General features: G+C 38.8%; 121 protein-coding genes, 2 pseudogenes and 2 other annotated features (2 of these 125 running past the window's edge). Of the genes and pseudogenes, 25 read left to right on the forward strand and 98 right to left on the reverse strand.

Annotated features, from left to right (window positions below):
* The 7 genes from MKY06_RS13865 to MKY06_RS13895 form a co-directional block, all read right to left on the reverse strand.
* Window positions 1-128, reverse strand: the 5' end (the start) of a protein-coding gene (locus tag MKY06_RS13865; protein ID WP_013057397.1) for a TerD family protein. Its footprint begins 469 nt before the window's first position; the window shows 128 of its 597 coding nt (coding positions 1-128); it begins with the start codon at window positions 126-128; its stop codon lies off the left edge, out of view.
* A gap of 288 nt (window positions 129-416) precedes the next feature.
* Entirely contained in the window at window positions 417-4055 is a 3639-nt protein-coding gene (locus MKY06_RS13870; RefSeq protein ID WP_057273328.1) for a multifunctional 2',3'-cyclic-nucleotide 2'-phosphodiesterase/3'-nucleotidase/5'-nucleotidase, read from the reverse strand.
* A gap of 810 nt (window positions 4056-4865) precedes the next feature.
* A complete protein-coding gene (locus MKY06_RS13875) occupies window positions 4866-5312 on the reverse strand; it encodes a DUF6376 family protein (RefSeq protein ID WP_289914869.1) in 447 nt (148 codons plus the stop codon).
* A gap of 397 nt (window positions 5313-5709) precedes the next feature.
* Window positions 5710-6690 (reverse strand): ABC transporter permease, encoded by a 981-nt coding sequence (locus MKY06_RS13880; RefSeq protein ID WP_029322237.1) that lies wholly within the window; start codon window positions 6688-6690, stop codon window positions 5710-5712.
* The gene (locus MKY06_RS13885; protein WP_029322239.1) at window positions 6683-7594 is read right to left on the reverse strand and encodes an ABC transporter ATP-binding protein; all 912 of its coding nucleotides are present in this window, start codon (window positions 7592-7594) and stop codon (window positions 6683-6685) included. Before MKY06_RS13885 ends, MKY06_RS13880 begins: the two co-directional genes overlap by 8 nt.
* Before the next feature lie 13 nt (window positions 7595-7607).
* Window positions 7608-8402, reverse strand: coding sequence for a GDSL-type esterase/lipase family protein (locus MKY06_RS13890; RefSeq protein ID WP_013057403.1), 795 nt, complete (start codon window positions 8400-8402; stop codon window positions 7608-7610).
* Between the two features lie 23 nt (window positions 8403-8425).
* Entirely contained in the window at window positions 8426-9304 is an 879-nt protein-coding gene (locus tag MKY06_RS13895; protein ID WP_098563136.1) for an NAD(P)-dependent oxidoreductase, read from the reverse strand.
* 348 nt (window positions 9305-9652) lie between these two features.
* Between MKY06_RS13895 and MKY06_RS13900 the strand changes: the two genes are divergently transcribed.
* Window positions 9653-9853 (forward strand): cold-shock protein, encoded by a 201-nt coding sequence (locus tag MKY06_RS13900; RefSeq protein WP_013057405.1) that lies wholly within the window; start codon window positions 9653-9655, stop codon window positions 9851-9853.
* 206 nt (window positions 9854-10059) lie between these two features.
* On the opposite strand, the gene pdxR is transcribed toward MKY06_RS13900, so the two are convergent.
* Together pdxR and MKY06_RS13910 are read right to left on the reverse strand one after the other, a co-directional pair.
* Window positions 10060-11493, reverse strand: a complete 1434-nt coding sequence (gene pdxR / locus MKY06_RS13905) for a MocR-like pyridoxine biosynthesis transcription factor PdxR (RefSeq protein ID WP_013057406.1) — start codon at window positions 11491-11493, stop codon at window positions 10060-10062.
* Between the two features lie 303 nt (window positions 11494-11796).
* Window positions 11797-13497 (reverse strand): pyruvate oxidase, encoded by a 1701-nt coding sequence (locus MKY06_RS13910; protein ID WP_013057407.1) that lies wholly within the window; start codon window positions 13495-13497, stop codon window positions 11797-11799.
* Window positions 13498-13780: 283 nt separating this feature from the next.
* Between MKY06_RS13910 and MKY06_RS13915 the strand changes: the two genes are divergently transcribed.
* Window positions 13781-13981: a cold-shock protein gene (locus MKY06_RS13915; RefSeq protein ID WP_013057408.1), complete on the forward strand. Its 201-nt coding sequence runs from the start codon at window positions 13781-13783 to the stop codon at window positions 13979-13981.
* 192 nt (window positions 13982-14173) lie between these two features.
* Here the strand turns inward: MKY06_RS13915 and yjcZ are convergent, their stop codons facing one another.
* Window positions 14174-14311, reverse strand: coding sequence for a sporulation protein YjcZ (gene yjcZ / locus MKY06_RS13920; RefSeq protein WP_013057409.1), 138 nt, complete (start codon window positions 14309-14311; stop codon window positions 14174-14176).
* A gap of 267 nt (window positions 14312-14578) precedes the next feature.
* Between yjcZ and MKY06_RS13925 the strand changes: the two genes are divergently transcribed.
* On the forward strand, window positions 14579-14815 hold the full coding sequence (locus MKY06_RS13925; RefSeq protein ID WP_063671810.1) for a hypothetical protein: 237 nt from the start codon (window positions 14579-14581) through the stop codon (window positions 14813-14815).
* 29 nt (window positions 14816-14844) lie between these two features.
* Here MKY06_RS13925 and MKY06_RS13930 read toward each other — a convergent pair whose 3' ends face one another.
* Together MKY06_RS13930 and MKY06_RS13935 are read right to left on the reverse strand one after the other, a co-directional pair.
* Complete coding sequence (locus tag MKY06_RS13930; protein WP_098238826.1) at window positions 14845-15117, reverse strand: hypothetical protein; 273 nt, start codon at window positions 15115-15117, stop codon at window positions 14845-14847.
* 142 nt (window positions 15118-15259) lie between these two features.
* Complete coding sequence (locus MKY06_RS13935; protein WP_098277969.1) at window positions 15260-15457, reverse strand: hypothetical protein; 198 nt, start codon at window positions 15455-15457, stop codon at window positions 15260-15262.
* Window positions 15458-15764: 307 nt separating this feature from the next.
* Between MKY06_RS13935 and MKY06_RS13940 the strand changes: the two genes are divergently transcribed.
* Window positions 15765-16547: an SDR family oxidoreductase gene (locus MKY06_RS13940; RefSeq protein WP_013057413.1), complete on the forward strand. Its 783-nt coding sequence runs from the start codon at window positions 15765-15767 to the stop codon at window positions 16545-16547.
* 22 nt (window positions 16548-16569) lie between these two features.
* Here the strand turns inward: MKY06_RS13940 and MKY06_RS13945 are convergent, their stop codons facing one another.
* From MKY06_RS13945 to MKY06_RS13960, 4 genes are all read right to left on the reverse strand, one after another.
* Window positions 16570-17340: an SDR family oxidoreductase gene (locus MKY06_RS13945; protein ID WP_055992856.1), complete on the reverse strand. Its 771-nt coding sequence runs from the start codon at window positions 17338-17340 to the stop codon at window positions 16570-16572.
* 104 nt (window positions 17341-17444) lie between these two features.
* On the reverse strand, window positions 17445-18407 hold the full coding sequence (locus tag MKY06_RS13950; protein ID WP_098449232.1) for a quinone oxidoreductase family protein: 963 nt from the start codon (window positions 18405-18407) through the stop codon (window positions 17445-17447).
* Window positions 18408-18526: 119 nt separating this feature from the next.
* Window positions 18527-20041, reverse strand: a complete 1515-nt coding sequence (locus tag MKY06_RS13955) for an acetyl-CoA hydrolase/transferase family protein (protein ID WP_289914924.1) — start codon at window positions 20039-20041, stop codon at window positions 18527-18529.
* A gap of 132 nt (window positions 20042-20173) precedes the next feature.
* The gene (locus tag MKY06_RS13960) at window positions 20174-20818 is read right to left on the reverse strand and encodes a LytTR family DNA-binding domain-containing protein (protein ID WP_289914927.1); all 645 of its coding nucleotides are present in this window, start codon (window positions 20816-20818) and stop codon (window positions 20174-20176) included.
* Between the two features lie 158 nt (window positions 20819-20976).
* Between MKY06_RS13960 and MKY06_RS13965 the strand changes: the two genes are divergently transcribed.
* Window positions 20977-21657, forward strand: coding sequence for a YetF domain-containing protein (locus tag MKY06_RS13965; protein ID WP_098322375.1), 681 nt, complete (start codon window positions 20977-20979; stop codon window positions 21655-21657).
* A gap of 33 nt (window positions 21658-21690) precedes the next feature.
* On the opposite strand, the gene MKY06_RS13970 is transcribed toward MKY06_RS13965, so the two are convergent.
* The 5 genes from MKY06_RS13970 to MKY06_RS13990 form a co-directional block, all read right to left on the reverse strand.
* Complete coding sequence (locus tag MKY06_RS13970) at window positions 21691-23178, reverse strand: DHA2 family efflux MFS transporter permease subunit (protein WP_098277972.1); 1488 nt, start codon at window positions 23176-23178, stop codon at window positions 21691-21693.
* Between the two features lie 280 nt (window positions 23179-23458).
* Window positions 23459-24016, reverse strand: coding sequence for a 3D domain-containing protein (locus MKY06_RS13975; RefSeq protein WP_013057420.1), 558 nt, complete (start codon window positions 24014-24016; stop codon window positions 23459-23461).
* Between the two features lie 323 nt (window positions 24017-24339).
* A complete protein-coding gene (locus MKY06_RS13980; protein ID WP_176544059.1) occupies window positions 24340-24480 on the reverse strand; it encodes a hypothetical protein in 141 nt (46 codons plus the stop codon).
* 158 nt (window positions 24481-24638) lie between these two features.
* Window positions 24639-25523, reverse strand: coding sequence for a superoxide dismutase (locus MKY06_RS13985; protein ID WP_029322263.1), 885 nt, complete (start codon window positions 25521-25523; stop codon window positions 24639-24641).
* Window positions 25524-25663: 140 nt separating this feature from the next.
* Window positions 25664-26494, reverse strand: a complete 831-nt coding sequence (locus tag MKY06_RS13990; RefSeq protein WP_098277973.1) for a glycosyl transferase family 2 — start codon at window positions 26492-26494, stop codon at window positions 25664-25666.
* Between the two features lie 230 nt (window positions 26495-26724).
* Between MKY06_RS13990 and MKY06_RS13995 the strand changes: the two genes are divergently transcribed.
* On the forward strand, window positions 26725-27390 hold the full coding sequence (locus MKY06_RS13995; RefSeq protein WP_013057424.1) for a cupin domain-containing protein: 666 nt from the start codon (window positions 26725-26727) through the stop codon (window positions 27388-27390).
* Between the two features lie 54 nt (window positions 27391-27444).
* Here the strand turns inward: MKY06_RS13995 and MKY06_RS14000 are convergent, their stop codons facing one another.
* The 3 genes from MKY06_RS14000 to MKY06_RS14010 form a co-directional block, all read right to left on the reverse strand.
* Entirely contained in the window at window positions 27445-27678 is a 234-nt protein-coding gene (locus MKY06_RS14000; RefSeq protein WP_013057425.1) for a hypothetical protein, read from the reverse strand.
* 64 nt (window positions 27679-27742) lie between these two features.
* Window positions 27743-28327 carry a hypothetical protein gene (locus tag MKY06_RS14005; RefSeq protein ID WP_098277974.1) on the reverse strand — a complete coding sequence of 195 codons (585 nt, stop codon included), beginning with the start codon at window positions 28325-28327 and terminating at the stop codon, window positions 27743-27745.
* Window positions 28328-28411: 84 nt separating this feature from the next.
* Window positions 28412-29119, reverse strand: a complete 708-nt coding sequence (locus MKY06_RS14010; RefSeq protein WP_098277975.1) for a Type 1 glutamine amidotransferase-like domain-containing protein — start codon at window positions 29117-29119, stop codon at window positions 28412-28414.
* A gap of 108 nt (window positions 29120-29227) precedes the next feature.
* Here MKY06_RS14010 and MKY06_RS14015 point away from each other — a divergent pair, with 108 nt between their 5' ends.
* On the forward strand, window positions 29228-29731 hold the full coding sequence (locus tag MKY06_RS14015) for an immunoglobulin-like domain-containing protein (RefSeq protein ID WP_057273344.1): 504 nt from the start codon (window positions 29228-29230) through the stop codon (window positions 29729-29731).
* A gap of 42 nt (window positions 29732-29773) precedes the next feature.
* On the opposite strand, the gene ileS is transcribed toward MKY06_RS14015, so the two are convergent.
* The 12 genes and pseudogenes from ileS to MKY06_RS14075 form a co-directional block, all read right to left on the reverse strand.
* Window positions 29774-32872, reverse strand: a complete 3099-nt coding sequence (gene ileS, locus MKY06_RS14020; protein WP_289914944.1) for an isoleucine--tRNA ligase — start codon at window positions 32870-32872, stop codon at window positions 29774-29776.
* Between the two features lie 52 nt (window positions 32873-32924).
* Window positions 32925-33167, reverse strand: a binding site (T-box leader).
* Between the two features lie 89 nt (window positions 33168-33256).
* Window positions 33257-34243 (reverse strand): GIY-YIG nuclease family protein, encoded by a 987-nt coding sequence (locus tag MKY06_RS14025; RefSeq protein ID WP_098277977.1) that lies wholly within the window; start codon window positions 34241-34243, stop codon window positions 33257-33259.
* Between the two features lie 102 nt (window positions 34244-34345).
* Window positions 34346-35227 carry a phosphorothioated DNA-binding restriction endonuclease gene (locus MKY06_RS14030; protein ID WP_098277978.1) on the reverse strand — a complete coding sequence of 294 codons (882 nt, stop codon included), beginning with the start codon at window positions 35225-35227 and terminating at the stop codon, window positions 34346-34348.
* A gap of 336 nt (window positions 35228-35563) precedes the next feature.
* Window positions 35564-35755: pseudogene (locus tag MKY06_RS14035) on the reverse strand (sunset domain-containing protein); the annotation flags it as partial.
* Window positions 35756-35767: 12 nt separating this feature from the next.
* Window positions 35768-36688, reverse strand: a complete 921-nt coding sequence (locus MKY06_RS14040) for a DUF5655 domain-containing protein (RefSeq protein ID WP_098277979.1) — start codon at window positions 36686-36688, stop codon at window positions 35768-35770.
* A 188-nt stretch (window positions 36689-36876) separates the two neighbouring features.
* Window positions 36877-37305, reverse strand: coding sequence for an SMI1/KNR4 family protein (locus MKY06_RS14045; protein ID WP_029322280.1), 429 nt, complete (start codon window positions 37303-37305; stop codon window positions 36877-36879).
* Between the two features lie 122 nt (window positions 37306-37427).
* Entirely contained in the window at window positions 37428-37916 is a 489-nt protein-coding gene (locus MKY06_RS14050; protein WP_064471774.1) for a hypothetical protein, read from the reverse strand.
* A 176-nt stretch (window positions 37917-38092) separates the two neighbouring features.
* The gene (locus tag MKY06_RS14055) at window positions 38093-38635 is read right to left on the reverse strand and encodes a SecY-interacting protein Syd (RefSeq protein ID WP_029322282.1); all 543 of its coding nucleotides are present in this window, start codon (window positions 38633-38635) and stop codon (window positions 38093-38095) included.
* 95 nt (window positions 38636-38730) lie between these two features.
* The gene (locus tag MKY06_RS14060) at window positions 38731-39216 is read right to left on the reverse strand and encodes a DUF6985 domain-containing protein (RefSeq protein WP_098277980.1); all 486 of its coding nucleotides are present in this window, start codon (window positions 39214-39216) and stop codon (window positions 38731-38733) included.
* 68 nt (window positions 39217-39284) lie between these two features.
* Entirely contained in the window at window positions 39285-39719 is a 435-nt protein-coding gene (locus tag MKY06_RS14065; RefSeq protein ID WP_029322286.1) for an SMI1/KNR4 family protein, read from the reverse strand.
* Window positions 39720-39825: 106 nt separating this feature from the next.
* Window positions 39826-40350, reverse strand: a complete 525-nt coding sequence (locus MKY06_RS14070) for a SecY-interacting protein Syd (RefSeq protein ID WP_029322288.1) — start codon at window positions 40348-40350, stop codon at window positions 39826-39828.
* Between the two features lie 88 nt (window positions 40351-40438).
* Complete coding sequence (locus MKY06_RS14075; protein WP_035439010.1) at window positions 40439-40861, reverse strand: SMI1/KNR4 family protein; 423 nt, start codon at window positions 40859-40861, stop codon at window positions 40439-40441.
* Between the two features lie 628 nt (window positions 40862-41489).
* Here MKY06_RS14075 and MKY06_RS14080 point away from each other — a divergent pair.
* Window positions 41490-42446 carry a patatin-like phospholipase family protein gene (locus MKY06_RS14080; RefSeq protein ID WP_340960851.1) on the forward strand — a complete coding sequence of 319 codons (957 nt, stop codon included), beginning with the start codon at window positions 41490-41492 and terminating at the stop codon, window positions 42444-42446.
* Between the two features lie 178 nt (window positions 42447-42624).
* On the opposite strand, the gene MKY06_RS14085 is transcribed toward MKY06_RS14080, so the two are convergent.
* The 4 genes from MKY06_RS14085 to MKY06_RS14100 all read right to left on the reverse strand — a co-directional run bounded on the left by MKY06_RS14085 (window position 42625) and on the right by MKY06_RS14100 (window position 47008).
* Window positions 42625-44337 (reverse strand): TcaA NTF2-like domain-containing protein, encoded by a 1713-nt coding sequence (locus MKY06_RS14085; protein ID WP_098449226.1) that lies wholly within the window; start codon window positions 44335-44337, stop codon window positions 42625-42627.
* 79 nt (window positions 44338-44416) lie between these two features.
* Complete coding sequence (locus MKY06_RS14090; protein ID WP_098322373.1) at window positions 44417-45325, reverse strand: phosphotransferase; 909 nt, start codon at window positions 45323-45325, stop codon at window positions 44417-44419.
* Between the two features lie 195 nt (window positions 45326-45520).
* Entirely contained in the window at window positions 45521-46027 is a 507-nt protein-coding gene (locus MKY06_RS14095) for a hypothetical protein (protein ID WP_176521359.1), read from the reverse strand.
* A gap of 51 nt (window positions 46028-46078) precedes the next feature.
* Window positions 46079-47008: an ADP-ribosylglycohydrolase family protein gene (locus MKY06_RS14100; protein ID WP_098449225.1), complete on the reverse strand. Its 930-nt coding sequence runs from the start codon at window positions 47006-47008 to the stop codon at window positions 46079-46081.
* 150 nt (window positions 47009-47158) lie between these two features.
* Between MKY06_RS14100 and MKY06_RS14105 the strand changes: the two genes are divergently transcribed.
* Both MKY06_RS14105 and MKY06_RS14110 read left to right on the forward strand, forming a co-directional pair.
* Complete coding sequence (locus tag MKY06_RS14105; protein ID WP_098278005.1) at window positions 47159-47647, forward strand: DinB family protein; 489 nt, start codon at window positions 47159-47161, stop codon at window positions 47645-47647.
* Window positions 47648-47699: 52 nt separating this feature from the next.
* The gene (locus tag MKY06_RS14110; RefSeq protein WP_097825342.1) at window positions 47700-48269 is read left to right on the forward strand and encodes a DUF6434 domain-containing protein; all 570 of its coding nucleotides are present in this window, start codon (window positions 47700-47702) and stop codon (window positions 48267-48269) included.
* Between the two features lie 114 nt (window positions 48270-48383).
* Here MKY06_RS14110 and MKY06_RS14115 read toward each other — a convergent pair whose 3' ends face one another.
* From MKY06_RS14115 to MKY06_RS14145, 7 genes and pseudogenes are all read right to left on the reverse strand, one after another.
* Window positions 48384-49886: a malate:quinone oxidoreductase gene (locus MKY06_RS14115; protein ID WP_013083523.1), complete on the reverse strand. Its 1503-nt coding sequence runs from the start codon at window positions 49884-49886 to the stop codon at window positions 48384-48386.
* 761 nt (window positions 49887-50647) lie between these two features.
* Complete coding sequence (locus MKY06_RS14120) at window positions 50648-51244, reverse strand: DUF4352 domain-containing protein (protein WP_097825341.1); 597 nt, start codon at window positions 51242-51244, stop codon at window positions 50648-50650.
* Window positions 51245-51545: 301 nt separating this feature from the next.
* Window positions 51546-51835, reverse strand: a pseudogene (locus tag MKY06_RS14125) (Imm3 family immunity protein); the annotation flags it as partial.
* A gap of 70 nt (window positions 51836-51905) precedes the next feature.
* Window positions 51906-52646, reverse strand: a complete 741-nt coding sequence (locus MKY06_RS14130) for a DUF4261 domain-containing protein (RefSeq protein ID WP_098278006.1) — start codon at window positions 52644-52646, stop codon at window positions 51906-51908.
* Window positions 52647-52843: 197 nt separating this feature from the next.
* A complete protein-coding gene (cdiI, locus tag MKY06_RS14135) occupies window positions 52844-53227 on the reverse strand; it encodes a ribonuclease toxin immunity protein CdiI (RefSeq protein WP_098278007.1) in 384 nt (127 codons plus the stop codon).
* Between the two features lies 1 nt (window position 53228).
* Window positions 53229-53771: a CdiA family toxin C-terminal domain-containing protein gene (locus MKY06_RS14140; RefSeq protein WP_223268894.1), complete on the reverse strand. Its 543-nt coding sequence runs from the start codon at window positions 53769-53771 to the stop codon at window positions 53229-53231.
* On the reverse strand, window positions 53716-54729 hold the full coding sequence (locus MKY06_RS14145; RefSeq protein WP_223268893.1) for a hypothetical protein: 1014 nt from the start codon (window positions 54727-54729) through the stop codon (window positions 53716-53718). The genes MKY06_RS14140 and MKY06_RS14145 overlap by 56 nt, the downstream gene beginning before the upstream one ends.
* A 256-nt stretch (window positions 54730-54985) precedes the next feature.
* Between MKY06_RS14145 and MKY06_RS14150 the strand changes: the two genes are divergently transcribed.
* Window positions 54986-57118, forward strand: a complete 2133-nt coding sequence (locus MKY06_RS14150; RefSeq protein ID WP_289914992.1) for a GDYXXLXY domain-containing protein — start codon at window positions 54986-54988, stop codon at window positions 57116-57118.
* Window positions 57119-57338: 220 nt separating this feature from the next.
* Here MKY06_RS14150 and abc-f read toward each other — a convergent pair whose 3' ends face one another.
* The 6 genes from abc-f to MKY06_RS14180 all read right to left on the reverse strand — a co-directional run bounded on the left by abc-f (window position 57339) and on the right by MKY06_RS14180 (window position 65144).
* Window positions 57339-58967 (reverse strand): ribosomal protection-like ABC-F family protein, encoded by a 1629-nt coding sequence (abc-f, locus tag MKY06_RS14155; RefSeq protein ID WP_097825337.1) that lies wholly within the window; start codon window positions 58965-58967, stop codon window positions 57339-57341.
* Between the two features lie 370 nt (window positions 58968-59337).
* The gene (locus MKY06_RS14160) at window positions 59338-60660 is read right to left on the reverse strand and encodes an alpha-glucosidase/alpha-galactosidase (RefSeq protein ID WP_013057450.1); all 1323 of its coding nucleotides are present in this window, start codon (window positions 60658-60660) and stop codon (window positions 59338-59340) included.
* Window positions 60661-60686: 26 nt separating this feature from the next.
* Window positions 60687-61517 (reverse strand): carbohydrate ABC transporter permease, encoded by an 831-nt coding sequence (locus MKY06_RS14165; protein WP_014459693.1) that lies wholly within the window; start codon window positions 61515-61517, stop codon window positions 60687-60689.
* Window positions 61517-62449, reverse strand: a complete 933-nt coding sequence (locus tag MKY06_RS14170) for a carbohydrate ABC transporter permease (RefSeq protein ID WP_016766148.1) — start codon at window positions 62447-62449, stop codon at window positions 61517-61519. Before MKY06_RS14170 ends, MKY06_RS14165 begins: the two co-directional genes overlap by 1 nt.
* 89 nt (window positions 62450-62538) lie before the next feature.
* The gene (locus tag MKY06_RS14175; protein WP_098278009.1) at window positions 62539-63798 is read right to left on the reverse strand and encodes an ABC transporter substrate-binding protein; all 1260 of its coding nucleotides are present in this window, start codon (window positions 63796-63798) and stop codon (window positions 62539-62541) included.
* Between the two features lie 311 nt (window positions 63799-64109).
* Window positions 64110-65144 carry a LacI family DNA-binding transcriptional regulator gene (locus tag MKY06_RS14180; RefSeq protein WP_013057454.1) on the reverse strand — a complete coding sequence of 345 codons (1035 nt, stop codon included), beginning with the start codon at window positions 65142-65144 and terminating at the stop codon, window positions 64110-64112.
* Window positions 65145-65476: 332 nt separating this feature from the next.
* Between MKY06_RS14180 and MKY06_RS14185 the strand changes: the two genes are divergently transcribed.
* Window positions 65477-66232: a hypothetical protein gene (locus tag MKY06_RS14185; protein ID WP_098278010.1), complete on the forward strand. Its 756-nt coding sequence runs from the start codon at window positions 65477-65479 to the stop codon at window positions 66230-66232.
* Between the two features lie 65 nt (window positions 66233-66297).
* Window positions 66298-66828, forward strand: coding sequence for a class I SAM-dependent methyltransferase (locus tag MKY06_RS14190; protein WP_340960861.1), 531 nt, complete (start codon window positions 66298-66300; stop codon window positions 66826-66828).
* A 304-nt stretch (window positions 66829-67132) separates the two neighbouring features.
* Here MKY06_RS14190 and MKY06_RS14195 read toward each other — a convergent pair whose 3' ends face one another.
* The 6 genes from MKY06_RS14195 to MKY06_RS14220 all read right to left on the reverse strand — a co-directional run bounded on the left by MKY06_RS14195 (window position 67133) and on the right by MKY06_RS14220 (window position 72399).
* Window positions 67133-67348: a DUF3951 domain-containing protein gene (locus tag MKY06_RS14195; RefSeq protein WP_098196619.1), complete on the reverse strand. Its 216-nt coding sequence runs from the start codon at window positions 67346-67348 to the stop codon at window positions 67133-67135.
* Window positions 67349-67424: 76 nt separating this feature from the next.
* Window positions 67425-67880 carry a GNAT family N-acetyltransferase gene (locus MKY06_RS14200; RefSeq protein WP_098278011.1) on the reverse strand — a complete coding sequence of 152 codons (456 nt, stop codon included), beginning with the start codon at window positions 67878-67880 and terminating at the stop codon, window positions 67425-67427.
* Window positions 67881-67896: 16 nt separating this feature from the next.
* Window positions 67897-68571 carry an HAD family hydrolase gene (locus tag MKY06_RS14205; RefSeq protein WP_098278012.1) on the reverse strand — a complete coding sequence of 225 codons (675 nt, stop codon included), beginning with the start codon at window positions 68569-68571 and terminating at the stop codon, window positions 67897-67899.
* A gap of 174 nt (window positions 68572-68745) precedes the next feature.
* Window positions 68746-69882 carry a glycerate kinase gene (locus tag MKY06_RS14210; RefSeq protein WP_098322371.1) on the reverse strand — a complete coding sequence of 379 codons (1137 nt, stop codon included), beginning with the start codon at window positions 69880-69882 and terminating at the stop codon, window positions 68746-68748.
* Between the two features lie 20 nt (window positions 69883-69902).
* On the reverse strand, window positions 69903-71171 hold the full coding sequence (locus tag MKY06_RS14215; RefSeq protein WP_340960864.1) for a GntP family permease: 1269 nt from the start codon (window positions 71169-71171) through the stop codon (window positions 69903-69905).
* A gap of 127 nt (window positions 71172-71298) precedes the next feature.
* A complete protein-coding gene (locus MKY06_RS14220; protein ID WP_223268892.1) occupies window positions 71299-72399 on the reverse strand; it encodes a sugar diacid recognition domain-containing protein in 1101 nt (366 codons plus the stop codon).
* A gap of 158 nt (window positions 72400-72557) precedes the next feature.
* On the opposite strand from MKY06_RS14220, the gene MKY06_RS14225 reads away from it, so the two are divergent.
* Window positions 72558-73742 (forward strand): iron-containing alcohol dehydrogenase, encoded by a 1185-nt coding sequence (locus MKY06_RS14225; protein WP_013057461.1) that lies wholly within the window; start codon window positions 72558-72560, stop codon window positions 73740-73742.
* Between the two features lie 32 nt (window positions 73743-73774).
* On the opposite strand, the gene MKY06_RS14230 is transcribed toward MKY06_RS14225, so the two are convergent.
* The 6 genes from MKY06_RS14230 to MKY06_RS14255 all read right to left on the reverse strand — a co-directional run bounded on the left by MKY06_RS14230 (window position 73775) and on the right by MKY06_RS14255 (window position 78800).
* The gene (locus tag MKY06_RS14230; RefSeq protein ID WP_013057462.1) at window positions 73775-74122 is read right to left on the reverse strand and encodes a DUF805 domain-containing protein; all 348 of its coding nucleotides are present in this window, start codon (window positions 74120-74122) and stop codon (window positions 73775-73777) included.
* 159 nt (window positions 74123-74281) lie between these two features.
* Window positions 74282-75283 carry a DUF3231 family protein gene (locus MKY06_RS14235; RefSeq protein ID WP_097812556.1) on the reverse strand — a complete coding sequence of 334 codons (1002 nt, stop codon included), beginning with the start codon at window positions 75281-75283 and terminating at the stop codon, window positions 74282-74284.
* A gap of 256 nt (window positions 75284-75539) precedes the next feature.
* On the reverse strand, window positions 75540-75818 hold the full coding sequence (locus MKY06_RS14240) for a hypothetical protein (protein WP_013057464.1): 279 nt from the start codon (window positions 75816-75818) through the stop codon (window positions 75540-75542).
* A gap of 114 nt (window positions 75819-75932) precedes the next feature.
* Window positions 75933-76844 (reverse strand): NAD(P)/FAD-dependent oxidoreductase, encoded by a 912-nt coding sequence (locus tag MKY06_RS14245; RefSeq protein ID WP_029322347.1) that lies wholly within the window; start codon window positions 76842-76844, stop codon window positions 75933-75935.
* A 182-nt stretch (window positions 76845-77026) separates the two neighbouring features.
* Window positions 77027-77836: a hypothetical protein gene (locus MKY06_RS14250; protein ID WP_013057466.1), complete on the reverse strand. Its 810-nt coding sequence runs from the start codon at window positions 77834-77836 to the stop codon at window positions 77027-77029.
* Between the two features lie 151 nt (window positions 77837-77987).
* Complete coding sequence (locus MKY06_RS14255) at window positions 77988-78800, reverse strand: amino acid ABC transporter substrate-binding protein (RefSeq protein WP_029322351.1); 813 nt, start codon at window positions 78798-78800, stop codon at window positions 77988-77990.
* Between the two features lie 320 nt (window positions 78801-79120).
* Here MKY06_RS14255 and MKY06_RS14260 point away from each other — a divergent pair, with 320 nt between their 5' ends.
* Complete coding sequence (locus tag MKY06_RS14260; RefSeq protein WP_029322353.1) at window positions 79121-80185, forward strand: LLM class flavin-dependent oxidoreductase; 1065 nt, start codon at window positions 79121-79123, stop codon at window positions 80183-80185.
* Window positions 80186-80229: 44 nt separating this feature from the next.
* Here MKY06_RS14260 and MKY06_RS14265 read toward each other — a convergent pair whose 3' ends face one another.
* The 16 genes from MKY06_RS14265 to MKY06_RS14340 all read right to left on the reverse strand — a co-directional run bounded on the left by MKY06_RS14265 (window position 80230) and on the right by MKY06_RS14340 (window position 92286).
* The gene (locus tag MKY06_RS14265) at window positions 80230-80367 is read right to left on the reverse strand and encodes a hypothetical protein (protein WP_170960149.1); all 138 of its coding nucleotides are present in this window, start codon (window positions 80365-80367) and stop codon (window positions 80230-80232) included.
* Between the two features lie 150 nt (window positions 80368-80517).
* Complete coding sequence (locus tag MKY06_RS14270) at window positions 80518-80865, reverse strand: DUF805 domain-containing protein (RefSeq protein WP_013057470.1); 348 nt, start codon at window positions 80863-80865, stop codon at window positions 80518-80520.
* Window positions 80866-81137: 272 nt separating this feature from the next.
* A complete protein-coding gene (locus MKY06_RS14275) occupies window positions 81138-81554 on the reverse strand; it encodes a DUF4275 family protein (protein ID WP_155660460.1) in 417 nt (138 codons plus the stop codon).
* Between the two features lie 84 nt (window positions 81555-81638).
* Window positions 81639-82868, reverse strand: a complete 1230-nt coding sequence (locus MKY06_RS14280; RefSeq protein ID WP_098278015.1) for an MFS transporter — start codon at window positions 82866-82868, stop codon at window positions 81639-81641.
* A gap of 67 nt (window positions 82869-82935) precedes the next feature.
* Window positions 82936-83180, reverse strand: a binding site (T-box leader).
* Between the two features lie 42 nt (window positions 83181-83222).
* Window positions 83223-83837 carry an AmiS/UreI family transporter gene (locus MKY06_RS14285; RefSeq protein ID WP_013057473.1) on the reverse strand — a complete coding sequence of 205 codons (615 nt, stop codon included), beginning with the start codon at window positions 83835-83837 and terminating at the stop codon, window positions 83223-83225.
* Between the two features lie 148 nt (window positions 83838-83985).
* Window positions 83986-85167 carry a NupC/NupG family nucleoside CNT transporter gene (locus MKY06_RS14290; RefSeq protein WP_013057474.1) on the reverse strand — a complete coding sequence of 394 codons (1182 nt, stop codon included), beginning with the start codon at window positions 85165-85167 and terminating at the stop codon, window positions 83986-83988.
* A 19-nt stretch (window positions 85168-85186) separates the two neighbouring features.
* Window positions 85187-85585 (reverse strand): cytidine deaminase, encoded by a 399-nt coding sequence (locus tag MKY06_RS14295; protein WP_013057475.1) that lies wholly within the window; start codon window positions 85583-85585, stop codon window positions 85187-85189.
* 59 nt (window positions 85586-85644) lie between these two features.
* Window positions 85645-86319, reverse strand: coding sequence for a deoxyribose-phosphate aldolase (gene deoC / locus MKY06_RS14300; protein WP_097812559.1), 675 nt, complete (start codon window positions 86317-86319; stop codon window positions 85645-85647).
* A 21-nt stretch (window positions 86320-86340) separates the two neighbouring features.
* Window positions 86341-87642 (reverse strand): pyrimidine-nucleoside phosphorylase, encoded by a 1302-nt coding sequence (locus MKY06_RS14305; RefSeq protein ID WP_013057477.1) that lies wholly within the window; start codon window positions 87640-87642, stop codon window positions 86341-86343.
* Between the two features lie 182 nt (window positions 87643-87824).
* A complete protein-coding gene (locus MKY06_RS14310) occupies window positions 87825-88148 on the reverse strand; it encodes a hypothetical protein (protein WP_098278016.1) in 324 nt (107 codons plus the stop codon).
* Window positions 88149-88153: 5 nt separating this feature from the next.
* The gene (locus MKY06_RS14315; RefSeq protein ID WP_026106623.1) at window positions 88154-89098 is read right to left on the reverse strand and encodes a sugar-binding transcriptional regulator; all 945 of its coding nucleotides are present in this window, start codon (window positions 89096-89098) and stop codon (window positions 88154-88156) included.
* Between the two features lie 138 nt (window positions 89099-89236).
* Window positions 89237-90211, reverse strand: coding sequence for an HNH endonuclease domain-containing protein (locus MKY06_RS14320; protein WP_097812560.1), 975 nt, complete (start codon window positions 90209-90211; stop codon window positions 89237-89239).
* Window positions 90212-90249: 38 nt separating this feature from the next.
* Entirely contained in the window at window positions 90250-90576 is a 327-nt protein-coding gene (locus MKY06_RS14325; RefSeq protein WP_013057482.1) for a nucleoside triphosphate pyrophosphohydrolase, read from the reverse strand.
* Between the two features lie 34 nt (window positions 90577-90610).
* Window positions 90611-91351, reverse strand: a complete 741-nt coding sequence (locus MKY06_RS14330; protein ID WP_081252146.1) for a glycoside hydrolase family 25 protein — start codon at window positions 91349-91351, stop codon at window positions 90611-90613.
* Between the two features lie 129 nt (window positions 91352-91480).
* Window positions 91481-91792 carry a hypothetical protein gene (locus MKY06_RS14335; protein WP_098278017.1) on the reverse strand — a complete coding sequence of 104 codons (312 nt, stop codon included), beginning with the start codon at window positions 91790-91792 and terminating at the stop codon, window positions 91481-91483.
* Between the two features lie 305 nt (window positions 91793-92097).
* A complete protein-coding gene (locus tag MKY06_RS14340) occupies window positions 92098-92286 on the reverse strand; it encodes a hypothetical protein (RefSeq protein ID WP_016764545.1) in 189 nt (62 codons plus the stop codon).
* Window positions 92287-92895: 609 nt separating this feature from the next.
* On the opposite strand from MKY06_RS14340, the gene plsY reads away from it, so the two are divergent.
* Together plsY and htpX are read left to right on the forward strand one after the other, a co-directional pair.
* The gene (gene plsY, locus MKY06_RS14345) at window positions 92896-93483 is read left to right on the forward strand and encodes a glycerol-3-phosphate 1-O-acyltransferase PlsY (protein ID WP_098278018.1); all 588 of its coding nucleotides are present in this window, start codon (window positions 92896-92898) and stop codon (window positions 93481-93483) included.
* Window positions 93484-93803: 320 nt separating this feature from the next.
* The gene (gene htpX / locus MKY06_RS14350; RefSeq protein WP_098278019.1) at window positions 93804-94676 is read left to right on the forward strand and encodes a protease HtpX; all 873 of its coding nucleotides are present in this window, start codon (window positions 93804-93806) and stop codon (window positions 94674-94676) included.
* Window positions 94677-94718: 42 nt separating this feature from the next.
* On the opposite strand, the gene MKY06_RS14355 is transcribed toward htpX, so the two are convergent.
* On the reverse strand, window positions 94719-95705 hold the full coding sequence (locus MKY06_RS14355; protein ID WP_098322370.1) for an MBL fold metallo-hydrolase: 987 nt from the start codon (window positions 95703-95705) through the stop codon (window positions 94719-94721).
* A gap of 312 nt (window positions 95706-96017) precedes the next feature.
* On the opposite strand from MKY06_RS14355, the gene MKY06_RS14360 reads away from it, so the two are divergent.
* Window positions 96018-96341 carry a YnfA family protein gene (locus MKY06_RS14360; RefSeq protein ID WP_014459650.1) on the forward strand — a complete coding sequence of 108 codons (324 nt, stop codon included), beginning with the start codon at window positions 96018-96020 and terminating at the stop codon, window positions 96339-96341.
* Window positions 96342-96465: 124 nt separating this feature from the next.
* Here the strand turns inward: MKY06_RS14360 and MKY06_RS14365 are convergent, their stop codons facing one another.
* The 3 genes from MKY06_RS14365 to MKY06_RS14375 all read right to left on the reverse strand — a co-directional run bounded on the left by MKY06_RS14365 (window position 96466) and on the right by MKY06_RS14375 (window position 99609).
* Window positions 96466-97749, reverse strand: coding sequence for an ABC transporter substrate-binding protein (locus tag MKY06_RS14365; RefSeq protein WP_064471794.1), 1284 nt, complete (start codon window positions 97747-97749; stop codon window positions 96466-96468).
* A 70-nt stretch (window positions 97750-97819) separates the two neighbouring features.
* Complete coding sequence (locus MKY06_RS14370) at window positions 97820-98647, reverse strand: carbohydrate ABC transporter permease (protein WP_013057493.1); 828 nt, start codon at window positions 98645-98647, stop codon at window positions 97820-97822.
* The gene (locus MKY06_RS14375; protein WP_013057494.1) at window positions 98647-99609 is read right to left on the reverse strand and encodes a carbohydrate ABC transporter permease; all 963 of its coding nucleotides are present in this window, start codon (window positions 99607-99609) and stop codon (window positions 98647-98649) included. Before MKY06_RS14375 ends, MKY06_RS14370 begins: the two co-directional genes overlap by 1 nt.
* Before the next feature lie 230 nt (window positions 99610-99839).
* Between MKY06_RS14375 and MKY06_RS14380 the strand changes: the two genes are divergently transcribed.
* Entirely contained in the window at window positions 99840-100679 is an 840-nt protein-coding gene (locus MKY06_RS14380) for an SDR family oxidoreductase (protein WP_053487382.1), read from the forward strand.
* A 69-nt stretch (window positions 100680-100748) separates the two neighbouring features.
* Here MKY06_RS14380 and MKY06_RS14385 read toward each other — a convergent pair whose 3' ends face one another.
* The 7 genes from MKY06_RS14385 to MKY06_RS14415 form a co-directional block, all read right to left on the reverse strand.
* Window positions 100749-102080 (reverse strand): TIGR00366 family protein, encoded by a 1332-nt coding sequence (locus tag MKY06_RS14385; protein ID WP_029322379.1) that lies wholly within the window; start codon window positions 102078-102080, stop codon window positions 100749-100751.
* A gap of 125 nt (window positions 102081-102205) precedes the next feature.
* A complete protein-coding gene (locus MKY06_RS14390; RefSeq protein ID WP_098322369.1) occupies window positions 102206-102691 on the reverse strand; it encodes a GNAT family N-acetyltransferase in 486 nt (161 codons plus the stop codon).
* A 103-nt stretch (window positions 102692-102794) separates the two neighbouring features.
* On the reverse strand, window positions 102795-103028 hold the full coding sequence (locus MKY06_RS14395; RefSeq protein ID WP_013057498.1) for a hypothetical protein: 234 nt from the start codon (window positions 103026-103028) through the stop codon (window positions 102795-102797).
* 100 nt (window positions 103029-103128) lie between these two features.
* The gene (locus MKY06_RS14400; RefSeq protein WP_013057499.1) at window positions 103129-103314 is read right to left on the reverse strand and encodes a DUF4083 family protein; all 186 of its coding nucleotides are present in this window, start codon (window positions 103312-103314) and stop codon (window positions 103129-103131) included.
* A 92-nt stretch (window positions 103315-103406) separates the two neighbouring features.
* Window positions 103407-104528, reverse strand: coding sequence for a CapA family protein (locus MKY06_RS14405; protein ID WP_098322368.1), 1122 nt, complete (start codon window positions 104526-104528; stop codon window positions 103407-103409).
* 313 nt (window positions 104529-104841) lie between these two features.
* A complete protein-coding gene (locus tag MKY06_RS14410; protein WP_053487386.1) occupies window positions 104842-106086 on the reverse strand; it encodes a YeeE/YedE family protein in 1245 nt (414 codons plus the stop codon).
* A 172-nt stretch (window positions 106087-106258) separates the two neighbouring features.
* Window positions 106259-106924, reverse strand: coding sequence for an EAL domain-containing protein (locus tag MKY06_RS14415; RefSeq protein WP_223268891.1), 666 nt, complete (start codon window positions 106922-106924; stop codon window positions 106259-106261).
* Window positions 106925-107040: 116 nt separating this feature from the next.
* Here MKY06_RS14415 and MKY06_RS14420 point away from each other — a divergent pair, with 116 nt between their 5' ends.
* On the forward strand, window positions 107041-107373 hold the full coding sequence (locus MKY06_RS14420; protein ID WP_013057503.1) for a hypothetical protein: 333 nt from the start codon (window positions 107041-107043) through the stop codon (window positions 107371-107373).
* A gap of 37 nt (window positions 107374-107410) precedes the next feature.
* Here MKY06_RS14420 and MKY06_RS14425 read toward each other — a convergent pair whose 3' ends face one another.
* Complete coding sequence (locus MKY06_RS14425) at window positions 107411-108583, reverse strand: iron-containing alcohol dehydrogenase (RefSeq protein WP_013057504.1); 1173 nt, start codon at window positions 108581-108583, stop codon at window positions 107411-107413.
* 84 nt (window positions 108584-108667) lie between these two features.
* Window positions 108668-109558, reverse strand: a complete 891-nt coding sequence (locus MKY06_RS14430) for a LysR family transcriptional regulator (RefSeq protein WP_053487387.1) — start codon at window positions 109556-109558, stop codon at window positions 108668-108670.
* 220 nt (window positions 109559-109778) lie between these two features.
* Between MKY06_RS14430 and MKY06_RS14435 the strand changes: the two genes are divergently transcribed.
* Together MKY06_RS14435 and MKY06_RS14440 are read left to right on the forward strand one after the other, a co-directional pair.
* Window positions 109779-109925, forward strand: coding sequence for a hypothetical protein (locus tag MKY06_RS14435; RefSeq protein WP_013057506.1), 147 nt, complete (start codon window positions 109779-109781; stop codon window positions 109923-109925).
* Window positions 109926-110092: 167 nt separating this feature from the next.
* Window positions 110093-111004: a DMT family transporter gene (locus MKY06_RS14440; RefSeq protein WP_053487388.1), complete on the forward strand. Its 912-nt coding sequence runs from the start codon at window positions 110093-110095 to the stop codon at window positions 111002-111004.
* Window positions 111005-111113: 109 nt separating this feature from the next.
* On the opposite strand, the gene MKY06_RS14445 is transcribed toward MKY06_RS14440, so the two are convergent.
* Window positions 111114-111539: a GNAT family N-acetyltransferase gene (locus MKY06_RS14445; protein ID WP_228540821.1), complete on the reverse strand. Its 426-nt coding sequence runs from the start codon at window positions 111537-111539 to the stop codon at window positions 111114-111116.
* Window positions 111540-111777: 238 nt separating this feature from the next.
* On the opposite strand from MKY06_RS14445, the gene MKY06_RS14450 reads away from it, so the two are divergent.
* Together MKY06_RS14450 and MKY06_RS14455 are read left to right on the forward strand one after the other, a co-directional pair.
* Entirely contained in the window at window positions 111778-112179 is a 402-nt protein-coding gene (locus MKY06_RS14450) for a hypothetical protein (protein WP_098278025.1), read from the forward strand.
* 39 nt (window positions 112180-112218) lie between these two features.
* Window positions 112219-112890: a glyoxalase gene (locus MKY06_RS14455; protein ID WP_289915153.1), complete on the forward strand. Its 672-nt coding sequence runs from the start codon at window positions 112219-112221 to the stop codon at window positions 112888-112890.
* Between the two features lie 78 nt (window positions 112891-112968).
* On the opposite strand, the gene MKY06_RS14460 is transcribed toward MKY06_RS14455, so the two are convergent.
* Window positions 112969-113481 carry a topology modulation protein gene (locus tag MKY06_RS14460; protein ID WP_029322402.1) on the reverse strand — a complete coding sequence of 171 codons (513 nt, stop codon included), beginning with the start codon at window positions 113479-113481 and terminating at the stop codon, window positions 112969-112971.
* Window positions 113482-113745: 264 nt separating this feature from the next.
* Between MKY06_RS14460 and MKY06_RS14465 the strand changes: the two genes are divergently transcribed.
* Entirely contained in the window at window positions 113746-113976 is a 231-nt protein-coding gene (locus MKY06_RS14465; protein WP_029322404.1) for a hypothetical protein, read from the forward strand.
* 44 nt (window positions 113977-114020) lie between these two features.
* Here the strand turns inward: MKY06_RS14465 and MKY06_RS14470 are convergent, their stop codons facing one another.
* Together MKY06_RS14470 and MKY06_RS14475 are read right to left on the reverse strand one after the other, a co-directional pair.
* On the reverse strand, window positions 114021-114380 hold the full coding sequence (locus MKY06_RS14470; protein ID WP_029322406.1) for a hypothetical protein: 360 nt from the start codon (window positions 114378-114380) through the stop codon (window positions 114021-114023).
* A gap of 62 nt (window positions 114381-114442) precedes the next feature.
* Window positions 114443-115035, reverse strand: the 3' portion of a protein-coding gene (locus MKY06_RS14475; RefSeq protein WP_013057515.1) for a glucose 1-dehydrogenase. 169 nt of this gene lie beyond the right edge of the window; the window shows 593 of its 762 coding nt (coding positions 170-762); the start codon falls outside the window, past its right edge; it ends in the stop codon at window positions 114443-114445.

Raw genomic sequence — 115035 nt, forward strand, 5'->3', positions numbered from 1 at the left:
TTTCCTCCGAAACCAAAAAAGCTGCGTTTTTTTACAGGATCCCATCCTAATCCAACTGTAATAGAAGATAGGCCTTCTCTTCCTTTTGTTAAATCAATTTTTTGACCTTTTTGTAGATTAATAGCCACTTTTATTTACTCCTTTACTGTAACGAACATATTCTATTTCAGGTTCTATATAGCTCTATATCATAGCGCAAATAAATGAAAAAATAGTGAAATCTTTTATACCACTTTTAACGTTTACGTAAATCTTCTTTCCATGGAAAGAATACCACAATCTGGTGATTGTTTCAAAAATTAAGCGGTCTGTTGTGACATAAATTAGTTGATTTAAAGTTTAAAAGGTAAGTCAGCCTACTAAAAAAAGACTGTCTCTAAACCGGAAATCCGGGTTATGAGACAGTCTTTTTTGGCTTATTGAGCTATTTTCAAAGTAGGCTCTTGCTGTTCAGCTGTTTTAGCAGCTGCCACGTTTTGAATACGTCCTTCTGCTTTGTATTCAAACGGGCTATTAAGTGTTTTAATATAGTTTACCGTTGCTTGTAAATCTTCTGGTCCCACTTCCATATCTGAAGAAAGTGCGCCAATACCGTATTTTTCATTTCCATACATATAGTTATTGACTACTACTGTATATTCTTTTTCTTTGTCAATTTTACTTCCATCTGGAAGCGTGATATCGACTACTTTATTGGTGCTTCCATCCCACGTATAGTTAAAGCCTGCAATATGGAAATCTAAGCCGGATGATGTAATTTGATTGTTTAACACCGTTTCTAAATCTGCTCCGCTTAGCTTTACTTTATTTAAGACGTTGCCAAACGGCTGAATCGCAAATAAATCACCGTATGTGACGTCACCAGAATCAAGCTGTGAACGAACGCCTCCGCCATTCATTAACGCAAAGTCAGCTTTCATTTCTGCTTTCATACCGTCAGCAATTAAGTTTCCAAGCGCGATATCGCCCGTTGCTCCGCTAGATGGATAACCTTTTGCTAGAGCAGTAGATGAATTTCCAACAACTTCTGCTTTAATAGGTGCTGCTAAGTCTTCATACTTTTTCATAATGCTTGAAACTTCAGGATCTGGCGTATAGTCTTTTTGATAAACGGTCACAATTTTTGCATCTTTTTTCACGATGTCACCCGTATTATCGATTTCAACGTCTACGTCAGAAAACGCTGAACCGTATGAATAAGCTTGAACGATTAGTTTGTTATCTACTACTTTGTTGTTGTATACGTGATTGTGAGCTGAAAAGATAACGTCAACTTCATCATCAATTTTTTTAGCGATATCGGCTGCATCAAATTCGGTAGACGTTCCATTTTGATTAGATGGATTATGAGCAAGTACTACAATTGCTTTAATACCCTTCTTTTTCAACTCTGCCGTATATTTATCAATTGCTTCTGCTTCATCCGTAATTTTTAAGTTTTCATTTCCTTTACGAACAATCATGCTTGGCGTTTCTTGTGTTACAACGCCGATGAATCCAATTTTCTTGCCGCCTACTTCTTTTATCGCGTAAGGTTCTGTAATTAATTTATTCGTTGAAGTATCATAAGCATTTGCCGCTATAACCGGGAAATTCATGCCGTCGTATCCTTTTGTTCCTTTTGGATGGTCTCCCCCTTCAATCATACGGTGAAGCTCAGCAATGCCTTCATCGAACTCATGATTTCCAAGCGTGCCTACATCAAATCCAAGTGATTCCATCACTTCAACCGTTGGCTCATCTTGAAACAGCGCTGAAACTAACGGGCTTCCGCCAATCATATCTCCAGCATGAACTAAAAGCGTATTCGGATTTTCAGCTTCTTGTTTACGAATAGCTGCTGCTGTATACTTCATATTTCCAGCTAACAGCGATTGGCCATTTGACGTAATTTTTGTATCTGTATCGAGCTGACCGTGCAGGTCGTTCATGCCTAAAAGCTGTACCTTTGTATTATCTTTGGATTCACCGTTTAGGTTGATTTTGTAAATGCCAAATCCTTTGTCATCCGTTTTATTTGTATACGTAATGTTGCTTCCTTCAGTTAAATAGCTTTCTCCGCGCGGTGAGCTTGTGAACGTCACGTTAGCCGTTCCGTTAATTGGTGCAATGGACCAGTTATCGTCAGCTGTAGGCGTAATTTCTTTTTGCTCGGTGATGTAGTCCATTAGAATTTGACGGTTTTCATCCGCTGAATCCACCACAAGCTCGCTTCCTTTTAGACCAGGGAAGTTTCCGCCTCCGCCAGCTCGGTAGTTATTTGTCACAACGATAAACTCTTGATTCGGGTCAACTGGTTTACCGTTATACGTTAAGTTAACAACTCGGCTTGAATCCGCATGAATCACGTTTCCATTCACATCGTATTTTGCTGGTTTAGTGACGTCAATTTGATATTGAACGCCGTCAATGACGTCGAAGTTATAAACAGGGAAACTTGGATTTAATAATTCCTGCTCTTCCGTTTTATTCGGTGTAATTTGATTAAACTTACCGGCAGACATATCAATCCAGTCTTTTATAACGGAACCTTTTACTTTGACCGCTTTTAACGTGTTGTCATATAGATACAGGTCACCTGCGCTTCGAATCGTTAAGTCACCTTTTTTAATTTCCGTATATTCATCTACGCCGTTTCTTCCTGCTTTAAAAGGTGCTCCGACTGATAAAATCGGAAGGTCTTTATATTCCGGCTTGTTTTGAGAAACGTATTTTTCCACGTAGTCTTTTTGTGCATTTGTTACAACTTGAATAGATGGATCATCTTTCACAAGAGAAAAATAGCTGTGAATATCATCCGTCGTTTTACCGATTGGTGTGTTCACGTATTTAACCGTTGCATCGTGATCTTTTTGAACCGCTTTAACAACACCTTTATCCGGTTCTACCGTACTTTGCGTAACCGTTTTCCCTGACGCATCTTTTACGTCTTTATACGTTTCACGCGTGGACGATTGAGAGTTTACTACTTTCCATTTTCCTTTTTCTTCTTTTAACGTTAAGTCAATTAAGCCAAGTGATCCTCCGCCGTAACCTGCTTGGACAGCCGGAACGCCGTTGATTGTTCCTTTTGCATTATCGACGCCAGGAAGAGGCTTTTTATCTGCTCCGAGGAACAAACCGTCTAGCGCAGCTTCCGTTTTAGCAGGGAAGACTTTATGCGTGTGTGAAAACGTAATAGCATCAATGCCTTTTACTTCACTTAATGAGTAAATCACATCTTCCGTGTTTTGCTTATTGCTGCTAAACCCAGAGTGAGCCATCGCGACAACTACGTCCGCACCTTTTTTCTTCATTTCTGGAATGTACTTGTTGGCTGTTTCTACAATACCTTTTGTAATGACTTTTCCGTCAAGGTTTGCTTTGTCCCAATCGTTAATTTGAGGCGGCACAAAACCAATGAAACCGACTTTAATCGTTCGTTTTTTACCGTTTTCATCAACGACTTTTTTATTCATAATTTTATAAGGCGTAAATTTATTTTTGTCATTTTTCGGGTTGCTGTCATGATCGTCAACATAGACATTGGCATTTATGTAAGGGAAGTTCGCATCGTTGTACGCTTCTTTTAGAAAGTCTAATCCGTAGTTGAACTCATGATTTCCAAGCGTTGCAATATCATAATCTAGCTGATTCATCGCTTTAAATACAGGATGAACTTCGCCTTTTTTCAGCGGGTCAATCTTAGCTTTATACGTGCCTAGGGGCGTTCCTTGAATGAGGTCTCCGTTATCTACTAATAAGCTGTTTTTTACTTCTTTTCGAGCATTTTTGATTAAGGTAGCGGTTTTAACTAAACCCACTTTCTCGTAAGAGGCATCTTTGAAATAATCATAGTTTAATAGATTCGTATGAACATCGGTTGTTTCCATCAGGCGTATGTTCACAAGCGCATCTTTTTTATTATGGCCTTGATGCTTGCTTTGCTGTGAGCTTTGTCCAGGATGACGTTCTTCCGCTCCTGCCTGTGTAGTTAAAAGAGGCATAGATAATAGAGAAAGTGCCAGTGATGTGGATAGGATTTTTTTCGTTTTACTACTTTTGTTCTTTTTCATCTACCATTCACCTTTCAAGTAAGTTATCATCGCTATAAATCTAGCAACTGTTCAAAAATAGTATAGCAGAAAAGATTTATAAAGGATGTAAATTTTTTGATTTTTTAGTAAACCATTTGTATGCGTTTTATTAACTTTTTGTAAACCGAAAAAATTTTTTTAGTTTCTCTCTTTAAAACCAAAGACTATAGTTTTTATTAATTGGATGAACCCTCCTTTTTAAATGAGTCTTATTACCTAATACATCAACGTTCCCACGCCCTCTTTTAATTTTTAAAAAAATTTATTTCAAGCGGTGTGTATATATGTACTATACATAGGATATGAAAAGCAGACATTAAGTTTGTCACAGCTTCTAACAAAATTTCGTAGATGTAAAAAAGAAAGAGAAGGTTTTTGCCTTCTAATAAATAGATATATTTATATAATTTTACATTTATAACAAGAAAACGATGTTGAGTCATAAGACATAACTACATCAATCGAATCTAAAGGCGAACAAAGAGGATCAATGAGCTAGTATGAATCGCTTGTGACACCGCTGTGGATTTCCGTGCAAGACTTCGCTTTCCGCGGGCGGCCGATGAGCCTCCTCGTCGCTTGCGCTCCTGCGGGGTCTCATCTATTCCGCTTTTCCCGCAGGAGTCTTCGTCTTGCCCTCCAATCCACAGCTAGAAGCACCTATACACGTGAAGCCTACGTTCACCTTACAAATGAAAAAATCCGAACGAAGTTGATTCTCCATCAAGAACCTTGATTCATCGTTCGGATTTTCTTTAGTTAACATACTTTTTTCTCAGTTGCGTTTTCTTACTGACCTAATTCTTTAATTTGTTTCATAATACTTGATACATCTTGAATTGATTGAAACAATTCACTGTTTTTTAGCGCTTCTGGATTGAAGCTGCCATTCTTTATATTGGCTTCATACGCTTCAATTCCACTAATGATTTTTTCGTTTTGTTGAACAAGCTGATCGTGCACATCAGAAGCGATGTCAGGAGCTTTTGTTTTATTAAATTCTTCAGCTTTCCCTTTCATTTGCTGCAGCTTTTGCTCTAGCTTCTTTATTGCCTCGTCGTCATTAACAGCTTTTTCCGCTAGAGGCGGTATTTCTTCAGCAAACTTTTGTGCTTCACTCACGTAATCTTTCGCATCGTTTGCGTAGTTCAACGTACTGCTTGTATCTTCAAGAAAAGAACAGCCTCCGACCATAAAAAGAACAGCAGTTGATATGACTAGCATCCACTTTTTCACTTAGCACTCAACCTTTCTTATTTTCTTTTCTGCTATCTTCTTTTCGATTTTCGTTTCTTTAACTCTTTCATAATAATAGGTACAGCTTTTTTTATTCCTTTTTTTACAGCGGGGCTTTTTAACAGTCTCGATAGTTTTGACATTTTTAAGCTCCTCTCTCATTTTGAAATGACAAAAAACACCTTTACCACATGTGGTAAAGGTGTTTTTATCCAGACCTTTACCAATGGCAACATTGGCAAAGGTCTCGCTAACAATTTGCATTGTCAATAAAGCCGGAGATAATAATCTCGAAATGACGACTTTACTGCAAGAGCTACTCCCCTTTGAACAAAACAGCATTTTTTGTTAATACAATCGTAACGTACGTTCCTGATTATCGTCAACTTATATGGAATTAGTACACGTCTTTTTTGGTAAATACCAGAAACGACACGAGCAGCCCGGCAAGTCCCCAAATGGTTAAAACACCCAAGGAAAACCCTAAGGTCATTCCTTCAGTCGGAGGAGCTGTGCCTTGCAGATAAGAAGTTAAATTTAAATTAACCATAAACAAATACTTAGCCGAATGCCATGAAGAAACCATGCTGCTTAAAATCGTACCTGCAATCAAACAAGCAAGCATCACACCCATACCAGCAGCTGTACTTTTAATTAAAACAGACAGCATAAAAGCAAGCGTTCCAACAACAAGTGATACAAACCAAGCAAGACCAAACTCCATTAAAATATATCTCCACTGCGAAATTAAATGAACGTCCGCTGTATTTAAGTCATTTCCCTGCACACTAAACCCCGTAAGAATCGGGGCTGTCCAGCCTTTAAATCCAAATACAACGCCAGAAATGAGATACGACAAAACGCCAAACATTAAAATTAAAAACGAGACAGACATGACGAGCGTGATATATTTACTAAGCAGGATTTTCCAGCGTTTCACAGGCCTCGTCAACAGTACCTTGATGGATCCCAAGCTGTATTCTGAAGACACTAAATCCGCTGCAATAATCATAATCATCAGCGGCAGCAAAAGCTGAATGGCGTTTTCAATGAACCCTCGCACAAACGTTGGGGCTCCTGGTTCTGAAGGATTGATATCGTTATCTAAGTAATACTGTTGCTGCGCCACGCGAATTTCAAGCTGCTTGCGCCAATCATCTGAAATTTGGCTTCCGCTCAGCCGGTTTTGCGTATCGATAATTTCTTGCTGCAGCGTACTGCGCCAATCGGTCGTTCCTAGCTTTTCTTGAAGGCGCTGCGTTTCGCGAAGCTGAGCATATGTGAACATGGAAATCAAAACGCCCATAATAAGGGTAACGATTAACAGGCGCTTTTTTCGAACGAGCTTGATCACTTCATTTTGAACCAAACTAATCAATCGATTCGCCTCCTGTCATTTCGATAAATAAATCTTCAAGAGTTGGAAGCTTTCGATTCATTTCTTTTACCGTTACTCCTGCTTGAATGAGCTGTTTGTTCCACTCTCCCACTTCAGATTCTTCATAAAACGTAGTGACATACTCCCCCTGCACTTGCACAAAGTCCGTCACTTGTTTTAAGACGTCTATTCCCGCAGGCTGCGGATCTAGCTTCCACAGTAAGCGCTCTTGCTGAGTTAACAGGGTCTTCACCGATTCTGTGTGAATAACTTCTCCTTTTGCAATAATCGCTACTCGGTCACACATTAGCTGAATCTCACTCAGCAAATGACTCGATACTAAGACGCTTAGACCTTCACTTTCAGCTAAAAAGCGAATGAATTTACGCATGTCCCGAATCCCAGATGGGTCGAGTCCGTTCGTTGGCTCATCTAAAATGAGCACTTTCGGTTTTCCGAGAAGCGCTTGCGCAATTCCTAAACGCTGCCTCATACCTAATGAATACGTGCGAACTAAGTCGTGGATACGCTCTTGTAAGCCAACTAATTCCACCACTTCATGAATGCGTTCTTCCGTCATAGAAGGAATCATACGTGAAAAGTGCTGCAGATTTTCCCAGCCGCTTAAGTATGGATACAGCTCAGGATTTTCAACAATACAGCCGATATGCTCCATCGCTTTTGTAAACTGCTTCGATACACTGTATCCACAGATAGAAATCGAACCAGCCGTCGGGCGAATCAAGCCGACAAGCATTCGGATCGTTGTTGTTTTACCAGCTCCATTTGGCCCTAAAAAACCAAATACTTCGCCTCTTTTTAGTTCAAAATCAATATTTTTGATAATTTCTCGTTTTCCTATTACTTTTTTCAGTCCTTTTACTGAAAGCGTTACTTCACTCATATCATTCCCTCCCTTACCACGTAATAAGCGATGCTACACGTTCTGCGATTAGCTTATAGCCTTTTGCATTCGGATGAAACTTATCAGTATATAAGTAGTCATCTACCTTTAGCTGAAACAAATCAAAGGTCGGTACAAAAACAGTTTGCTTATAATTAGCACTTAATTCACTGCTTCTGTAATTCCATTCTCGTACAATAGCCGTTGTCGTTTTTGCATCTTGCAGGTTACTAAACGGATTGTATAAACCAATTAAAAAAATTGTTGCGTCTTTATTTGCCGACCGGATGCTTTTTAAGATGCTGTCTACGTTTTTTAAATAGTCATTTTCTAGCTTTTGAATATTGTTTTTATTTAAGTTCTGCAGCGTTTGTCCGCCTTGAAATAAGTCATTTCCTCCAATGGTGATCAGCACGGTATCTGCCGACTTAATCTGCCGCTGAATTTGCTGCTGCTTTACTTGACTTGCCAGCTGCGAAGACGTTTGACCTTTTATTCCAAAGTTACTTAAGAGAATTTTCTTCTCCGTTTTTTCTTCAAGATTCTCTTTTAAATACCCAACGTATCCTTTTCCCGCTGCATCTCCTGTTCCTCTTGTCAGTGAATCTCCTAAAGCGACAATCGTATAATTCTTTGTACTTTTGTTACTGCTGCTTGTTTCCTGCTTTGGCTTTGGCATTTCTTTTACAGTAGCTTTTGAGGCGCTAACATAATCATAAATAGACATTCCAAGCCCAGCTGCAAACAGCAGACACGAAATAATCGAAATAAAGGATACAATCCATACCCACTTTCCTTTCGCTTTCACTGGCTGCACTCCTTTTCGTCTTTTTAGTTATCTTTTTTTAGAGCTTCAACTGTTTTTAGTAAAGCGGACCAGTCTAAATGACCCCAGCCATTTTCGATTCCTTGTTCATAATGACCTTTCACAAGCTCTCCTAACGGAAGCGGAGCGGACACTTTTTTGGCTGCATCAATAGCCAAGTTTACATCTTTTAGTCCAAGCTCCAGCTTGAACCCGGCTGGTTCAAAGTCTCTTTTAGCAATTAAATTGCCGTAATTTTTATACACAGGAGATGCAAATAAGCTATTAACCACTTCAAGAAACTCCTCCGCTTGCATGCCATACTGTTCTACCATGACTACTGCTTCAGAAACAGCTTCTAACATCGAAACTAATAAAAAATTATTGCCAAGCTTAGCTACATTTGATAAGTAAGGCTCGTCTCCTACAGTGAAAATAGTTTGACCAATCGCTTCAAACAGCGGCCAAACGTGCTCTCTTGCTTCTTTATTACCTGCAACTATTACTTTGAGAGCCGCAGCTGCTGCTGCGTCGGGGCGACCTAAAACAGTCGCTGCAACAAAATGCTGTCCTGATGCAGCATGTGCGCTTGTTAATTTTTCCGACAAATCTACGCTAATAGTACTCACTGAGACGTGAATACCACCTTCTTGAAGGCCTGCAAGTACACCGGCTTCTGAAAGCGTTACTTCTTCTAAAGCCTCATCATTTGAAAGAATCGTAAAGACAAGATTCGCTTCTTGTGCTGCTTGAGCAGGTGTCTCCACAACCTTTGCTCCTTTTTTCACAAGGCTTTCCGCCTTCGAAGCAGTGCGGTTATAAATAACAAGTTCATGACCCGCCTTTATCATATTTTCCGCCATCGGTAATCCCATATTTCCTAAACCAATTAAACCCACCTTCATCTTTACCACTCCATTTCAGCACTCAGTATGTACGTTTCTTATACTTGTCGTCTATCTTTAGAAAAAGCATATTTTCATTATTATATAACTACAGTAAAAGCGAATACAAAGAATAGCCTTTCTATAATGTTCAAAATGTGACATTTTTTAGACATAATTTATGAAAAACTTGTCAAAAAAATACGAATGGTTTTTAAATAAAGCGCTTGCAAACATAGGAAATTTCTGCTAAGATGTAAGAGAATTATTTTTGTTCGGTGGGGATGTATGAGTATTGTCACTTTTCGTCTTTAGATTTGAGCAAGAATAGTACCACAATGTGCGAGTCCGCACGAGGAGGCAACAATTATGGAACAAGGTAAAGTAAAATGGTTTAACGCAGAAAAAGGTTTTGGATTCATCGAGCGCGAAGGTGGAGACGATGTATTCGTACACTTCTCAGCAATCCAAAGCGAAGGCTTCAAATCTTTAGACGAAGGTCAAGCTGTAACATTTGACGTAGAACAAGGTCAACGCGGACCTCAAGCTGCTAACGTTCAAAAAGCATAAGAAACACAACATATCAGAAACAGATCCTTTAAAGGATCTGTTTTTTTGTGTACAAACATAAAAAAAAGCCCTGTTTTTCAACAGGGCCAGTCGGTACAAATACAGAAGTAAAGTTAATGGTACTCTTAGTATAGCACAAGATCATAACAATCTATACGAAATAATAAAATAAAACTTTCATCCGGCACGTTTACCTATGTTTATAGCTATTCCAGACTCTCTAGGGCGCTCGCAAATCGTTTAATTCCCTCTCGAATCACCTCTTCTTCTCCTCTGCCAAACGTAAAGCGAATAGCTCCGCTTTGAGAACTCAGCACGCTTCCTGGGACAAAAGCCACTCCTCTTTTAAGCGATTCTTCCAATAGACGATAGTCATCGACCGGCTGATTCACTTTGCACCATAAGTGAATCCCGCCTTGAGGCGAATCGAAAGATACTTTTGATCCGAGCAACTCGTTCAGACTCGACGACAGGGCATACTCTTGCTTTTTGAGCTCTTGTCTAAGCTTTTCAATATGCGAAGAAAACGTAGGAGAATCTAAGAATTGATAAGCAATCCACTGCGGAAAGATGCTGTGACCAAAGTCAATTTGCTGCTTAGCATCTGCCAGGCGCTGAATCACTTGCTCTGGCCCCACTATCCAGCCAATTCGAAGGCCCGATGCCACGATTTTAGAAAGCGAGCTGATATAGAGGACATTTCCGTTCTCGTCCATCGATTTCAGCGTTTGATGTACATTTCCGTCAAATGCCGTGAGTGAATAAGGATCATCTTCAATAAGCGGAATGCCGTATTCTGAAGAAAGCTCTAAAAACCGCTTTCGACGCGCTTCTGATAACACAATACCGGTCGGGTTTTGATAATACGGATTTAAAAAAACCATACGAATGCGATGCTTTTTATGTAATTCTACTAAGTCGTCCGGGTTGGCTCCATTTTTATCTACAGGCAGCAAAAACGTTCGTAAACCTGCTGATTGAAAAAGCGGCAGTGAATAGCTATAAGACGGATCTTCAATCGCTACTGCATCTCCTGGTTTTAACAAACACTGCACAATCAAATGAAGTGCTTGCTGTGCACCTGATGTGATTAAAATGGAATTAGCATCGGTGGAGATTTTCCGGTACTCATGAACATGAGCAGCAATAGCGTCACGCAGACGTTCATTGCCGTGAGGATGATCATAGCCTAAATGCTCATTAAACGGCATGCCCGCTAATATTCGCTGAAAATCTTCACTTGGAAACAAGCTAGGGGCTAATTCTCCGCTGGCTAAGTTTACAAAATCTGTTCGCAAAGCTTCGCTTCTTATTCGCTGTACGAGCGGTAAATTAGGCAAAAATGAACCGTCTTCTACATACCTCCCCCAGTTTGGAATACGTTTACGGGAAATTCCCCAGATGCTCGAACTAACTCGCGTGCCGCTTCCTTTTTTACGTTCTACGATTCCAAGTGCCTGCAGCTCTTCATAAGCAGCTACTACCGTGCTTCTGTTCACGTTTAGCTCAGCAGCAAGCGTTCGTTCTGATGGCAGCATAGAATCCGGCGGAAACGCTCCCGATGAAATACAGCTTTCAATATATTCTGCAATTTGTTTATAAATCGCTTTTTTGCTAGCGCGATCTGGTCTCCAGTTCATGCGGCGTCAGTCCTTACATTTAAACTTTCTTATTAGTAGTTTATCCCTTATCTCTCTTATCTTAAAGCAGTTTTATAAAAAAAGACCATCCAATTCGGTGTTTTTTTGCTCATCCACTTTACAAAATAAATATAATATCACTACTTTTCATTTGCCGGCATTTAAGTTTACATAATAAATTTATAGTTAATTAAGCTACATTCACCCTCACAATAAAAAAATCCAAACGAAGTTGATTCTCTATTAAGAGTCTCGATTCATCGTTCGGATCTTTACTAAAATATTTTTGTCACGGCCTCTTTTTTATAGAGGAGGTAAATCTAGCTTGCCTTCTTGAAATAATTCTTTCACCATATGCTTGGCATAACCCGTTGCTTGCCCTAGCGTAATCTTAGCTGGCATAGGGGCTTCGTTTGCATCAACGATTACATCGATAATACACGGCTTGTTTTGTCTAACAGCACTTTCAAAAGCTGGCAGCAGCTCTTCTTCTTTTTCTACTCGGTAGCCAACACCTCCGCAAATATCTGCATACCTGGCAAAGTTCGGATTTGTTAAGTCTGTGCCGAATTCAGCGTTTCCCATTACTTCTTGTTCAAATTTAATCATACCGATTTTATGGTTATTAAATAGCACCACAACTAGCGGAAGATTGTATTTAACAGCTGTAATAAAATCTGCCATGGTCATCGCAAAGCCGCCGTCTCCACAGACCGCAAACACCTGCTTATCCGGATAAGCAATTTTTCCAGCAAGTGCGCCCGGCAGCCCGCATCCGAGAGTCGCTAGCCAGCTTGAAATCACAAACTGCTGATTTGTCATACGAAAATGACGCGCCATCCATACTGTGACGTTTCCTACATCTACGGACAAGACCGCGTTATCAGCCGCTACGTGCTGAAGAGCTCGAATTACTCGCTGAGGCTTGATAGGTAGACTTTCTTTTGCCTCTTGGGTATCAAGCTGACTCCACCACCTTTTCATACGTTCTTGACTTTGCTCTAAAAACTGGCGATGCTCTGAGCGGCCAACGTTTTCTAAGAACCACTGAATTGTTGTTTTTGCTTCTCCGGCAAGCCCTGCATCTACAGGATATCTTTTGCCAATTTGTGCAGGATCAATATCAATATGAATCGTTTTCGCATGGTCTGGCAAAAAGCCTGTAAACGGATAGGACGTTCCAATCATGATGAGCGTATCCGCTTCTTGCATCGCTTCATACGCTGGCTTTGTCCCGATTAATCCAAGTCCTCCAAGACAATACGGATGTTCATCCGGTATTGCGCCTTTTCCAGGAAGCGTAAGAACAATAGGTGCTGCGATTTTTTCTGCAAACGCAAGCAGTTCTTCTCTCATTTCATGTGTGCCTCGACCGGCTAAAATAACCGGACTTTCTGCTTTACCAATCAAATCTTTTGCCTTTTCAAGGTCTTCTCTGTGAGGAAAGACGTCTTGTTTAACGATTATGCTTGATGTTTCTCGTGCTTCTGATCCGATTTCAAAACGAGGGATATCATCGGGAATGGTTAACACAGCCACACCTTTTTTAGCATAAGCTGTTCGAATCGCTTGATTGACAACAGTGGGAAGCTGTTCAGCGGACATGATTCGCTGGTTATATACAGCCACGTCATCGAACATTCGCTCTAAATTAATTTCTTGAAACGCATCGCTTCCGATAAGATCAGACTCCACTTGCCCCGTAAGTGCTAAAACGGGAGCTTTGTCTAACTTTGCATCATACAAACCATTCAGTAAATGAATCGCTCCCGGTCCGGCAATAGCCGTGCATACACCGATTTTACCCGTTAGCTTTGCATATGCAGCTGCTGCGAGAGCTCCCGCTTCTTCATGCCTCACTTGAATAAATTTAATTTTGTCCTGGGCTTTGCGAAGCGGTTCAATAATTGAATTAATGGAGTCTCCTGGCATACCGTAAATATGGTCAACGCCCCATTCAATTAACAATTCAATCAGTTTTTCCCCTGCTTTTTGTTTAAACATATGACTGACCCCTTTCTTCTTATATATAGAGATAGTGTGACCTGATACGCTCTTTCTTACTTATTTTCACTCGTATAATTTTCGTTTTCTTTCATTAAATGAATGAACCATTTTCGTTAAATTTTCTTCATTCCTTGCAATTATCATTAACTTTTGCTATTCTATAAGAAGAATTATTTTTGTTCGGCAACAATCGATAGGTGAATACTTTCGTCTTAAAGATTTTGATCATGAGCAAGGATAGTAATACAATGTGTGCATAGCACACGAGGAGGCAACATTCATGGAAAAAGGTACAGTAAAATGGTTTAACGCAGAAAAAGGTTTCGGATTTATCGAGCGCGAAAACGGCGACGATGTATTCGTACATTTCTCAGCAATCCAAAGCGAAGGATTCAAATCTTTAGACGAAGGTCAAGCTGTAACATTCGACGTTGAAGAAGGTCAACGCGGACCTCAAGCTGCTAACGTTCAAAAAGCATAAGTAGAAAAAGACTCTGAAATCAGAGTCTTTTTTTTATGTAGAACCATGCATAAAACCTTTTTAACGTGTAGTTTGTACACGTTATTATAAATAATAAACTAAAAAAGTCTCTTCATCCCGAAGAGACCTTTTGTGGAAGAAATAGTTGAAGAAATAAAGTGTGGATGTTGCGTCGTCATCATTTTTTAATAATTAGCACCAGCCGCCGCCGAAGCAAGAAGCGCCGATGATGATTAATAAGATGAAAAGTACAATGATTAAAGCGAAACCGCCGCCGCAGCCACCGCCGCCATAACCACAACCGTATCCGTAACCTCCGTAGTATCCCATGTGTTTCACCTCCATTTGCTATACTTTAAGATATGTGGATTTAGTTAAATTGCTCCTAATAATTCCATAGAACTTTTGAAAATGTTTGTCATACACTAAAAATACTGCGTTTTTCAAACATGCCCCACAAAGAGATAAAACATTTGATTTTATGGGCATTTACTCCTCTTTTCTTTATCTTTTAAAAATGTAATCGCTCCCTTTTTCATGAATGTACACCGTGCTGAATACGTTTAGTTATGTACACTCAAACGGGAGGGATTTAATATGTTAACACTCGAAATTTCAAAGCAAATCGTTAAAAACGTCTACCCTATTGTCTTATCGAATCGCAGTAAAATCTTTCAAGAGGAAGTGAGCGTCGCCGCTTTGCAAGACTACTTTGGTCTTGATCATGCCTTTAGCGTGTATGCAGCTGCCACCATTATTTATCAGCTAGAAGCCGACGGGTATGTATCCAAACCTCTGAAGCGCCATGAATACAAGCGAATTTTGCTCAAATAAAAACAAGCATCCCCGCAAGGATGCTTGTCTTATTTATAGCTATACCTGTCGAATAACTGCTCGACTCTTTTGTGGTAATCGGCAAGGTAGTCAGAAAGCTCAGTTTCACTCAATTTATTTGCCTGTTCCTCAAATAGTGACAGCAGCGAAATTTTAATCATTGCCTTTTCCGTTTCCGAGCGATTTTCATTTCGCAAATCTTTTCTTAAATTCCACAGGCTTTGCTCCATTTCATGCTTTAATTGTTCTAGTGAGTGTGTTTCTTCAGATCCGGCACGAATGTCTTTTTTAAATCCACTCATCTTATCACTCCTCGCATTTGCACCTGCTAGATAGTATCTAATGTATACTATACCATAAATAACTATACGAGGCTTAAGCATGCCTTTTAAGCAATTGGTCACAAAATAAAAAACATCTCTTTGGATGTCTTTATGTTACCTTTTATCTTACTTCGTCTTCTTCACCTTTTACATATTTAAAAAATGAATCAATCATTTCGTTTAAAAAATCATTGCGATCTTCAAAATTCATAATTTCTAAAAATTCCACAATATCCTTATCTAAGCTAACAGAAGCGGGAACATAAGCAGCCGCTTCCCTTCTTTGCGGGAATGGAATCACATTATTTTTCTTCTTCATAAAACACCGTCCTTTTTCTGTGCTTTACTAGTGTAAGCTTTCAAGGAACGATTTGCAAGTCCCTCTGATGTAAAATTTTATATAAACATTCTTCTGAAAAGACAGGGTATATCTTTAGCTACTCAAGTAGGATCATTTGACATTAGCTTTTCCATGTTCTGGCGTCATATTAATAATTCGCCGCTGTTTTCTCTTTTCCTTTTGGCATCTTTCAGCAAACTTAAACACAAATATTTTAAAAGAGGTTTTTATTTCCTTCGTATAGGCTAAAGAAAGGAAACAACATTTTTATATGGAGGGGTTACAAATGATTGCATTAACTGGGAAAGTTGCGCTTGTGACGGGAGCGGCGTCTGGAATTGGACGTGCTTCAGCCATTACATTAGCTGAACAAGGAGCGCGCGTTGCTCTTTTAGATTTAGAGGAAGAAAAATTACAAGAAGTAAAAGAGACCATCATGTCGAGCGGCGGAGAGTGTATAGCCATTAAAACAGACGTATCTGACTCTGAAAGTATAAAAGAGAGTATCGAAACGATCAGCAGCTTATGGAGTCAATTACATATTGTTTCTATTAACGCAGGCATCAACGGTACGTTCTCTTCTATTGAAGAACTATCACCAGAAGATTGGACAAAAACAATTGATACAAATTTAACAAGTACTTTTTTAACCGTAAAGCATTCTATTCCTTATTTGAAAGCTCAGGGAGGAAGCATTATTATTACTAGCTCGATTAACGGCAACCGTACATTTTCAAATATCGGCATGAGCGCATACAGTTCCTCAAAGGCTGGCCAAATGGCTTTCGGCAAAATGGCAGCTCTTGAACTTTCTACATACGGAATACGGGTAAACGTCATTTGTCCAGGAGCAGTTGATACAAATATTGAAAGCAATACATTCCGTCAAGAAGACAAATTAAAAGAAGTCGCGATTCCAATTGAATATCCAAATGGCAATCAGCCGCTTGCTAAACGCTCGGCTAAGCCCGAAGAAGTAGCAGATTTAATCTTCTTTTTAGCTTCTGACGCGTCCAAACATATTACCGGAAGTGAAATGTTTATTGATGGCGGAGAATCACTGCTGTAACGTACAAGCCCCTGCATCAACGTCAGGGGCTTGTTTTTTTACTTTTATGAAAAACGTTTACTCCACCCGAAGCGGATATAATGCTGCCTGTAATCATATCTGAGTTTTCATCACAAAGAAACTCAATAATACGCGCAATGTCTTCTCCTGTCCCTGATCGACCGACAGGCGTTTCCTTGTCTTCTAGTAATCTTGCTGTTATGATATCATTTTCTTTCATGTCTCCCACAATATCTCCGGGACAGACCATATTGGCCGTAATCCCGTATTCGGCTACTTCTAGAGCAAGCGATTTGGTCAGAGAAGCTAGCCCTGACTTAGCGGCACTAAAAGCCGCACGGTACATCCATCCAGGGGTATGCTCTACATCTTGAAAACCGTATGTAATAACCCTTCCAAACTGCTGTTTTTTCATTATAGGAACAACAGCTTTTACAAAATGAAAAACGGAGCTTAAATTCCCTTCCAGCATTTCATACCATTCACTGTCTGTGTACTCTATTAATTTTTTTCTTTCAAATACATACGGACCTGCATTATTAATTAAAACATCAATACGTCCAAATTGCTCCATAGCCTGCGCAACGACATGTTCAATATCTGCTTTATTCGTTATATCTCCTTCTACAAACTGTACGTTGTCTTTATATTGATGCCATTCTTCTTGCAGTTCTCGCACTTTATTTTTATCACTTCGAAAATGGACGGTAACGGAATACTGCTTTTTTAAAAACTGTTCTGTTACCTTCTTGCCAATACCTTTATGACCCGCTGTAATCAATGCATGTTTCATCTACCTTCACCTCTTTCACTCTACTTATCTACTATATATATTAGACAGTTCCTTAGTTTCTCCTTTACTAACAGAAAAAAGCCCTTGACTAAAGGGCTTTTCTTTTACGGTCTTAACAAAATTTTCCCTGTACTTTTCCGGCTTTCAAGCAGCTCATGTGCTTTTGCTCCGTCTTTTAAATCAAACACCACGGGATCGGTTAGCACAAGCTGACCTTTACTGATCCACTCAAACAGCTGCTGTGAACGTACTTTACGTTCTTCATATGACACAAGCACGTTCCATAAGTCTCCGCCTGTAAGCGTTTTAGAGGTATCCATCAGCATACGCGGGTCGACCGGGGCCGGATCGCCTCCTGCCATTCCGTAAAATACCACGGTTCCGCCTGTTTTTACGGCTTCAAAGCTTTTTTCTAGCGTAACTCCTACAGATTCGTAGGCAACATCTGCGCCTCGCTTCGTTACTTCTTTCACTTGTTCCACCCAGTTATCTTCGTATAAAAAGACATAGTCAGCGCCTGCTTGAGCCGCTGCTTTTGCTTTTTCAGAAGATGACGTTAAGCCAATGACTTGTCCGCCTAATAGCTTGACAATTTGAACTAAAAGCTGACCTACGCCTCCAGCAGCTGCGTGAACAAGCACATAATCGCCAGGCTGAATGCCGTAGCTGTCTTGTGTTAAATAGTGCGCCGTTAACCCTTGTAAAAGCACAGAAGCAGCTGCATCAAACGAAATATCATCGGGTACCGCAATGATTTTATCCTGTGGCACGGCAACAAGCTCTGCATTTGCAAAAGGGACGTCAGCAAACGCAATACGGTCTCCTACGTTAACGTGACTTACTTCTGCTCCTACTTCTTCTACCACACCTGCTCCTTCATATCCTAAAATATACGGAGGTGTACCCGTTAAGTGGTAGTTCCCTTTTCTTCGGTACACATCAGCAAAATTAAGTCCAATTGCTTTTGTTCTTACTAGTACGTCTGTTGGACCAATAGAGGGGTTCGGTATATCTTGATAGTGAAGAACGTCAGGTCCTCCAAACCTTTCAAATACTAATGCTTTCATATATAAGTTACCTCGTTTTCTTTATGTATTCCCTTTCATCGTAATTCAAAGAGATAACAAACACAAGTTTCTGACTCAGCAGAAACACGCTTTATCTCGTCATGAGACAAAGCGTTCTTTTACTTTGTTTGCTCTACAATTTTTCGCATCGTTCCATTTTTTTGATAAGACGTATGAAAAGAAAAGGCTTTTTCAAGAACGTGCGGTGTTTGTCCGCCTCGCGTGAGCGCTTCTTCGTAATACGCCATAAGCTGGTCGCGGTACATTGGATGGGCACAATTTTCAATGATGCGTTTTGCTCGTTCTCTTGGGGCGAGTCCGCGCAAGTCTGCGTATCCTTGCTCTGTTACAATTACATCCACATCGTGTTCAGTATGATCAACGTGCGAAACAAATGGCACTATACTTGAAATATCGCCGTTTTTAGCAATTGATTTTGTTACAAAAATACCAAGGCGCGCATTTCGGGCAAAATCCCCTGAACCTCCGATTCCGTTCATCATTTTTGTTCCCATCACATGCGTTGAATTAACGTTTCCGTAAATGTCTAGTTCTAGCGCAGTATTAATTGAAATCAGTCCTAAGCGACGAATGATTTCGGGATGGTTTGAAATTTCCTGCGGACGAAGAATCAGTTTACCTCGATAGGCTTCAAAATTAGAGAAAACTTGTTTCATTTTATCCGCTGAAAGCGTAATTGAGCAGCAGGAAGCAAACGTAACTTTTCCTGCGTCAAATAAATCAAACACGGCGTCCTGCAATACTTCTGAATACACCTCTAAATCATGAAACTCTGAATCTAACAAACCGTGGAAAACGGCATTTGCCACAGATCCAATTCCAGATTGTAAAGGAGCAAGCGATTCAGTTAATCGCCCTTCTTTAATTTCTTCACGTAAAAATGAAATCAAATTTTGAGCCATCACAACCGTTTCTTCGTCAGGTGCTACAATCGTAGACGGTGAATCTAGCTGATTTGTAAATACAATGCCCTTTACTTTATCTAAATCAATTGGTATGCCTAACGAACCAATCCGGTCATCAGATTTTTTCAAAGGAATTGCATCTCGCTGTCCTTGAACGCCCGGATCATACAGGTCGTGAATGCCTTCTAACAGCTCTGGCTGCGCTGTGTTAATTTCAATAATAATAGATTTTGCATGCTCGGCAAATACCATCGAATTGCCAATTGACGTTGTTGGAATCATCATTCCGTCATCCGTGATAGAAACCGCTTCCAAAATAGCGAAATCTATTGAATCTAACACGCCTGAACGCACCCATTCAGAAGTATGCGATAAATGTTGGTCAATAAACTGAAATTCACCTTCATTAATTTTTTTACGCATCGTGGGGTCCGCTTGAAATGGAAGGCGTTTGTTTAACATGCCTTTTTCTGCAAATAGCTTATCCACATCTGACCCAAGTGAAGCACCGGTATACACGCTTACTTTTATCGGTTCTGTTTCCGCTCGTTTCGCTAGCGCAAACGGTACAGCTTTGACATCCCCCGCGCGTGTAAAACCGCTTAGACCAAGAGTCATTCCATCTTGAATCCAAGACGCTGCTTCTTCAGCAGAGACAACGCGATTCTTTAGTGCTTCATGCTTAATTCGACTGCAAACGTTTTCCAATCTGTTCACTCCTTGTTTTTGCTCTTTTTTACCATTTTACTGTAAAAAGAGCGTTCACAAGAGTTTTTGGAATGAAATGGACAAAAATAGCGATAAAACAGCATATTTGATGATAATTAAGCAAAATGACGGTTAAAACCCAAGTAGCTTTCGAAAATAGCTGGCGTACGACTGACTGACCGGAATTTTTTCTCCGTTGCTCATCACTAATAAAAAAGTTGAATGTGTATCAGGATAAATTTCTTGAATTTGCGTCACATTGACGATAAAGGAACGATGACAGCGCACAAACTCTTCTTTTGGAAGCACATAATCAAATTCATTTAACGTGTATTTATGCGTACCCGTATACTTCTGTGCGTACACATATGTTTTTCGGTCACGCGCTTCTACGTAGATGATTTTTGAGAAAGGAACCTGTATCCATCCCTCGTTCACCTTTAACGTCACAACTGACTTTCCGCTCGTTAACGCGGGAAAAATCGCCGTCACGCACCCTTGAACCTCTCCTTCATCTAAGAAAGGTACGGCCATGCCGTAGTAAGGCGTGCCAAACACGTCTCGGTGAATAAATTCCGATACTTTTTGCTTTCGTTCTAATGCTTTATATGTAATCGTTCCTTTTTTAATTTGATCTCCAGGGCTAATTTTTAAATTAATTCGTTTACTTGCCCGGTAATACACGTACGTTTCTAGATCTGAAACGGCAATCGACGCTTCATCAGAGAACAATTCGCTGATAACGTCTAATAATGCTGGAGCTTTAAATGGTTTCATCTTTTCACCTTCTTTTGTCTAGTCAAACACGCTGCTTCTTTATTGTAGCGCAAAAGCAAAAGCGAGTGGGAAAGAAGCATGGAATTTATCTTTTGAACTGCATAAAATTTCTATTTTTTCACAACATAAAACAATGAAATGAAGGAAGGGTGAAATGTATGGGCTATGCTGAATCGACGTTTCGAATCGCCTGTTCATTTTTTGTGCTGCTTCTTTTAACGCGGCTCATGGGAAAAACAGAAATCAGCCAGTTAAATGTATTTACATTTATTACGGCAATTACGATTGGTAATATCGCTTCTTCCCTCTCCACTGATGAGCGAGTAGAGATTGATAAAGGGGTTTATTCACTGCTAGGTTGGACATTTTTAACGATCGCTATGGGCTATATTGGAATGAAATCGAAAAAAGCACGGCGTCTTATTACCGGCGAACCCAAAATTGTGATTAAGCAAGGAAAAGTGATGGAAAAGGCATTAAAACAAGTACGGCTAGATATTGAATCTCTTTTAGGCATGCTGAGGCAGCAAAACGTATTTTCCATAAAAGATGTAGAATACGCCATATTAGAAATCAACGGAAACCTTTCCGTTATGCAAAAACAAGATAAAAAGCCGAACTCGTGGTCAAAAACGCTTTTATTTCCCACTTCAATAGGCGTTATTTACGACGGAAAAGCGAATGAAGATGCGTTGAAGGACCTGCATTTAGATAACAATTGGCTTCATAAGCAGATTGAAAAAGCTGGAGTCAAATCAATTGATGAAGTGTTTTATGCTGAAGTTCAGTCAGACGGATCCCTTTATATTGACTATAAAAAAGACAAATTTAACTCATAAAAAAAATCCGTACCAAAAGGCACGGATTTTTTATTAGCTTGCTTTTTTTACACGATTTGTAATGGTATCTTCTTTTGGTGATGTTTTGCGAATAAAGAAGGCTAAAACAAACGCGATCACACTTAAAATCGTTGCGATCATAAACGCATCGTTAATGCCCATTGCCGTACCTTGATTCACAGCTACAGCCATACTGCCTTTATCTGTCGGCAAAATTTGTTGATTCATTACGATGTTTTTCACATGTTTTTCACCTTGATTCATCATAATGGAGACAAAGAACGCCATTCCTACAGCTCCAGCAACCATTCGAAGCGTATTAACCATCGCTGTGCCGTATTTATTTAAGCTAAGCGCAAGTTCATTTAACCCTGCTGTAAAGATTGGCATCATGAGCAGCGACATACCAAACATACGAACAGTATAAACAATCATTACATACATAAATGTTGTTGTCGTTTCAAGTTTTGTTAATTCATATGTTGTCACAACGGTAATTGCTAAACCAATAACAGCAAGCCATCTTGCGCCGAACTTATCAAACAGCCGGCCTGTAATCGGAGACATAATCCCCATTACAATTCCTCCTGGCAGTAACAGCAGGCCTGAAAGAAACGGTGAAAAACCGCGTACGTTTTGCATATAAATCGGCATTAAAATCATACCTGAAAACATTGCCATTGTCACAATAACGTTAATGATTGTTGTTAAAGTGAACATACGGTAACGGAAAATACGGAATTCAAGAAGCGGCTGATCGATTTTTAACTGACGGAAAATAAAGAACAGAATTGAAATACCGCCTACAATGAACATGGCTAATACTTCAGTGCTGGTCCAGCCCTTTGTACCGCCCGTAGCGAACGCATACAGCAAGCCGCCAAATCCAATTGTTGATAAAATAACGCCAAGCACGTCTAGCTTAGGTCGGCTTGTTTCTGTCACGTTTTTCACTAAAATAATCGCCGCAATTACGTTAATAAGTGCAATTGGAAACATCATAAAGAATAAAACGCGCCATGAGTAGTGCTCAACTATTAAACCAGAAAGCGTCGGACCTACTGCCGGTGCGAAGTTCATCGCTACACCAAAAATTCCCATCGCAAAGCCGCGTCGGTCAGGTGGGAATAATGTAAAGATAACGTTGGTAATTAACGGAAATAAAATCCCTGCTCCTGCTGCTTGCACGACGCGTCCCACTAAAATAACGGAAAATGTCGGTGCAATACCGCAAAGCAGTGTTCCTACTGTAAACAGACCCATTGCTGTAATATACAGCTGCCTTGTAGTAAATCGATTCATTAAAAATGCTGTAATTGGAATAACAATTCCGTTTACTAACATAAAGATGGTTGTTAACCAGTTGCCCGTAGCCGCCGTTACATGGAAATGATCCATCATTTGCGGAAGCGCAATGTTAATCAGCGTTTGATTTAAAAAAGCGACGAGCGCTCCCATTATCATTACGCCAAAAATAGACCGAGTTCGGGCTTGATCGGACTGTTGTGTTTGTGTATTCATTTTAACAAGACCTTTCCCTTTAAAATTATCTGTATGTAAAATCTTCAGATGACAAACAGGTTAAGAATATATTTTATGTGTTCATTCTATTAATTTATGTCACGAATATTTAATGAACTTAATTATATACCGAATAAATATATCTGTTTCCGAAATATTTGTCAACAAATATGATCATTTTCGTAAAACTTTTCCATCAGTATATATAAAGTAGCATGCCCTTTAATGAAGAAAAAAATGAGAGCCCTTCAACGAAGGCTCTCATTTCCTTAAGAAATACTTATTTTAAGATTTGAACTTTTACTGTTTTTCTTCCCCATTTTAACGCTTCTTTTTGAGAAGGAAGAAGAACGTCAATTTTATTTCCTTTAATCGCACCGCCCGTATCAGCTGCGATTGCCGTGCCGTAACCTTCTACGTATACTTTTGAACCAAGTTTAATCACTTTTGGATCGACAGAAATCACTTTTTGATTTGGATTCTTTTTCAAGTCAATTCCAATCGCTGTTTTTCCGCTGCAGCCTTTGCAGTTCGCTGTGTACGCTGTTGCTGTTACTTTAAATTCTTTCACAACGTTTGAAGACTTCGCAGGCGCTGCTTTAGCAGGCGTGCTTGATTTTGCTTGAGATACTTTTAATACTTGTTTTGGATGAATGCTGTCTGACTTTAAGTTATTCCACTGTTTCAGCTGACTAACCGATACTTTATATGTCTTTGCAATTTTGTATAGCGAATCTCCGCTTTTTACTGTATATGTATTTGTTGCAGCTGATGCACCACTTGCCACTCCGAACAGTGACATTAGAACTAAACTGAACGTAATCATTGTCTTTTTCATTTAATTGATTTCCCCTTTATCTACCAATACATAAAAAATAACACATTAATATTACAGTTATATTTCAGTAACATGTCAATAGTTTGATAGTTTAGTTACAGTAAAAATAAAGATTCTTCCTTTTAAACTAGTAAATTAATCACCTTCACACTTTAAAAACATACATATTTAGGCATATAACGGGGGTTTTACACACATTTATACGTAATTGTTTCATTTGTAACATTCAACTGGTTCTAGAGGCTTATGCTTTATTTTAAATTGATTATTTAGAACATAGTTTATTTAAAAATAAAAAAATGAAATAAAGGATCTAATATAAATCACTTTTTACACCGCTGCTGATTTCCGTGCAAGACTTTGCTTTCCGCGGGCGGGCGATGAGCCTCCTCGTCGCTTACGCTCCTGCGGGTCTCATCTGTTCCGTTATTCCCGCAGGAATCTTCGTCTTGCCCTCCAATCAACAGCTAGAAGCCACTACATACATGATTGTCATAACAATGAAAAAATCCGAACGAGTTTGATTCTCAATCAAGAATCAAACTCGTTCGGATTTTACTTCAATTAAAATACTGTGGTCCCAGCTTCTTTTATCTTTAAATTATAATGGTTACACTAATTTTCAATATGGCTGCCACTGAAGCATTTTAGCTGCCTCAAACCTTTTTTCTACATTCGGCCAGTAAATTATTTTCCACCAGTTGTCAACGTACGGATCACGTTCATTTTTGTACTGCAAATAATAAGCGTGTTCCCATACGTCTAATACAAGCAGCGGAATGGTGTCCCACTGCGTAAGCAGCTGATGACGCTCCGCTTGCAGAACTTCGAGCTTGCGCGAACGCGGGGACCATACTAAAATTGCCCACCCCACACCTTCTACTTTTTTAGCAGCTTGAGAAAAGTGCATCATAAATTTCTCATAGCTGCCAAAGTCTTTTTGAAGCTGCTGCAACAGCTGTCGTCTCGGTCTTCCTCCTCCTTCTGGACTCATAATTTCCCAAAAGATTGTATGCAGATAATGACCAGATCCATGAAAAGCAGCTTCCCGTTCCCAGTGTTTTATGAGGTCAAAATTATTTGTGTTACGGGCTTGCTGCAGCATGAGCTCTGCTTTATTTAATCCATCGACATAGCTTTGGTGATGCTTGCTGTGATGAAGACGCATAATTTCCCGGTTAATATACGGCTCAAGAGCTGAATAGCTATAGCCAAGCGGCGGCAGCTCGTGTCGTCCCGGCGCTATAGATTCCCGCTCCCTGCCGTCATCTCCAAGTCGCTCTTTTAAAACTTTATCAATATGCCGCACCGCATTGTTGATTTCTTCTAACGTATATTCGTTAACATCTTCTTCACTTAAATATTCAAGAACGTCTTCTTGCGTGCGCGTGATATATGACGTTATATCTACTTCTGTAATGGCTTCTTCAAATACAGGGTCACACACTTGTTCAAGCCAGGTCTGAACTTCCATCAAGTATCTTTTTCTCTCATCTTGATCGGCCATACTTCCCCTCCTTACACCTCATCTTCACTATCATATTCAAAAGAAAAAGCAACATAACTGCCTACTTGTATCTATTGAGTTAGAAAATTCGACATAAAAAAGGCAAAGGTTCCTTTACACTTGAACTCTTGCCTTTTTTCTTATATATTCTTTGCCATATTCACATAATCAATCGTTTCTTGCTTACTAACAGCCGCGTGCTTCAGCTTTGGATTGTAATAGAGCTCCACTTTTACATTATTTATTTCACAGTCGTCAGGCATATCCTGCATATCCGTTAAAAACGGCAGCAAGTGATTGTTCATATCATACTCGAACGCTCCGTTTTGCAAGTAATACACCTTTGGCACATAGTTAATATGGCGGAAAAACTTCACTACGTTGATTCGCTCACCGTATGAGACTATCACTTCCTCTTCAGTCAGGTCGGGATAAGATAAATTAAACACTTGTCGAACCGGCGTTTTCAGCCACTTTGTCAAGCACGTCTGCGGATTATTTACAAGCGCTTTTGCTCCTTTTACGTACCCCGCTAAAAACATTGACATAAATCCTCCGCCCGAAGAGCCGTAAAACAATACGTTAGACGAATTCATCTGCACTTTTTTCATGAATTTTTCAATTAAAACCGCAATGTCTTTTAAATAAAAACGGTCGCTTGTCCCTTGTCCCCACGCAAGCGACACTTTTCCTAAATAAAGCGTGGGGTCGTTGTAATAAATAATCGAATCTTCAAATTCATTCATCCACGAATGCCGCTGAAAATATGGAGGTCCTGCCGGCATTTCCTGACTTGCTCCTCCGCCTGAACCAAACACAAGCAAATGCGAAGACTCTTTTTTTAATCTGACTAAAAACTCAAACAGCACTCCGTTCCACTCGATCGCCACTAAAACAGGCTTATCAAATGGCAGCTGAAGTTCATCTATCTTATCATACGTACTATTTATTTTTTCATATTGATCAAGCAACAGCTCTGCAACTCACTTTCCTTAAAATGATACGTCATATGTGTCTGACATTGATCATGGTTCTGTGAAAAAAGAACCTGTCACAGTATATGAAAACCAGCGGACAAATGATTGTACACCTTATCCAAAAGAGGCCGTTGCCTACATCTTCCTGGGCTTCTGTCACGAAATAAAACTCTCCACATACGATACAGCATCATAAAAAATTCAAGGATAGGAGCTGGAGACCCTTGTCAACGTCCTATATGGATTATAATAATCCGAACGTACAATACTTCTCTGATGTAAATAAAAACAGACTTAATACGCGAAATGATCAAAATTACATTAACCGATTAGGCCGGGATGTGCTCAATACATTAGGAAACGTATCATTGCTCGATATTTACTTAAGCGAAAGCCGCGTGGTCGAACCGCACTATCATCAAAATGCCTCGGAGCTTGTCTACTGCATTTCAGGATCAGCCGTCGTTTCATTAATCAATCCGTTTAACAATGAAGTCACAAATATTCCAATTGCCCCAGGCCAAGTAGCCAACATCCCTCAAGGCTGGTGGCACTGGGAAATTGCGTCTGAAGACAATACGCATTTACTTGCCATTTTTGACGCTCCGTATCCGGAATACATTTTTGGATCGGATATTTTAAATAAGACGCCTATTGAAGTACTTGCTCATACGTACTGCTTAGATCCGGAGCAGCTAAAGAAAACGCTGGCTCCGTTAAAGAATCAAACTATCGTGATTGGACCAACGGACGAATGCGTAGAAAAAGGGCCTTACAAACAGAAAAAACAAGCAGGCTCCGCTAGCCACGAGACGCCTCCTTATAAGTATCCTCCGCCTCAGAATCCTTATTACTCCCCTCAAAACCCCTATCACTATCGATATTGGTAAAGACAAGAAAACCCCGCTGCCAATGCAACGGGGTTTCTTAACGAATACATAACATTATTGTTCTTCTATATACGTGCTATGAAAGGCTGCTTCAATATATGCAACTTGGAAATGATAATGTCCAATTAAATATTTCACAATGTCCACCTGGTCGATTTTGCCGGGCTTATCGACCATCGCTTCTTTTACCATTTCTTCGAATGTACCTTGATCAAACTGTTCTTCATGGACAACAATTGTCTCAGAGTACATTTCGTCTTGTCCTTCTGAAATGCGATAGTAATACAATTTTTTCACCTCGATTTATTCTAAATATATGTATACCCCTAACTGAAAACCTTCAAACATTTTTTCATCGTTCTTTTTCCACTTTATCATAGGCTGCAGCTTTTACTTTTACAAGCAGCCTTGTAACCCAGTACGCCACTAGCGTTATTCCTATATCAATAAGAAAAATATAAAACAAACTCATTCCTTTTCCTGAATCAATGAATTTAAAATGATGTTCAAGAGGCGCCAGTCCAAACGAAAAAACAGCGCTCAAAAGAATTGTATACAGATAAAAATTCTTTTGATGATTTGTACAATATTGATAAAGCAGCAGAAATCCTACCGGCAAAATAGAAGCCGTAATATTTGTTGCGTTCGGAAGCAGAGGCGTTAAGAAAAATGTATGCGTCAAATAACCGCTTCGTCCAAGTGCAATATCAATATATGCCCAAAGCATATGCACTGTGTAACCGAAGAAAAACACCTCAAAAATCCGCGTCCGGTCTACGGTAAAATACAACAACACAAGAGGAAGAACGAGCGAAGCAAGCACCACCCAAAACTGCCAGTTTCCAAAATCTGAATACTGATGCCAATACGACGATAATAACTCCTGCAGCTTATCGCTTTGTTCATGTATGTTTCCCCAGTATCGTTCATAACTCACTGAAGTAACCTCCTATATAGAGTCTCTGCTTATGTATGTACGAATAAGCTCCATTTTATACAGAGAAACACGGGAAGCGGCCATTTATTGCTTGCCATCACCTAAATACGTCACCGGGAGTTCATGCTCAATGACTTTACTTGCTTTTCGATTAACAGCATACGCTTTTGCTGTTGGTCTTGAGCTAACTGATGCGGATAGCTTCTCATCTTTAAAATGCAGCGCGACTCCATCATCTACAGCATAGCCTTCTTTCATTTCCCCGCTTGCAATTAATTCATGATACGAAGGTCTTCGATTGCTTTCTCCGTCATAGTGAGGACAGTTGCTTCCCGTTAAAAACCCTAAACAGTCGATTTTAGACAGTTTGTTGTTCATTGAATCGGTGACGCCTTCTTCAAACCAGCAAATTGAACCTGCGCTTATTCCTGCCAAAATAATTCCTTTTTTATAAGCTGCTTTTAAAATCGTATCCAGTCCCCATTCTTTCCATAAAAGAAGCATATTCCTTGTATTACCGCCGCCTACATACAAAATATCTTGCTGCAGTACATATGCTTTTAAATCTATAAAGTTTTGAGAAAACAGCGATAAATGAGACGGTGTGCATATTAACTTCTCAAACGCTTCATAAAACCTTTCTACATAATTATCCGCATCTCCGCTTGCTGTAGGGATAAAGCAGATCTTCGGTACATCCGTATGAGCTTGTGAAAGTATGTATTGATCCAGCAGCGGGTTATCCGGCTCCATTGAAAAGCCTCCGCCGCCCATGGCTATAACTTGTCTCATTCTAATCCGTCCTTTCAGAAAGGTAATATAAAAAATGTAAATTTATACTATTTCCAAAAGATAATTTTCCGTATAATGGAAGAGTGATAAAAAGGTGGTGTAAAGCTTTTGAAAATAGTACGAACCCTTTTACTAATACTAGGCATTTTTATTATCTTGTTTTGTATCTTCGGCTATATCGATTATAACGGTCAAAAAATGGAGCTGGGCACCAAACAAGAAAAAAACATTCCTTCTTCCATCAACACGGACGGAGGAACCATTACGCTATCTGCTGTCAGTAAAAAATACGATAAAACGCAGTTTGGCTTTTTTGTTATTCAAAACAATTCGACGCATACCTTAACAATTCCTTACGAAAATACGGCGGATCACTTAAAAGACGGCAAGTGGTACAAAGTTGTGCTAAACGGATTAGAGTTTCCTGATAAAACCGTCACGCTGAAGCCAGGGAAATCATTCAAACAAGATATCGCAACTCCTAACTACAAAGTAGGAAAATACCGTTTTGTTCAGCACTTTAAAGATGAAAATGGAAAAGAGTATGTATTAGCGACTCCTTTTGAAATTGTTTGGCCGAGTCTTAAGAACGTTCTCGGGCAGTTTGATTAAAGGTAAAAAAGCACTTACCCATTATGAGGTAAGTGCTTTTTATCAGTTCTGATTTAAAACGCGAAGTGTAACTTGCTTTGTTCCGACTTTTACCGTCTCTCCGTTTTTGATAGTTTCTTTCACACTGAGACTGTGCAGCAGAAGATTTTCTTGAAGCAGCGTTTCAAACTTCGCCACGGCTTCCTTCACTTCTTCGTCTCCACTAAGCTCCAAATCAATACGTAAATTCACGGGTAAGTCCAGCTTTTTACGATAATCTTGAACCGCTCGAATTACTTCGCGAGCGACCCCTTCCTGCACAAGTTCTTCGGTTAACGCCGTATCCAACACGGCGGTATACATGCCGTTCGATGCAACCGCAAAACCTTCTTTCGGAACTTTTTCAACGAGTACGTCAGCCGTTTCAAGCGTTAAGCTTTCTCCTGAACCAAGCGTAACACTTAGCTTGCCTTGTTCAACAAACTCTTTTCCTTGACCTTCTGAAAGGTTCTTTAATGCTTGATTGACCTCATTTACTCGTTTTCCAAACTTCGGTCCAGCCTGTTTAAAATCAAGTTTTAACACGTACGAAACAAGTTTGTCGTCGTCTTGCTCCACATTAAAGTTCTTCACATTAAGCTCATCTTTGATGACATCATGGTATGCTTCCCACTCTACATCTTCTTCCGTTACCACAAGCGAAAGACTTTGCAGAGGCTGCTTTACTTTTAACGAATGCGTATTTCGGATGCTTCGGCCTAGTTCAACTACTTGCAGTACCGCTGCCATTTCTTTTTCCAGCTTTTCATTCACTTTGGTTTGATCATACACAGGATAGTCTGCCAAATGAACGCTTTTTCCTGTCAGATTTTCATGAATATCATCCGCAACAAACGGCGTAAACGGCGCTAACAGCTGACTAAGCGTGACTAACACTTCATGAAGCGTATCGTAAGCCCCTGCTTTTTCTCCGTCCATCCCTTTTGACCAAAAGCGATCGCGAGAACGTCGTACATACCAGTTGCTTAGCTCTTCAATAAATGCCGCGATTTCACGAGCGGCGCTTGTAAACCCGTAATCTTCAAGATGTACTGTTGCTCGCTTAACCGTGCTGTGCAAACGTGAAAGAATCCACTCATCCAATTTTGTTTTTTTCAATTCATACGTTTGCTCGGGATTATAGCCGTCAAGCTTAGCGTACAGCACGTAAAAGCCGTACACGTTCACGAGTGTATCGATGACTTTTGACTTCGCTTCTTGCACAACGCGCTCTGAAAATTTCTTCGGATTCCAAGGCGCACTGTCTGCTAAAAGCGCCCATCTAAGCGCATCGGCACCAAATGTATGAATAAGATCAACAGGATCTAGCGCATTTCCTTTACTTTTAGACATCTTTTGACCGTTTTCATCTAACACATGCCCAAGAGACAAAACGCGCTTATAAGGTGCCTTTCCTGTAAACAGCGTTGAAACTGCCATCAAGCTGTAAAACCAGCCCCGCGTTTGATCAATTCCTTCTGCGATGACGTCTGCTGGAAACTGCTTTTGAAACAGCTCGTTGTTTTCAAACGGATAGTGATACTGCGCAAACGGCATCGAGCCGCTGTCAAACCAAACGTCAATTACTTCCGGCGTTCGCTTCATTTCTCCGCTGCAGACCGGACACGTTAGCTGCACGTCATCTACATAAGGCTTATGAAGTTCAATGCTGTCATCCACAGAATGAGACGCATGATTTTGCAGCTCTTTGATGCTTTTCGGGGCTACTTGATGCTGACATTTCCCGCATTCCCATACGTTCAGCGGTGTTCCCCAGTAGCGTTTTCTGCTGATGTTCCAGTCCACCATATTTTCTAAAAAGTTGCCAAAGCGGCCGTGCTTGATATGATCCGGGTACCACGTCACGCTTTCGTTGTTTTTCAAAAATTGTTCCTTTAACGCCGTCGTTTGGATAAACCAGCTTTCATTTGCGTAATAAAGAAGCGGCGAGTCGCATCTCCAGCAAAACGGATAGCTGTGCTCATGCTTTTCTTTATGATACAGCACGTCTTGATTCGCTAAATAGCGCACGATATCAACGTCGCAGTCTTTCACAAAACGTCCTTGAAACGGCGGCACTTCAGCCGTGTACTGTCCTTTTTCATCCACCACGTTCACAAACGAAAAGCCGTTTTCTTTTACCACTCTGTAATCATCTTCACCGTATGCAGGTGCTAAATGAACAACTCCTGTTCCGCTTTGATCCGTTACGTAATCAGCCGTCACCACTTCATGCCCTTTTTCCACTTTCACAAAATTAAACGGCGGCTCATACGACATCCCTTTTAACTCATTTCCTTTATGTTGAGATAAAACCGTATACTCTCCTTTTAACACTTTGTCTGCGAGCGCTTCTGCCACTATATACACGCTGCCGCCTTGCTCAGCGCGAACGTAGTTCATCTCTTCATGCACCGCAAGCGCCACGTTTGACGGCAGCGTCCAAGGTGTTGTCGTCCAGCCTAAAAAATATTCATCATCGCGGTTTTTCACTTTAAATTTCACCGTTACCGTTAAATCTTTTACATCTTTATACCCTTGCGCTACTTCATGCGAACTCAGCGACGTTTGACAGCTCGGGCAGTAGGGTGATACGCGGTGACCTTTATAAAGAAGTCCTTTGTCATGAATCGTACCAAGCACGTTCCATACGCTTTCAATGTATGAATTCTCCAAGGTGATGTAAGGGTCTTCCATATCAACCCAATAGCCAAGCTGCTCCGTGAACGTGCGCCACTGCTTTTCATACACAAACACACTTTCCTTACATTTGTTGATAAAAGCTTCTACGCCGTATTTTTCAATGTCATGCTTCCCAGATATCCCGAGCTGCTTCTCTACACCGAGCTCTACCGGCAGTCCGTGCGTATCCCAGCCTGCTTTTCGAATCACTTGATGCCCCGTCATCGTCTTATAACGAGCCACCACGTCTTTAATCGTCCGGCCTAGCGCGTGCCCAACGTGAGGCAAACCGTTGGCTGTCGGGGGCCCTTCATAAAATACAAACGAAGGATGCCCTTCTCGGTTTTGAACCGACTGCTGAAACACATTTCCTTTTTGCCACTGCTGCTGGATACGCTGTTCGCGCTCTTGCGAAGACTCCCTTACATTCACTTCTTTCATGTGATACCACTCCTTTTAAAGTTAAAAGCACACAAAGAAACCCGTCCCTATGACTAGGGACGGGTTTTAAACCGCGGTACCACCCTGGCTTCTATTGATCCGTTCATCAATAGCACTCAGCAACGTACAATCATACGCGTTCTTTTTAACGGTAGACTACCGTTCAAACTTACTTATCGTTCAGTTTGACTTCTCAGAGAGGATATTCCCCTGCAGCTTGAACACCGGCTTTCAGCTATCACCGGCTCTCTGTGGAACAAACTTGCAGCGTACTGATTCTCTTCAACGAATTTGTGTGCTTTTATTAGTAGCTATTGTATGCGTTTTGGAAGGGAATGTCAATGTTTTGAAATACTTATTGAGATCAAAAGGTTTAGATCTAGGTTATTTTGTTTCTGCACTTAACATTTGATCGATTTTATTACGCGCTGTTATCCCGTTCTTATCTTTCCATTCAGAAGTTCCACTGCTTCTTCGCTGTGTCACAAACACTGCCGCAGCTGAGATAGAAGAAAAAATTTGATCTTGTACCAGCACGTATCTACCATCTTTTATTTCTAATACACCGTTTGCTAAGAAAGTATTAATATGGTCTTGCTGCCTTTTAAGTTTAGCTCCTTCTAGCTGCTGTTCGCTCGCAAGCAAAGCTCCTTTATAGACAAGAAATCCATCGCTAACATATTTCCCCGTCGCATACGCATCTCGGCGTTTACAATATAGAACGTCCTCTACTATTACTGACTTTATATCTTTTGACAAATGTGTCTCAACTTGAATAACCTTTTCTATCGGTTGCTCTGTTTCAATTTTTGGTATGTTACCAGACTGTACAGCTCCGCTTTCATATTCTATTCCATTTGAAGCATCCGCAAAAATTGAAAAGCCTAATCCACCAAGTAAAACTTTAATAACATTAAAAATATCTGTCAGGTCATCTCGTCTAAACTCACGTACAAACGGCTTTGTCGGAACGGTTTGATTAATATCATATGTACCAGAGCGCATGGCTGCTAGATAAGAAATATGTTCTAAGTATTTTACATCAACTTTATCTAATTGATCTTGAGAGGCATTAGACACAATTAACACGGCCACATCCCAAAAACTTTTACCTGTTGATGGACTAGCATGCTGTCTTAAACGTTCATATCCCACTTCTGCCTCTCCAATATATGCCTCTTTATCTTCTCCAAATAAAAAATAAATGCCGGGCTTTTCTACTTCGCTTTCACCCTTTAAATCTTTCAAACTATTTCTGGGAATGAATACAGCCTGTATTGTTGTATTCGGCACCTCAGATACTTTAATCCCGTTTGGATCATCATCGTAAAACCAAGCCTGTATTCGTTTCGCGCCGCTTTTTCGTAGCATCTTTCTTCCTCCGTTTATATCTTCTTGAGCGTATTTTAACTGACATTACAATATGTAAATCACTTCCTAATTATAGACGCAGCAATCTGTCATTCACAAAAATTAATTTATATCACCTGCTTGATATCTAGCAGGTCCCCTAAATACTTCTCTAACATGCCACCCAAGAAAATCTTCGCTCGGTTGATACGCCGGATGAATAGGACCTCTAAGCTTTTGCCCGTGAAACTTCATAAGCCATTCTTCAAATCCATTCGTCCCGTGCGCTTGAGTTGCCACTAACAGCTCATTATGATCGGAAAAAGTAAAAACTCCTCTATCAAATAATTTATGATGCATTGAACATAACGCGATTCCGTTACTTTCAATATCTGGCCCTCCCGCTTGATGCCACTTAATATGAGCAGCCTCCACGCCAACTAAATTATGACCAAGACGAACGTTAAACCCACAAACAGCGCAGCTATATCCGTAAGCTTGAAGAATTTTCTCTCGAAACTTTGGATCTCTTCTTCTCTTTAATTGTGTTTCAAACTCCAGCCCTACCGCTCTTAATATATCTTCATGAATTGTATCCGGAAAATGCTCATTTAATAAAAATTGTGCTGCGTCTTGAAGAAGCGTAGGATCATTATCAAAAAGGTTATAAACATCCTGTCTAAAACCGCCCATTATATTTGTACTCAGCAAATATTTATCGGTAAAGCTACGCTTATCAATATCTTCACTTAGCTCCCATATTCCATCTCCTGTCAAACGAACAAAAGGATGCTCCGGATGGTAGGAACTGCGAGAAGGTCCAAACTCCATAAGCAGCTCTTTTAAAGGGATTTTCACCTCGCTGTATGGCAGGTGCATTCGTTGCTTGGCCTGCAGCTGACCTAGGGCATACAGTATTAACAATGGTTTGTGCGGAGCTCTTTGATCTCTTTTTTTCCAAATGTTTAAGTTCTTTATTTTTTGAAGTAACTCTTCTCTGTTCATAAGCTTGCTTTAACTCCCATCTATAAAACTATTTAAAAACCTTAGAGCTAAGACCGTTTTTGAAAAAGTATTAATAAATGTAAGTATAATAGCTTATTCTATTATATGACACCATTGGATGATCAAGGGGGATTTTATTTACAGGGGCATTTATAAAACGACACATAACACTTTCTTATCCAAGTTGTTTTGTTCAAAGAATTCTTTTTTCATACCTTTTCTGTTTTCAAAACTTACTCGTTCTGTGTCTTTAATACATACGTTAGATAATCTCTCACAAAGAAAAAAGCTCTCCAACAAACATATAGGAGAGCTTTTAAAGGTTGCATACATTTTTTATCGTTGAGATTTTCTATACCCAGCTGCCTGTGCATCCGCTTCTGAACAGAACCAAACAATATTATCTTGAGTTCTATCATAATAAGCTCCGCCAGGTACGTGGTAAATTTTCGAGTTTTTATTGCCTTTGATTTGACCCGAACAAGACATGTTAGACTGTTGATCATCACTCGGATCGTTAGATATAGGCCCTTTTGGCTTTTATTTATTCTTTTCATATGACTGCTTTACCAAAGTCATTATGTATTCAATATTTTCTTCCTCAGTAATTTGTATTTCATAGTCACCATTTCCCCAATGACCTATATTTTCCACATTTCTAGCAACACCTGCAGGATCATTCAGCTCATCACTTTTTAAATTAATCCAGAGCTTTAATCCTTTTTTTAAAAGATGAATATCAGCAATGTTTCGCTGGTCCTTAGTAAAAGCTATATAGAGCTTTGTTGGTTTTATTGAAATATTATCACCGACATTTAAGATAGATTCTTTTAACAACTGATATAATTCAACAATATCATAGGGCCTGTTAGCGAGATGGTCCTCTTCAGTAAAAACTCTAATTTCTTTACTCACCTTTTCAATAGTTTCACTTTGCTTCGAAATTGTATTAATAGACTCCGAGACTTGTGCAGGTTTAATATGGTCAAAATGGAGTATATCATTTTCATACCGTTTAATTTCCCATAATTCAATAGGCAGGTCTTTAAAATTTATTGACTGCTTTTGATAAGTGGTGAATCTCGGAGAAATAAAAATAATCTTAGATTGTGACCAGTCTACATCACTACGCTTTAAATTCTTCTCATTATTTTCATTATATTCAAGAATAAAATCAGCTTTATTATTTAACATTAAAGAGAGATACGCATAACCTTGATCAATAACACTAAAACTCTTAGTATTTTTATATTCAATAATGACAAAAGAATTAGTTTGCTCATCATAAGCTAATGTGTCTATACGAAAATTACTAATATTAAACTCAGAGCTAATAAATCTCAGACCTAAGATTTCTTTTAAATTTTTTTCACATATCTGTTGTATTTCTTTTTCTTTCTTAAATGAATTTTCACTTATTTCTCTTAGTTTATCTTTATTATTTAATTGATATAAATACATTTATTTTCCCCTTACTTTTACTTTCTATTTTTTTAGCTTTTAATGTTATAATATCGAATTTTATTCAATAACTCAGATGAAAGAAAATTAACAACTATCCAACATCATCCATTTTGTTACATTTTTTATTTTATGTATCATTTTAATATGCATAAAGCTTTTATGGCTCAGTATGTATTTTATTACCCTTATTCAACATAATACCCATCATCCTCCATCACCTTCTTCAAAAACTCTTCTAAAGAATCGGCAATCTTTAAGTCATCATAATAAATCGCATTGTTCTGCTCTTCACTTATTTCTATCAGCAGCAGCGCACTTTCATTGGCTTCAAAAAATAGTAATTTACCCTCTTCTAAATCTTCGTAAAGTTCGATATCAGGGTATAATTCAAAATCATTCACTTTTAATCTAGCGTCTCTGATTGAAGAAGGGCCCATAATGCGGTTTATATTATATTCAGACTCCTGAAGAAAACCATAACCCACCTCTAAAAGAAACTTCCTTAACTCAAAAGGAAACTTTAAGCCCAACGTTCCTTCTACTTCTTTAATATCACTTTCACATACGGGGTAAAATTGATTATCTTTTTGATTCGCAACAAAGTCGTACCTCATTATTTCCTCTCCTTTAGAACTTACACATACGTACACTCATTACACATTGCTTAACTTAATCCTCATCAGACAAAGCAAAAGCATCACTAACATCCTCTAATTCTTCCATGATGCTATTGAAGTCACCCTCTATATGCAATAATTCCACCATCTGGATAATCCCCACACCATCCACAAGGCAAATACCCGGATCTATGTAATTTAAATATGCTTTCAAAGAAGTTATTTTTAGTACCATTAACCGCTCTACTAATTGCACAATTGTTTAAATCTGCTACGATGTCTTCAAAAAAGGCATCATAATCTTCTAGGCTCTGTCGTAAGTTTTCAGCTATAACTTCTACTATTTCTTCTAACTCACGAGGTTTTTCAGCATCCGTTAAATCATAATATCGCTCCCATACGTCACTCATTTTTAATTCTCTAATGTCTTTCCAACTGTCTTCTTCTTCACCATATACTTCTTCATATGCAAGATATTCAGCCTTATCACAATCGTATATTACTTGTATTTTATCTACATCTTCTTTTTCTAGAGAAACCTGGCCATAATTTTTTGATAGCTCAATGACCTCTTCTACTAGAGTATTAAACTTACCACCATTATTCATTACTTATGGAGCCGCCTTTCCAAATTGTGATTCTTTCTTTTTTCCGAATGAAGCCTTGTATTATAAATCCCTAATCAATCCCGAGAGATTTCTACTAATCCTTTCAAATGATTTTCTTTCATAATTTCCATTGCTTGTTTCACATTTACTATTCCTTTCCTCATCTTCTGGATAAATTATGATTTCTTCAGCTTTATTTTTCTTATTAATTCCTCAAGTGAATGCTCCAATAATGTTAATTCGTTTGTTTCATAATCTTCTATATAAACTTTTCCAGTCTTATTATCTATGTTAATGGCCATTTCGTCCGGAGAAATAAAACCTATCTGTATGTATCTAAATTCCTTTCCTTGACTTTCATCATAATGCGTAAGATGTTTAAAATAACTTCGTACATCCTTACCCGGTTCAACAGGCTCAAGGCATATATATTTCGAATGATAAAGACCTTCTAAGCTTAAAAATAAATAACTGTTAAAATACTCTTTAATTGAATGATGCAAAGGCATTTTAATTTCAGCTTCGATCATACTAAAGTTTTCAACAGCCTTTTTTTCTACTGGTTTCCAAAAAACATACTCTTCTTCATCAGGCTCACTTACATATAGCAGTGGATGTATCTCTTCATCCCACGGTGCCTTTGGAAATGTGTTATAGTTTTCATTCCAATAATCTAGCAGTTTCTCAAAATAATCCGTCATGGCCGCTTTTACACTCATTTTAAGCCTCCTATTCACACTTGCAAATCGGTCCAATTCAACAGCCCCCTGTGTTTATCTATCTATTAGGTTAGCTTTAACGTCTAGTAGATTCGTTACAACACAATATCCTGATACCCCACTTCTTCTACACCTTCATCTTCCATTTTAATTCCTATTCCATTTTCAATATCCCAAGAAACATCGCAAAGTAAACCCAATCTTCTTTTTCCATTCTTCCTTACTCTTCTTACGATTAATTCAGTGGGCTCCACTAATTTTTTTAAATCTAAGACGGAATGAATGTTTGGAACAACCTGATCTGCTTCTGATTTATTAGCTATCATCTCTCTATACTCTTCATAGTTCTCCATATAGTAATCGTATATATGCTTTTCTGCCTTATTCATTATGTTTTCCATATTTTGAATAAAGTTAAGAAATGCTTCTTTTTGTACATGTGAAAAATCAGTGTTTTCGTATGCATCAACACTTAAAAGGATTTCTTTTTCTACACCAAACATTTTAATCGTAGTTTTCCCTCGCCAAAAGTTGTTTTTATATTCAAGCTTTCCAAATGATTCATCATTAATCCTTGTCATTCTAATCGCTCTCCTAGCTTAGCTTTTAAATTACATAGCCTGTTTATTTGTAGCAGCTACCGTTTTTTCTACTCTTTAATTAAATCAATGTAATACTCATTATCGTTTATAAATTTCTTAAAAAAATCTTCTAATGAGTCTGCGATTGGCGTGTCCAAATAAAAGACTGGATTATGAGATAGTGTTAAGTCTAACGATATGTATACTCCTTCGTTCACTTCAAAGAAAATAAGTTTATCTTCTTCGTCAAGTTCTTCTAAATCGAAATCGAATTCAAACATTCCTTCTCGTAGTTTAGCATCTGCTATCGTTTTGGGTCCCATAATTCTATTGATTGCCGTATTACTTGGCTCCTTAATAAATCCATACCCAACGTCTAAATATAACTGCCGTAAATCGTTAGGAAAACGAATACCCATTCTTTCTTCTGCTTGTAAAATCTCCTGCTCAGATACATGATAAATGTTATTTTTCCCATTATTAATAAACGCAAAATCTGCCATTGCTGTTACCTCCTATGAGATGCCGTTCATACATTTTTTATGATCAATTAGATTCACTCCAATGGTGAAGACTGTGTACGATTAGCGAAAGTGCAAAATATCTATTTCACTTAAAATCCAGCTGAGAAATGAGCTCTTTTAAACTAGACGACAAATATTTATAGCTTTTCTCTTCACCGTTTTCTACGAAAATTTCTCCAGACTCATTATTCATAACAACTAGCATGCCATTGCTTTCAAAACCTAACGGAATGTACGTACTGTTTTCTTTTTCAAGAATATACTCCTTTACACGTTGACAAAATGCTTCAGGTTCTACACCGGGAATGACAGGATATAAGTTAATATTATACTGAGACACCCATCCAATCATTTCAAGAAACCAAAACGAGTTAAAATAAGCTTTTACATCATTATGAAGTATCACGTTTATTTCTTGTTCAAACTGTTGAAAATTTGTATTTTCACACTTTTCTAGATGTTTCCACGCTATATAGCCTTCTTCGTCTTGAGAACCTACATAAATATTTGCATCTGCTTCTTCATTCCAAGAAATCAAAGGTAACGTTCCATTGAACTCTTCCCATTTTCCCGTTAGTTTCTTAAAATATTGTTTCATTACATGTTTCAAAAGCTTCCCCCTACCTTATATACAACTATATTTCCAACTCTATATTCTCCGCCCCATTCACACGGAATATAACCGCTAAAATCCATACCTAACAATTAAAATAGGATTTCAGAAAATCAGAAAAGGTAGGCCACGTTGCCTCTAATTCTCCTTTTAACAGCAGCTCGTCTCCTCCTTCAAAATTTACTATGTACACGCTATCGGTTAAAGCATCAAGCACTAGTACGGCATTAGCTGATGTTTCACTTAAAATCAGATATTGTTTAGGAAAACCGTATTCTCTTCGGCAAATAAGCGTATATGCTTCAATGTTATTTTCTTCATCTACTAAATCAAGTAATTCAAAAGGTATGTATTCTTCCCAGAATGGTCCGGCATACCGGTTATAAAATTCTGTGAAGGTTTGGGATCCCTTTACTTCTAGCCGTGCTAAAGCATCCATTACTGAAGTTTTATCTTCACGTATATATATTTTTTCTTCAAGAACTTGGTTCAATTTATTTGGCAACATCTTGATGTAACATTCCTCCTAAGTCTTGTTTTCTACTAATTAATTAACTAATCAACGTTTACCGAAATAAATGTAGCCACATCACTCGGAAAATCATCTAGAAATGCATCACAGGCTAACTTTTTTGTAATGATTTGATATAAAAAATCGGTCATGGACAGTGAGTAAATATAATTTTCAGGCAATCTAGATTCATACACCACCACTTTCCATTCGGCGGGGCTCCCTTCAGTTAGCCAATATAATTCGTCACCATTCTCCGTATATCCCCAAGGAAGAACACTTCCATTTTATGGATAAAAATGATGTTTATAATATTGAGGGAATTGAATATTAAACTTCAGTTCAAGCTCTTTTAAGGCCTCTTTATTTACTCCTGGATTTAACTTATGGCTACCTTCAACAAATAGCTTTAGTTCAAGATTTCCTCAATAAAGCTCTTCGCCCATTTATAAAACCTCCTATTTATTTAGACTTCATAGGGATCTATTGTCTAACTCTTACCATTATCACCTGCATAATCTGACTCCTAAATAATCAGTAAAAGAGATACTCATACCTCTACAGCACATTAAATAAACATATACAGAATGATACCTCTCATGGAATTCGAAAGGAGAAATCACCTTTGACAAAATATCGGATTATGACCTTTGATGGAGGCGGTACTTTAGGTGCTTTAAGTTTACAGCTTTTGAATAGATTAGCTTACCAAAACCCAAAGTTAATTAGTGAAACCAATGTTTTTTCAGGAAATTCGATTGGTTCATTTACTGCTCTTGCATTAGCAAGCGGAAGATCGCCAGAAGAAACGTTTCAGTTTTTCAAAGATCACATCTTACCAGCATTCAGCATTTCCCGACCGGGCGGACCTGTTTTTAACCAACAATTACCCTATTCTGGTTTTATTAAAGCCATACGAACATTTTTCCCCCGAGACCTTCGCCTTAGAGACTTAAAGAAACGAATTGTTGTGCCTGCCTTTCACTTATTTGCACCGGAGCTGAACCGTTGGAATCCTGTGTTATTTCATAATTTCCCTGACTCTCCCTATCTTAATGAAAAAGCGAGTGACGTAATACTTAGGAGCAGCGCTGCCCCTGCAACGCAAAGAGCTTATCAAAACTATGTGGATGGGTATACAGTAGCAACTAACACCAGTACAGCTAGTATCGCATTTGCAGTGGGAAAAGCAAAGCAGCCGCTGGATCAAATTGCCGTATTATCCATCGGCACAGGTGAACAGCCAACTCAATTAAGAAGAGATACGAAAGGATGGGGAATGGTAAGTGCCGATAACATACGACCAGAAGATATGGAGGACCTGCCGCCAAATTGGGGAGTACTTTTAGACCGGTCTCCTAATGAACCCTTGCTGCCGTTTCTTCAGATTATCTCTGGTGGATCGAGCTATTATGAATCAATGGTTAGCTCTGAGCTTTTAGGCGATCAGTTTTTCCGGTTAAATCCGAGGATTCCTAATTTCTCTAAAACGGACCCTTCAGTGGTGCCCGTTCTTATTTCAATTGCTAATAAAACTAATTTACGACCTGCATTTCATTTCATTGAAAAAAACTGGAATTAATATGACCGTACTTTAGATTAATTTTTTGTTTCTATATGGAAGTATTTAAAATTTTATATAACAAGATCTCCACGCTGGCAGCGTAGAGATCACCCTAACCTCAATCACACCACCCAATCACAACAACCGCTAGCTCCAAAAAGGAACTAGCGGTTGTTCATAATCTCTCAGAAACCGTTCACTCTTCCACCGGCTTCTGCTCATCTGTTAATGTATCAATTTTAGTAATTTGAAGTTTGTCTTTACCAGCAGCTTTCACATGATAAATTCGTTCTTTTTTAAACTGCGTGCTCGCGTCATATGAGTCGGTGAACGTGTATACTTCGCTTGTATAAATGTCATAGGTTCCGTCGTTATGTGATTCTGTTTTTGTCACGAGAAACTGATCGTTAGCAAACGATACGTTTTTTCCGGCGAGTGATGTGATATAGCTTTTTAGCTGTTTATAAACTGGCTGACCCGAGTCAATATAGGGCGCCATCGAACTAAACTCTCCGCTGTTTAAGCTTGAAAAGTAAGCGGCTTTATAGGAGATAAAAAAGTTTTCAAGATCTGTTTTGCTTACGTCAGCTGGCTTAGGTTCTTCATTTTTTAACGGCTTGGTGTTGGTCGTGGCTTTTATGTCTGCGCTTGTTTCTGCCGTTTGATTGTTACAATTCATGTATACAATCGTCAGTAATAAGACAAGGACGATAGCGCCTCCTATTAAAACAGGAAAAGTACGTCGTGATGCTTGCTGTTTTTTGAGCATGGGAAAGTCTGCGTAGGCTGGCAGTGTAACAGGGTTTATATCTACCTTTAACCGAGCTAATGGCTTTGGCATCTCCATGCTTTTTATACTGTTCAGCGGCTGAAGTGCTAAAAATTCTTCATATGCAACAATAAACTCGTTTACTGCTATTCCTTTATACATGCCGTAAATTCCATTCCACAGTTCTCGACAACGAGTATCCTTTATATCTTCACTCAGTTCGTTAAAAAATGGTCGTGATTTTTTAATAAAAGCCGCTAACCACGTTTGATGAACGTCAACTTCGTGGACTCCATTTAGGTCCGTAAGTGATTGCTTTAATTTGGCGTGTTCATTTGCATCGTTTTGGCTAATGACTTCCATACTGCGTTCCGTTTCTTTCAGCACGGTAGAAAGACTTCCGCTCATTTTTTCTTGTAGCGCATCAAACTGACTGCGAACATCAAGCCAGTGAAGTTCGAGTAACTGTTTTTGTGCAGTCGTGGCTTTTCGAATGCTTTCATTTAGCTCATGCTGCTTTGTGCGAAAGACGGTCGCTTTTTGCTTGGTCACCAATTTATTTTTGCTTAGCTGATGCCATTCTTGCTTTAAGCTCTTGGCTTCTTCAAGTACTGTGGCTATCGCTTGTTTTACATGTTCATGCTTTTTTTGAAAATCAACAAATGCCGGCAAATAAGCATTCCAGCTTTCCTTGATTTCTTTTAGCAATGACGTGTTAGCATGTTTTTCTGTTAGTTGAAAAAAGTCATTCCTAAATGCCACCATATCCGCTTCGGAAGAAAGTTCTTTTCCGAAAAGCTCTGTCACATTCTTATGTATGCTTGTTAACTGTTGGATCTGTTTCATATTGCTTTGACGCTTTTTTATGTACTCCGGATAATCGCTTGAAAGAAATGTCATCATTGTATATTCAATGTTGTTCATATTAGACTCTGTACGTTCTTTTTCTAGTTCTTCATACACTTTCTGCAGATGACGTTCTACTATTGAGAGAAACTTTTCTTTGTCCATCCCGTCTACTTCTTCTTTTAGCATGTTTAAAGATTCCGTTTCCCCGATAAGAGATGTTTTTTCTTTATATAGCTGTATCCACCTTTCTAGTAAATGTGCTGCTGATTCATTCCAGTGGCTTGTATTCATCGTTTGCTTCACCTGTTGTTTTTATTTTTATCCTTTTTTAACTATACAGGAATTTAACAGAAATTCTATTACAGTTTTATTACTCTTGAAAGATAAGGTTCAAGCTTTCTAGAGCTGCTTCTAACGTTTGTTTGGCTCCTTGGTCGTAGCTGTGTGCTACAAGCACTACGGTTGTAAATATGGCTTTCCATTTTGCCAGTCTGTGCGTTTCTTCATCTACTTCTCCGTACTCTTTGAAAAAACGTGCTCTTGCTTTAGAGGGTAGGAAGCTATAGGCAATCGCTAGGTCAACTGCCGGATGACCAATATGAACGTCTCCCCAGTCAATAATGCCTGAAACCATATTGGTTTGATCAACAATCATGTTTTTAATATGAAGATCTCCGTGAACTAGTACATGTTTTTCTTGATAGTGAATTTCTTGTATGTCATTTACATAGTCTTCAAGAACCCCTTGGTTAGAATAAAGGTTACGCTCTTTCATTTGCTTAACATACTTTTCTAACGTCGGCTTTCGTTTCATCATATCAAGCCGATTTAACTCGTCAAACGGCACGCCAAGCTCTTGGGCTTTTAAATGAGGATAGTGATGCAGCGTACGAAGAAATCTTGCTAGTATAGAAGCAGATTGCGTACGTTCCTCTTCTGTTAATCGCGCAGGCGGATTTCCTTGAACGTAGTGATAGCCCGTAAACGGCCAAGGATATGCGGCATTCGGCTTACCGAAAAAAATGGGTTCGGCAATGGATAGCGGCAGCTGAGAAGCAAGGCTTGGTAAAAGCTGATTTTCTGTTTCTAATAGCCGCACTGCGAGTTCTCGTCTAGGAAACCGGAACACAAAGCGGTCGTTCACTTGATAGACCGTATTGTCAAAGCCGTAGCCAAGCAGTGAAATCGCAGCGGGCGCAAGTTCTGGAAACTGCGTCTCAATTAGCGTTTTGGCAAGCGGTGCTGATACGATTTGTTCTGCATCCCATGCATTTGGCACTGTGATCACCTTTCTTTAACGTGAAGTTTGTATGTAAAGTATACTATAAATAATTTTGACCATAAAAACCCTCTGACGCAAAGCCAGAGGGTTTCAGTGAATATATGTCACGCCATCTTTTTACATAAATAAGATAGAGGCCTTAGAACGGTACAACCAGCCTCTGAGTTAGTAGCCTCCATGTACGTTTACTACTTAATACGTACACCAAAACACCTTATCGGCTGTGTCTTCAACGTGCTCCACCTTAATAAAGTTCAATACAAGATCCGTTTGGTCATTTCCTATATACTCATTTTTGTCAACATTATAAAATTGAATAAGCTCGAGCTTGTACATACCATTTTTAATATCAATTCTATACTTAGAACAGTTTTCATCAGGTACTAACTGATCTTCAAACTGGGCGGCCATCGTAAGGCAGTCATAATCTACGAGATAAAGCTGATGATTGGTTACATTTATATAACCTGTTGCTTTCCTAAAGTATGTATCTATATCCGACTCTGTTCCAATCTTCACTTCTACGTTCCAAGAGTGTTCAATTCCTTCTTCTGTCATTTGACATACTAGGATATTTCTCTTTTTCATTTCACTGCCGAAGTGGTTCAGAAGCTGGTCTAGCTCCCAATCCTCATCGACAAATGATTGATATTCTTTTGCGTTGGCTACTCCAATAAAATTGGTATCGCCAAAACTCATACAAAACTTCACTTTATCTCCTCCGAACTTTAAAGTAATTTTTATGATCCGTTAACATATATCCGCAAACTTCTTACAAGCTTTCTCTAACTCTTCTTTTTTAGCAAGCTGAAAAATCCACTCTTCAGGAATGCCATCCAGCCCATAATATACTCCTGCCACAGTACCCGTAATAAAGCCTATTGTGTCTGTGTCTTCTCCTAAATTCACAGCGGTAAGTACAGCTTCTTCGTAGTCGTCACTTTGAAGAAAAGACCAAAGCGATGCTTCTAGCGAGCTGACGACATATCCGGTTGACCCGATTGCATTTCTCGCTGCGTGCGGCAAGCTTAGGTTTAACACTCGTTCGTACGCAGAAAACTCTGCTTCATACTCCGTACCTGTTAAATGTTTTTGGCAGAGGTTTACCGCGTTTTCATATGCTTCAAAGGGCTCGTCGCCGTGAAGGAGACGAATAAGCAGCTCCACATATATAATACAGCCAAGCGTAGAGCGCAAGTGGCGGTGCGTGACGTGCGCAATTCTTTCTATTTCTTCTTTTCTTTTTGTAAAGCTAGTTTCATCACATAGTGTAAACGCAAGCGGAGCAATACGCATAAGCGCTCCGTTTCCGTTATCGTATTCAGCGCTTCCTCCCCACTCTTCTTTAGGAAGTCCGCTTTTATAGCGGCGAATCGCTTCGCTTGTTGCGATGCCAATATCAAACATTTCTCCGTACGGCGTCCAGTAGCCATCCGACCAATAGTTCGCAAACTTTTGCATTAAATCATACTCATCTTGTTTGTCTATTAAATTATCAATTAAGCACATCGTCAGAGATGTATCATCTGACCACGTTCCTTTAGGCTGGTTGTATGTACCGTAGCCGGTCATAGTCGTAATTTGAAATGAATCGCGTTTTTTAAACTCAACTGGAACACCTAAAGCGTCTCCGACAGCTCCTCCTAGAATCGTAGAAAGGACTTTTTTATGTAGCGTCATGTGATCAACTCCTTTCTATTATTGTAATTGTTTGATTTTGGAATTTGCAAGAGACACCCTGCCTAGACGCTTTTTCTTCTTTATAAAAAGGAATTTACCAGCGTTCATCTAATTTAAATAAGAGGTAAAAAAACATGTGAGGTGCGGTAGATGATTCATTTTTTTGAATATAATTGGCAAGTGAGAGATGAATGGTTTAGCTGGTGTTATCAACTTTCAAGAGAAGAACTGTTGAAGAAGCGGACTGGAGGAATGAGTAGCATTTCACAAACTTTTTTTCATATTATTGATGTGGAATACAGCTGGATACGTGCCATCCAAGGTAAACAAGATATCGTTCTTTCTTTTGAAGAACACGATACGCTTGAAAAGCTTCAAGCGCTCTCTTCTGCACATAGACCTAACATTGCCGACTTTCTAAGCCATTTGAATATTTCTAACAAAAGGTATATAACAGTCCCTTGGGATTCTACTTCTTACACAGAAGCTGACATCTTGCATCACATCATCATTCATGAAATCCATCACATCGGTCAGCTTTCTATTTGGGCAAGAGACATGAATAAACGGCCTATTTCTTCTCACTATGTAGGAAGAAACATAAAAGACATTTCTTCGTACTTCTCTAAAAACAATTGACCAACAAGAACAAATGTTCTATATTTTTTGTAAATATATGGAGGTGAAAACAATGAGACCAGAATTTTCAAAAAACTTATCTATCACTGACTTTACGGATTTTTACTGGCTCAAAACCGAGCTGCAGCAATTTTGCCGAGAAAATAACATGAGCCCGTCTGGATTTAAAATGGAACTTTCAAAAAGAATTGAAGTGTTTTTAACAACCGGTGAGACTCAACAATCAAAAACACCGTCTAAAAGACGCTCGTCCTCTAAAACGCAAGCGCCACTAACATTAGATACCGTCATTGGGAAAAATCACCGCTGCAGTCAAGAAGTACGGGCTTTTTTTAAAGAAGCCATTCATCCTACATTTCATTTTTCCACCTATATTCAAAACTACTTTAAAGAAAATGTAGGGAAAACCTATCGAGATGCGGTAAAAGCGTGGTATGAAGAAGAAGAAGAACGAAAAAAGCAGCCTTCCTATCAAAAAGAAATTGCGCCTCAGTTTGAATACAACCGCTTTATCCGCGACTTTTTTAACGACCCGAAAAACAAGGGAAAAGGCCGCGATGATGCGATTGCAGCGTGGAAACAGTTAAAACTTCAGCCTGGAAGCAATCAATACCGCTCTTAAATCAAACCCTACATATAAAGATCATTAAAACACCACCTCAAGAAAAGGTGGTGTTTGTGCACGCCTGTAGATTTCTTCACATACACATGTGCTGTTTGTTACGCCGTAAAATCTTTAGCTATAAACAGACTCTTTTTTAATTAAACCCAGCGTCTGTGAAGTAGATGCATGAATTTCGTTAAAGAAGTCTGGATGATCAACTAACGACATGCCATAGGAAGGAATCATTTCTTTTATTTTTGGCTCCCACTTGTTCATGTTTTCTGGGAAGCATTTTTCCAATACTTCAAGCATAACGTGAACCGCCGTTGACGCACCAGGAGAAGCGCCAAGAAGTGCAGCAACAGAACCATCAGCGGCACTTACGACTTCTGTACCAAACTGAAGCGTTCCTTTTCCTCCAGCTTCCGTGTCTTTGATTACCTGCACACGCTGGCCTGCTACGACGATATCCCAGTCTTCGCTTTTCGCGTTCGGGATAAATTCACGCAATTCTTCTACACGTTTTTCATTTGATAACAGCACTTGCTGAATTAAATATTTTGTTAATGCCATTTCTTTGACGCCTGCTGCTAGCATGGTTAAAATATTATTCGGCTTTACAGAACTGATTAAATCCAGGTTTGAACCTGTTTTTAAGAACTTCGGTGAAAAGCCAGCAAATGGACCAAACAACAGCGTCTTTTTGTTATCAATATAGCGTGTATCAAGGTGCGGAACCGACATTGGTGGAGCTCCGACTTTTGCTTTTCCATATACTTTCCCGTGGTGCTGCGCAATTACTTCAGGGTTATTACATACCATAAATAATCCGCTTACCGGGAATCCTCCAATATGCTTGGATTCAGGAATACCTGTTTTTTGAAGTAAAGGCAAGCTTCCGCCTCCACCACCGATAAAGATGAATTTTGCCGTGTGGTACTCAACTTTGCCGCTGTCTACATCTGCGACTTTTACTTCCCACATACCGTCACTTTTACGTTTAATATCTTTTACACTTCGTTTGTAATGAACGTGAACCCCTTTATTCTTCAGATGGTCAAACAACATGCGTGTTAAAGCACCGAAGTTTACGTCTGTTCCCGAATCAATTTTAGTTGCGGCAATTGGTTCATTTGACGTGCGCCCCTTCATGATTAACGGAATCCATTCTTTTAGTTTGTCAGGACTGTCGGAATACTCCATTCCTTGAAACAACGGATTGTTTGACAGCGCTTCAAAACGCTTTTTCAGAAACGATACATTTTTTTCCCCTTGTACCAAACTCATATGCGGAATTGGCATGATAAAATCTTGCGGATTGCGAATCAACTTGCTGCTTACCAGATAAGACCAAAACTGTCTTGACAGCTGAAACTGCTCGTTAATTCGGATCGCTTTTGTTATATCTATAGATCCATCAGCTTTTTCTGATGTATAGTTTAGTTCGCACAGCGCAGAATGGCCCGTCCCTGCATTATTCCATTCGTTCGAGCTTTCTTCCCCTGCGTCTGCGAGTTTTTCAAATACTTTAATGTCCCATTCAGGTGCTAACTCTTTGAGTAATGACCCCAAAGTTGCGCTCATGACTCCGGCACCAATTAAGATAACGTCTGTTTTTTTCTGTACGTTGCTCATTATAACCTTCCTCATCCCCTATATTTGTAAAAAGATGTAGGCGCTCCTGCTTACGTAGTAAAAAAATTCAGGTGCGACCTAAGAACACACCTTTTTCTGTCTCACTTATAACTATATCACAGTATAATTGTCTGATGATTATAAACTATTCAAAAATGATAAAAAAGTGAGAAAATCGCCCACAAATTCTAAAAAACTTATTAAATTCCATCTGCATTTTCTTTTATTAGTAAACTTTTATACCTACTTCTAAGTGGCAAAGCATTGATTAATAAAATAACAAACTATTCCAAAAATTCAGATCAAAAACCAAAATAATTTTCTTGAAAATTTCACCTACTATAACTATACTCATTCGAAAGAACAAACAGCACTATAATTAGAAATGCCTTCATTCTTTTTGACTAGTTATACGTAGATGTATCCATATATGTATAGAGCACCGGCTCGTCCAGGTGCATATTTAGAGAAATAAGTATATATTATAACAGCTGATTTTCAGCTCGTATTGTAAGTTACAATATCTATGTCATATAACATACCATGAAATAAGTGAATAAGTAAATGATTATTCAGAAATTTATGTTATAAAACCTAACATGTATGTTGACTTTTACATAGGACATACTTGTTGATAAAGAGAATAACACTTTACATGCTCCTTTCATTTTAAAGTTGTTTAATTGCCTTGTTCATGCGCCATGGTTGTTGCTGAGTTCAATCAAAATAAGCCACGATTAGCACGTGACTTGTTTTGATTCTTATTGAGCTGGTTGAATATCATCTTGTGTAAACGTCCAAATACCACGATTTTTACTAAAACCGCTAAATTCAAACTTAAAATCGCCTTCTTTTGGTATATCAAACGTTGCAATCCCGCTTTGTTTTTCTCCTGGTGAAATGTTTCCGTTCAAATGATTCTCTGTGGCACCAGAAACAACCGTAGCAAAGTATTGAGTGTCTCCTTTTTGAATATCAAAATGAAGTAGCTCACTTATTTTATGATTTTTCTTTCCTTTATTCTCAATCGTAATATTCATTTTGATAAACTGTCCGTTTTTGTTTTTAGATAGCTCATCATCCGGTACGACTTGTGGAGAGTCTACTGTAATCGTAAAATCATCAACATTAGCAGTTTCACCTAATTTTTTGGTAACCGTATTGTAGAATTTATCTGTTTTTTCTTTATCAAACTTCGCATCAGCATTTAGCTCTTTATCGTCTGATTTCTTTTCTGATGACTCAGCTGAGTGTTTCTCATTTCCACTAGCTTTTTCTGATTCTCCGCTCGAACAAGCCGCAAGCCCTAATACTAGAAAACATGTACTTGCTCCTATTAACCATTTTTTCTTACTCATTACGGGTTCTTCCTTCTTTCGATTAGTATTTTATGTATAAAGAGTTAAATCTACGTAACTCTTAATCCAAAAATAGGATATACCAAATACTAACAGTCTGTCAAAAGTAAATATATTACAACTGTTCTATATATTAAATAAGGACCTTCTGCTCAACACTCATTCATTAGACAATAGCGGTACTCATATACCTTAGCAAATTGCCTTTCACCAAGTATTTAAGTAATGTTTGTTACTATTCCACTGAAGGGTTATGATCAGCTTTTACATGCTTTAGTCCTTCTATTACTTTATTCATTCGTGGCAATAAATCTTTTATTTCGTCTAATGTTAGCTCGTCTTGCGCTTCTTTTGGGTTAAATTCCCCAACCTTTCTGTTATACCTCTAATGCACCCAACGAAAACTTGCTCATGGGTAATTGCAATTTCTCCAATAGCAGTGTCCGCAATAAAATCTTCTACCTTGCCTAAGTTATCAAATTCATCCGCTAGTTTTGCTATAGCATATCTATACCCTCTGCCTTCATCTACCAACTCTTCATACGTCTCCTGAATTGCATCAAATATTTCATTATACTCCCAATCTTTCATGGTATTACTCCTCCTTTATCTCCGATTAACGCTTAAAGGACAAAGTTTTTCAACCTTGTCCTTTAAATGACTAGCTTATTTTATTTAACCGCCAAACCCCATAAAGGTTATAAAAAGGATCATAACTTTCAAACAGCACACACGATTCTGCTCTTAATTGAAAAACAGGAGCTTTAGGGTCGACACTAAATGTTTCTCCACTATTAAATACGGGATTTTCAATTAACGTATATAGGCAAAAGGTTTGAAATAACTCTACTGTTTCAGCTGGATTGGTATTAGATGTAGATGTTAGTAAATCTTTATAGCCGAAATTATGCATACCACAGGTGTAAAACACATCTTCTTCTCTGGACATTTGAACGAAAGCAGCAAATGCTCTGTTCTCTGTACCATTGTTAACGTATTCTATCCAATTATCTTTGGTAGTGGCCTTTCCAGATGACTCAACGTTCACTGCTAAACCGCCCGATTGAAGAACTGCCTTTGCGACACTCATAATTTCAATAACTTGCTCAAGTGATCCACCTTCTGCAAGAATATACACCATACTACGGTGACTTTGAAGAGTTTCAATATCACCCTTTGTAAACGATCCATTTCCACCAAGCTCAAACGCTTCAGCTACATAAGGAATATGTTCGTCAACAAATTCTATTTGATACAAATATTTAGGCGTCTGTAATTTACCTATATGATGTTCCCCTAGGTATACAAACTCTTGTTGACTTTCATTAAATTTTTCTTTAAATGCTTGTCTATTCTGCCATATGCCCGGTATTCCCAAAATAATTTTCGAGTTATTTTCCACGCTCTCACCCACTTATAATAAATTAATTTATTACTAGCTGTTCTTCAACAATAGCTCAATTTGCTTAATTTGAATAGCATGCATAGATTCTTCTTTTAGTTTTTCGAAGTTCTCTTGTAATTTGTCTAATGATTTTTATAGTTCTCAAGAAAAAAGCACTTCTGGATTTATTCAGAAGTGCTTTTACTATCATTTATTTAATAAGCATATTTGCCTTTAATTTTCATCAACAACTCTTCAATAATCTCTTTCTTTTCAGAATTTTTCCCTATATAAAATTCACATGCAGCACTTAAATACTGGTACAGTTCGTCATAATTCACAATATCATAGTCATCATCACCATCACCAGAATAAAATAAAACTTTATTTTGTCCAAAATACTCCTCATCATCTTGTTCATATTCATCTGAATAAATAACTCCATTATATTCCCGACGCTCTCCCTCTTTATTTTTAAAATCTTCTAAGTGTTGTAAAAAGTTACGTCCATTTACATATATATTCAAAACATCAATAACTGCCTCTTTATTTAAATTGTTCTGTTTCATTATCTCAATAAACTCTTCATATACGTTCATACTAATCCACCCATTCTACTACTGGATAAGCATTCTCTATCTCTCCAGTTTCGGAATTCATAATACCTTCAAATTTCAATATTTTTCCATTATAGTCTGTTTGTCCTTGTATTTTTATCTTCTTTTGTTTTAATAGTGGAATTTCTCTTTTATTGTTTAAACCCTCTTCCATTGCCTTTTTGCTAAAATTTATTATTTCATCATTTGAAATAATTTTTGGATCATACACTGTCTTTTTATACATTTTATCTCTATTAGGTATTACTTTGTATTCACCAGTCCCGTTTTTTCCTGTATAATCCATTTTTTCATATTTTACTTTATATTCTATCTCAAAAATTCCATCTATATCTGGATGTTCCTTTTTAACAACAGGTCCTAACTCATATTTGTTAGAATTACTATTAAAATAATTTTTAAACTCATCATAATTATGTCCACCACTAATACCATTACGTTCAGTAAACTTTTCAACTGGTCCTATTGTATTAGCCTTCTTTAAATTTAAGATTACCCGTACCCTTAGCGACAGCCCCCTGATCATTGGCCCCCTTAACATTCGCCTTACTACCCGACTCTTCCACTTTCTCCAACGCTTTGGACTGACCTTTCGAGACATTTCCCATCTTATACGTCGTTAACCCATTTAACGCTTCCCCAAAGGTCTTTCCAGGTAACGCCTCTCCTATCCCTGACAGTTGAGGTTGAGGACGTAAAGTCGGTATCTCAGCATCTAGTAAAAGTTGAAACTGCTTCTGAACAGGTTCATACACCTTTTTCGACCAATTGCTTGCTGCTTTTGCGCTGACGACATTCCGCATATCACTCAATGTTTTGGTTGCTTTATGGGCAGGTACACGCGGAACGTTTGTTACTTTTGGAACGGATTTTACGGCGCCTGCGGGTTTCGCTCCTCCAATTACGCTCGCAAACAGAAACATGCTGCTTTCCCAGTGCTCTTTTGAGAGAGGTTTGTCAGGATTAAGCGCCTGCTTTCCTACATCTAAGAGTCCCATTGTTGCGTGATTGACAAAGTCATACGGTGAATCCAAAGAATTTTTCCCTCGTTCATTCAGCCCCTCTTTGAAGGCAACAGCTTCATCAAATCCGCCCATCGTTATATAGTTTCCAAAGTCATACAAGGAGTTGTACCGTTTATCTGCTCGCTCTCCCATACCGGCCCAAATGTCTTGTGCTACTCCTTTATTACCCGTAACTGTGCCTTTTGCTAAAGTTATAGCACCTTCTCCTACGTCTTTGACTACAGCTTTTATACCGATTTCTTCTTTTTTAGCCGCAGGGTTCTCGCAGATTTCTGTAAAGTCAAAGGATTCAGCAGTTTTTTCAGGTGCTACGTCCCTAACCCGCCCCTGGCTCATCACCGACTGCATAAGCATTCCCTCAACGCCCGTAGCGTTTTGAAGAATCTGTTGAGACGTTAGCATGCCCAAAGCGGAAGAATCGTTGAGCGCCTGCAGATATGGGCTTTTTTCAAGTTCCACTGCTTGCTCTGCAGGTGACAGTTCCGCTAGTTTTTAGGTGCTGTATCCTGCTGAATTTGCGTTAGCACTTCTCTTATGTAAGAAAACTATCTTACCATTGACAATTTATCAAGATTTTTGGACTACTTCACTTGTTATTTCCACGCCACTAAAAGGCCTTTTTACACAATTTTTTTGTTAAAACGCATTCATTCTTTCTATTTCCAAATATTTAAACATGCGCTAGTATATACATAATATAAAGAGGAGGTTGAGTATGAGAGAAAAGCTCGTAAGACTCGGTTATTTACTGGGGTTGGCTCTTGTTTTGTCCGGCATTTTATATTTCTTTGCATCGAACTGGCAAGGCTTTGACCGCTACACTAAAATTGCGCTGAGCGTGGGGCTGATGCTGCTGTTTTACGGAAGTGCATTTGCGGTGCGAAAGCTGCTTCCTCAGCAGGCGTTTTTAAGTCACTGGACGCTTTTGGCCGGCGCTCTTTCATTTGGATTAAGCATCGCGCTTCTTTCTCAAATTTACAACACGCACGCTGAATCGTACTGGCTGTTTTTAATTTGGCTTGTGCCGGTTATTTTGTTTAGCTTTTTTACAAAGTATCAGCCATTTTACGTGTTATCGTTTGTTTTATTTCAATTCACCATGGCTTTTTTCATTTCACCAACAGGCGCAGTTTCACAGCGAGGCGAGCAAGAGACGCTTTTACTTTACGCAGCAATGGCGTTTGTGAACTTACTCATCTTTTGGATCATAAAAAAGAAACACCTCTCGTCTCCTGTGATCATGTATGCGGCGTTTTGTTTGTTTCACTACATTTTTTTAACTGTTTCCCTGCCGGATTTTACAGGCAGCTCTAGCTTACGGATTGGCCTTATTATTTTTTATTTGCTGTTTTTACTAAGCTCCTTTTTTTATTTTTCAAAAGTGGAGCCGCAAAGGTCATTTTTAGGGATTTCCATCGTGGCATTTGCTTTATTTGTCATTGAACAGTTTTTCTCTTTTATTTTTAAACACTACGCTGAATGGTCGCTTTTTTTAGCGTTAGGATTCGTGATTTTATTTATTGGTGCAAGCGTGTGGTTTGTCAAATGGCTCACTGCCAACACGTCAGCACAAAAAACCTCGCTCCGCGTAATCAAACGAATAGCGGTAATTGGGATTACGGCTATTGCATCGGTGATCGGCAGCAGCTCTTTAGGAGGACTCATCACACTTATTACAGGAACATACCCAACGAACGGAATGCTTGTGATCGGCGTTTTGTTGATTGTGGCATGTTATTTGATTAAAGCAGATATTCCAACGGTAAAATATACGCTTTTAATGATGGGCTTATTAATTAGCGGCGGCGCTTCTTTTTTTGTGAACGACATTCTGTTTTTTATCTACGTCATCGCACTTGTAGTGCTTTTAGTATTCACTAAACATACGCCCGTTCGCCTGTTGCTTTTTGTGCTAGTGCAAGGGCTTCTGTTAATAAAGGTTCCGACTACTTACTATGACACTATCAAAATAGATTATGTGCTGCTCGCTTTGTTTCTATTAAATGCCGCTGTATACGCGATAAACGTACACCACGCGTTTAAAAAAGCAGCGCTGCTTCTTGCTTTTATCTTTTTACTGTCGCTGACTGAATTAAGCGAACCTTCTTTTTTAAATATCATTTACTGCACGGTGTTTTTTGTGATTTCGACTGTCTTCTTATTTGTGACGGTACGAAAAGAGCCAAAATATGATTTTATTGTCGGCATGATTTTCTGGTTTGTTTTTTTAGCGATGAAATATTACGACTTTGTGTGGGATTTATTTAATAAATCACTTGTTCTTGTTATTTTAGGTCTTATCTTTCTTTTCCTAAGCAGGAAATGGGACCTGTCAACGCCTGATCAGCCGCAGCCTTCGTTTCTTGACCGCAGCCGAACCGCTGTATGGATCATCATTCTTGTTCAGCTCATTATTCTGGGCGGCATTTTTACCAAAAACGAAGTGCTTCTTCAAAACGGAAAAGAAATTAAGCTCGCTTTACAGCCGATCGATCCGCGCTCGCTGCTGCAAGGCGATTACGTTGAGCTGAATTACGCCATTGCGCACGTTACATTACCTCATGTAAAAGACGGTGAAAAAGTGAAGCTCGTTCTTCGCCCTAACAAACAAGGCGTGTATGAATACGCAAAAATCTACCAAGCGGATGATGACTGGAATAAGCCGTATACTTCTAAAAAGAAAGACGTTGTCATTACGGGGACGTATCACGAATGGGGAATTCAGTACGGAATTGAGCATTACTTTATTCCAGAAGGAACCGGCAGCAAAGTGGAAAGCGAAGCTCGTTTTGCTACTGTACGAGTTGGAAAAAACGGAGATGCGATCGTTACAAAAGTAGGCAAATAAAAAACGGCCGCTTCAGTGTTGAAGCGGCTGTTTTTTATTTTAATTGATAAATACGCCGATGATCATCGTTAGAATAAGGATCACAAAGAAAATGATGATTCCATAGCCAATCCATTTTATTCTTTTGGGCGTTCCTTTTACATTCATATCCGTTATTTTTCCTTCAATACGCTTTTGATGTTCAGTAACGTCATCGTATTCATTATTAGGCGAAGTGATATTATCCTTCCTTTCTATTTAATCGTTTTCTTTCTTCTAACAGCTCTTCATATCTTTTTTCAAGCCGCTGCTTTTCTTTTCCTTCTGGCGTGATAGAAAGCTCGCTAATTACTTTTGTTAATTCTAGTTGAAGCGCAAGTTTCTCGGCTTCATTTTGCTGCTGTGACGCTTTTTTGCTTTTACCCGTATCTTCAATCGCCGCGAGCTCTGCTTTAGACTGTTTTAACGTCAAAACATGCGTCGCAAGCTTTTTAACAAAGTAACGGTCGTGCGTCACAAATAAAATCGTCCCTGGATAAGCTTTTAACACTTCTTGAAGCGCTTCTTTTGTATGAAGATCAAGATAGTTGGTCGGTTCATCTAAAAGAAGAACGTTATAGTTTCCTAAAAAGACTTTTGCTAATGCCGTTTTCACTCGTTCTCCTCCGCTTAGCATCTCTACTTTTTTATACACGTCTTCACGTTTAAAAAGTAAGCGCGATAGTACCGTACGAATAAACTGCTCGGTGTACGGGCTGTCTTCTTTAATGTTTTCTAAAATGTTTTTAGCGGGATCTAGATTTTCAAGACGCTGATGGAAAAAGCCAAGTTTTACAGGCTTCGCAACCGTGATGCCTTCTGTTTGCTGCTCAATCATATTCAGCAGCGTAGATTTTCCGGCGCCGTTTTGACCGACAATCGCTACTTTCGCGCCTGGCTTCACACCGCCTTTTAGGTTTTGAAACAAGATATGGTCACCAGCTGATGCTGAGACTTTGTCAAAGCTTAGTACCTGCTTGCTGTGTACTTGGTGAAATTGAGATAAATCAAAATGAATTTCTTCCATTTCTTTTGGCTTTTCTTTTTTCTCTAGCTTTTCAATTCTTGTTTCAATCGCTTTTGCGCTTCTATCTAGCTTGGCTTTTTGTTTTCCGACCGCTCGTTTATGAAGTCTCGCTTCAGAGTTCCCCATACGGCTCGGCGCTTTTTTAAGCGACTTTGATTTTTGGCTTTTTTCTTCAGACGCCAGTTCAAGCCTCTGCTTTTCTTTTACATACTGCTCATACTCAAACTGCTGTCTTTCAATTGCATGTTTTTTTTGCGTCACATACTCTTGATAATTGCCTTCATAGCAGTGAACTTTGCCGTCTTCTACTTCCCAAATAGACGTACAGAGGCGGTTTAATAATTCTCGATCATGTGAAATCAGCAGCAGACTGCCTGTAAAAGCCTTCATTTCTTCTTCAAATTTCTCTACGCCTTTTACATCTAAGTGGCTCGTTGGCTCATCGGCTGCAAGTAGTTCCGCGCCCGATGAAAGAGCAGCAGCAATTTTCTTTCTGGTTTCTTCTCCTCCGCTAAGAAAGTCCGCTTCATTTGGCACGTTCCACTGACTTTTCATCTCGGGAGATACAGCTCCTGTAGGTTGAACGTCAAGCTGCGGAATCAGTGAGGAACAGCCATACGTTTGCACAATTCCTTGATCCGGACTCATTTTTTTCATTAAAATATGAAGCAAAGTCGATTTGCCTTCTCCATTTTTTCCAACAATTCCAATTCGCTCTCCGCGATGTACTTGAAGCTTCTCTGCTTGAAACAGCAGGCGGTCTCCATAGCTTTTTTCAATATTTATAGCTTCTAACAATAACATAAAAAAACCTCCCTAGGATTTCTAGAGAGGATTAGAGGTCATAATTAGGCATACGCAAATATGCACCCTTTTATAGAGTAAAAAAAGGGAGAAATCAATTCATATAAGACATATAGAAATGGCACCTAAAAATGTACAGACTAATCCTATCTAGACAAATGTTCATTTAAAATAAAGTTTTAAAAGAATGTCTAAAAAAATAGGATTACTTATCCATTGTCTACGGTACCTTTCCTTTCTTAGTATGAAATGACTTGCTTCTTACAGTGTATGATGAAGTTTTTTAAATGTCAATATCCATTTGGATGATATTCCCTCCTTTTCCTAAGCACAAAAAATCCTCAGCCGATCACAGCCGAGGATTCTTTTATTACACGTATTGGTTCACTTTACCTGTAAAATCAGGCAGCCACTCACCGTGAGCTTCAATTAAATCATCGCACATACGAATGATGTCATCCATGGATAATTCCGCATTTGTATGAGGATCTAGCATCGCAGCTTGATAGATGTGCTCTCTTTTTCTAGTGACAGCTGCTTCAATTGTTAATAATTGAGTATTAATATTCGTGCGATTTAACGCCGCAAGCTGCTCAGGTAAGTCTCCTACATAAGTCGGCATAATGCCGCTTCGGTCTACAACACATGGAACTTCTACGCACGCTTTTGTCGGCAGGTTACTAATTAAGCCTCCGGTATTTAATACGTTACCGGCAAATTTAAACGGCACGTTTGTCTCTATCGCTTCAATGATTCTAGAGCCGTACTCATGTGAACGCGTATGAGTTAGCTGACTGTTGTTGACCATTTCTTCTCTCATTGATTCCCAATTGCTTATTTGCTCTTCGCATCGACGCGGATATTCATCAAGAGGAATGTTAAACTGATCAACAAGATTTGGATATTTATGTTTAATAAAGTATGGATGATACTCTGCATTATGCTCAGACGATTCGGTAATATAGTAGCCGAACTTATCCATTAGCTCAAAACGCACCATATCGTGATGCTTTGTCTTTTGCTTTTCTTTTGCTAGACGCTTGATTTCTGGGTATAAGTCTTGTCCATCTCTTTTTACTTCTAGCAGCCATGCCATATGGTTAATGCCTGCGATTTTCTCTTGTATTCCTTCATGATCCATTCCGAGAGAATCAAATAAATCTTTTGTACATACTTGAACACTGTGACAAAGGCCTACCGTCTTCACATTGGTATAGCGCAGCATTGCACCCGTTAGTGTTGCCATTGGATTGGTGTAATTTAAAAACAGCGCATCCGGACATACTTCTTCAATGTCTTTTGCAAAATCAAACAGCACCGGAATCGTGCGCAGTGATCTGAAGATCCCTCCAATTCCTACTGTATCTCCAATCGTCTGACGCAAGCCGTATTTTTTAGGAATTTCAAAGTCAATGACGGTGCTTGGCTTGTATCCGCCTACTTGAATCGCGTTAATCACATACTTTGCTCCTGTTAAAGCTTCTCTTCGATTTAAATAGGCTTTAACCGTAATATTCACTTTATAGTTTTCTTTTAAATTGTTTAGCATATTTTCCGAATCTCTTAAACGCTCGGCATCTATATCATATAGCGCAAATTCAAAGCCAGCTAAAGCAGGCACAAACATGCAGTCTCCTAAAATATTTTTTGCAAAAACTGTACTTCCCGCTCCGATAAATGTGATTTTAGACATCGTCATCTTCCTTCCTCGTATTGGTTTTATCCTTTCACAGATCCTGATGAAAGCCCTGCAATAAAGTATTTTTGTAGCACTAAAAATAAAATGGTCATTGGAAGCATCGCAATAATCGCAGCTGCTCCTACTAAGCTAAGATTATTTTGATTTTCGGCAAAAAAGCTTGCTAACGTAACGGTTAATGTATGCATTTCCTTATCTTGAAGGAAGAAGATTGCAAACTGATAGTCGTTCCAAATATAGACGCTGGCAATAATTAGAATGGATGCAGTAACAGGCTTTAGCAGTGGAAATACGATTTTAAAGAAAATCGTTAACGTACCGGCACCGTCAATTCTTGCTGCTTCCTCGAGCTCTTTAGAAATAGTGGAGCGAATGAAGCCCGCATACAAAAAGATCGTTAGCGGCAAAAATGCTGCGACATTATTTAAAATGGCAATTTGGTACGTGTTCATCATTCCCATATTCACAACCATTTTGTACAGCGGAACTAGCGCTGTTAAAGGCGGTATTACCATCACGGCAATAAAAATAAAATAGACGTACTTATTTAATTTCGTTTGTCGGCGCGCTAAAGGATACGCAGCCATTGATCCTAAAAAAATAAGCAGAATCGCCGAAACGAATGTAATGATAAATGTATTAACAAAAGAGTTTCCTAAGTTCGCTTGCTCCCAAGCCGCTGTGAAATTTTCAAGGTGTATGCTTTTTGGAAATACCCATTTGGAACTAAAATCCCCGGTTGCTTTTAAAGAAGTCGTAACAAGAATATAAAAAGGGACAATATGAACGAGCGTTATACAAAGAGCTAGAAAGGTAAAAAATCGTTTTTTCCGTTTATTTGTATAGTCCATCACGCTTCTGTCTCCTTTCGTTTAAAGTACACAAGTGCTGATAAGCTAATGACTAAAATAATGAGCGCCATGCACACACCTTGAGTTGCTGCATAGCCGGCGTCTTGTCTTCTAAAATATAAGTCATACATAAAAGTAGACATCGACTGTGATGCATCTCCAGGTCCTCCTCCTGTCAGCGCAACAATTACGTCAAACAGTTTTAACCCCCCGATAATATTTAAAACGACGTTAATTGTAATAGAAGGCATAAGCAATGGAAGGGTGATATTTTTAAACTGCTGAAGAGCAGATGCTCCGTCAAGCTGTGCTGCCTCGTAGTAATCTTTTGAAATACTTTGCAGCCCCGCTAAATAAATAATCATCGCAATTCCAACGAATTGATACGTATTGACGAACACGATAATCCAAGAGTTAAGCTCCGGAGTTCCCAAAGCATTAATCTTCTCAAAGCCTAAAAATACAAGAAGGTCATTTAAAGCGCCTCCTTGGTAGGCAAAAAAGAAGTACCAGATATACCCCATAATAATTGGGCTGATAATAACCGGAAGATAGACAATTGTTCTTGTTACAGCTTTCATTTTAATGCTTTGATTCAGAAGCAAAGCATATAACAAGCCAATAATATTTTGAAAAATAGTACTGCCTATTCCGTAGAGCAACGTGTTTTTTATCACAAGCCAAGTCGTTGGATCTGCAAGCAAACGTTTGTACTGTTGGAGTCCAATCCAATCGTACGTTTGTGAAAATCCATTCCAATTAGTAAAGGAAAGTCTAATTCCGTTAATAAAAGGATAGATAATAAAAACGGTGATAATTACTAAGCCGGGAAGGTACATCCACCATAAAGAGGATTCTGTTTTTAATTTTTTCTTTCGTTTTTCCGTATCTCTTACTACGGAAACCGGCTCTTTCCTGACTAATTCATTCATCGTGTTCACTCCTATTTCAGCTTGTGTTGAAAAGAAGCAGAAGCCTATCTCCCTGCTTCTCGGCGAACAAGGAAATTTTGCACACTATTTTATTGTTTGCTCAGACGCTTGTACTCTTTTTCCATCTCTTTTGATAATTGCTTTGGCGTTAAACTTCCGGCTAGCAATTCTTGACCTGTAGAAGACATCACTGCCCACATGCCGCTCGGTAGATACTTTCGGTCGAAGTATGGCTCAACTTTGATATCGCTATACTTATCGTAGTATGCAGAGTAGTAGTTTTGTGTTTTATTGTTTGTCAGAGCCGATGCTGAAGACGTTCCTTCGGCAATCTTTTTAGCAACTTCCGGCTGTGACACAAATTCAATAAATTTCTTCGCTTCTTTAAGGTGCTTAGAATCTTTCCAAGCAGCAAGGGTAAAGCGCTCTCCGCCGATCCAGCTTTGCGTACCACCTTTATGAATAGCCGGCACCGGTACCGTTCCTACTTTTACTTCAGAATTTAATTCTGTTGCATCCGGTCCAAGAGATCCGCCCACAAATGTAAAAGCAATTTTATTTTGAGCCATTAATTCCGTTGCTTGAGATACTTTTGCGGTTAATACATCTTCATTCAATAACCCTTTTTTCTTCATTTCTGCCATTGTTTCCGCTAGCGGCGTGTAGTTTGACCAATTAAATGTTCCTTTTTCTAACTGCTTAGCATAGTTCTTATTTTTTGCTGTAATAAGCTGAGGTGTAGCCAGCTGATCAAACACTTGAGCAATATTGCCGTTTTCTCCTCCTGGAATCCATAAAGGCGCTACTTCTCCTTTACTTTTCTTCTTTACTGTTTCTAACGCTGTTATAAATTCATCCATTGTGTTAGGAGGCTTTATTCCGTACTTTTCTAATAACGTCGCATTATAGCTAATTCCGTCTTTTGCTTGATTTAAAGGATACGCATACACTTTGCCGCTTTTATCTTTTAAAATTTGATTCAGCGCCGGATCTAAATGCTGAACCCAATCCATATCTTTTAAATCTGCTACATACTCCCCGTAGCGAAGCTGAGACCAGCCGTGCGTATCAAATAAATCGGGCATATCATTTGCACCCATTTTCACACGAAGCATATCTTCATAGCCGTTACCAGGAAAATTCGCATCAATTTTAATATCTGGATTTTGTTTTTCAAATTCTGCAATCGCGTTTTGAAGCGCTTTTCTCTCGCCTTTATTACTCATCGTAGAAAAAAGCGTTAACGTTGTTTTCCCATTTCCGCCTGTTGCCGCTTCTTTATTTCCGCAGCCTGCTGCCACAACAGAAAAGACTAGTAATAGAACGAAAAGATACGTAAGCTTTTTCATTTATCTTCTTTCCTCCTTATACTCTATCAAGACACAAATAACTGAATATTCAGTTATTTATACGTAGACAAATTCATTGCACAACGAAATAAAGTCACTTATAATTTAATCCTATACTTTTACAAAGGTTCAAAGAGTCCTAGAGATGAAAAAGCTTTTTCATTTACATACTTATCTGCCAATAAGTATGTAGTTTCTAGGGCCTTTTAACCTGCTTTTTCTATGTTTTTTTCTATTTTTCTTCCCCCTTATCACTCTTTATGTATGAATTCTTCTTTTCTATCACCCCCTTTCAAGTTATAACTTTTAGGCTACTGTTTTTTGAGTAAGGCTCCGCAGCTTTCACGATAAATTAATTTAGTCGGCACCATGACTTTTAAAGGAACGGATCTGCCGCTTAACCGATCTACTAGCATTTTAACAGCCTGCCTTCCCATTTCTTCAGTATATACTTTAACCGTGGTGAGCGGCGTGCTCGCAAATGCTGCGATATCCACATCATCAAAGCTTACAATCGCTACGTCTTCAGGAACCTTTATATTTGATTGCTGTAGGGCACGCATTGCTCCTATCGCCATTGCATCACTTGCGATAAAAAATGCCTCAGGAAGATTTCCTTGCTTAATCGCTTGTCCCATTAGCTCATACCCTTCAGTCATTGAGTACTCTCCTATATAAACTTTCTCAGAATCGAGCAGGCCTTTTTCATGCATAACGCGTTCAAAAACCGTTTGACGCTGATCTTCAATAATAGAGCTTCCATTTATATAATGTTCTCTTTCTGTCCCTCCGATATAGCCAATTTTTTTATAACCGAGGCCAAATAAATGATTTAATGCGTGTTTAGTAGCTTTCTCAAAATCAATCATGACCGAATCGTACAAATCCTCATCCGCTTTGTGATTAATAAAAACAATAGTATCTAAATGATCGCTCACTTCTTGAACCGTTTCTGGACTAACTCTTCCCACTACAATCACTCCATCAAGATCCTGCAGCAGCTCTTCTTGCTTCATGCCTTTTAGCCTAAATGACTTTACTGTAAAAATTTCTTTTTCCGAGCATTCACTTTCTATTCCATGGCGAATAGAGGAGAAAAAAGGGTCTACTAGTTCTTCTTCAAGGGACTGAGCAAAAATAATACCTATTCTTGGAGCTTCGAGGTCTTTTCCGTTTGCCGTTCCTTTTCGTATCTTCACAGGCGTATATTGCAGCTCCTTGGCTGCATGCAGAATACGTTCACGGGTAACCTCAGATACAGAAAGCGTATGATCATTATTTAGTACTCTTGATACAGTTGAACTGGAAACATTAGCGTACGCCGCTATATCTTTTAAAGTTGCCATCTTTTTACCTCTCTATTATAATCTTCTATTTTTACTAAATATTTATCTCTTATATTGGAAGAATAGCACACTAATAAAACGCTTTCAATAAATATTTTTAAAATTTCAGTAAATTTATCAAAAAATTCTCCAAAATTCTCATTTATTTTGTTAGTTCCGCCTTTAAAATGACAAAATCACTGCTATTACTACTTTGTTTTTATCACACCGAACTAAAACTTAAGTAAACTTTTAGTAAATATTAATTTTCATAAGAATTTGTTCATATTTGATATAAAACGGTTTGTTGGGGAAAATAAAAGAAGAAATACTGATAAGGAAAGAGAGAGCCTATGATTAGCCAACATTCCTATTTTCAACAATGTCTGCCTGCCCTTCAACAATTACATAATATGAATTTTACGAAAGAACAGCTGTTGCAAAAAGACTTTTTAATCGGTCAAGAAAAGGAACTAAGCATGTACTACTCGCCTCATAACGATTACATAAATCCGGACGCTCATATTATTATTGCGGGCATCACACCAGGGTGGTTTCAAATGAAAACTGCTTTTAAACAATGCGTTTCCAGCCAGTCTCATCATCATCCGCTTGAACAAGTCCTGTACGAAACCAAAAAAGCCGCTAGCTTTAGCGGAACAATGAGAGTAAATTTGATAGACATGTTAGATCAATGCGGAATTGCAAAAGCCATGGGCATTAACGGTGCCGCTGAGCTATTTGCTTCACAGCGAGGTATGCTGCATACAACGTCCGTACTGAAATATCCTGTGTTTTACAAAGGAAAAAACTATACGGGTCATCAGCCGCCAATTGAACGATCAGCGCTTCTTTCTCGCTATGCTTTTGAAGTGTTTCCACAGGAATTGAACGAAATAAAGAATCCGTGCTTAATCGTTCCGCTAGGAAAAGCCGTTGAAAATGTTTTAAGAAAGCTTTCGGGTGAACCTTCGTTTTCTCGGCATACGTATTTATTTGGCTTTCCTCATCCATCCGGAGCAAACGGACATCGAAAACGGATATTTGAAGAACACCTAGGTGAATTTACGGAAATTGTGGAGGATTGGGCTGCAAAAAGAAAGAGCTGAAAATAGTTTCAGCTCTTTTTTTGCTATAATTATGGAAAAATAAACCTACACGGAGGTCAGCTTTTATGCTAACAAATTTAGACGAATATAATAACCCTGTTTTATACGACGATGAAAATGAGCAGTATACAGAAGACGTTGCTTTTTTACTAATAGAAGCGGCTAACAAAAGCGGAATAACCCTTGACTTAGCTTGTGGCACAGGGCGTGCGACCATTCCACTAGCGGATGCCGGACATTCCCTGATTGGAGTGGATATTCATTCACCTATGCTGCAGGAAGCACAGAAAAAAGCAGAGGCTTTGAAGCTATCTGTTAAATGGGTAGAACAAGACTGTACCAAACTCGATTTAAAAGTAAAAAGCGACTTTATTTATATCGTAGGAAACTCTTTTCATCATTTTCTAACAAATGATGAGCAGTACTCCTTTTTACACTGCGTTTATACGTATTTGAACGACGGTGGAACCTTTATTGTGGGAATACGTTTTCCTTCTATAGAAGAGCTAACGTCAACAGAAGCAGAAGAATATTGGAAAAGCTATCAAGATTCCGACACCGGATTTATGACAGACGTGTATAGACAGCTACTATGATGCCATCAAGCAAATTCAGCATAACCTCACAACTAGAAAGATAAGAGATTACGATAAAACAATCATAAACGAAATAACAACGGAAATAGATTTACGCTACACGTTCCCTCAAGAAATGGAACATCTTTTAACACGTAGCGGATTTATGATTACGAACGTCTATGGAGATTGGAAAAAGAGCGCTTTGACCAACCAAAGCACTCAAATGATTTACGTTTGTAAAAAACAAAGAGTCCATCCTATCTCTTAACGGCGGCTGTAATCTTTTATTTCTAGTATCATAAAGAAGGATGCACACAGCACTTTAGCTTTTTCTTCTTTTGGCATCTCCTTCTCTTTCTTCTATTTCTCGTTCATTTTGTTCTTCATGAAACTCTTCTTCTGTTTGTGCAGCAAGATAGTCAAATGGCGTATAGTAATTACGAGGAAGCTTTCGGTGCCAAACTGTTTTAACAATAATAATCAGCAGCGGAATACTCACCGTTAAAATAGCAACTAAAACCAGTAGCCAAAAAATCATAGATTATTTCCTCCTGCTTTATGAACCGTTCCTCCTGAAACAACAAAACGGACACCCTACATTCATTCACTTATATTCAATCTACATTTAACGCCATCAGTATACGAGATTCATGAGTGAAAAAACCGTTCTTTTCAAAGAAACGTTCTGGTTTGCCTTGGCCTCTTTCAGTAGACACATAGACTTCTTTCACTTCTTTTTGTATAAGTAGCTCTTTAAGGAAAGATAAAAGACTCGTTCCTATGCCCGTTTGCTGAGTGTTGCTTAACACACAAATTTCATTTACATAAAACGTCTTATAGTTCGCCCACTGTTCTTCATTTCCTACTATAAAGCCTATTAATTTATTATCTTCAGAATGAAAATAACCTATTCCTATGTATCCCGGAGTTTTACTGATATCGTATAAACGAGCATAAGCAGTGCTTATGCTCCAAGGTTCATTCCAAGGCGGGGCGCTAAAAACGTTTGTATAGATGCTTGCTGCTGCTTCTAATTCTTCATCGGTTAGTAAACGAACTTGACTTTTCATCATTGCTCCCCTTTTCTCAACAGGTCTCTTGAAACTCATTCATAACGTTCAATAGTTCTTTTAAATCCTCTATTATATATGAATCTGTAAAACTTCCGTCAAAGAAAGCGTCTTTTTTCCATACAGCATGCATGCCCGCTCCTCGTGCACCTAGCACATCATTTTCTGGATGATCCCCGATGTATACACTCTCTTCAGCCGACACATTAAGCGCTTTTAATGCTCGCAAAAAGATATCTTTATGCGGTTTTTTAATGCCTTCTTGTTCGGAAACAAGTATGGTATCAAAATAGTGATCAATTCCAAGCGCTTTAATATTCATCCACTGAAAGTCCGTAAAACCGTTTGTGATCATGCCTAGCAACAGCCCTTTTTTCTTTAGCTCTTTTAGTACATCCTCCATATGTAAAAACGGAACGCAGTGAGCTGGAAAATAGTGAAGATAATCAGCTAGCATTCCTTCCCATGTTAGATTCGAAAGATCATATTCGTTCAAAAGCTGCTGGTATACTTTATCTTTCCATACGTAGCCTTTTTGATCTAACTCAATAAATTTAGATATGTACTCTTGCTTTGGTATGTGTGCTAGTTCTTTACTATATCGCTCGTATTGATCTTGAATAAAACATTTTAACGAACTGTCTCGATCTAATAATGTCCCATCTAAATCAAAAATAACGGCTTTAATCATGATTTGCCTCCTTTATCTGTAACTTGATTCAACGATTGGTTAATTATAACATTTTTAACTATAAAACTAATAAACTATATTGAATTCTTCCCTATACAAGAAAAAAAGGTCTCTTCTGATGGAAGAAACCTTCTAACATTTATTAAAAAGAGAATAAGAAGAACTTTAAGTCCTTTATTTTATGGCTAAACGTATAACTGACGCTACGTTTTTAGCCGTTCTTTCAATGTTTTCATCGGCTTTTTCCAGCGCTTCTGAGAGAGTCACTGCCCCCGGCACGACGCTGAATAAAGCCGAAATACCATGTTCATACACAGCTTCGCTTCCTGCTCCAATGCTCCCTGCTATCGCTATCACGGAAACGCTATGCTTTTTTGCTGTTTTTGCTACGCCAATGGGTGTTTTTCCGTAAATGGTTTGTCCATCTATTCTTCCTTCACCGGTAATGACAAGATCGGCATCTTTAATATAGCTTTCTAGCTGAGTTGCTTCAATGACAATGTCTACACCTGGCTTTAGCTCCGCAGATAAAAATGCCAGCAGGCCGCCGCCAAGCCCTCCTGCCGCTCCGGCACCAGCGACGTTCTGAATATGAATATCCATTTCTTTTTCAATAACCGCTGCGTAATGAGCTAGATTACGGTCAAGCTGTCTAACCATATCAGGAGTTGCGCCTTTTTGAGGCCCAAATACGGCGGATGCTCCGGTTTCACCTGTTAACAGATTGTCTACGTCGCACGCCACTTCTACTTTGACTTCAGCAAGCCGAAAATCCAAGTTTGTCAGATCGATAGAGGCTAACTGATCTAAACTGCCTCCTCCTTCTTTGATTTCTGCTCCGTTAGCATCAAGAAGCTTTGCCCCTAAAGCTTTTGCCATACCGGCTCCCCCATCATTTGTAGCACTTCCTCCGATGCCAATGATGATATGCTTCACTTTATGATCTAACGCTTTAAGAATCAGCTCGCCTGTTCCTCGCGTTGTTGTGATAAGGGGATTTCGTTTATCGACAGGGACATGATGAAGACCTGAAGCGGCCGCCATTTCAATAACAGCCGTGTTGCCGTCTCCAAGAATTCCGTAAAAAGCTTCCACCTCTTTACCTAAAGGTCCGGTTACCTTAGCTTGTATAATTTGTCCACCCGTCGCGTCCACAAGCGACTGAACGGTTCCTTCTCCACCGTCTGCCATAGGTACTTTACTAATCTCCGCGTTAGGAAAATGAGTTTTTATTCCTTTTTCCACGGCTTCACAAACGTGCAGAGCCGTTAAGCTTTCTTTAAATGAATCCGGTGCAACCACAATTTTCATAGAAACACTCCTTTTTGTTTTTACCCGTATAGCTTTAATACACCAAATATAAGCGTGGATACAATTGCCATAATGAGTCCAATAAGCGATTCGTAAGGGATTAATTTTAAACGTTCTTTTATTTTCATGTTTACACTTCCGCCCGTTGCGTGGAAAAAGCTTCCGTGCGGGAGGTGATCAAGTACGGTCGCTCCGGCATGAACCATAGCAGCTCCGGCTAAAGCAGAAACGCCTAGCTCTAAAATCGTCGATCCAAAAACTTGGCTTGCGACTGCTGTTCCTGCAGTTGTCGAAGCGGTTGCCGCTGACATAAAAATACCTGAAATCGGAGCTAAAACATAAGCTGGCAATCCAATGGCAGACAAGCCGTGAATAATAACGTCTTTTAGCTGGGAGTTAGCAATAATTCCTGCTAATGTCCCCGTTCCAAGCAGCATAATGGCTACACCTGACATTTTTCCTAACCCTGAAATAGCGTATGTATTAAGCTGTTTTCCTTTTTTCATTACGATGGCACCAACGATCCCTCCTGCAGGAAGCGCAACCATCGGGTCAATATTAAGATCAAAAAGCGGTCGCAGCGCCAGCAGCACGATGGTAACAATTGGTGCTATGATGGCTGTTAAAAACAGCGGCAAGCTGCTTGCATCCACTGTATCTATTTCTTCAGCTTGAACCATTGTTCCTTTTTTCACTAATCGTTTGGCTACTAGATAAGTGGCCGCTACGCCAAATACAGCGGGAATGATTCCTGCAGCCATCACGGATGTAAGAGGAATATTAAATGCATCTGAAGCAGCAATGGCGTTAGGATTAGGAGACATTAAATTCCCTGCCTTTCCCCCTCCAATCATTGCTAGTAAAATAGCAGGCTTTGACATACCTGTACGTTTAGCAATAGCTAAAGCAATAGGCGCCACTGTGATTACAGCCACATCAACAAACACACCTACTGTCGTAAGAATGAGTGTGGCTAGCGCTAGAGCTAAAAGCGCTTTTGTTTCCCCTAGTTTTTTTACAATGGTTTCTGCTATAACCGCTGCAGCACCTGATTCTATTAATACCCCAGCCAATATACCGGCTGCAAGAATCCGCAGCACTGCGGGAATGATGCCTTGCGCTCCTTCAATCATTAAATTAACAGTATCAGCAATATTAACTCCGCCAATCAGTCCTCCAATTAAAGCTCCGGCTATCATTCCGTATGCGGGAGCCACTTTCTTTAAGATTAATATAATAGCAATTACTAATGCACAAATCGCGCCTAACGCGCTTACTTGAACGTCCATAAAGCCATCCCCTTTCTTGTTTCTCATGTCCCTAACGTTAATTGTAAGCGCTATCTTATATTCTTTCATTAGTCACTTCAACAGAAAAAGACCTCACTATCGCAAGATCTTTTATGCACGTGCACAATTATGAAATTTTAGATAGCAGTAGCGCTACATACAGTTCGAGAAGGTCTTTTACTTTCCTTGGATCTTTTCCTGTGATGCTTTGGATTTTATCTAGACGGTAGCTTAGCGTATTTCGATGTATAAAAAGCTTTTTAGCTGCCGTGCTTCCTTCGCCATTTTCTTCTATGTAGACCGTTAACGTTTCGATAAGTTCTTTTTTCTTATCGTATTCCTTAAGCTTTTCATAGTGATGCAACAGCTCATGATTTTCTTGAAAACCGGCGCTTTGACGTAACAGCACGGGAATTTGATAATCCGAATAGCAGTAGAAAACAGCTTCTGGGTGAAGCTTAGAACCGACGGCAAGCGTATCTTTTGCCTGCTGATAAGATATATGAAGGCCTTTAAAGTCAGCTTGAACAGATCCTGCCGCTAACTTACACACCATACCAGACGCCCGAAGCTGTTTTTCCAGCTGTTCCGCATAGCTGCTAGCGCTGCCTGCTTCTATAGATTTTAATATGACCACTCCGTCTGGAAGCATAGCATATAAGTCATTATTAGTTATATATTTCTTTACACGTTTCATGACTTTATGACGATTTTCAGCTGTAACAATGAGTGCCACTCGTGGAAGGTATAAGTTAATATCAAAGCGATTCGTCCGGTCAAAAAATAAAGAGTCAAGCGGCTCTTCTTGTCGAAGAAGCTGATGAACCACCTCTTCTTTTAATCGTTCGTCCCATTGAATTTCCTCTATTAAAATCATTTCTTGAAAAATCATTTCAGCCGCCATGCGCACAAGCTCTCCGTAATTACGAATCTGTTCTGGCAGTCCTGTTAATCCCACGACTCCAACAATTTCTCCGTTAAAGAAAATAGGCAAATTCACGCCTGGTTTGGCCCCGCGCAGCAAGTCGGCCTGCTGTTGAGTAATTTCATACGGGCTTCCGTTTTTTAATACCATTAACGCTCCTTCATGAATATGGTCAATTCTATTTTTGTCACCCGAACCAATAATGACTCCTTTTTCGTTCATCACGTTAATGTTGCAATCAATAATCTCCATCGTTCTACACACAATTTTCTGAGCTAATTCTTTTGTTACGTATCTCAACATTTCCCCATCCTTTGTTTCTGTGAAGTAAAGCTCAATTTTTTCGTGACAGCTAATTTGCATTCAATGAAAAATTTGCGATACTTCATTATAATATACGTAGAAGCAAAACCACATCTTTGAAACCGCCAACAAAACAGTGCCTATAGGAGGATAAAAGAATGACTGTGTCAAAACTAGTTTTTACCCCTCTTAGCTATACAGGATGGGGATCACTTCAGCAACTGCTTCCGGAAGTAAAAAAATATCACCCTGCTCATATTTTAATTGTCACAGACCCTGTTTTAAAAGATATTGGACTTGTAGATAAAGTGAGTTCTCCCCTTATCAAAAACGGATACGAAGTAGATGTATATGCAGATACGGCACCAGAGCCGCCTTTAGCACTCGGTGAAAAACTCGTATCCTACGCAAAAAGCCGAAAATTTGATTTAGTCATTGGCGTTGGCGGCGGCAGCGCGTTAGATTTAGCAAAACTTACGGCCGTTTTAGCCGTTCATGACGGAGCTGTAGAAGAATACTTGAACTTAACTGGTACGAAACAAATTTCAAAAAAAGGTCTTCCAAAAATTTTAATTCCCACTACTTCCGGCACGGGTTCAGAAGTAACAAATATTTCTGTGCTGTCTCTTGAAAGCACCAAGGATGTTGTGACCCACGACTATTTGCTTGCGGACGTTGCGATTGTAGATCCCGAGCTTACGCTTAGCGTGCCTCCTAAAGTAACGGCGGCTACAGGGGTTGATGCATTAACTCATGCTGTTGAAGCTTATATATCAGTAAATGCAAATCCAGCAACCGATGCCTTAGCACTAAAGGCTATACGCATGATTAGCTCTTCTTTAAGAACAGCTGTAGAAAATGGCAAAGATAAAGAAGCGCGAACTCAGATGAGCTACGGAAGCTATTTAGCAGGGCTTGCGTTTTTTAATGCAGGTGTTGCAGGTGTTCATGCACTTGCTTACCCATTAGGTGGACAGTTTCATATTTCTCACGGTGAATCAAACGCCGTATTGCTTCCATATGTGATGGGTTACATACGCAGCAGCTGCGTGGCGAAGATGCGTGATATTTTTGAAGCACTAGGCGGAAACGTGAGCTCTTTATCAGAAGAAGAAGCTTCTTATCAGTGTGTAAAGCAGCTACAGTCACTTGTTGAAGACGTCGGCATTCCTCAAACCCTTCGCGGCTTTAATATTCCAGAAAGTGCCCTTCAAAAGCTGACAGCAGATGGCGTCCAGCAAAAACGAATTCTTGCTCGCAGCCCTTTGCCTCTTCATGAGAAAGACATAAGAGCTATTTACCAATCGGCTTATGATGGCGCTATAGTAGAACCTGTCCACTAAAAAACTCCCCCTTACCTAAGGGGGAGTTCTAATTATGCTGCTTTGGCCATTGTACCGAAACGATTTTCTTTTGGATCGCTAGGCTGACAGAATAAAATAATCAGCCAAATACCGCCAATCAGTGGAACCAATGTAATAAGCTGCCACCATCCGCTTTTTCCCGTATCGTGGAGCCTTCTTGCTCCTACCGCTAACGAAGGGACTGCAACCAATAACGAGTAGATTACCGGCAGAAAAAGAGGCTTATCAATCACGAACTGAATGAACGAAAGAATAAATGAAATAACAAAGTTAACTAACACAAACATCCAGTATTCAGTTCGGCTTGCTCTGCCAGAAAACGTCCCGTAATTTTTCAACACTTTTATGTACCACTTCATATGCAACATCCTCCTTTTTTAGTATAAAATTGTAAATTTATAGTTTATATATCCTTTTTATTCAAAAAACAAACCGTTAAACGAACAAATAACGACATTTTTTATGCAAAAAAAAAACTTCTTTCACAAAAAGAAGTTTTCGTAATGTATTATGCTTTTCTATTTAATCAAATCATTTCGGTCTTCCATACTTGGCGGTTCCTCAAGCCATCCGTTTTTGGCCATGATTTTCCCCCCGTCTTGCCCGTATGTTAAAATGTCTTTGGCCGTACTGACAAGAGTAAGAGGAAGATCTCCACGTAAACTAAACGCAGTGCCTAAAGCGTTGCTTCCTAGCCCGAAACTGCAGAATAAACTCACACAATACATCATTAGTTTATCTGAAAAAGGTGCTACTTTTGATTCGGTCGCTTTCGCTCCCCACGTCGCAGGCGTCTGAATATCGCTCTCCAAAAGAATTTTACTATAATCACTTACAACTTTTTTAGCTAGCTCTTTTCCTTTTACAAAGTACTTCTTCACTTCAGGCTCACTTGCTACTTGAGCAAACCCTGTGATCATTTGCATGCCAAGAACGTTGGTTTCAATAGCGTAGTAAATATGTGCTACCTCTACAGTATTTAATGCACGTTTACTGGAAAATAAATGGATTCCATTCATGTAATCTGTACCTTCAGCGAACTTCACTGTTTTAGGTACTGAAACAGCTGGAGGCCTTGGAAGCACGTTTTTTTCCTGAAGATAATCTACACATTTGTCATAGCCACTTTGTGTGAAAGCGGTAAGCTCTTTATATAGAGAGATCATGTCTTTTCTGTAGGACATGGTTAAATGAAGCGTATGTAGCCCCATGCTAATTTCTTTTAAAAGGCGAAGAAACATAATATCAAACATCTTATCATAAAGCTTAGGAACAACGACATTTACGTCTTTTTCTGTGTATCCTACCGGTATGGCTGCCCCTTCATTTTTTAGAATCGTTTTGATATCTTCAATATAATTCACCACTTGCATATGCGTATCTTGCATAATTTCTTTTGCTTGGTCATCTTCTGCGTGCGTAATAAAATATTCTAACATTCTTCGGATCATTGTCTTTTGCTGATAGGTCATCCAAAGAGTAGCAATTTCACTTGAACTTAACGGTATTTCTTGACTCATATACTAAACCTCCTGCTAGGGCTACATACGTATAGCTTTATTTATTCAAGAGTGGGTATCTGTACAAATGAAGATTGTATTCTACTTTAATGTTCATTCACGTAGTCAGATACAAAACTCTGTCTCTTCCTCAATTAATTCTGCTTCATTTACTATGCACAAACTGGAAGAATTCTATGTATTTGCCTTCGCTTTTAAATGGAGGAAACAAAAAAAGCCCCTTTCCATTAAAGGCGCTTTTTCAAAGAGAACGGTTTTATTCCGTCGTATCAGAAATTCTTTTGTAGCTTCCGCACTTTTTTAGATATTGAATAATATCTTGATCTTTTACACGCTGAATAGCTGATCCGAACAGTTCTGCTGCTACCTGCATACGTTCATGTTTATGTTCAATGGTCATAATATATCGAAGCGCATCCACAACCGGTGCATTGTGACGTGTACGACGAGTTATGTACTCGTGAATGGCTTCATTTAACCCTTCCGATTCCGCTTGTTGAAACTCAGGTTTTCTTACCACTTGACTATATACCACTTTTTTGACACTCCTTCTCCTCATTTTTAATCATTTTTTTCTTTCTTTCATTTCCATTTCCCTAACAAAAAGGAAACAAAACATGCAATCTTAACTTTTTTTATAAAAAAACAATTATTTTTCATGAAGCTCTAACAAGCGTTTGTGTATCCAAATAGCGGCTTGTAAACCTTCTCCCATCGCTACCGTAACTTGTTCAGAATGAGCCACAATGTCTCCTGCTGCCCACACGTTTGAAACATTTGTTTCTTTTGTACGCGGATTTACGATAATGTGCTGATTTTCTAGAAGTTCTACTCCGAGCTCATGGGCTAATTCTGTTCGAACTTTATTTCCTCCAAACGCTAAAAAACCTCTTTCTCCATAGATAAATTCATTGTTTTCGAGGATGACTCCTTTTAACATTTCTGCTTCAGCTATGACTTTTTTTATTGCCGCTTCTTTATAGGTAATTCCCTTTTGCATCAAGGTATCTGCTAAAGGTCCAATCTCTTTTTTGTCATGATTAATGTACGTAATGTCATTTGTCCAATATGTTAACGTAAGAGATAAACTGGCTCCTGCTTTTCCCGACCCTAGTACTAATACCCTTCTATTATTTACTTCATATCCGTCACAGTCGGGACATACATATACTGTTTTTCCCATACAGGGATATAGCTCTTGCTGAAGTTCAGGCGGAACCCGGTCTACTACTCCCGTCGCAAAGAGTAAAGTAGCTGCTTCGTAGTTAGCAGAGTTTGTAATGACGCTAAACCCCTCTATTTCCTTTTGACATTGAATAACACGTTCTTCTGCAAATTGAATACCGTAGCTTTTTGCTTGCTGCCTTCCCGCTTCTCTTAGAGTTTGCCCACTTATTCCCTCAGGCCATCCCAATATATTTTGATAATTTTTGCAAAGATTGGAACGTCCATCGTTTGAATCAATAACCAATACACTGCGCTTATATCTTCCAAGCTGAATAGCGGCTTGAAGTCCTGCAATTCCTCCACCTATAATAACGCAGTCATACTTGTCTGCCACACCACATCACCCCAGCTTTTACTATTTTTTAAACGAAAGCTTCAGTTTTTCATTATCTGTTTTTCTATTATTTTTATACACTTTATTGTCTTTATTTTTTGAGAACATTCTACATACAAAAAAACCGCCTCGGCAGCTGCCCTGCCTAGAGACGGTTTTTTATAAAATGAAAAAAGACGATATTACTCATTTTTCTTTCCTGCTTCTTTTTCATTAATTTTAGTAATCAGCTCTTCTTTATATACTTCACTATCTTTCCCGTAGCGTAGACGACTATAACAGTTGGGACATAGTGCCGCAGCGTCCTTTGGCTTAGCGAGCCCGCTCTCTGAAAGCTTTGAAAGATAATACATTTGCAAAAAGGAGCTTCCATCTTTTGCGATAAACGGCGCGCTTTCTCCGCAGGCTTCACAAATACCTGCTGCGCGTTTGTGAACATATTGTTTAAGAGCTGCCGTTTGTTCGTAAACACTTGTCTTTTTTTCTTCCCCTAATGCTATATGACGAAGCTGTTCAGTTGAATAAGGTGAAACGTCCAGCTTTGCTGCTTTTTCCTCAATTACAGGATTTCGTTCAAGTTCAAAAATAATGGCTTCACGAAGCTCTCCGTCTGAGTCCCACATGATTTCTAATTGATGATTAATATACGTCACTTCATCCACAAACTCGACCACTCCAGGCTCCACGTAGTGAAACAAGTAAACGGCTTTTCCCGATTGGAAATGTTCGCGAAGCGCTTTATTGCCTTTAATGAGCTGCATCGATCCTCTTTGACCTTCTCCCGTATAGAAAAAAGAGGTTTTATCTCTGTTCCACCCATGTCCTGTTCCGTATTCACTTCCGCTTTCTTTTGTGAAAATAAAAATATATGGATGCGCTTTTGGCGTTGATATTTCGCTTTGTTCTTGCCCTTTATAAAGCTTATGAATTTGTTTTCTGCGATAACGATGTCCTTTTTGAAAGAAATCTCCGCGCTGTAAATCCGTAATCAATGAATTGCCTCCTACTGCGGTCCTGCTTTTATAGTACTTATAGCTCTACTATACACTAATTTTTGTTTTCTTTGCAGATCGTTTCTTCTATCTATTGGATTTATATCATACAAAAAAAGCAGCTGTATGGGCAGCTGCTTTTTTGCTATAGTCAATTTTGCACCGTATAGTCTTCTCCTAGCCATTTTGTGCTGAGTTTTTTTAACGTACCGTCTTTTTTCAGCTTTTTAATCGCCTGATCGACTTCCGACTTTAACTTTTCGTCTTTTTTGTTAAACATAAAATATACTTTTGAATTAATCACGATATCTCCAACCGTTTTTTGCTGAAATTTCAGCGCTTGATTGCTAAAGTCGATGGAAAATGGTGTCGCAAGCGTAGCATCTGCTCGGCCCGTTTTTAATTGAGTTGTGGCATCATCCGCACCTTGACCGGCGTAAACTACATCGATTTTATTGCCGTGTTTTTGATTGTATTTGTCTAGATAAACGGCCGCATTGCTTGTAGCTCCTACAATCATTTTTTTACCTTCTAAATCTTTTAAGGAATGAATATCATTTCGATTTTTAGGAACCGTTACATAAAGCGGAGAATAATTATATGTTTCATCATTAAATAAAAACTTTTTCTTTCGCTCAGCGTTTTGAGCCATATTATGAGCAATCATATCAATTTTATTACTTTCTAAGCTGAGAAGCAGATTTGAAAATTCCATCGTTTTAAATTCAAATTTATAATCCTTTAACTCTTTGTCGATTGCTCTTACTACTTCTACATCATAGCCGGTCAGTTTGCCTTTATCATCAATAAAGCAAATATTAGGAAACTGAGTGCCTGTTCCAACTACAATCGTTTGAACATCTTTTTCTTTCTTTTTTCCTGCACTTGAAGATACGTTTGTTCCGCAGCCTGCCACGCTAACAGCTACTACAATTGAAAGTAAAAACAGCCAATATTTTTTCATGCGTTCCTCCCCTAAATCCCTATATTATGTAATAAAAAGAGGCTCTTGATAAAGCATCTGCTTCATCAAGAGCCTCTGGTTAACCAGTGGGCTTACTTCGTGTAAGATTATCCACATCATAATACTAGTTAACCGATAAATCAAGTGGGTTTTTAGAAAAAGATTATCTTGACAGCTTGGTGTCTACCGCTTAAGATACAACTAATAAAACAATGAAACTACATATCTACCAGTCAACTGGAGGCAAATGGACACGATAATGAGTGTACGTTTGCTTTTTTTATTGTCATCCACCAATTTATCTTTTGGAGGTAAAACGTATGAAATTTGCTTTATTTAGTCTTATTCAAAACATCCCGAACCCGGTTACTGGAGAAACATTAACTGCTCAAGAAAAATTTCAGCATGTGTTAAATCAAGCAGTGCTGGCAGAAAAATTAGGTTTTGATGCTTACGGAGTCGGCGAAAGACACGGAGCTCCTTTTTTGTCTTCTTCTCCTCCCGTTGTTTTAAGTGCAATCGCTGCTAAAACGTCACACATTCGTCTTCTTACTACTGTTACGGTTCTAAGCATTTTAGATCCTGTACGAGTAGCTGAAGATTATGCAACGCTTGATCACCTGTCGGGTGGACGCCTTGAACTGATTATTGGAAAAGGCAACGACCCGCGTCATTATCCGCTTTTTGGCATTACAGAAGAAGAACAATGGGAGTCTCTTGCTGAAAGATACGCTCTTTTGAAACAGCTTTGGACAGAAGAAAATGTCACGTGGAGCGGCCGTTATCGTCCGCCTTTAACTAACGCTACGACTCAGCCTCGACCGTTTCAGACTTCTATTCCCGTTTGGCATGGAAGCGCGTCAAGCCCGCTGTCTACAGAACTTGCGGCTAAATACGGAGAGCCGCTATTTTCATCTAATTCCTTCCATCCTCAGGCTAAATATAAAGCGCTGATTGACCATTACCGGGAACGTTTGGCTTATTATGGCCATGACCCACGCAAGGCCATCGTCGGTTCGGGGGCGAGCAGCCTATATATTTCTAATACAGGGGAAGAAGCGATTCGCCGCTATCGCCCGTACTATAACGCCTTTAGCAATACGGAAGCAGCCAAACATAATCAATCGCCGTTCACGTCACTCGAAGATATCGTTCAACACGGTCCTGCTTTAGTAGGAAGCCCGGAGCAAATCATTGAAAAAATAATAGACTATCACCGCGCTTATGGAAACGAAGTGCTGAGCATCAGCGTAGACGGTATAAGCGAAGCAGAACAGCGCGAACAGCTAGAGCGCTTTGCAAGTGATATTGCACCTGTTCTTCGAAAAGAAATTCCCAGCAGCGTGTGGGAAAATGAAAAAAGAGGCCGGGACATAACGAAATGAATCTAACCTAAAGACGAACAAATCAGATACATGAGCTGAACCGCTTATGACACCGCTCTTGATTTCCGTGCAAGGCTTCGCTTTCCGCGGGCGGCCGCTGAGCCTCCTCGTCGCTTTCGCTCCTGCGGGGTCTCATCTGTGCCGCTTTTCCCGCAGGAGTCTTCGCCTTGCCCTCCAATCAACTGCTAGAAGAACCTACATACATAAAATTTACGTTCACCATCACACTATGAAAAAATCCGAACTAAACTACTTTTGTCCCAACCTCTTTTTAATTAGAAACAATTCGCACGTTTAGTTTACTAACTTTTTAAACTAATAAACTACTCTGGTTAAGATGCCTGCGTGTCTGTGTCGTAAATATTGGCTGTTACTTCGCTTCTTTGACAAAATAAGATGAGCAGCCAAATGCCTCCGATAACTGGAACAAAGTTAATTAAATACCACCAGCTGCTTCTTCCTATGTCATGCAATCGGCGTGCCGTCACAGCAAGAGATGGAATGAAGACTGCAACAAGATAAACTATACGCAAAAACGGAGGCATATCTGTTATAAGTTCAATAGCTGAAAGCACACACCACATAATAAAATTAAATAAGACAAACATCCAATACTCTTTACGCGTTGCTCTTCCTTGAAACGTTGCATAGTTTTTTAGTACATGTAAATACCATTTCATACAAAAACCTCCTTTTTCAAAACGAATTTTGTAAGACAAGCTTACTAGCAGTAATTGCCTTAGCATACAAAAAATTAATTTCACATCCTATTTTTTGAAAAAATCCCAAATGGTAATATAGATATAGGAGATAGATGGATAATATTTAGTAATAAATACCCAAAACTTTTAGATCAAAAACCATTTTATTACTATAATTACTTTTAATTAATAAAATGTTCTTTTATAGAAAAAACCTGCCATATTAATAAACACGGCAGGCTCTATCTTTATTATGTTCGGTAAAAGTAAGGTCCACATGAGCTTTCATGGGTAATCACGTAAGTCCATGTGAAATCTTCATCAACCACATATAAATCTTCTAAATACATGTTTGTATTTTTACTTAAATCAGCGCTTGTTAGATGCTTACATTTAGATAGCTGCAGCACCCGTTCATCATGCTCAAACAACAAATAACAGTCGTTCTTTATTTGCTGTTCGAACGCTTGAATCGCTTGTTCTCCTTGTAAGCAAGGGAGCTTTTCATAGCTAAATGCATGCCATAAGAACTGTTCCATATAAATTTTCTTTTTTTGCGATACGCTTAAAGCACTTGCAAATTCATGTTCCCACCGTTTCCGAAAGAGTTTTCCTTGATTCGATAATTTTTTAACAAACATTCCTTTTTTCTTTAACGCATCTTTCATTTTCACTGTGCTTTCTCATCCTTTATCCTGTACTCATTTCTTTTTATCGGCTTCTTAGCTTATTTGTCCACTAGTACCCGTGCGTTAGATTCGCTGCTTTTTGACCAAATTGACTTTATAAAACTTCGGCTTTAACGTGCACAAAAACAACACAATCGTACTTAAAAGCATGATCAGACTTCCACCAATTACAGCTTCTTGAATCGAAAAGATGTGCGCAGCCATGCCGCATAAAAAAGTCATGATAATGATCAGCAATGAATCAAGCAGTCCATATATACTTCCTACTCGACCCATCATGTCAACGGGAATACTGTTTTGATAAAAGGTTTGAAAACCAGCACTTGCAAAAGCTAACGCAAAAGATAAGCTAAAAAATCCTGTTCCGATGGCTTGAAAAGAAGACGAGCAAGCATACAGCAAATAGCCAAGCGACACTCCTACACTGCCGGCGCCTATCAGAAAGTTCGTTGACAGCTTCTTAGCAAACAGTGTATTCACAACTGCGCCAATCATAATGCCTGCACCTGCTACGCTCACTAAAAACCCGTACTCGCTTTCGGACAAATGAATGACTTTTGTTGCAAATGAAACTTCAAGAGAATCAATTGCCGTGGCCATGACCATTAAGAAACTGAATAATACATAAATGTTCATAATGTATCTGTTGGCTCTACTAAAACGAAACACCACTTTCCAATCTTCTCCAATTGTGTTTACAGAGAGTTTATTTTCTTTAGCTTCTGTTTTTATATCTAAGTTCGGCATTAATAAAGTAACCATTCCTGACACCACGAGCGCTGCAGCATTGGCATAGATAGCAAACGCAGGCGTTCCAATCATAAATAACGCACCTGCTGCGGCTGGCCCAAGAAGAAAGCCTCCTGAGTCAATCAAACTGCGCAGCGAATTAAATCTTTTTCGTTTTTCACTTGGAATAAGCTTTGTGATATAAACCATCGATGCCGGCCGAAACATTGAACTTGCCATACTGATGATAAATACCAGCACATAAATGATCAGTATGGATGAGAAAAACGGAAAGCAAGCAATAATCCCCGCGCGCATCCAATCTAAAAACATCATAAGCTTCCGTTTGTTTATGCGGTCAATTAAGCTTCCAGACCATATATTTGTACATAGCGCAGCAAGCGGCTTTATCATGTATAGCCCTGAAACCGCAAGCGGCGAATTCGTCATATCAAGCATCCTGACATTTAAAGCAATTAAATAAATCCAGTCCCCGATATTGCTAGTGCCAATTCCAAACAGTAATAAAAACGGGTATTTCCAAGACAACAGCTTATTTTTCATAAAACAAAGGCCTCCGCTCCATTATTGATTACAGTCAATAAAAAAATCCCACCCCCAAGACATGTGTCTTAGGGGCGAGATTATGAATCGCGGTGCCACCCTAGTTTGTTCATATGTCGCCATATAAACCTTATCGAGTACGACTTTCGCTTATACTCTAGCTTTGTAACGGAAGCAGCCGTCGCACTATCACGTTAGATCCAATGCGCTGCTCAGAGGCTTGTTTCAACAGCGTTTTTCTTGCTCCTTTTCAGCTTCCGGAGCTCTCTGCTAAGAATACGCGCTGTCTACTTTTCTCTTCACGGCATTTAATTTCTAACATCTTACCATTATTATCTATTTTTTGTAAATACTTTATTTCAAAATCATTTTTTTCGGCTGAGAAAAGAATAGTCGATATCCTACGTATACAAAATAAATGATGGAAGCAACCAGCACGATTCCCCACATATTGTACATATCTTTATTTCCCCATACGCCCGTTAGCGAAAACAGCGCTGGAATTGTTAAGGTCACCCACGACTGTACAATCGCCACTTTCCCTACATATGCAGATACATCTTTTTTGCTCGTATTAAGCACATAAAATAAAAACCATAAAAACGACCAAAGAATCCATGTAATAGCGTTAACTACGTCATGATAGTGAACAAGAGAAACCGTAACGTACACCAAAGCGATAATGGATACCCAAAGTGAGTAATAGCCAAGCCCTGTTCCCTGCATTCCTTTTAGTACCGTCACGCCTACATATAAATACGTGAGGCCAAATAAAAAGATTGCCGTTCTTTCATATAAAATCCAGTTGCTTTGGTCTGACGTAATAATTAAATAAAACGGAACAATAACTTGAAAAGCTCCAACAAATAAGTTAAATACGCCTACATTTTTCTCATCTGCTTTTCCAAGCAGCATCAGTCCGTTTAAAAATAAAGCTGCACCTGACAGTAATAGTCCAATTTGATCCATTTTTCAGTAAGAAAAGCCCCCAGCTTTTCTTGTCCTCCTCTGTGTCGATGTTTTTCTTTAGGATGTGCGGAGTTGCGGTTTACATGTAAAAAAGAAAAAGCAATTCCTTTTGAAAAGGAAACTGCTTTTCTTTCTGTTTCTATTACACTTATAAAATAAAGCTGACAACAATCGCTGACAATACGCTTACAAGCGTAGCTCCGTACAGTAAACGAAGACCAAAGCGCGCTACTGTATTTCCTTGCTTTTCGCTTAAGCCTTTAACAGCTCCTGACACGATTCCGATTGATGAGAAGTTAGCAAATGATACTAAGAATACAGATACAATTCCAAGTGTTTTAGCACTGAATGTTGAAGCCATATCCGAAAGACTCATCATTGCCACAAATTCATTTGTTACAAGTTTTGTTGCCATAATTCCACCGGCTGCTACTACTTCTGAAGCAGGAACACCCATAATGAATGCAAACGGTGCAAACACATAGCCAAGCAGATGCTGGAATGACAGACCAAATAACATTTCAAACACGTTATCAATCGCAGCCATTAGCGCGACGAAACCAATTAGCATCGCACCTACGATAATCGCTACTTTAAATCCATCCATAATATATTCGCCAAGCATTTCGAAGAACGTTTGCTTATGACCTGTTTGTACCTCTAAAATATCTTCTTGATCCGTTACTGTGTAAGGGTTAATGATAGAAGAAATAATAAATCCGCCAAATAAGTTGATCACAATTGCTGTTACTACGTATTTTGGTTCAATCATTGTCATATAAGCACCGACAATTGACATAGAAACAGTCGACATAGCTGATGCACAAAGCGTATATAAACGGTTTGGCGGCAGTTTGTCTAGTTGCTTTTTAACAGTAATAAATACTTCTGACTGACCTACAATCGCAGAAGCTACTGCGTTATAAGACTCTAATTTTCCCATTCCGTTAATCTTGCTGAGAACTAAACCAATCCATTTCATAATGAAAGGAAGAATTTTAAAGTGCTGTAAAATCCCAATCAAGACAGAGATAAAAACGATTGGAAGCAGGACGTTTAAGAAAAACGGCATTGATCCTTTGTTCGCAATGCCTCCAAATACGAACTCTACTCCTTGGTTTGCGTATGAAAGCAGCTTTCCAAAAACGCTGGCAATCGCATTGATAATAATCAAGCCAAACTTTGTATTTAGAAGTAAAGCTGATAAAAGAACTTGAATCACAACCATAATAATGATTGGTCTATATTTGATTTCTTTGCGGTTATTACTTGCAAGATACGCTAATCCAAAGACAACGAGTAACCCTAAGATGCCAATTAAATATTTCATAGTATCCTCCACTGCTTACTTATTTTTGTAAGTCTTTTGATGAAAAATAGCCCGGTAAGATTTCGTTGATGTTTGTAATCACAAAATCTCCTTTTAGGTTTGCTAAGATAATTTGTGTGTGATCATCACAGAACTCAGCTAATACTTGTCTGCATGCACCGCAAGGAGAAATTGGGCCGTCCGTATCTCCTACAACTGCAATAGCTGAAAACTGCTTGTCCCCTTCTGAAACAGCTTTAAAAATAGCCGTTCGCTCAGCACAGTTCGTCAATCCATAGGAAGCGTTTTCAATATTGCATCCACGATAGATCTTCCCATCGGTTGTTAAAAGAGCTGCACCAACATGGAAATGAGAATATGGTACATGTGCTTGTTTGCTTGCTGCGATTGCTTCATCTATTAATTGTTTTGGCTCCACAGTCATCATCCTTTGCTTAGTTTACAGCAGGTTAGCTAGTACTAACCTGCTGTCATTTATTAATAATCAGAGTTGCTTAATTGACCTTTTGCAATTGATACGCCAGAGCTTGCACCAATACGTGTTGCACCTGCTTCAATCATTGCTTTTGCATCTTCTAAGCCTCGAACGCCTCCAGAAGCTTTTACACCTACATCCGGTCCAACTGTTTTTCTCATAAGCGCTACGTCTTCTACCGTTGCGCCTCCTGTTGAGAAGCCTGTTGACGTTTTAACAAAATCAGCTCCAGCTTTTACAGCTAGCTCAGAAACTTTTGCTTTTTCTTCATCAGTTAAAAGAGCTGTTTCAATAATTACTTTTACTAGTGCTTTGCCTTTTGCAGCATCTACTACTGCTTGAATGTCGCTTTGCACTAAGTCATAGTTTTTATCTTTTAACGCGCCGATGTTAATTACCATATCTACTTCATCTGCACCGTTTTCGATTGCATTTGTTGTTTCGAATGCTTTTACTGCTGAAGTAGTAGCTCCAAGAGGGAAACCGATTACCGTACATACCTTCACTTCTGGAGCATCTTTTAATAACTCAGCTGTTTTTTTTACCCACGTTGGATTTACGCAAACTGAAGCGAATGAATATTCTTTTGCTTCTTGTGCTAAAACCGTAATTTGCTCTTCTGTTGCGTCTGCTTTTAATAATGTATGATCAATAATACCCGTAATGTTTTGACTCATTTTGTTCTTCCTCTCTACTTCTTAATGAATTTCTTTATAAATTAACGTTGGAGCTTCCACTTTTTCAGCAACCGTGCTGTAAGAATCATAAACGATATCCATTACTTCCTGTACATCTTCGCTGTTGCTGTGGATGGTAACAAGAGAGTCGCCTTTTTTCACTGAATCTCCAACTTTTTTATTAAGCATGATACCAACTGCTAAGTCGATTTCAGATTCTTTTGTTGCGCGTCCTGCACCTAGCTTCATTGCTGCTACGCCGATTTTTTCTGCAACGATTTCTGAAATGTATCCATCTTCTTTTGCTGGCACTTCAATTTTGTGCGCTGCATCCGGTAATTTAGACGGATCGTCTGCAACAGAAGCGTCTCCGCCTTGTGCGCTTAAGAATGTTTTGAATGATTCTAGTGCTTTTCCGTTTTTAATTACCTCTTGAAGCATTGCACGCGCTTCATCTAAGCTGCTTGCTTTTTCAGCAAGTACAACCATGTGACTTCCTAACGTTAAGCAAAGCTCTGTTAGATCTTCAGGTCCTTCGCCTTTTAACGTGTCGATAGCTTCTTTCACTTCAAGCGCATTACCAACCGCAAAACCTAGAGGCTGGCTCATATCGGAAATGATTGCTTTTGTGTTTCGGCCTACGCCTTTTCCGATTTCAACCATTGCTTTTGCTAATTCTTCAGCGTCTTCAAGCTTCTTCATAAACGCGCCGTTCCCAGTCTTTACATCCAGGCAAATTGCATCTGCTCCAGCTGCAATTTTCTTACTCATAATTGAGCTTGCAATTAACGGAATCGAATCAACTGTTGCTGTTACATCACGAAGCGCATAAAGTTTTTTATCCGCTGGCGTTAAGTCTCCGCTTTGACCGATAACGGCAATTTTATTTGTATTTACTAAACGAATGAATTCTTCGTTTGTAATTTCAACGTGGAAGCCAGGCACTGCTTCAAGTTTATCAATCGTACCGCCAGTGTGTCCTAAGCCGCGGCCAGACATTTTGGCAACCGGTACATCAACCGCAGCTACTAAAGGTCCTAATACAAGTGTTGTTGTATCACCTACGCCGCCTGTGCTGTGTTTGTCTACTTTAATACCTTCAATTTTTGATAAGTCGATTTGATCGCCTGATTCAACCATTGCTTGCGTTAAATTCACGCGTTCTTCCTGTGTCATTCCTTGAAAGTAAATTGCCATCGCAAATGCCGATAGCTGATAATCAGGTAAATCCCCTTTTGTATAACCTTCAATAATAAAATCAATTTCAGCTTTATTTAATTCATGTCCATTACGTTTTTTTTCAATTAAGTCAACCATTCTCATGACGTTTTCCCCCTAAAAGTATCTGCATATTGTGCATCCACTAAAACGTTTTCAACAACTTACACCCTTACTATATAATAGCTTTGAACAATTGTAAACATATATATTTACATTTGTTCAAAAATATTTATAGCCGCTGTTTTAGTGAATAAAAAAAGACTTCCGCACTCAGAAGTCTTCCCTTATTTTTCAGCTTTTATCACAAATGACAACATGATTCGGTACTTATTCTTTACCTTTTTATAAGGAATTAATACGTATGGCTGATCAGGCGGCATAAACCGTTCAATTCCTTTTTGATTAGCATAAGGAGAAAAATACATTCTTCCCCACCGTTTAATGATATAGCCCGTGGTTCCTTTGGCAATCACTCCGTCTTTTGAAACGTCTGCTTGAAAAGGATACCGATTTCGCTGTGCCTGCAGAGATGACGCCGAATAAGATACACTATCTTCTACTATTTCAATCCGATGAAGCTTTTGCTCTTGAAAAAACAGCGTCTTCATCTCCCTTACTCTTGTTTATCTAACAAAAAGCGCGCCGTGAACTGATCAGTAACGAGCACATTTGCAAATTTTCCTTGCAGCGCTCCGTAAATGCTGTCAATTTTCTGATCGCCGCCGGCTACTAAAATAGCGTACTCTTTCTTCTTTAGTTCTTCCAAATCAAGTCCAAGCGTCCGTTCATCCAGGCTTTCATTGCAAATTTGTCCATCTTTATCAAAAAAGCGTGAACAAATGTCTCCTACTGCTCGCGAGGAAATCATCTCTACATCTTGTTCGGAAAAGTAGCCAAGCTGAAAAAGCAGCGAATCGGTTTTAATGGGTCCCGTAGTAAAGACGGCAATATTGGCTTGTTTGCCTAAATCTAAAATGCGCTTAATATGACGATCCGTTTCCATTGCTTTTTTGACTACTACGTGATCGACAATTACAGGCAGAGGAAGATGCATAGGAGGCGTATTGTATGCCTTTCCAAATAAGTACATAATTTCAGAAGCATACGTGCTCGTTTCCGAATGGCTTACTCCGCCTTTTAACTGCACAACCTGCACGTCATTCACATACTTTTGTTTTAAATCGATGGCCACTTGATAAAGAGTTGTTCCCCACGTCACCCCAATAATGTCTCCATCTTTTACGATGTCATAGAGATAGTCAGCTGCTGCCACGCCTAGATGACTTTTAATAATGTGATTTTCATATTGAGGCACCGGTGTGACGATTGCTTTTTTTAAATTGAATTTTTGTTCAAGCTGAGAAGACAATTTTTCACTATTGATAGATGAATCCACAATTTTAATTTGAACAATGCCTTCTTCTTTTGCTGTCTGCAGCAATCGAGAAACCGTAGGCCTTGATACACCAAGCTTTTTTGCAATTTCACTTTGATTATAATCAAGAATATAATACATCCTTGCCGCTTCAATCACTTTATTAAATTTCTCTTGATCCATCTCCATCGATTTGTTCTCCCTTACCTCATGAATTTCTTATCCCTATTTTACCAAACTTATATCTTTAGTTTACTTGTTTGGTGAACAAAATTTCAAGAGGGGATTTTGTAACTGAGATGAAAAGACAAATACTTGGGGTTAAGGAGACCAGTTTTCTACGTATCCATTCATTCCAGCATACTCATAAAGAGCTTCTAACTTACGCTCCGAATAATAGTTAAAATCATTGTGAACTGCTGTTAATTTAAGATTATCGTTACGAACAAACATCTTCTCGAGGTATACACTCTTAGCAAGTTTATTGCTCTTTTTTGTGTTGCAACTTTGACAGCTTAACACTAAATTCCACATATTATCTGATTGGATATAACTCCATGGAATAAAATGATCTACATGAGTAGCGATGCGTTTATCAGAAAGACGTTTTCCACAATAAAAACATTCTTTTGTTTCGTATTTCCAAAGTATGTTATAGAATGCATGCAGCGATTCGTGTTTTGAAATATTTTCCACTTTCAATAAGACATCATCTAACTTATTTTTGTCATTATGCTTTTCTAAAAATTTCGCCAAATGATAATTGGTTAAATGAGTAACAATTTGTCTATATTTTTGTAAAAAAATATACATACTGCTATTAAACTTTATGTATTCTGTTCTTTTATCAAACTCATAAATAGAACCTTCCATATCTCCGTATAACACCCCTACTACATACCTCGCCCCCACTTTTTTAGTTCTTTCTACTAACTGCAATTGAAGATTACTTGGTAAACGATCAAATACTACTTTATTGGGGACACCATGCATTAACTGAAATTCCTTTAGCTCTTTTTGAATTCCAGCTTGTCTATTGTGTGTATTTAATTGATTTAAATCATGATGAATAACCAAATTCCAATATATTTTAGCAAATGAAAAATACACTTGATCAAACGTGAGTACTAACCGATTGTCAACGTTATATAGGTTTTCAATTAAAGCTTTCATTAATCCATATTTATACGTTGTGGTAAAGTGACCATTAGCGAAAAATTGATTAATGATCTTCCAAATTTCTTGTTCTGTTAAATAAGCTTTTTTTATTTCTCCTACTTTTAAATTAAAACTCACCTGCCACCGCTCGCTCCCTCCACTATTGCACCATCAAACTACACTTCCTCTGTTTCCACTAAATAAACCCGATCATCAAACTTCCCGCGCTCCTTCGCCTTCTCCTCACGCACTTTCTCAAGTTGTTCTGGCGTGGCCCCGTGCACAGCTGCTAGCGCGTGCATAACTTCCAGTAAATCTGCAAGCTCTTCAATAGCCTCTTGATGCGTTTGGGCTTCTATGTACTCTTGAAGCTCTTCTTTTGCCTTTTTCGTCAGCTCATGTTGATATTCCTCTCGCTGGAGCACGCGTGATTTGAAGGTTTTTCCGCTTTGTTCAATAATCGTGGGAATTTTATCTCGCACTAGCTTGTTGTAAGTAGGCATTATTTTTTCCTCCATCTCTTACCTTTCTAGTAAACTAGTATTTTTCAAATTCTGCTTTGTTTCCGTTAAACACATTTAAATCAATAAACGTTTCTTTACCTTTATAGCCGCTTAACCGCCCTTTGTCCGTATACTGCCAAAACGTCCATTTCTTCTGTTCTTCAAGAGTAGGCTTTTTCACAACATCGCGAATCCAAATATCACACTCAGGATATCTGTTTTTAATATACAAGTCATACGCTTTAGGCGTCGTATAAAGAATGACGCGCTTGTCATAATGAGATTCAAGACGTTTAATCATGCTAGAAAGCTCCTTGTATACATGTTTCTGAGACGGAAGGTTTTGTTTTTTATCTCCGTAAAATTCTACATCAATCACTGGAGGCAAATCGTTATTTTTAAGAGAGACCGCTTTGATAAAATTAGCCGCTTGTGTGGAACCTTTGCTATCGTAGCTAAAAAAATGATAAGCTCCGATCCGCATGTTTTTCCGATTTGCTTGTTCCCAGTTTTGTTTAAATAAAGGATCTTGAAATGAACTTCCTTCCGTTGCTTTTATAAAAGCAAACTGAATATCTTGTTTACTCAGCACACTCCAATCAATCTCCCCTTGATAAGAAGATACGTCTACGCCTTTTACATCATAGCGATTGGCACTTATCGCATTAGGAATTACCCATCCTTTACTCCATAGTAAAAATATAAAGCTTACAAGAGCGACTAATATGAGTCCTGCTGTAAAAAGTCTTTTGTTTTTTTGATTTACTTTGTCTATTATGTTTACCCCCTTTTTTAGAAAATACTTCTAATATTCTAACATATAAAGGATTTTCCAAAACAAGAGAGCCTACAGGTCTTTGTTAATAAATACAAAAAACCACCTAAAAATCAGGCGGCTTTTCTTTTATGCTGCGTCTTCAGATAGCTCGTTATCTTTGGCTGCTTCTATCAGTAAGAAAATAGCCGTTAAAATGTGCATGATCATACCGACCACAGGAATCCAGGCAATAGCGGAACAGACAATTCCCATGATATGCCCTGTCCGAACTTTGTTTGTTTTAATGACAAATACTAAACCTACAATATGCAATGCGAGCATTAGAATGAGCGGCGTGTAGGCTAGACTTATAACCAAGGTGCCGCCTAAGAGGGGAATCCCCCAAAGAGCCTCTAAACCTCCGCTGACCCATTTCAATATACGACTTGCTTTTCCCATTGTATCCTCCCCCTTTGTCTTCAATGTATGCACAAAAGTTTTGTTTCTGAACGTTTGTATATGAAAAAAGCGGCAAAAATACGCCTGCTAAAATAGGCTGATAGTCCCAAACGAAAATAAGTTTTTATGTAGAAATAGTTTAATAGTGGAAAATAAATGAGAGGAAAAGCGTCGTTTTACATGTAATAACGAGGAGCTCTTCATAAAGAGAGCGAATTAGATATAAACAAAAAAAGCCGAACTCAAAATGTAAGCTCGGCTTTTTCTTATATAACAAATAAAAGGATTATAAAATGTTTTTATTATTAGTGTTCTCGACTCTTCTCAAATTTTTCAACAGCTTCAAAATCAAGCTCGGCTGATATCCAATCCCCTTTTTCCGGGAATTCTAGATTTCGAACGACTATTTTATTCGGCCCTTTTTTTTCTAAAATTTTCGCCTGGCAGTTTTTGTACATAACTACTTCTCGTTCTTTGATATCTGTCCACAACAAGTGCAGAACCCCTTTCAACTTTAAGAAGTTAATATTTCGAAACACTGTTTTACATTCTATTATATTTTTTTTGATTTGTTAATTTATTTGTCTTATTTTTTATAAAAAAATATTAAAAGACATTCCTTCTAATACAATATACCCAAAATATCTTTTAATCCTTAAACATTTATGTTATATTTTAAAAATTGTATTACAAGTTCTTTATTTTGTAGAAAAAATCAGAACGGCTTATGCGCAAAAAACTTCGCTGGTGTTGTAGCAAGTTTTTTATTTTTGCCTTTCCGCCTACTCTCTTTTCTTTTTTTACATATTTATAATGGACATGTGGATTCGTCCTAATACGTAGGAAGGCTTGAAAATTCAAAAACATCTTAGCATAAAGTCATGAAGTTATCCCGCTAAAAATACAGTTGAATTTACACATACTCTACCGAAACAGCCAGCACCCTCTATCCATATAAAAGCTACCTTCCACTATTTAAGAAACCACAATTTACTCCCTGGGAAGCATTACATACTGATAGAAGTGTTCAGAAACAAAATAAACTTTACTCTTGATATCTTGCTATAAAATGAATAATAACAACACAATTTGAGGTGCCAATAATGAACATACTAACAAACGCCATAATTATCTTATTAGCTTATTTCATTGGATCAATTCCTTTTGCTTTAGTGATTGGAAAAGGATTTTACAAAACCGATGTTCGCAAGCACGGGAGCGGTAACTTAGGAGCTACTAATACCTTTCGCACTTTAGGAAAGAAAGCAGGTATTATAGTATTGATCGGCGATATAGCAAAAGGTTCGCTAGCTGTCTGTTTACCGCTTATGATGAATAGTCACTTGCATATGCTTGTCCCTGGATTTATCGCTATTCTTGGACATAGCTATCCGGTTTTTGCAAAGTTTAAAGGAGGAAAATCTGTAGCGACTGCAGCTGGTGTATTCCTTGCATTTTCACCATTAGCTTTCATTCTAGGGATTCTTGCTTTTTTAATTTCTCTCAAAATTTCTAAATACGTATCCTTATCTTCACCTATTGGCGCATTGGTTGCCTTTTTAGCATCAATTTATGTAGGCGATGTAGTATTAATGGTATTTGCAGCCGTTATTTTTGTTTTCATTACATGGAAACATATTAAAAACTTCAAACGTATTAAATTAGGTACAGAACCAAAGGTTAATTTTTAAACGTAATAAAGTTATTTACTATTAATCTTTAAATATTTTTACTAAAAAGGTGTTCATGATTTGAACACCTTTTTTTATTATTTTAGTACTTCTCGTCCTAAGATAGACGTAAATTATAAAATTTCTTTTAAAAAATGCTCTTGATTATAAAGTAAATCATACATCCCGCTACTTTTTGTATCTCATTTTGTAATTTGATATTTACTATTTAATAACTTAGCATAATAACCTTTTTAATAACTTTGAATAAATAAATGAAACCTTTTCTCTCCTCCAACCGTATACCTATCATGCACGTATTAGTTAAAGGAGGAAGACTTGTGCTAAAACGAATTTCACTGTTTATTTTCGTTAATATTTTAGTATTAATTACAATCACAACGATTACATCTTTATTAGGTGTTCAAAGCTATATGGGAAGCAGCGGTTACGGCGGCCTGCTGGCATTTAGCGTAATTGCCGGCTTCAGCGGCGCCATTATTTCTCTTATGATGTCCCGCATGATGGCAAAGTGGATGATGGGTGTTCAAGTTATTGATGAACGTTCCCCTCAAGGTGAATACGAACGATTTGTTCTCGAAGAAACGCACCGACTTGCATCTGTTGCAGGATTAAGAAAAATGCCTCAGGTCGGAATTTATCATTCAGCGGAAGTTAATGCTTTTGCAACTGGGCCAAGTAAAAGACGCTCGCTTGTTGCAGTTTCAAGCGGAATGCTTGAACGTATGGACCGCGATGCAATCAGCGGCGTTATCGCTCACGAAATAGCGCATATTAAAAGCGGTGATATGGTCACAACTACGCTTCTGCAAGGAGTATTAAATACATTCGTTATTTTCTTCTCTCGTTTAGTAGCCAAAGCGGTGTCAAACTTTGTGCGAGAAGAGTTTGCGATGGTTGTTTATTTCCTTACATCGATTGTATTTGAGATTCTCTTTAGTATCTTAAGCAGCCCGATTATCTTCTGGCATTCAAGAAGACGTGAATTTAAGGCCGATGAGCTTGCAGCTAAACTCGGCGGCAAGGAAAAAATGATTTATGCGTTAGAATCGCTTCGTCATACTACTTCATTAGTAGATGACCGTCAAAAATCCATTGCTGCTTTTAAAATTAGCGGTAAAGAAAAGTTCTCTCGCTTATTCTCTACTCACCCGCCGCTTGAAAAACGCATTGAGCGCTTGCATTCACTATAAGCAGACAAAACCAGCTTCTTTAAAGAAGCTGGTTTTTTTATGTTATGACTGAGGAGCAAGCACACGTGTAGTTTCCCACAGCAAGACGCCTTCTTCATTTTTTGTTAATTCAACGTATCCTTCTTTCTCTAAATACGTAAGCTGGCCGTACACTTCTGAGAAAATAAAGTCGGGTGCTTTTTGATACATATCCGGGAAAAAAGCAGCGCTGACTTCAAGCGTTGTTTTCTTTCCTTCCCCCATTGCTTGTAACACGCGCAGCGCCCATTTATGCTGCTTTTGAATACGTTCCATAATTAAAGAATGAATGTCATTAAGCGGTTCACCATGACCGCTATAAATCAAATCAATGTCGTAGTTCAACGTTTTTTCAAGAGACGCCAAGTAGTCCAATAGCGGCTTTGGCTTAGGATTTTGAATGGTTGGCTCTAAATATGGGTTGGACGGTACTTTTGGCAAAATATGATCTCCGCCAAACGCGACTTTTTCTTTGCGATTGTAAAACATCAGCTGAGTTAAGGAATGTCCCGGCGTTTCAATTACTTCCCACTCACTCGCATACGGAAGTGTATCTCCTTCTTTCAAATACCCTGCTAGCTTCTGCCCTTTAGGTGAATATACTTGAATTGCAGCCGTTGCTTTACGAAGCCATGTATCCATTACATCATCACTGACTCCAAACTCGATAAGGAAATTACGGTATAGCTCATTATGCTGCTGAACAAACTCTTCATCTTGGTAAATCCAAGGCTCCACAAGCTTATGACCGTAAACCGGTATATCACTCGGCAGCCATTCTAAAAATCCAGTGTGATCCGGATGCTGATGAGTAAGAATAACTTGTTCAATATCTGTTACTTTATATCCTTCTTTACGAAGCGCCTCTTCAAAAACATTCCACGCTTCTTTGGTTTTCATCCCTGCATCAATTAACGTTAACTTGTCTGCTCTTAATAAAAACACATTCACTGGTCCAATTGGAAATGGCGTAGGCAGCTCAATGCGTATCACTTTATGATCTAAACTCATTTTACCAAACCCCTATATCTGCATTCTTTTTACTGCTTTATACTGTTAAACGTTTTATTCTTTTAAATAGTCCCTTTACTACTAACTTCTACCTTTTGTAAAAGTGCGCTGAGCATCAATAATTGGATGACTCTTTGTACTCTTACAAACGTTTTATAATGAATTCATACTATTAATAGTTTAGCAGGTTTGAAGACAAATTGATAAAGGAATGCTTTCCAGTACACTTATTTAAAACGAACAAATGGTCCATCAAACGAAAAAAGTAAGATAGAATAAAGAGAAGAAATGATGATATAAGGAGTATAGTTTATGATTAAAGCGATTTTTCTTTTTATCCTAGCGGGTCTCGCTGAAATTGGCGGCGGCTATTTGATTTGGCAGTGGCTGCGCGAAGGAGCATCAAGCTGGTTAGGGCTGCTGGGCGGTATTGCTTTGGTGCTGTACGGCGTCATTGCTACGTGGCAGTCGTTTCCGGACTTTGGACGTGTATATGCAGCTTACGGCGGCATTTTTATTGTTTTAAGCCTGTTTTGGGCGTGGTGGGTTGATAAAAAAATGCCCGATACATATGATTGGATTGGCGGACTTGTGTGTCTAATTGGCGTAGCCGTTATGCTTTGGCCAAGAAGTTAAGTGATAACGCAGAAAGGCGGCAGAACACATAAATTCTGCCGCCTTTTTTTTTTTAGATAAATACAGCTATGTTTCTGGTTTGTGTACCCACAAAAAAAAGACAACCCCAAGGTTGTCTTTTCTATTACTTCAATTCAGCCCATCTTTTATCTAATGATTTTAATAGCTCATCTTCAGATGTTTGGCCGCCGATGTATTCTTGTACATCCGCTCCGAATTTTTGCGTTACGCCTTCAGGGAACTTTGTCCATTCCCAAGGAATCGTTTTTTGATCCTTAGAATATTTAAGAAGTTCTTCGCCTAAAGGTCCGATGTCTTTTGCTTCAATTGATTTAAAGGCTGGAATGTACTTAAAGTCTTCTACTAACGCTTTTTGGCCTTCTTTAGATGTGACCATCCAGTTTAAGAAGTCTTTTGCTGCTTTTTTATCTGCCGCTGGTGCTTGTTTGTGAATAACCCAGTTGCTTGGAACGTCGATTGCAAGCTTGTCAGCTACAGCCGCATCGTCGCTTAGCGGCATAGGTAAAATGCCTACATCCATGTTCGGCGTAATTTTATCAAGCATTGGCTGAATCCAGTTTCCTTGCTGAATCATCGCTGCTTCACCGTTCGCAAATTTTGTTACTTGCGTGTTGTAGTCCGTCGTTAAAGGATTTTTGTTTCCATATTTTACTGTTAAATCAAGCAGCTTTACATACTGTTTGAACTGCTCATTTCCTGCGATTTTCGCACTGCCGTCATTTAATCCTTTAATAAATGCATCGGGATCTTTTTGACTGGCAAATGGAATATTTAAGCCGTGGTTTCCAAGCACCCACCACTCGCCGTAGCCGATAGAAAATGGCGTAATGCCGGCAGCTTTCAGCTTTTTAGCCGCTGCTTCTAATTCTGAATACGTTTTTGGCAGTTCTTTAATGCCTGCTTTTTTGAACAGTTTTTTGTTATATGTAAATCCATAGCCTTCAAGACTGATTGGCTGTCCATATACTTTACCGTCCATCGTCATTGGTGTAAGTGTGTTTTCGTACGCGTCATCAATCCAAGGCTGATCGGATAAATCTTCTAATTTATTTTTCCACGTTTTTGCCTCTTGATATCCGCCGTTTGTGAAAAGGTCAGGTGCATTGCCTGAAGCAAACTGCGCTTTTAAAGCAGCTGCACCGTCAGCTCCTCCACCCACCGTTTGGATATTAAATTTTACGTTTGGATGTTCTTTTGTGTATTGATCAGTTAGAGCTTTTAGCTGATCAGCAATTTCTACTTTTCCTTGAAATACATCTACTACCACTTGATCTCCGCCGCTTTTTTTATTACCAGATGCGCTTTCGTTTGAACACGCAGTTGAAAATAAAAGCGTAGCCGATAAAACACCTACTGCTAAAGGCCATTTTTTCATTTTAAATGCCATTTTCCGTTCCTCCCTATTTGCTGCTGGTTTTGACGCCTCAGCCTCAAAACCAGCCCTGTTGCCGATACTATTATTTAATTGAACCGCTTGTAATTCCTTTAACAATGTGTTTTTGCATTGCAAAGAAGAAGATTAATAGCGGAATAATACTGATCACAAGTGCTGCTAGTGCTAAATCCCACTGCTTTGTATACTGACCAAAGAAGAAGAATGTCGCAAGCGGAATCGTTCTTAGTTCAGGATCTTGCAGAACAAGAGACGGAAGTAAGAAGTCATTCCAAATCCATAGGCTGTTTAAGATAACTACGGTTACTGTAATTGGCTTTAATAACGGGAATACAATTCTCCAGAATACGCCTAGACGCGAGCATCCGTCGATGATTGCCGCTTCTTCTAGCTCGACTGGAATTCCTTTAATAAATCCGTGGTATAAGAAAATCGTCATACCAGAACCGAAGCCTAAGTACATAATCACGATACCCCAAATGCTGTTTAACAGATTTAAGTTTCCTGCTACTTTTACAAGCGGAATCATGATAGATTGAAACGGAATAACCATTGCCGCTACGAATGCCATAAAGATAATGCTGCTGATTTTTTTCTTTGTTCGAACCAGCATGTAAGCTGCCATTGAACAGAAGATGACTAGAACTGCGTTACTGATGACTGTAATGATTAGCGAGTTGCTAAGCACTTTTAAGTAATTCATTTGGTTGAATGCATTAACAAAGTTTTGAAACTGAATCGTTGTTGGCAGTGCCGATGTGTTTGACAAAATTTCTGCAAATGACTTCAACGAGTTTGAAAGCACATAATAAAAGGGAACCAAGAACACAAGTCCAAGCAGGACCGCTAAAATTTCAACAATAAAGGTTTTGCTCGTATATTTGTTTCCCATTACGATTCAACCTCCTTCTTCTTCGTGTATGTTACTTGAATAATCGTAATCGCTGCTACGACGATGAAGAAAATTAAGGCTTTTGCTTCACCTAGACCGTATCTGTTATTAACAAATGCTTCTGTATAAATGTTAAGCGCTAACATTTCTGTTGATTTGAATGGACCACCGTTTGTTAATGATAAGTTGACATCAAATACTTTGAATGACCATGAAATCGTTAAGAATAAACAAACCGTTACTGCCGGCGCTACCATTGGAATTGTAATATGACGAAGAATTTGCCATCTGCTTGCTCCGTCAATTTTTGCTGCTTCAATCAGCTCTTGCGGTACGTTTTGCAGTGCTGCTGTGTAAATAAGCATGATATAGCCTGCTCCTTGCCATACACTTACAATCACGATGCCCCAAAATGCTGTTTTTGCGTCTCCCAACCAAGGAAGTTCAAAAAGCGAGATTCCCGTAATTTGTCCGATAGATGCAAATCCTTTTACGAAAATGAACTGCCATACAAATCCTAGTAAAAGTCCGCCAATTAAATTCGGCATAAAGAAAACCGTACGTAAAATGTTTCGTGTTTTTAACATCTGAGTAACAAGGATTGCTAACACGAATCCAACCACATTCGTTAAGATAATCGCAACGACCGTATATTTTGTTGTGATCCAAAACGATTGCTGAAACTGCTTATCTTCGGTGAACAAGTACTTAAAGTTATCAAGTCCCACCCAGTTAATCGTACCATTTACTCCGTTCCAGTCTGTAAATGAGTAATAAATCCCTGTAAAAAATGGTATAAGTACAATCACACAAAACGCTAAAAGTGCGGGCCCTACAAATAGTGCAAATAAACCTACATTTTTCAAATTTTTACGTTTTTTCGTATTAATCGATGGTTCTCTTTTAAGTTCTTGCTCTAAAGGAACATATTCTGTCTCCTGTAATTTACTTTGGCTATTCATCTTACTAGCACCTCCCTATGTCTTATTTTAGCGAAATCCGCTATTTATGAAACCGCTTTAATTGACGAGTAGGGTGTAAAATATTGACCTTTGTGCAACATTTTCTCTTCTGTGCAAATTTTACGCCCTTTTTTAAAACATGAAAGAAATAAAAGAAAAAGCTAGAAGTGGACGACGTATCTTCTTATCTTATACACTAGAAAAAAGATGTAGTTGGGAGGGACATACTCATGACAGCAAAACGAGCGTTAATTACGGGTGCCAACTCAGGAATGGGACTGGCTGCAACGATTGAACTAGCCAAAAAAGGATTCGAAGTCATTATGGTTTGCCGAAATGAAGAAAGAGGAAATCCCGCTTTAGAAGAAGCGAAGCGTCAAAGCGGCTCGGATTCCATATCTCTTATGACCTGTGACTTAGCTTCTCTCGACAGTATCCGAGCTTTCAGTGAAGACTTTACGTCTCGTTACAGCGTGCTTGATGTGCTGATTAATAACGCGGGCGTGGTGACAATCAAGCGTGAAACAACCCAAGACAGCTTTGAAATGATGCTTGGTGTCAATCATTTGGGTCACTTTTTGTTAACTAATTTACTTTTAGATCCGCTGAAAAAATCTCAGCAAGGACGCATTATAAACGTTGGGTCCGGTGCTCATAAAGCTGGAAAAATAGACTTCAACAACCCTCACTTAACAACAGGATTCGGAATATGGCGAGGATACTCGCAGTCTAAATTAGCGAATAACTTATTTACGGTCCATTTAAGTAAAAAGTTAAAAGACACTTCGGTAACCGTAAATTGCCTTCACCCCGGAGCCGTTTCTACCGCTATCGGCGTTAACCGTCAAACGGGTTTCGGAAAAAGCGTTCACGCCGTGCTTCGCCCTTTCTTTTTAACACCTCTTCAAGGTGCTGAAACGGCTATTTATTTAGCAGACAGCCCTGAAGTAACGCATATTAGCGGCGCTTACTTTTATAAAAAACGCGTGACTCCCCCTTCTTCAAGAGCAAAAGATGAGCGGCTCGCAGAAGAATTTTGGGACTGGAGTGCCCGCGAAGTTGGCTTATAAAGTAGATAGATACGCTTGGAAAGAAGAAAATAATGAAAAAAGGTCAGCTTTTCAGCTGACCTTTTCGTATTAGAAAAACGTTAGTCCTATAGCAAAAATAAAGCCTGATACAATTAAGGTCGTCACGCAGTAGCCCATTATATCGCGTGCTCCGAGCCCTGCGATAGCTAGTGCAGGCAGTGCCCAAAACGGCTGCGCCATATTCATCCATGCTTCTCCGTAGGCAATGGCCATCGCAGCGACTCCCGGATCTACGCCGAGCTGTTCAGCTGCCGGCATAATAAAAGGTCCTTGTACAACCCAGTGTCCTCCTCCTGACGGAACAAAAAAGTTCACAACGCCAGAACTTAAAAACGCAAGAAACGGAAATGTCGTTTCATTTGAAATCGAGATAAATGCGTTCGTTAGCTTCCCGCCTAAGCCTGATAGCTCCATCATGCCTTGAATACCTGCGTAGAATGGAAACTGAATCACAATCCCAGCGGTTCCTTTCGCAGCATTAGAAACGGCATTCATATAGGATAAAGGCGTGCGGTGAAGCAAAATACCCGTCGTGAAAAATAATAAATTCACTGTGTTAATATCCATTTTAAAGCCGTTTGTAGCAAAATAATAAATTAAATATGAATACCCAAGCAGCGCAATCGTCAGACTTAAAAACCTGCTGTTCTCCATGCGTACAGCAAATGTTGGCTTAGAAGAAGATGTCTCAACAACTGTAGCCGGAGCCATTTCATCTTCTGCCAACAGTCTTGGATCAATTTCTACCACTTCTTTTCCCGTCGGCATCATCAGTCTTGTCATAATAGGAAGGACAATTAATAATGCGAGGGTAATAAATAAGTTGTAGCCTGTAAAAATCGTGTCTGACAGCGGAATAAGTCCAGCCGTTTTTTCCATTGGGTTTCCAGGTGTAGCAGCGACAAGAGGAATCGAACCTGACAAGCCTCCGTGCCATGTTAAAAACCCTATGTAGGCACAGGCAATTAAAAACCGGTAATCAGATCCCGGCACGCGTTTCGCTACTTCTTTCGCAAACAGCGCACCTACAATTAAGCCAAACCCCCAGTTAATCATACAGGCCATAGCTGCGCCAAGCGTGACAAGAATTACCCCTTGCGCCGGAGTTTTGGCTAACAGTGCTATGTTCACAAGCCACTTCTTTACAAGCGGCGAGCTGGCAAGCGCATGTCCCGTGACAAGCACTAAACTCATTTGCATCGCAAATGCCAAAAGGTTCCAAAATCCACTTCCCCAAAACTGAACCATTTCAATCGGCCCGTGAGGAGTAAAAACAATACCTGATACAAATAAAATCAGCGTCAGGATTAAAGCAAACACAAACGGATCAGGTAAAAAACGCTGCACAAGCGCCGTAAAGAAATTAGATAACGCTTTCATTTTACTCCTCCTTTACAGGAATACTCCTGTGAATAAATGTCGACAAGCATCTTTAATTATACATAATTTGTTGAAAATTGTTAATATTTAGTTTAATAAAAACCCTTCCGTTTTTCAGAAGGGTTTTACACACTAAATGTTTGAATAAGAGTTGGCTCTCCGTCAAGTTCAATTTTCTTTTCTTGAAAGGAAATATGTAAGCTTTTATAAATATGTTTCCAAAATGAAATAGCCCGCTTATTGCCTGCAAGCTCAATAATCATATATGTTCCTTTTCGATGAGAGAAAATGTCTTTTATCGTTTTGGAAGCGATGCCCTGCCCTCGGTATTTGTTTAAGATAAAAAAATCATTGATGCAGTAATCTGCTTCTTGCTGAAGTGCGGGCTGTTCAAGAAGTAAAAAAAAGCCCGTCAGCTTATCATCTACTTTAATAAAGTATGGCGAGAGGCCTTCTACTTTCCAAAACAGAGGCAGCTCTTCAAAATGGAAAGCTCCATCTTCGCGAATATCTAAAGAAGGTGTATACGCAGATAAATCGTGGAGATAAAGAGAATACAAATTTTGCAAAACGCCCGCTTGGTTTTTAGGTACTTTTTCAATCGTAAGCATTCTTAGTTCATCCCCTTCTTTTCCTATCATAAGGGTTTTTTCTGAAAGTTTACAGTAAAAATGTTTGGGCAAAGTGAAGATGGATAGTCAAAAAGCTCTTTTTTCATTTTGCAGATGTATGAAACGCAATAAAAAAACGATCATCTCCGGTACTGTACGCTCCGTCTGATAATCGTTTTTTATGTTTTGTATGCTGGTGCTGAAGTTTTTCCTTCTTTGTTTTGGTTTTGCGCGTGTCCATGTCTGCAAATACAAACAGGCTGCGGTTTAATTCTGGATTTCGCTTTCCTTCACGCGTCATTTTATCACGCATTTTTTTTGCTTTTGACTTTGCCATGTAACTTCCTCCCTATATGAATGATGTATACATATCTTACTGCTTTTTTATAAAATGTCAAGTGCAGAAGCACTGATGGATTGACAGTGCTTCTGTATAGTCAAGACTCTTTGTTTTTCAGCATATCATCTAACTTTTGCTCCATGCGCTGAAGCCTTTTTTCATTTGCCCCCTGCTTTTGAATCAACCTTTTTAAGCCTATAATAAATGCAATTATTACTCCTGCTATTCCTATCAGGATAAGCAGCATAAGAATTTGAAAAATAATATCACCTATATTAACCATAATTCCACCTTTAATCTATTTTTTTACATTATATCATTTTTTTGGTTATTTTCGCTTTATTTTATAAAAAAAAGCTCTCAATGCTGAGAGCTTCATTTACTATCTTCATCGTAAACCGTCCATTTTTCCTGTTTGATTTGATTGGAGACATCAATCAGTTTATTTTTCACTCGGTCCTTTTCCGCTCCTGTTAAAGGCGTAGGTCGGTAGTCGTTTCGCGCCGTTGTGGAAGAAATACGGAATGGAATGACGTTGATGTCTTTATTAGTCGTTAGCTTTCCATCTTTAATCGTAAACGTCTGCTGAAATACAAATGTATCTTTATCACTTGGATTTTTGTTTCCGCCAAACATAAAGTTTCCTAAGCTATAGACAATAAATTTATCTTTGTACTCTTCAATTCCTTGAACAACGTGAGGATGATGACCTAAAATCAAGTCTGCTCCGTTATCAATTGTATATTTCGCCAATGCTTGCTGCGCTGTATCAGGAACATAGTGTCGCTCAGATCCCCAGTGAAAATGCACAATGATAATTTTAGCGCCTTTTTCTTTTAAAGACTTAATTCCGTCTTTAATCTGACTTCTTATTTCTTTGGTGTCATCCCAGCCCGGATATCCAAGCAATCCTACTTTGACTCCTTTTACCGTTGTGATGTATGTATCTTCATAGCCAAAATAGCCTATTCCGCTTTTCTTTAAGTTCTCTCTTGTATCATCATATCCTTGCTGTAAATAATCACGTGTATGATTATTAGCTAAGTTAACGGTTTCAATACTTCCTTGTTTTAAAATATTCACAAAAGAAGGGTCACCTTTAAAACGAAATGTTTTACTTGCTTTTTCGGTCGCATTTGTCAGCGTCGTTTCTAAGTTAACCGTTGTTAAATCATCTTGTTCAAAAATCGACTTTACATTTTGCGTAAAATACGGAAGGCCATTTCTTGCCGCTACGTCATTAAAAGTAGAATCATAGCTGAAGCTTTCATCATTCCCTAAAGTAAAATCTCCCGCTGCGCTAATTTTAATGGTTGTATTAATGCCCTCTTTTTTTTCTTTTTTTGTCGCTTCTTTAGATTTTACAGCTTCTTTAGATTTTACAGCTTCTTCTTTTTTCTGTGGTTCAGAAGATGTTTGTTCTCCTGCTCCTCCGCATGCTCCCAGTAAAAAACACAAACTTCCATAAATAACAGCTTTTTTTAAATACTTGTTCATGTAACGTTAAAACCCCTTTTTACGTTTTAATAACTGTGTTTGGACATGGTGTTTAATGTACATTTCGCCAAATACATACAATCTTCCTGTTATATCGGCAAAATAAGTGAAAATTTCATAAAAAAAGGAAGTTTTTATATTCTTTTTGGGTTAGAACAAGAGATTTTAGCTAAGAGAAAAGTAGCGCAAACGCTGCGGAGAAAACTGATGAGCTGTACTAAACTTCAAGTGATTCACAAAATAGCACAGCGATTCCAAACATCACCTAAAATAAAAACCTCCTTTGCTCATGCAAAGAAGGTTTTATCTACACTTAACAAATCGAATCATTAGATTTAGGGTTTTTGAGTCCAAATAACGGTCGGATAAATAGTGCTACGCCTGTGCCAAGCATCGCCATAACCATCCATACCCATCCGTGAAGACTAAATGAGGCAATGCCGCCAAAGTAAGCGCCGATGTTACAGCCAAAAGCAAGACGCGCACCATACCCCATTAAAAGGCCGCCAACAACAGCTGCTCCTGCGACGCCGGGCTTAATTTTCCCTGGTTTGAACGTTCCTTGCGCCGTCGCTGAAATGAAAGCTCCGAGGATGATCCCAAAGTTTAACACGCTAGTAGAGTCCGCTAATACACTTTGCGTTAGCGCTTCTCCATTTGCACCTTGGAAAAATCCCCAGCTTGATACATCTATTCCAGCTGCCATCATCGCTTTTCCGCCCCATAAAGCAAAGGCAGAAGTAATGCCCCAAGGATTTCCTCTTACAGCCAGCGTCAATGCATTTAATACAGCCAGCACAATCGCCGCAGTAAATAGAGGCCAAGAGCCGCGAATGATCTTTTTCCACCCTTTTGTCGTAGGAAGCTGCTTCATCATAGGCGGATTTTTCTTTTTCGCAATTTGAATCGTAATCCAGTAAATCGCTGCGAACGCGATAAGCTGTACAATCCAAGCACCAAAATAACCAAGGCCTGTCGATTCAGCTAATGAAATAGGGGGAAGCGAAGGTTGTTTTTGCCAAAATGGCAAATGATACGCCCCGAACATAGAACCTACAATAAAGGATAAAAGCGTTAAAATCATGGAAGAAGAGCCGCCGCCTAACGAATACAGCGTTCCTGAGGCACATCCATTTCCTAGCTGCATGCCAATTCCAAACATAAACGAACCAACTATCACGCTGACTCCTACAGGTGAAACATATCCTTTTGGCGTTACGCCTGTAAAGCTAAAGCCTGTACTTAAAATGATAGCAAACAGCGTTGAAGCAATCGCTAGCATAAGCATATGCGCCTGTAAACCTTGAACATTTCCGACAGATACCAGTCGGCGAAATGCTGATGTAAAGCCAAAGCGTGCGTACAGAAGCGTCATCCCTAACGCTAGGCCAATAATAAATAACACACCTTGCGTCCAGTTAGTCGTGAGCACAATCGCAAGAAGCAAAATAACTGCTGCTATAACCCCTCCTGCAAATAATGGCTTTTGCATAGGGCTTAATTCTGTTACAACAGTGGTTGACTTCGATTTATATGATGAGTGCAACGTTTGTGCCAAATCATCCACTCCTTTTCTGATAGAAATACTAAGAATTAATATTTATCATCTTATAGCACTTCCCTTTCTCTGTAAACTATTTAGCAAAATGAAAGTGAATTGTTTATTTTTTGAGTATTCTTACTTTCATTCATACAAAAAGCAGAAGTTGCTCTTCTTCTGCTTTTTGTTACTAAACGTAAATAGAATGAATCTCTTTTAACGGTTCAGGATGAGGCTTTGCAAAATAATACCCTTGAAACAAATCATAGCCCATCTCTATCAGGCATTTTAAATCTTCTTCTGTTTCTACCCCTTCTGCAAGAGCCTTCGCCCCCATTCTATGGGTGATAGTTAACATCTCTTGGGCCACTTTTTTCTGTTTCTCATTCTTACTGACTCCGTTTGTGAATTCAAATGCCAATTTCACGATGTCAGGCTCCACTTCTAAAAGCCGATTCAGCGTGTTATAACCAACTCCTACGTCATCTAAAGCATATTTAAATCCGTGGGAGCGATAATAATTCAAAATGTTTTTTAAATGCTCAATATCTTGAACATCCTCCGTTTCAATCACTTCAAACACTATTTGCTCGGGTTTTATATTCAATTCTTGGATTAACGTAAATGTAGATGCCAAGCAATGCTCAGGATTATATATTGCTGTAGGAATAAAGTTAATAAAAATCAGCTGACGATCAATAATACTAGCATTTTTTACAACTTCTAAGCGGCAGGCTCGGTCAAGAGCGAAGGTTTTATTTCTTATTTGAGCAGCTTCAAACATTTTAAAAGGCGGTATAATACTTCCGTCTTCTTCTAATCCTCTTGATAAAATTTCGTGGCCAACGATATGCACGCGTTCGTGATCAATCGATACAATCGATAGAACGTACTAAAAAGTTTTGGTAAAATGGTAGACGGCTTTTATTATCTAGATCATAGAAGAACTTGATATAAGGAAGTGAACAATTCATGAGCAAAAACCCTTTTACTAAGTGGTTTGTATTTTCTTTAACATTCTTTGCCCTGAGTACTGGCGCAATGTATTATATGCTGTACATATCGTACTGGACGTATTCTATTAAGCTGTTTTTAATCGCGGTGCCGCTCTTTACCTTATTATCGGTTGCTTTTGGTTCGTTGGTAATCGTACATGAGCGCAAAAGAAAACGTGTATTTCAGTTGCAAAATGAAGGAGGCAGTCCTAAAAGTACGTTTATTCAAGGATTTTCCGAAATAACGGTAGGAGCAGGATGCATCGTGCTGTGCTTTTTTCTTTTTCTTTATTTTCTAATGGATTATTGAGTACATATAAAAAAGACGAGCAGGCAGCTCGTCTTTTTTATTTGGATCTTTCTAGAATATCTCGAACGCTCGCATAATCAAGCTCTTTATAAGTTCCAACACCTGGTTTTACAAAGGTCTTTTCAACAATCGCATCAAATTCAGAATCATCAATATCATAGTCACGCAAGCTGTTCGGGGCTCCTAAGTCATTCCAGAAAGTGCGAAGCGCTTTTGCTCCTTCCATTGCTGTTTCTTCATCGCTTTTTCCCGCTGGATCAATGCCAAATACGTTTACAGCCAATTGTTTTACACGAGAAGGATCTTCTTTTAAAACGTGCTCCAGCCAGTTAGGGAACAAGATAGCGAGACCGCCTCCGTGGGGAATATCATATACGGCCGACAGAGCATGTTCAATACGATGAGTAGCCCAGTCTCCCCCGTCCGTTCCGTTTGCTAAGCTTCCGTTAAACGCCGTCGTGCTGATATACATCATCGTTTCACGATACTTATAAGAAGTCAGGTCTTTAAGAAGCTTAGGACCTTCTTGTACAGCCGTTCTTAGTAAAGATTCAATAAAGCCGTCGATCATCGGCGTATTTTCCGTGCGATGAAAATAGTGTTCAAGCGCATGCGACATACTGTCAACAATTCCATAGACGGTTTGATCGCGCGGCACTGAAAATGTGTACGCCGGATCTAAGATAGAAAAGACGGGAAATACGTGAGAAGACGTCCAACCTAGCTTTTCTTTTGTTTCCCAATTTGTAATAACAGAAGTTGAATTCATTTCAGATCCTGTTGCTGCAAGTGTTAATACCGTTCCAAAAGGAAGCGCATCTGTAATCTCTTTTTTACGTGTAATTAAATCCCATGTATTTCCTTCATACACGGCTCCAGCTGCAATAGCTTTTGTACAATCGATTACACTTCCTCCCCCAACGGCTAAGAGAAAACCAATGTTTTCTTTTTTACATATGTCAACGCCTTTAGCTACCGTAGTCAAACGAGGATTAGGTTCTACACCAGACAGCTCGTGAACAACCGCGTTAATAGACTGAAGTTCAGCTTTCACTTCGTCGTATACGCCATTTCGTTTGATACTTCCTCCTCCATATACTAACAGAACGTTTACTTGTTTATGATAAGAAGCAAGCTCTTGCGATAGCTTCGTAATTTGATTTTCTCCAAAGTATAATTTTGTAGGATTGTGCTGCAAAAATATATTCATGTTCTACACCTCTAGTTTCATGTTTTATAAAAAGTGTAGCACGAAAACAACTTCATCATTATTGAAGATTCTCTATATCTATTATCAATATTTTTGATAACCTTCTTGAACAAGTGAAATAAATTGTTGAATGGGTGCCGTCAGCCACTTTTTCTTTTTGAATATGAGCTGTGAATAAAGATAAAACTCTTCGTGGTCAAACGGGATTTTAATCAATTTTCCGCTTTCCATCTCTTGTTTTACCGCTATTTCCGGTACAAGAGCAATACCTAAATTATCCGCTACGCACTGTTTAATCGCTTCAAGACTGCTAAACGAGATGACCGATTGCATATGAATACCGCTGCTGCGCATCATCTCTTCTAAAAGCGTGCGATAAGGGCAGCCGCTCTCAGTTAAAATAATGGTCTCTCCCTCAAACTCTTCCATTAGAACGCTGGTTCTTTTACTAAAAGAATGAGAAGACGAAGCAATCATAACCATGTTTTCTTTTCGAATAGGAATCACTTCTAAACTTGAAGATGTTTGAAGGCGATCAAGCAAAACGGCTACATCATACTTTCCGTCAATAATTCCTTGTGTTAAATTTGGACATAAACCCGCTTCTAGCATAATCTTTAGAGAAGGGTGCTGCTTTTTTAATTCACGAATATACGGTGTAATAAAATAGGCGGCCAGCGACTCCACGGTTCCTATTGAAACGGTTCCTCTAGCATCTTCGTTCGTAGTAAGGCGCTCTTTTGCTTCATTTAATAACTCGGTTACTTGATTCACATAATAAAGCAATTCTTCACCAGGCTGAGTCAGCTTCATTTTTTGTCCAGTTCGTTCAAATAGTTTTTGACCGTAATGATCCTCTAATTTTTTTATATGAGTGGTAACGCTTGACTGAGCATACCCTAACTCCTCGCCCGTTCGTGTATAGCTCCCCCACTTCGCTACTTCTTTGAATGTATATAAATAGTTAATATCCATATGCTGCTCCTTATGTACTGCTGTTTTGTTTCGTTGTCCATATGCTAAAGCTGTTCTAGTAATTAGAACTTATACGCAAATAGAATCACAGTACAGTATAAGCGAACTCGTTTTGCCAAGCAATTTTATCCACCTTAAAAATTCTTTTTATATTAGGCAATTACGCCGTTTTTTGTTCATAGAATGAAAAACAAACCTATGAAAAGAAAGGGTGTATCTCGTGACAGCCTACAAAGAAGTATTATATAAAGGAAAACGCTTTGTACTGATTCACGTATATGATTCAGGATACTGTGAAATCCGACCGATTGATCATGCTTTTAAAGTCGAACTTGTGCGATTAGATGAGATAGAACAATGTGGATAACAGTCATGAACGCAGCTAATGCAGCTGCTTTTTTGTTTGTATTAAAAACAAGTGGATGAGATAAAAATAGCTAAATTGGCTGGCCTTTTACATAATTTCTTCCTGTATACTTTGTAACTAAGGATATTCGCACTTATTTAGTTTCTATACTTATTCGAGGTGATTACATGAAAAAAGGCTGGCTGGAATGGATATTATTATCCGTTGCGTTAATTTGGGGAGCCAATTATACAATCGGAAAATTTGGAGTTGCTCATATGTCTTCCATTCAATTTAGCGCACTGCGTTTTATAATGGTTGCTCCTATTCTTTTACTTATTACAGGAATAATAGAGCGAGGCATTCGTATCGAAAAAAAAGACTGGGGACGTTTAATAGCGGTCAGCATAGTAGGCGTTACGCTCTATCAAACGCTGTTTATGGTATCTGTTAAGTATACAACAGCTACAAATGCTTCTTTACTTATTTCGATGTCTCCTATTTTTACAGGAATCTTAGCTATATTATATAAGCATGAAGCTTTTTCGTTAAAAACACAGCTAGGCTCTGTGCTTGCTTTTTTCGGGGCTGCGTTTGTACTGCTGTTTGGTCACTCTAGTCATGCACTGTCGCAGCTTGCATGGTTCGGAAACATCATGGGGATTGTGGCAGCCATTTCTTGGGGCTGGTACCCGATTTTAGCAAAACCTTTAGTTGTAAAATATTCTGCTTTGCGCGTGACTGCGTGGTCTGCTTTAATCGGAGCTATTCCGCTTACTGTCTACTGTCTTTTCACCTATCAAACACTTATCTGGCCAACAGATATAGGCAGCTGGAGCTCTCTGGCATACTCTGTTTTGTTCGTGACGGTGTACGGACTGGTGATGTGGTATGTAGGAATTGGAAAAATTGGCTCTACAAAAGTAATGGTTTACATGTATGTTATTCCTTTGTTCGCCGTTGTTTTTGCTGCTGTAGCTATTGGAGAGACCATCAATGCTATGCAGCTGCTTGGAGGACTTATTATTTTTAGCGGTTTGTATATTGTTAAAAAAAGCCCTGCTGCTAAAACAGCTCTTAAACTTAAAAAAGCAAACTAAAAAGAGTAACGGGTTCGACTGATGCATGCTAATAACGCTCAGATTTTTTCTGAGCGTTATTGGTATACTATTTTAATGCCCTAATTGAATTAAACATCCAATAGTTTGATTAATGAACATTTTTCAGTTTATATTCATGAGTGATTTTATGCTGATTGTATACGCGTTTAAAACCGTTTCGTTCATAAAATAACTTCGCTTCGTCCGTATCTGTATAGAGAACGAGGCTGTCGTAAGAATTCTCCGCATAGTGAATGCCTGCTTTTAAAAGTCGCTTGTCTATACCCTTTCTGCGAAATTGAGCTGAAACATAAAATCTCCTTACTCTTCCAGCGTTAGCATACTGGCTGTAAGAATTTTGATTAAGGCCGGCTACGCCAATTAATTTGTTTTGTTCACCGTAAACTCCCCACAATCTTTCGCCCGTTTTGTTAAATACGTTTTGCCCGTTTTTATACTCCGCTACTAGCTTTGTAAGAAAGAAAAAGCCTTCCTCCTGGCTTTCTATTAACAGCTCTTTTATATCATGCTCCATCAGATCCGTTAGCCTGATGATTCTCATAAGTGACGGCCATTGTATAAAGAACAAAACCTACATTTGCGGTTACTTGACTTGCTGCTAAAAGATAAAAACGCTGAGTCAATTCTTTTCTCCTTTCTGTTAGACGTAACATGCAAAAAGATAATTCATTTTTGTTAATTTTTCCCTTTTAAACTATAACACTATTTGACGAAATCCAAAACTATCTATAATTTAGTAGATGGAGGTTTTTATGTTTAAATATAGTTTTCTTATTGTTCTTATCGCTTTTTTACTTATTAACTTTAACGGTCAGGAAAATCAAATTGTAGGAGGCAAAATAAAAAAGGAACGAAGTGAGGTTTTCTTTGGAGAATACGACAGCTTTACGGGCCGCTACTCCCGGAGCATTAAACTCAAAAAAGGCGTAACCTACGCTTTTACGCTATCTAAAAACACCAAAAGCGGAGACCTGTCCCTGTACGTAGAAGATCCAAAACAGACACGATTTTTTGAAATGACTAATAACTCTCTTTATTTAACACCTGAAAAAACGAGAAGATATCGTATTAATTTTGTAGGCTCCGAGCATAAAGGCTCTTTTCAGCTTCGCTGGAAAAGAAGTAATCAAAAAGAGAGCGAAAGATTTGTGTAATACCATTTTAGACAACGCTTAAACGAGGAGGAATGGTTTATGATTATTAATCAAGCTGTCCTGTACACCCACTTATTGGACACAATGAAGGATTTTTATGTAAATTCTCTCGATTTTCCATTAACCGCCGCTTCACCGCGTTCTTTTTCCATCAAGGTTGGTGAAAGTGAGCTAACCTTTAAAGAAAGTTCTCTACATACGAAGCCCTTTTACCATTTTGCTTTTAATATTCCAGCAAACCGCTTTATGGAAGCAAAGCAATGGGCTACTCAGATAGTCTTCCTCAATACAGAAGAGAAGAAAGATGAGATTTATTTTGAAGCATTTGATGCTCATTCCTTTTATTTTGAAGACCCTGCTCATAATATTGTTGAATATATTTCAAGACATTCGGACTGCCCGTCATCCAAGGACCCCTTTTCTTCTAAGTCGATTTTAAGCATAGGAGAAATCAACTTGACAACTCCTCATGTCCACTCTGTAGGGACACAGCTTATTAACTCCGGTATCACCGTGCGCAACAACAGGCTATTAAACGAGACCTTTAATTTTTTAGGAAGCGGCAGTGCGTTTTTTCTTGTAGGTACGCCTAAAAGGCGGTGGTTTTTTTCGAACCGAGACTCTGAAATTCATCCATTAATGGCAAAGGTCAATCATTCTCTAACGGTTGCGCTCGACGAAAAAGGAATGTTGAAGATTACGCAAGAATGATTGTTTTTTTAATAAAGCCACGTAACAAGCGAACTTGTTACGTGGCTATTTTTGTTCAAAATTCACCTCATACTCCCCCTATAGGTTTTGTATATAGTTCTCGATGTCCTTTCTGTTCATCAGCATAAAAACCTTGCAATCCTCATCATTTTTAAGCTTTTTAAACCGGTTTCTCATCTTTTTTTGCCGCTCTCGATACGTAGTAAGAATAAACGTAAAAAATGACCAATCTACTTTTTCAGGACATCCTTTTGCCATATCTTCACGCGTTTTTCTTGCATATACGATTCTCCGCTTTATTACTCGGTACACACAAACGATTAGCGGCAGCTCTAAATAAATAATGGTATCTGCACGCTTCACTCGCAGGTCATACGAATTGCTGTAGTTTCCGTCGATAATCCAGCTGTCTTTTTTTACAATGTGCTCCTGCAATTCTCTAAAGCTATCATTGTCTCTTTCCGTCCAGCCAGGCTGCCAATACAGACTGTCTAAATGATATACTTCTAGATCAAGCTTTTCCCCTAATTTCTTGGCAAATGTAGACTTTCCTACTCCTGGAGAAACGCCCATTACCAGTACTCTTTTCATCTCATCACCTTACCTTTTTAAGAAATAAAGCTGATTGAAGAGAAGGCAGCTGTTTATAGCTGACTCGGTGCACTCAGTGTACTCGGAGCGGGCAGCTTTATAAAACGGTTGCATGTTAGGATTTTTATTCCCATGATTTTCAGGCAACCTATAAATATTCATTATAAATTCCTATATTCCTTCTTGCTTTGTAGTAAATAGGTTGCTTTTATGAATCGTTTCCTTTACCTTAAAATGTGAGTATATAAAAGTAAGGTGAAAAAAATGAATGCATCTATGCTAAAGAGATTTTTACGAAACCTCGGTATTTTTATTTATATTGTCATTGCAGCTATTAATATTTACTTAACGAGAAATGATTTGGGCGATATGCTTACCCGCCTTTTGCTGCTGACTATTTTACTTCCTTTGTTTTTTAGTTTTGTGTATGCGTTAGGAAAATCACATTTTAAAAGACAAGAAGAGCTCGCTGAACAAGAGAAGAAAAAAGAGTAATAAAAGCCTTTTATCGAGGGGGATTTCCCTTGATAAAAGGCTTTTTACTTTTTTTCATATAACTGAACATTAACTACATTAGGATTAACGTGATACTGTTTGGCAAGTTGATTTACCATCTGCTGAATTTCTCTTTTCTTATGGGAAGAAAGGTGTTCGCGGGGCAGAAGAACCAGAACTTGAGCTTCCGCATAGTTGTTCAGCACCCTAACTTCTTGAAAGCCATGCTGCGTCAAAAAAGCTTTTAACGCTTTTTCAAAGTCTGTGCTTTCTTTTTGAACAACTATAGAAGGCTGATCGTAAGAAAATAGCGAAACTTCTTTCTCTTCAGGCTTTGTATACACCGTCCAAGCAGTTATAAGCACTGTGACAGCAATACCCACATTTAACATCCACCTTTTCATACCAAGAACGCTCCTTTTAATTAAGTTTGTTCATGATATGAAAAAATTCGTTCATTCATGCGTTATCTTCCTAGCCAGCCTCCGTCTACGGCAAGTAAGTGCCCATGAATATAAGCAGATGCATCAGATGCTAAAAAGACAACCGCTCCTTTAAAATCATTTGCTTGCCCCCATCTGCCTGCGGGAATACGTTCAATGATTTGTCTGCTGCGCGTTTCATCGTTAATAAGCGCTTCATTCATATCAGTAGCAATATACCCTGGTACAATTCCATTAACATTTACGCCTTTTGCTGCCCATTCATTAGATAAAGCCTTTGTAAGCTGAGCAACTCCGCCTTTTGCTGCAGCATAGGCCGGAACGGTAATACCTCCTTGGTAAGAAAGCAAAGATGCCATATTAATGATTTTTCCGCTTCCTTGTTTAAGCATTTGTCGGCCCGCCTGCTGACATAACAACCATACGGTTTTTAAATTAACATTCATAACAGCATCCCAATCTTCTTCTGCAAAGTCTACAGCGGGTGAACGTCTTTGAATGCCAGCATTGTTCACTAAAATATCGAGCTTGCCAAAATAAGCAACAACCGATGAGATCGCTTCGCTTACTTCAGAAGCATTTTCTAGATCACAATTAACAATAAAACATTTTCTTC

Origin of the sequence: Priestia sp. FSL P4-0332 (assembly GCF_038005845.1) — a bacterium.
GTDB lineage: Bacteria > Bacillota > Bacilli > Bacillales > Bacillaceae_H > Priestia.

What these genes read in the sequence shown, in the direction of transcription:
- MKY06_RS13970 (WP_098277972.1), bottom strand. Translation starts at nt 23,178, where the DNA reads ATGAATACACAAACACAACAGTCCGATCAAGCCCGAACTCGGTCTATT.
- MKY06_RS14305 (WP_013057477.1), bottom strand. Translation starts at nt 87,642, where the DNA reads ATGAGAATGGTTGACTTAATTGAAAAAAAACGTAATGGACATGAATTA.
- MKY06_RS14270 (WP_013057470.1), bottom strand. Translation starts at nt 80,865, where the DNA reads ATGAAATGGTATTTACATGTACTAAAAAACTATGCAACGTTTCAAGGA.
- MKY06_RS14315 (WP_026106623.1), bottom strand. Translation starts at nt 89,098, where the DNA reads ATGGATCAAGAGAAATTTAATAAAGTGATTGAAGCGGCAAGGATGTAT.
- MKY06_RS14370 (WP_013057493.1), bottom strand. Translation starts at nt 98,647, where the DNA reads ATGGGAAACAAATATACGAGCAAAACCTTTATTGTTGAAATTTTAGCG.
- MKY06_RS14325 (WP_013057482.1), bottom strand. Translation starts at nt 90,576, where the DNA reads ATGCCTACTTACAACAAGCTAGTGCGAGATAAAATTCCCACGATTATT.
- MKY06_RS14025 (WP_098277977.1), bottom strand. Translation starts at nt 34,243, where the DNA reads ATGCTACGAAAAAGCGGCGCGAAACGAATACAGGCTTGGTTTTACGAT.
- MKY06_RS13965 (WP_098322375.1), top strand. Translation starts at nt 20,977, where the DNA reads ATGGGCTATGCTGAATCGACGTTTCGAATCGCCTGTTCATTTTTTGTG.
- MKY06_RS13900 (WP_013057405.1), top strand. Translation starts at nt 9,653, where the DNA reads ATGGAACAAGGTAAAGTAAAATGGTTTAACGCAGAAAAAGGTTTTGGA.
- MKY06_RS13885 (WP_029322239.1), bottom strand. Translation starts at nt 7,594, where the DNA reads ATGAGTGAAGTAACGCTTTCAGTAAAAGGACTGAAAAAAGTAATAGGA.
- MKY06_RS13910 (WP_013057407.1), bottom strand. Translation starts at nt 13,497, where the DNA reads ATGTTTAAACAAAAAGCAGGGGAAAAACTGATTGAATTGTTAATTGAA.
- MKY06_RS14120 (WP_097825341.1), bottom strand. Translation starts at nt 51,244, where the DNA reads ATGAGTAAGAAAAAATGGTTAATAGGAGCAAGTACATGTTTTCTAGTA.
- MKY06_RS14385 (WP_029322379.1), bottom strand. Translation starts at nt 102,080, where the DNA reads ATGAAAGCGTTATCTAATTTCTTTACGGCGCTTGTGCAGCGTTTTTTA.
- MKY06_RS14110 (WP_097825342.1), top strand. Translation starts at nt 47,700, where the DNA reads ATGAGACCAGAATTTTCAAAAAACTTATCTATCACTGACTTTACGGAT.
- plsY (WP_098278018.1), top strand. Translation starts at nt 92,896, where the DNA reads ATGAACATACTAACAAACGCCATAATTATCTTATTAGCTTATTTCATT.
- MKY06_RS13915 (WP_013057408.1), top strand. Translation starts at nt 13,781, where the DNA reads ATGGAAAAAGGTACAGTAAAATGGTTTAACGCAGAAAAAGGTTTCGGA.
- MKY06_RS14195 (WP_098196619.1), bottom strand. Translation starts at nt 67,348, where the DNA reads ATGATTTTTTGGCTACTGGTTTTAGTTGCTATTTTAACGGTGAGTATT.
- ileS (WP_289914944.1), bottom strand. Translation starts at nt 32,872, where the DNA reads ATGAAAGAAGTGAATGTAAGGGAGTCTTCGCAAGAGCGCGAACAGCGT.
- MKY06_RS14355 (WP_098322370.1), bottom strand. Translation starts at nt 95,705, where the DNA reads ATGAGTTTAGATCATAAAGTGATACGCATTGAGCTGCCTACGCCATTT.
- MKY06_RS14180 (WP_013057454.1), bottom strand. Translation starts at nt 65,144, where the DNA reads ATGGCAACTTTAAAAGATATAGCGGCGTACGCTAATGTTTCCAGTTCA.
- MKY06_RS14365 (WP_064471794.1), bottom strand. Translation starts at nt 97,749, where the DNA reads ATGGCATTTAAAATGAAAAAATGGCCTTTAGCAGTAGGTGTTTTATCG.
- MKY06_RS13925 (WP_063671810.1), top strand. Translation starts at nt 14,579, where the DNA reads ATGTTAACACTCGAAATTTCAAAGCAAATCGTTAAAAACGTCTACCCT.
- MKY06_RS14290 (WP_013057474.1), bottom strand. Translation starts at nt 85,167, where the DNA reads ATGAAATATTTAATTGGCATCTTAGGGTTACTCGTTGTCTTTGGATTA.
- abc-f (WP_097825337.1), bottom strand. Translation starts at nt 58,967, where the DNA reads ATGTTATTGTTAGAAGCTATAAATATTGAAAAAAGCTATGGAGACCGC.
- MKY06_RS14190 (WP_340960861.1), top strand. Translation starts at nt 66,298, where the DNA reads ATGCTAACAAATTTAGACGAATATAATAACCCTGTTTTATACGACGAT.
- MKY06_RS14235 (WP_097812556.1), bottom strand. Translation starts at nt 75,283, where the DNA reads ATGAGTCAAGAAATACCGTTAAGTTCAAGTGAAATTGCTACTCTTTGG.
- MKY06_RS14430 (WP_053487387.1), bottom strand. Translation starts at nt 109,558, where the DNA reads ATGGATATTAACTATTTATATACATTCAAAGAAGTAGCGAAGTGGGGG.
- MKY06_RS13950 (WP_098449232.1), bottom strand. Translation starts at nt 18,407, where the DNA reads ATGAAAGCATTAGTATTTGAAAGGTTTGGAGGACCTGACGTTCTTCAC.
- MKY06_RS14445 (WP_228540821.1), bottom strand. Translation starts at nt 111,539, where the DNA reads ATGGAGCATGATATAAAAGAGCTGTTAATAGAAAGCCAGGAGGAAGGC.
- MKY06_RS14375 (WP_013057494.1), bottom strand. Translation starts at nt 99,609, where the DNA reads ATGAATAGCCAAAGTAAATTACAGGAGACAGAATATGTTCCTTTAGAG.
- MKY06_RS14335 (WP_098278017.1), bottom strand. Translation starts at nt 91,792, where the DNA reads ATGGGAAAAGCAAGTCGTATATTGAAATGGGTCAGCGGAGGTTTAGAG.
- yjcZ (WP_013057409.1), bottom strand. Translation starts at nt 14,311, where the DNA reads ATGGGATACTACGGAGGTTACGGATACGGTTGTGGTTATGGCGGCGGT.
- MKY06_RS14030 (WP_098277978.1), bottom strand. Translation starts at nt 35,227, where the DNA reads ATGAACAGAGAAGAGTTACTTCAAAAAATAAAGAACTTAAACATTTGG.
- MKY06_RS14175 (WP_098278009.1), bottom strand. Translation starts at nt 63,798, where the DNA reads ATGAAAAAGCTTACGTATCTTTTCGTTCTATTACTAGTCTTTTCTGTT.
- MKY06_RS13940 (WP_013057413.1), top strand. Translation starts at nt 15,765, where the DNA reads ATGATTGCATTAACTGGGAAAGTTGCGCTTGTGACGGGAGCGGCGTCT.
- MKY06_RS14075 (WP_035439010.1), bottom strand. Translation starts at nt 40,861, where the DNA reads ATGTTGCCAAATAAATTGAACCAAGTTCTTGAAGAAAAAATATATATA.
- MKY06_RS13975 (WP_013057420.1), bottom strand. Translation starts at nt 24,016, where the DNA reads ATGAAAAAGACAATGATTACGTTCAGTTTAGTTCTAATGTCACTGTTC.
- MKY06_RS13935 (WP_098277969.1), bottom strand. Translation starts at nt 15,457, where the DNA reads ATGAAGAAGAAAAATAATGTGATTCCATTCCCGCAAAGAAGGGAAGCG.
- MKY06_RS14215 (WP_340960864.1), bottom strand. Translation starts at nt 71,171, where the DNA reads ATGGACGTTCAAGTAAGCGCGTTAGGCGCGATTTGTGCATTAGTAATT.
- MKY06_RS14230 (WP_013057462.1), bottom strand. Translation starts at nt 74,122, where the DNA reads ATGAAGTGGTACATAAAAGTGTTGAAAAATTACGGGACGTTTTCTGGC.
- MKY06_RS14390 (WP_098322369.1), bottom strand. Translation starts at nt 102,691, where the DNA reads ATGCTTACGATTGAAAAAGTACCTAAAAACCAAGCGGGCGTTTTGCAA.
- MKY06_RS14450 (WP_098278025.1), top strand. Translation starts at nt 111,778, where the DNA reads ATGTTTAAATATAGTTTTCTTATTGTTCTTATCGCTTTTTTACTTATT.
- MKY06_RS14455 (WP_289915153.1), top strand. Translation starts at nt 112,219, where the DNA reads ATGATTATTAATCAAGCTGTCCTGTACACCCACTTATTGGACACAATG.
- MKY06_RS14050 (WP_064471774.1), bottom strand. Translation starts at nt 37,916, where the DNA reads ATGAATAATGGTGGTAAGTTTAATACTCTAGTAGAAGAGGTCATTGAG.
- MKY06_RS13895 (WP_098563136.1), bottom strand. Translation starts at nt 9,304, where the DNA reads ATGAAGGTGGGTTTAATTGGTTTAGGAAATATGGGATTACCGATGGCG.
- MKY06_RS14225 (WP_013057461.1), top strand. Translation starts at nt 72,558, where the DNA reads ATGACTGTGTCAAAACTAGTTTTTACCCCTCTTAGCTATACAGGATGG.
- MKY06_RS14440 (WP_053487388.1), top strand. Translation starts at nt 110,093, where the DNA reads ATGAAAAAAGGCTGGCTGGAATGGATATTATTATCCGTTGCGTTAATT.
- MKY06_RS14165 (WP_014459693.1), bottom strand. Translation starts at nt 61,517, where the DNA reads ATGGACTATACAAATAAACGGAAAAAACGATTTTTTACCTTTCTAGCT.
- MKY06_RS14100 (WP_098449225.1), bottom strand. Translation starts at nt 47,008, where the DNA reads ATGACGCTACATAAAAAAGTCCTTTCTACGATTCTAGGAGGAGCTGTC.
- MKY06_RS14255 (WP_029322351.1), bottom strand. Translation starts at nt 78,800, where the DNA reads ATGAAAAAATATTGGCTGTTTTTACTTTCAATTGTAGTAGCTGTTAGC.
- MKY06_RS13985 (WP_029322263.1), bottom strand. Translation starts at nt 25,523, where the DNA reads ATGGCCGATCAAGATGAGAGAAAAAGATACTTGATGGAAGTTCAGACC.
- MKY06_RS14185 (WP_098278010.1), top strand. Translation starts at nt 65,477, where the DNA reads ATGATTAGCCAACATTCCTATTTTCAACAATGTCTGCCTGCCCTTCAA.
- MKY06_RS14470 (WP_029322406.1), bottom strand. Translation starts at nt 114,380, where the DNA reads ATGAAAAGGTGGATGTTAAATGTGGGTATTGCTGTCACAGTGCTTATA.
- MKY06_RS14395 (WP_013057498.1), bottom strand. Translation starts at nt 103,028, where the DNA reads ATGGCAAAGTCAAAAGCAAAAAAAATGCGTGATAAAATGACGCGTGAA.
- MKY06_RS14115 (WP_013083523.1), bottom strand. Translation starts at nt 49,886, where the DNA reads ATGAGCAACGTACAGAAAAAAACAGACGTTATCTTAATTGGTGCCGGA.
- MKY06_RS14275 (WP_155660460.1), bottom strand. Translation starts at nt 81,554, where the DNA reads ATGAAAGATGCGTTAAAGAAAAAAGGAATGTTTGTTAAAAAATTATCG.
- MKY06_RS14465 (WP_029322404.1), top strand. Translation starts at nt 113,746, where the DNA reads ATGAATGCATCTATGCTAAAGAGATTTTTACGAAACCTCGGTATTTTT.
- MKY06_RS14010 (WP_098277975.1), bottom strand. Translation starts at nt 29,119, where the DNA reads ATGAGACAAGTTATAGCCATGGGCGGCGGAGGCTTTTCAATGGAGCCG.
- MKY06_RS14205 (WP_098278012.1), bottom strand. Translation starts at nt 68,571, where the DNA reads ATGATTAAAGCCGTTATTTTTGATTTAGATGGGACATTATTAGATCGA.
- MKY06_RS14210 (WP_098322371.1), bottom strand. Translation starts at nt 69,882, where the DNA reads ATGAAAATTGTGGTTGCACCGGATTCATTTAAAGAAAGCTTAACGGCT.
- MKY06_RS14095 (WP_176521359.1), bottom strand. Translation starts at nt 46,027, where the DNA reads ATGAGTTTTGGCGATACCAATTTTATTGGAGTAGCCAACGCAAAAGAA.
- MKY06_RS14460 (WP_029322402.1), bottom strand. Translation starts at nt 113,481, where the DNA reads ATGAAAAGAGTACTGGTAATGGGCGTTTCTCCAGGAGTAGGAAAGTCT.
- MKY06_RS14280 (WP_098278015.1), bottom strand. Translation starts at nt 82,868, where the DNA reads ATGAAAAATAAGCTGTTGTCTTGGAAATACCCGTTTTTATTACTGTTT.
- MKY06_RS14055 (WP_029322282.1), bottom strand. Translation starts at nt 38,635, where the DNA reads ATGAGTGTAAAAGCGGCCATGACGGATTATTTTGAGAAACTGCTAGAT.
- MKY06_RS14380 (WP_053487382.1), top strand. Translation starts at nt 99,840, where the DNA reads ATGACAGCAAAACGAGCGTTAATTACGGGTGCCAACTCAGGAATGGGA.
- MKY06_RS14400 (WP_013057499.1), bottom strand. Translation starts at nt 103,314, where the DNA reads ATGGTTAATATAGGTGATATTATTTTTCAAATTCTTATGCTGCTTATC.
- MKY06_RS14310 (WP_098278016.1), bottom strand. Translation starts at nt 88,148, where the DNA reads ATGAAGACGCTGTTTTTTCAAGAGCAAAAGCTTCATCGGATTGAAATA.
- MKY06_RS14260 (WP_029322353.1), top strand. Translation starts at nt 79,121, where the DNA reads ATGAAATTTGCTTTATTTAGTCTTATTCAAAACATCCCGAACCCGGTT.
- deoC (WP_097812559.1), bottom strand. Translation starts at nt 86,319, where the DNA reads ATGAGTCAAAACATTACGGGTATTATTGATCATACATTATTAAAAGCA.
- MKY06_RS13870 (WP_057273328.1), bottom strand. Translation starts at nt 4,055, where the DNA reads ATGAAAAAGAACAAAAGTAGTAAAACGAAAAAAATCCTATCCACATCA.
- MKY06_RS13960 (WP_289914927.1), bottom strand. Translation starts at nt 20,818, where the DNA reads ATGAAACCATTTAAAGCTCCAGCATTATTAGACGTTATCAGCGAATTG.
- MKY06_RS14045 (WP_029322280.1), bottom strand. Translation starts at nt 37,305, where the DNA reads ATGAGGTACGACTTTGTTGCGAATCAAAAAGATAATCAATTTTACCCC.
- pdxR (WP_013057406.1), bottom strand. Translation starts at nt 11,493, where the DNA reads ATGAACTGGAGACCAGATCGCGCTAGCAAAAAAGCGATTTATAAACAA.
- MKY06_RS14150 (WP_289914992.1), top strand. Translation starts at nt 54,986, where the DNA reads ATGAGAGAAAAGCTCGTAAGACTCGGTTATTTACTGGGGTTGGCTCTT.
- MKY06_RS14200 (WP_098278011.1), bottom strand. Translation starts at nt 67,880, where the DNA reads ATGAAAAGTCAAGTTCGTTTACTAACCGATGAAGAATTAGAAGCAGCA.
- MKY06_RS14160 (WP_013057450.1), bottom strand. Translation starts at nt 60,660, where the DNA reads ATGTCTAAAATCACATTTATCGGAGCGGGAAGTACAGTTTTTGCAAAA.
- MKY06_RS14065 (WP_029322286.1), bottom strand. Translation starts at nt 39,719, where the DNA reads ATGGCAGATTTTGCGTTTATTAATAATGGGAAAAATAACATTTATCAT.
- MKY06_RS14105 (WP_098278005.1), top strand. Translation starts at nt 47,159, where the DNA reads ATGATTCATTTTTTTGAATATAATTGGCAAGTGAGAGATGAATGGTTT.
- MKY06_RS14360 (WP_014459650.1), top strand. Translation starts at nt 96,018, where the DNA reads ATGATTAAAGCGATTTTTCTTTTTATCCTAGCGGGTCTCGCTGAAATT.
- MKY06_RS13930 (WP_098238826.1), bottom strand. Translation starts at nt 15,117, where the DNA reads ATGAGTGGATTTAAAAAAGACATTCGTGCCGGATCTGAAGAAACACAC.
- MKY06_RS14405 (WP_098322368.1), bottom strand. Translation starts at nt 104,528, where the DNA reads ATGAACAAGTATTTAAAAAAAGCTGTTATTTATGGAAGTTTGTGTTTT.
- cdiI (WP_098278007.1), bottom strand. Translation starts at nt 53,227, where the DNA reads ATGAACGTATATGAAGAGTTTATTGAGATAATGAAACAGAACAATTTA.
- MKY06_RS14060 (WP_098277980.1), bottom strand. Translation starts at nt 39,216, where the DNA reads ATGACAAGGATTAATGATGAATCATTTGGAAAGCTTGAATATAAAAAC.
- MKY06_RS14285 (WP_013057473.1), bottom strand. Translation starts at nt 83,837, where the DNA reads ATGGATCAAATTGGACTATTACTGTCAGGTGCAGCTTTATTTTTAAAC.
- MKY06_RS14140 (WP_223268894.1), bottom strand. Translation starts at nt 53,771, where the DNA reads ATGATCAGGGGGCTGTCGCTAAGGGTACGGGTAATCTTAAATTTAAAG.
- MKY06_RS14170 (WP_016766148.1), bottom strand. Translation starts at nt 62,449, where the DNA reads ATGAATGAATTAGTCAGGAAAGAGCCGGTTTCCGTAGTAAGAGATACG.
- MKY06_RS14220 (WP_223268892.1), bottom strand. Translation starts at nt 72,399, where the DNA reads ATGTTGAGATACGTAACAAAAGAATTAGCTCAGAAAATTGTGTGTAGA.
- MKY06_RS14040 (WP_098277979.1), bottom strand. Translation starts at nt 36,688, where the DNA reads ATGTATTTATATCAATTAAATAATAAAGATAAACTAAGAGAAATAAGT.
- MKY06_RS14085 (WP_098449226.1), bottom strand. Translation starts at nt 44,337, where the DNA reads ATGAATACAAGCCACTGGAATGAATCAGCAGCACATTTACTAGAAAGG.
- MKY06_RS13945 (WP_055992856.1), bottom strand. Translation starts at nt 17,340, where the DNA reads ATGAAACATGCATTGATTACAGCGGGTCATAAAGGTATTGGCAAGAAG.
- MKY06_RS14420 (WP_013057503.1), top strand. Translation starts at nt 107,041, where the DNA reads ATGAGCAAAAACCCTTTTACTAAGTGGTTTGTATTTTCTTTAACATTC.
- MKY06_RS14425 (WP_013057504.1), bottom strand. Translation starts at nt 108,583, where the DNA reads ATGAATATATTTTTGCAGCACAATCCTACAAAATTATACTTTGGAGAA.